The organism is Pseudomonas sp. 8 R 14 (assembly GCF_900005955.1).
GTDB lineage: Bacteria > Pseudomonadota > Gammaproteobacteria > Pseudomonadales > Pseudomonadaceae > Aquipseudomonas > Aquipseudomonas marginalis.
Window position 1 is genome coordinate 1 of sequence record NZ_CVTH01000041.1, and the last position, 96317, is coordinate 96317.

At 61.4% G+C, this 96317-nt stretch carries 96 protein-coding genes and 1 riboswitch; of the genes, 75 read left to right on the forward strand and 21 right to left on the reverse strand.

Features of this window, described 5'->3' with window-relative positions; genetic code table 11:
- Positions 1 to 49 precede the first annotated feature (49 nt).
- A complete protein-coding gene (locus BFQ01_RS08390; RefSeq protein WP_249226998.1) occupies positions 50 to 1174 on the reverse strand; it encodes an integrase core domain-containing protein in 1125 nt (374 codons plus the stop codon).
- Between the two features lie 313 nt (positions 1175 to 1487).
- Here BFQ01_RS08390 and cysM point away from each other — a divergent pair, with 313 nt between their 5' ends.
- The 5 genes from cysM (at position 1488) to BFQ01_RS08415 (ending at position 7580) form a co-directional block, all read left to right on the forward strand.
- On the forward strand, positions 1488 to 2390 hold the full coding sequence (gene cysM / locus BFQ01_RS08395; protein WP_015885254.1) for a cysteine synthase CysM: 903 nt from the start codon (positions 1488 to 1490) through the stop codon (positions 2388 to 2390).
- Positions 2390 to 3742, forward strand: a complete 1353-nt coding sequence (rlmD, locus tag BFQ01_RS08400; protein WP_065924912.1) for a 23S rRNA (uracil(1939)-C(5))-methyltransferase RlmD — start codon at positions 2390 to 2392, stop codon at positions 3740 to 3742. The genes cysM and rlmD overlap by 1 nt, the downstream gene beginning before the upstream one ends.
- 123 nt (positions 3743 to 3865) lie before the next feature.
- Positions 3866 to 6109, forward strand: a complete 2244-nt coding sequence (relA, locus tag BFQ01_RS08405; protein ID WP_027603791.1) for a GTP diphosphokinase — start codon at positions 3866 to 3868, stop codon at positions 6107 to 6109.
- A 66-nt stretch (positions 6110 to 6175) separates the two neighbouring features.
- Positions 6176 to 7009 (forward strand): nucleoside triphosphate pyrophosphohydrolase, encoded by an 834-nt coding sequence (gene mazG, locus BFQ01_RS08410; protein ID WP_065924913.1) that lies wholly within the window; start codon positions 6176 to 6178, stop codon positions 7007 to 7009.
- A 25-nt stretch (positions 7010 to 7034) separates the two neighbouring features.
- Positions 7035 to 7580 (forward strand): DUF2058 domain-containing protein, encoded by a 546-nt coding sequence (locus BFQ01_RS08415; RefSeq protein ID WP_010208656.1) that lies wholly within the window; start codon positions 7035 to 7037, stop codon positions 7578 to 7580.
- Between the two features lie 151 nt (positions 7581 to 7731).
- Here the strand turns inward: BFQ01_RS08415 and BFQ01_RS08420 are convergent, their stop codons facing one another.
- The 4 genes from BFQ01_RS08420 to purM all read right to left on the reverse strand — a co-directional run bounded on the left by BFQ01_RS08420 (position 7732) and on the right by purM (position 10557).
- A complete protein-coding gene (locus tag BFQ01_RS08420) occupies positions 7732 to 7920 on the reverse strand; it encodes a hypothetical protein (protein WP_065924914.1) in 189 nt (62 codons plus the stop codon).
- A gap of 206 nt (positions 7921 to 8126) precedes the next feature.
- On the reverse strand, positions 8127 to 8840 hold the full coding sequence (locus BFQ01_RS08425) for a DUF3108 domain-containing protein (RefSeq protein WP_027603794.1): 714 nt from the start codon (positions 8838 to 8840) through the stop codon (positions 8127 to 8129).
- Positions 8841 to 8848: 8 nt separating this feature from the next.
- Complete coding sequence (purN, locus tag BFQ01_RS08430) at positions 8849 to 9499, reverse strand: phosphoribosylglycinamide formyltransferase (protein ID WP_065924915.1); 651 nt, start codon at positions 9497 to 9499, stop codon at positions 8849 to 8851.
- Positions 9499 to 10557, reverse strand: coding sequence for a phosphoribosylformylglycinamidine cyclo-ligase (purM, locus tag BFQ01_RS08435; RefSeq protein ID WP_014719398.1), 1059 nt, complete (start codon positions 10555 to 10557; stop codon positions 9499 to 9501). Before purM ends, purN begins: the two co-directional genes overlap by 1 nt.
- Before the next feature lie 357 nt (positions 10558 to 10914).
- Here purM and BFQ01_RS08440 point away from each other — a divergent pair, with 357 nt between their 5' ends.
- The 5 genes from BFQ01_RS08440 to BFQ01_RS08460 all read left to right on the forward strand — a co-directional run bounded on the left by BFQ01_RS08440 (position 10915) and on the right by BFQ01_RS08460 (position 15499).
- The gene (locus BFQ01_RS08440) at positions 10915 to 11955 is read left to right on the forward strand and encodes a DUF2066 domain-containing protein (RefSeq protein ID WP_065924916.1); all 1041 of its coding nucleotides are present in this window, start codon (positions 10915 to 10917) and stop codon (positions 11953 to 11955) included.
- A gap of 42 nt (positions 11956 to 11997) precedes the next feature.
- Positions 11998 to 13071, forward strand: a complete 1074-nt coding sequence (locus tag BFQ01_RS08445; protein WP_065924917.1) for an AI-2E family transporter — start codon at positions 11998 to 12000, stop codon at positions 13069 to 13071.
- Positions 13072 to 13274: 203 nt separating this feature from the next.
- Positions 13275 to 13979, forward strand: coding sequence for a DnaA regulatory inactivator Hda (gene hda / locus BFQ01_RS08450; protein ID WP_027603798.1), 705 nt, complete (start codon positions 13275 to 13277; stop codon positions 13977 to 13979).
- 209 nt (positions 13980 to 14188) lie between these two features.
- The gene (locus BFQ01_RS08455) at positions 14189 to 14818 is read left to right on the forward strand and encodes a C40 family peptidase (protein ID WP_027603799.1); all 630 of its coding nucleotides are present in this window, start codon (positions 14189 to 14191) and stop codon (positions 14816 to 14818) included.
- 144 nt (positions 14819 to 14962) lie between these two features.
- Positions 14963 to 15499, forward strand: coding sequence for a C40 family peptidase (locus BFQ01_RS08460; RefSeq protein WP_027603800.1), 537 nt, complete (start codon positions 14963 to 14965; stop codon positions 15497 to 15499).
- Between the two features lie 81 nt (positions 15500 to 15580).
- Here the strand turns inward: BFQ01_RS08460 and BFQ01_RS08465 are convergent, their stop codons facing one another.
- Positions 15581 to 16894, reverse strand: coding sequence for a PQQ-dependent sugar dehydrogenase (locus BFQ01_RS08465; RefSeq protein ID WP_065924918.1), 1314 nt, complete (start codon positions 16892 to 16894; stop codon positions 15581 to 15583).
- Between the two features lie 99 nt (positions 16895 to 16993).
- Positions 16994 to 17251, forward strand: a riboswitch (cobalamin riboswitch).
- 72 nt (positions 17252 to 17323) lie between these two features.
- On the opposite strand from BFQ01_RS08465, the gene cobO reads away from it, so the two are divergent.
- From cobO to BFQ01_RS08530, 14 genes are all read left to right on the forward strand, one after another.
- The gene (cobO, locus tag BFQ01_RS08470; protein WP_065924919.1) at positions 17324 to 17935 is read left to right on the forward strand and encodes a cob(I)yrinic acid a,c-diamide adenosyltransferase; all 612 of its coding nucleotides are present in this window, start codon (positions 17324 to 17326) and stop codon (positions 17933 to 17935) included.
- On the forward strand, positions 17932 to 19281 hold the full coding sequence (locus BFQ01_RS08475) for a cobyrinate a,c-diamide synthase (protein WP_065924920.1): 1350 nt from the start codon (positions 17932 to 17934) through the stop codon (positions 19279 to 19281). Before cobO ends, BFQ01_RS08475 begins: the two co-directional genes overlap by 4 nt.
- A complete protein-coding gene (bluB, locus tag BFQ01_RS08480; RefSeq protein ID WP_065924921.1) occupies positions 19278 to 19928 on the forward strand; it encodes a 5,6-dimethylbenzimidazole synthase in 651 nt (216 codons plus the stop codon). The genes BFQ01_RS08475 and bluB overlap by 4 nt, the downstream gene beginning before the upstream one ends.
- Entirely contained in the window at positions 19925 to 20833 is a 909-nt protein-coding gene (gene cbiB / locus BFQ01_RS08485; RefSeq protein ID WP_065924922.1) for an adenosylcobinamide-phosphate synthase CbiB, read from the forward strand. Before bluB ends, cbiB begins: the two co-directional genes overlap by 4 nt.
- The gene (cobD, locus tag BFQ01_RS08490) at positions 20826 to 21815 is read left to right on the forward strand and encodes a threonine-phosphate decarboxylase CobD (protein WP_065924923.1); all 990 of its coding nucleotides are present in this window, start codon (positions 20826 to 20828) and stop codon (positions 21813 to 21815) included. Before cbiB ends, cobD begins: the two co-directional genes overlap by 8 nt.
- Positions 21812 to 23263, forward strand: a complete 1452-nt coding sequence (locus tag BFQ01_RS08495) for a cobyric acid synthase (protein WP_065924924.1) — start codon at positions 21812 to 21814, stop codon at positions 23261 to 23263. The genes cobD and BFQ01_RS08495 overlap by 4 nt, the downstream gene beginning before the upstream one ends.
- Before the next feature lie 442 nt (positions 23264 to 23705).
- A complete protein-coding gene (cobU, locus tag BFQ01_RS08500) occupies positions 23706 to 24227 on the forward strand; it encodes a bifunctional adenosylcobinamide kinase/adenosylcobinamide-phosphate guanylyltransferase (RefSeq protein ID WP_065924925.1) in 522 nt (173 codons plus the stop codon).
- Positions 24224 to 25279 carry a nicotinate-nucleotide--dimethylbenzimidazole phosphoribosyltransferase gene (cobT, locus tag BFQ01_RS08505; RefSeq protein ID WP_065924926.1) on the forward strand — a complete coding sequence of 352 codons (1056 nt, stop codon included), beginning with the start codon at positions 24224 to 24226 and terminating at the stop codon, positions 25277 to 25279. The genes cobU and cobT overlap by 4 nt, the downstream gene beginning before the upstream one ends.
- Positions 25276 to 25851 carry an alpha-ribazole phosphatase family protein gene (cobC, locus tag BFQ01_RS08510; RefSeq protein ID WP_065924927.1) on the forward strand — a complete coding sequence of 192 codons (576 nt, stop codon included), beginning with the start codon at positions 25276 to 25278 and terminating at the stop codon, positions 25849 to 25851. The genes cobT and cobC overlap by 4 nt, the downstream gene beginning before the upstream one ends.
- 2 nt (positions 25852 to 25853) lie before the next feature.
- Positions 25854 to 26582 carry an adenosylcobinamide-GDP ribazoletransferase gene (locus BFQ01_RS08515; RefSeq protein WP_065924928.1) on the forward strand — a complete coding sequence of 243 codons (729 nt, stop codon included), beginning with the start codon at positions 25854 to 25856 and terminating at the stop codon, positions 26580 to 26582.
- A 42-nt stretch (positions 26583 to 26624) separates the two neighbouring features.
- Positions 26625 to 27029, forward strand: a complete 405-nt coding sequence (locus BFQ01_RS08520; protein ID WP_027603812.1) for a MarR family winged helix-turn-helix transcriptional regulator — start codon at positions 26625 to 26627, stop codon at positions 27027 to 27029.
- Positions 27030 to 27092: 63 nt separating this feature from the next.
- Positions 27093 to 28292, forward strand: a complete 1200-nt coding sequence (locus tag BFQ01_RS08525) for an MFS transporter (protein ID WP_162494272.1) — start codon at positions 27093 to 27095, stop codon at positions 28290 to 28292.
- Positions 28289 to 28411, forward strand: a complete 123-nt coding sequence (locus BFQ01_RS32830) for a hypothetical protein (RefSeq protein ID WP_256097712.1) — start codon at positions 28289 to 28291, stop codon at positions 28409 to 28411. Before BFQ01_RS08525 ends, BFQ01_RS32830 begins: the two co-directional genes overlap by 4 nt.
- A gap of 35 nt (positions 28412 to 28446) precedes the next feature.
- Positions 28447 to 28998 (forward strand): glutathione peroxidase, encoded by a 552-nt coding sequence (locus BFQ01_RS08530; RefSeq protein ID WP_065924930.1) that lies wholly within the window; start codon positions 28447 to 28449, stop codon positions 28996 to 28998.
- Positions 28999 to 29063: 65 nt separating this feature from the next.
- On the opposite strand, the gene BFQ01_RS08535 is transcribed toward BFQ01_RS08530, so the two are convergent.
- From BFQ01_RS08535 to BFQ01_RS08550, 4 genes are all read right to left on the reverse strand, one after another.
- A complete protein-coding gene (locus tag BFQ01_RS08535) occupies positions 29064 to 30347 on the reverse strand; it encodes an OmpP1/FadL family transporter (RefSeq protein WP_065924931.1) in 1284 nt (427 codons plus the stop codon).
- 146 nt (positions 30348 to 30493) lie between these two features.
- Entirely contained in the window at positions 30494 to 30976 is a 483-nt protein-coding gene (locus BFQ01_RS08540) for a hypothetical protein (protein ID WP_065924932.1), read from the reverse strand.
- 279 nt (positions 30977 to 31255) lie between these two features.
- The gene (locus tag BFQ01_RS08545) at positions 31256 to 31477 is read right to left on the reverse strand and encodes a hypothetical protein (RefSeq protein WP_010563939.1); all 222 of its coding nucleotides are present in this window, start codon (positions 31475 to 31477) and stop codon (positions 31256 to 31258) included.
- Positions 31478 to 31921: 444 nt separating this feature from the next.
- On the reverse strand, positions 31922 to 32227 hold the full coding sequence (locus tag BFQ01_RS08550; protein ID WP_065924933.1) for a hypothetical protein: 306 nt from the start codon (positions 32225 to 32227) through the stop codon (positions 31922 to 31924).
- Positions 32228 to 32684: 457 nt separating this feature from the next.
- Between BFQ01_RS08550 and BFQ01_RS08555 the strand changes: the two genes are divergently transcribed.
- Positions 32685 to 33008: a hypothetical protein gene (locus BFQ01_RS08555; protein WP_065924934.1), complete on the forward strand. Its 324-nt coding sequence runs from the start codon at positions 32685 to 32687 to the stop codon at positions 33006 to 33008.
- A gap of 175 nt (positions 33009 to 33183) precedes the next feature.
- Positions 33184 to 34548 (forward strand): DNA recombination protein RmuC, encoded by a 1365-nt coding sequence (gene rmuC / locus BFQ01_RS08560; protein WP_174562748.1) that lies wholly within the window; start codon positions 33184 to 33186, stop codon positions 34546 to 34548.
- A 62-nt stretch (positions 34549 to 34610) separates the two neighbouring features.
- Here rmuC and BFQ01_RS08565 read toward each other — a convergent pair whose 3' ends face one another.
- From BFQ01_RS08565 to BFQ01_RS08575, 3 genes are all read right to left on the reverse strand, one after another.
- Positions 34611 to 38081: a hybrid sensor histidine kinase/response regulator gene (locus tag BFQ01_RS08565; protein ID WP_065924935.1), complete on the reverse strand. Its 3471-nt coding sequence runs from the start codon at positions 38079 to 38081 to the stop codon at positions 34611 to 34613.
- Positions 38082 to 38200: 119 nt separating this feature from the next.
- Positions 38201 to 38584, reverse strand: a complete 384-nt coding sequence (locus tag BFQ01_RS08570) for a YbaN family protein (RefSeq protein ID WP_027603821.1) — start codon at positions 38582 to 38584, stop codon at positions 38201 to 38203.
- Positions 38585 to 38604: 20 nt separating this feature from the next.
- Positions 38605 to 39192: a UPF0149 family protein gene (locus BFQ01_RS08575; protein ID WP_027603822.1), complete on the reverse strand. Its 588-nt coding sequence runs from the start codon at positions 39190 to 39192 to the stop codon at positions 38605 to 38607.
- Between the two features lie 279 nt (positions 39193 to 39471).
- On the opposite strand from BFQ01_RS08575, the gene recQ reads away from it, so the two are divergent.
- Both recQ and BFQ01_RS08585 read left to right on the forward strand, forming a co-directional pair.
- Positions 39472 to 41598 carry a DNA helicase RecQ gene (gene recQ, locus BFQ01_RS08580; protein ID WP_065924936.1) on the forward strand — a complete coding sequence of 709 codons (2127 nt, stop codon included), beginning with the start codon at positions 39472 to 39474 and terminating at the stop codon, positions 41596 to 41598.
- 121 nt (positions 41599 to 41719) lie between these two features.
- A complete protein-coding gene (locus tag BFQ01_RS08585; RefSeq protein ID WP_065924937.1) occupies positions 41720 to 42154 on the forward strand; it encodes a MarR family transcriptional regulator in 435 nt (144 codons plus the stop codon).
- A 207-nt stretch (positions 42155 to 42361) separates the two neighbouring features.
- On the opposite strand, the gene BFQ01_RS08590 is transcribed toward BFQ01_RS08585, so the two are convergent.
- On the reverse strand, positions 42362 to 44551 hold the full coding sequence (locus BFQ01_RS08590) for a patatin-like phospholipase family protein (protein WP_065924938.1): 2190 nt from the start codon (positions 44549 to 44551) through the stop codon (positions 42362 to 42364).
- A gap of 84 nt (positions 44552 to 44635) precedes the next feature.
- Here BFQ01_RS08590 and BFQ01_RS08595 point away from each other — a divergent pair, with 84 nt between their 5' ends.
- Entirely contained in the window at positions 44636 to 44923 is a 288-nt protein-coding gene (locus BFQ01_RS08595; protein ID WP_065924939.1) for a SelT/SelW/SelH family protein, read from the forward strand.
- Positions 44924 to 44964: 41 nt separating this feature from the next.
- Here the strand turns inward: BFQ01_RS08595 and BFQ01_RS08600 are convergent, their stop codons facing one another.
- The 3 genes from BFQ01_RS08600 to BFQ01_RS08610 form a co-directional block, all read right to left on the reverse strand.
- Positions 44965 to 45246 carry a hypothetical protein gene (locus BFQ01_RS08600; protein ID WP_027603827.1) on the reverse strand — a complete coding sequence of 94 codons (282 nt, stop codon included), beginning with the start codon at positions 45244 to 45246 and terminating at the stop codon, positions 44965 to 44967.
- A 131-nt stretch (positions 45247 to 45377) separates the two neighbouring features.
- Entirely contained in the window at positions 45378 to 46262 is an 885-nt protein-coding gene (locus tag BFQ01_RS08605; protein WP_065924940.1) for a DMT family transporter, read from the reverse strand.
- A gap of 99 nt (positions 46263 to 46361) precedes the next feature.
- A complete protein-coding gene (locus BFQ01_RS08610) occupies positions 46362 to 47111 on the reverse strand; it encodes a helix-turn-helix transcriptional regulator (RefSeq protein WP_065924941.1) in 750 nt (249 codons plus the stop codon).
- A 137-nt stretch (positions 47112 to 47248) separates the two neighbouring features.
- Here BFQ01_RS08610 and BFQ01_RS08615 point away from each other — a divergent pair, with 137 nt between their 5' ends.
- Positions 47249 to 48058, forward strand: a complete 810-nt coding sequence (locus BFQ01_RS08615; protein WP_065924942.1) for a UDP-2,3-diacylglucosamine diphosphatase — start codon at positions 47249 to 47251, stop codon at positions 48056 to 48058.
- A gap of 136 nt (positions 48059 to 48194) precedes the next feature.
- Here the strand turns inward: BFQ01_RS08615 and BFQ01_RS08620 are convergent, their stop codons facing one another.
- From BFQ01_RS08620 to phhA, 3 genes are all read right to left on the reverse strand, one after another.
- Entirely contained in the window at positions 48195 to 49388 is a 1194-nt protein-coding gene (locus tag BFQ01_RS08620; protein WP_065924943.1) for an amino acid aminotransferase, read from the reverse strand.
- A complete protein-coding gene (locus BFQ01_RS08625) occupies positions 49388 to 49744 on the reverse strand; it encodes a 4a-hydroxytetrahydrobiopterin dehydratase (RefSeq protein ID WP_010208721.1) in 357 nt (118 codons plus the stop codon). Before BFQ01_RS08625 ends, BFQ01_RS08620 begins: the two co-directional genes overlap by 1 nt.
- A gap of 105 nt (positions 49745 to 49849) precedes the next feature.
- Positions 49850 to 50641, reverse strand: a complete 792-nt coding sequence (phhA, locus tag BFQ01_RS08630) for a phenylalanine 4-monooxygenase (protein WP_065924944.1) — start codon at positions 50639 to 50641, stop codon at positions 49850 to 49852.
- A 257-nt stretch (positions 50642 to 50898) separates the two neighbouring features.
- On the opposite strand from phhA, the gene BFQ01_RS08635 reads away from it, so the two are divergent.
- The 38 genes from BFQ01_RS08635 to BFQ01_RS08820 all read left to right on the forward strand — a co-directional run bounded on the left by BFQ01_RS08635 (position 50899) and on the right by BFQ01_RS08820 (position 88158).
- On the forward strand, positions 50899 to 52461 hold the full coding sequence (locus tag BFQ01_RS08635; protein ID WP_065924945.1) for a sigma-54-dependent transcriptional regulator: 1563 nt from the start codon (positions 50899 to 50901) through the stop codon (positions 52459 to 52461).
- Between the two features lie 291 nt (positions 52462 to 52752).
- Positions 52753 to 53493: a flagellar basal body rod protein FlgF gene (locus BFQ01_RS08640; protein WP_065924946.1), complete on the forward strand. Its 741-nt coding sequence runs from the start codon at positions 52753 to 52755 to the stop codon at positions 53491 to 53493.
- 72 nt (positions 53494 to 53565) lie between these two features.
- Complete coding sequence (flgG, locus tag BFQ01_RS08645) at positions 53566 to 54351, forward strand: flagellar basal-body rod protein FlgG (protein WP_027603835.1); 786 nt, start codon at positions 53566 to 53568, stop codon at positions 54349 to 54351.
- Positions 54352 to 54404: 53 nt separating this feature from the next.
- Entirely contained in the window at positions 54405 to 55100 is a 696-nt protein-coding gene (gene flgH / locus BFQ01_RS08650) for a flagellar basal body L-ring protein FlgH (protein WP_065924947.1), read from the forward strand.
- A 27-nt stretch (positions 55101 to 55127) separates the two neighbouring features.
- The gene (locus tag BFQ01_RS08655; protein WP_033901075.1) at positions 55128 to 56216 is read left to right on the forward strand and encodes a flagellar basal body P-ring protein FlgI; all 1089 of its coding nucleotides are present in this window, start codon (positions 55128 to 55130) and stop codon (positions 56214 to 56216) included.
- Positions 56217 to 56220: 4 nt separating this feature from the next.
- Positions 56221 to 57489 (forward strand): flagellar assembly peptidoglycan hydrolase FlgJ, encoded by a 1269-nt coding sequence (gene flgJ / locus BFQ01_RS08660; protein WP_065924948.1) that lies wholly within the window; start codon positions 56221 to 56223, stop codon positions 57487 to 57489.
- Positions 57490 to 57499: 10 nt separating this feature from the next.
- The gene (flgK, locus tag BFQ01_RS08665; protein WP_065924949.1) at positions 57500 to 59548 is read left to right on the forward strand and encodes a flagellar hook-associated protein FlgK; all 2049 of its coding nucleotides are present in this window, start codon (positions 57500 to 57502) and stop codon (positions 59546 to 59548) included.
- 14 nt (positions 59549 to 59562) lie between these two features.
- Positions 59563 to 61164, forward strand: a complete 1602-nt coding sequence (locus tag BFQ01_RS08670; protein WP_065924950.1) for a flagellar hook-associated protein 3 — start codon at positions 59563 to 59565, stop codon at positions 61162 to 61164.
- A 274-nt stretch (positions 61165 to 61438) separates the two neighbouring features.
- Positions 61439 to 62368, forward strand: coding sequence for a ketoacyl-ACP synthase III (locus BFQ01_RS08675; RefSeq protein WP_065924951.1), 930 nt, complete (start codon positions 61439 to 61441; stop codon positions 62366 to 62368).
- Positions 62369 to 62642: 274 nt separating this feature from the next.
- On the forward strand, positions 62643 to 64067 hold the full coding sequence (locus tag BFQ01_RS08680; protein ID WP_065924974.1) for a flagellin N-terminal helical domain-containing protein: 1425 nt from the start codon (positions 62643 to 62645) through the stop codon (positions 64065 to 64067).
- Between the two features lie 74 nt (positions 64068 to 64141).
- On the forward strand, positions 64142 to 64492 hold the full coding sequence (locus BFQ01_RS08685) for a flagellar protein FlaG (protein ID WP_065924952.1): 351 nt from the start codon (positions 64142 to 64144) through the stop codon (positions 64490 to 64492).
- Between the two features lie 80 nt (positions 64493 to 64572).
- The gene (gene fliD / locus BFQ01_RS08690) at positions 64573 to 65964 is read left to right on the forward strand and encodes a flagellar filament capping protein FliD (RefSeq protein WP_065924953.1); all 1392 of its coding nucleotides are present in this window, start codon (positions 64573 to 64575) and stop codon (positions 65962 to 65964) included.
- A gap of 141 nt (positions 65965 to 66105) precedes the next feature.
- Positions 66106 to 66510 carry a flagellar export chaperone FliS gene (gene fliS / locus BFQ01_RS08695; RefSeq protein ID WP_065924954.1) on the forward strand — a complete coding sequence of 135 codons (405 nt, stop codon included), beginning with the start codon at positions 66106 to 66108 and terminating at the stop codon, positions 66508 to 66510.
- Between the two features lie 41 nt (positions 66511 to 66551).
- Positions 66552 to 66848 carry a flagellar protein FliT gene (gene fliT / locus BFQ01_RS08700; RefSeq protein ID WP_027603846.1) on the forward strand — a complete coding sequence of 99 codons (297 nt, stop codon included), beginning with the start codon at positions 66552 to 66554 and terminating at the stop codon, positions 66846 to 66848.
- Between the two features lie 168 nt (positions 66849 to 67016).
- The gene (locus tag BFQ01_RS08705; protein WP_027603847.1) at positions 67017 to 68492 is read left to right on the forward strand and encodes a sigma-54 dependent transcriptional regulator; all 1476 of its coding nucleotides are present in this window, start codon (positions 67017 to 67019) and stop codon (positions 68490 to 68492) included.
- 110 nt (positions 68493 to 68602) lie between these two features.
- Positions 68603 to 69814, forward strand: coding sequence for a sensor histidine kinase (locus BFQ01_RS08710; RefSeq protein WP_065924955.1), 1212 nt, complete (start codon positions 68603 to 68605; stop codon positions 69812 to 69814).
- A 4-nt stretch (positions 69815 to 69818) separates the two neighbouring features.
- Positions 69819 to 71195: a sigma-54-dependent transcriptional regulator gene (locus tag BFQ01_RS08715; RefSeq protein WP_065924956.1), complete on the forward strand. Its 1377-nt coding sequence runs from the start codon at positions 69819 to 69821 to the stop codon at positions 71193 to 71195.
- A gap of 128 nt (positions 71196 to 71323) precedes the next feature.
- Positions 71324 to 71653 carry a flagellar hook-basal body complex protein FliE gene (gene fliE / locus BFQ01_RS08720; RefSeq protein ID WP_005790083.1) on the forward strand — a complete coding sequence of 110 codons (330 nt, stop codon included), beginning with the start codon at positions 71324 to 71326 and terminating at the stop codon, positions 71651 to 71653.
- Positions 71654 to 71669: 16 nt separating this feature from the next.
- Positions 71670 to 73448, forward strand: coding sequence for a flagellar basal-body MS-ring/collar protein FliF (gene fliF, locus BFQ01_RS08725; protein WP_065924957.1), 1779 nt, complete (start codon positions 71670 to 71672; stop codon positions 73446 to 73448).
- A complete protein-coding gene (gene fliG / locus BFQ01_RS08730) occupies positions 73441 to 74457 on the forward strand; it encodes a flagellar motor switch protein FliG (protein ID WP_017527617.1) in 1017 nt (338 codons plus the stop codon). The genes fliF and fliG overlap by 8 nt, the downstream gene beginning before the upstream one ends.
- Before the next feature lie 10 nt (positions 74458 to 74467).
- Positions 74468 to 75232: a flagellar assembly protein FliH gene (fliH, locus tag BFQ01_RS08735; RefSeq protein WP_065924958.1), complete on the forward strand. Its 765-nt coding sequence runs from the start codon at positions 74468 to 74470 to the stop codon at positions 75230 to 75232.
- A complete protein-coding gene (gene fliI / locus BFQ01_RS08740; RefSeq protein ID WP_027603852.1) occupies positions 75222 to 76580 on the forward strand; it encodes a flagellar protein export ATPase FliI in 1359 nt (452 codons plus the stop codon). Before fliH ends, fliI begins: the two co-directional genes overlap by 11 nt.
- Before the next feature lie 3 nt (positions 76581 to 76583).
- On the forward strand, positions 76584 to 77033 hold the full coding sequence (gene fliJ, locus BFQ01_RS08745) for a flagellar export protein FliJ (RefSeq protein WP_027603853.1): 450 nt from the start codon (positions 76584 to 76586) through the stop codon (positions 77031 to 77033).
- 95 nt (positions 77034 to 77128) lie between these two features.
- Positions 77129 to 77434 (forward strand): STAS domain-containing protein, encoded by a 306-nt coding sequence (locus BFQ01_RS08750; RefSeq protein WP_027603854.1) that lies wholly within the window; start codon positions 77129 to 77131, stop codon positions 77432 to 77434.
- Complete coding sequence (locus BFQ01_RS08755) at positions 77431 to 79149, forward strand: ATP-binding SpoIIE family protein phosphatase (protein WP_065924959.1); 1719 nt, start codon at positions 77431 to 77433, stop codon at positions 79147 to 79149. Before BFQ01_RS08750 ends, BFQ01_RS08755 begins: the two co-directional genes overlap by 4 nt.
- A gap of 30 nt (positions 79150 to 79179) precedes the next feature.
- Positions 79180 to 79524: an Hpt domain-containing protein gene (locus BFQ01_RS08760; protein ID WP_065924960.1), complete on the forward strand. Its 345-nt coding sequence runs from the start codon at positions 79180 to 79182 to the stop codon at positions 79522 to 79524.
- Positions 79525 to 79610: 86 nt separating this feature from the next.
- Positions 79611 to 80951, forward strand: coding sequence for a flagellar hook-length control protein FliK (locus BFQ01_RS08765; RefSeq protein WP_065924961.1), 1341 nt, complete (start codon positions 79611 to 79613; stop codon positions 80949 to 80951).
- Positions 80952 to 81342: 391 nt separating this feature from the next.
- The gene (gene fliL / locus BFQ01_RS08770) at positions 81343 to 81849 is read left to right on the forward strand and encodes a flagellar basal body-associated protein FliL (protein ID WP_065924962.1); all 507 of its coding nucleotides are present in this window, start codon (positions 81343 to 81345) and stop codon (positions 81847 to 81849) included.
- Between the two features lie 9 nt (positions 81850 to 81858).
- The gene (fliM, locus tag BFQ01_RS08775; RefSeq protein WP_065924963.1) at positions 81859 to 82827 is read left to right on the forward strand and encodes a flagellar motor switch protein FliM; all 969 of its coding nucleotides are present in this window, start codon (positions 81859 to 81861) and stop codon (positions 82825 to 82827) included.
- A 38-nt stretch (positions 82828 to 82865) separates the two neighbouring features.
- A complete protein-coding gene (gene fliN, locus BFQ01_RS08780) occupies positions 82866 to 83333 on the forward strand; it encodes a flagellar motor switch protein FliN (protein ID WP_027603860.1) in 468 nt (155 codons plus the stop codon).
- Position 83334: 1 nt separating this feature from the next.
- Entirely contained in the window at positions 83335 to 83769 is a 435-nt protein-coding gene (gene fliO / locus BFQ01_RS08785) for a flagellar biosynthetic protein FliO (RefSeq protein WP_065924964.1), read from the forward strand.
- Complete coding sequence (fliP, locus tag BFQ01_RS08790; RefSeq protein WP_065924965.1) at positions 83769 to 84512, forward strand: flagellar type III secretion system pore protein FliP; 744 nt, start codon at positions 83769 to 83771, stop codon at positions 84510 to 84512. Before fliO ends, fliP begins: the two co-directional genes overlap by 1 nt.
- An 18-nt stretch (positions 84513 to 84530) precedes the next feature.
- A complete protein-coding gene (fliQ, locus tag BFQ01_RS08795) occupies positions 84531 to 84800 on the forward strand; it encodes a flagellar biosynthesis protein FliQ (protein WP_027603863.1) in 270 nt (89 codons plus the stop codon).
- Positions 84801 to 84804: 4 nt separating this feature from the next.
- Positions 84805 to 85590 carry a flagellar biosynthetic protein FliR gene (gene fliR, locus BFQ01_RS08800; protein ID WP_027603864.1) on the forward strand — a complete coding sequence of 262 codons (786 nt, stop codon included), beginning with the start codon at positions 84805 to 84807 and terminating at the stop codon, positions 85588 to 85590.
- Positions 85591 to 85593: 3 nt separating this feature from the next.
- Positions 85594 to 86730, forward strand: coding sequence for a flagellar biosynthesis protein FlhB (gene flhB, locus BFQ01_RS08805; RefSeq protein ID WP_065924966.1), 1137 nt, complete (start codon positions 85594 to 85596; stop codon positions 86728 to 86730).
- Positions 86731 to 86775: 45 nt separating this feature from the next.
- Entirely contained in the window at positions 86776 to 87150 is a 375-nt protein-coding gene (locus BFQ01_RS32835) for a cold shock domain-containing protein (RefSeq protein ID WP_256097714.1), read from the forward strand.
- A gap of 41 nt (positions 87151 to 87191) precedes the next feature.
- Complete coding sequence (locus BFQ01_RS08815) at positions 87192 to 87392, forward strand: cold-shock protein (RefSeq protein WP_065924968.1); 201 nt, start codon at positions 87192 to 87194, stop codon at positions 87390 to 87392.
- A 418-nt stretch (positions 87393 to 87810) separates the two neighbouring features.
- Positions 87811 to 88158, forward strand: a complete 348-nt coding sequence (locus BFQ01_RS08820) for an FKBP-type peptidyl-prolyl cis-trans isomerase (protein WP_065924969.1) — start codon at positions 87811 to 87813, stop codon at positions 88156 to 88158.
- Between the two features lie 196 nt (positions 88159 to 88354).
- Here BFQ01_RS08820 and BFQ01_RS08825 read toward each other — a convergent pair whose 3' ends face one another.
- Positions 88355 to 88612, reverse strand: coding sequence for a DUF6124 family protein (locus tag BFQ01_RS08825; protein WP_065924970.1), 258 nt, complete (start codon positions 88610 to 88612; stop codon positions 88355 to 88357).
- Between the two features lie 579 nt (positions 88613 to 89191).
- Between BFQ01_RS08825 and flhA the strand changes: the two genes are divergently transcribed.
- From flhA to BFQ01_RS08860, 7 genes are all read left to right on the forward strand, one after another.
- Positions 89192 to 91306 (forward strand): flagellar biosynthesis protein FlhA, encoded by a 2115-nt coding sequence (gene flhA, locus BFQ01_RS08830; protein ID WP_370671248.1) that lies wholly within the window; start codon positions 89192 to 89194, stop codon positions 91304 to 91306.
- 12 nt (positions 91307 to 91318) lie between these two features.
- Entirely contained in the window at positions 91319 to 92635 is a 1317-nt protein-coding gene (flhF, locus tag BFQ01_RS08835) for a flagellar biosynthesis protein FlhF (RefSeq protein ID WP_065924971.1), read from the forward strand.
- Positions 92636 to 92740: 105 nt separating this feature from the next.
- On the forward strand, positions 92741 to 93574 hold the full coding sequence (fleN, locus tag BFQ01_RS08840) for a flagellar synthesis regulator FleN (RefSeq protein ID WP_003192912.1): 834 nt from the start codon (positions 92741 to 92743) through the stop codon (positions 93572 to 93574).
- The gene (gene fliA, locus BFQ01_RS08845) at positions 93571 to 94311 is read left to right on the forward strand and encodes an RNA polymerase sigma factor FliA (RefSeq protein WP_065924972.1); all 741 of its coding nucleotides are present in this window, start codon (positions 93571 to 93573) and stop codon (positions 94309 to 94311) included. The genes fleN and fliA overlap by 4 nt, the downstream gene beginning before the upstream one ends.
- A 169-nt stretch (positions 94312 to 94480) precedes the next feature.
- On the forward strand, positions 94481 to 94855 hold the full coding sequence (locus BFQ01_RS08850) for a chemotaxis response regulator CheY (RefSeq protein ID WP_160385018.1): 375 nt from the start codon (positions 94481 to 94483) through the stop codon (positions 94853 to 94855).
- An 18-nt stretch (positions 94856 to 94873) separates the two neighbouring features.
- The gene (locus tag BFQ01_RS08855) at positions 94874 to 95662 is read left to right on the forward strand and encodes a protein phosphatase CheZ (protein WP_065924973.1); all 789 of its coding nucleotides are present in this window, start codon (positions 94874 to 94876) and stop codon (positions 95660 to 95662) included.
- Between the two features lie 11 nt (positions 95663 to 95673).
- Positions 95674 to 96317, forward strand: a 644-nt coding sequence (locus BFQ01_RS08860; RefSeq protein ID WP_176718740.1) for an Hpt domain-containing protein, incomplete at its 3' end; no start/stop codon positions are given.

The window sequence follows — 96317 nt, forward strand, 5'->3', positions numbered from 1 at the left end:
GGGGTGTAGAACCGTAGACATCGTTTACATCTGAAACCGGGGACATCGTTTACACATTTGAGGCCTGGACGCGGGTCATACCTCGTCCAAGCCTCCCCAAGGGATAATCACACAGGTACAAATCCCAAGCTTCATCTTCAGCTTCTTTGAGCCCTATCCTTTCCCCGGACAGCGCCTCGCTGATAAATACCAACTTGCCGTTCCACTTGATCGATCCGTCCTGCCTGACGCTTCGAACTTTCATTTCTGCCGGATATTCCACATCGGGCAAGCATCCTGGATAAATTCGGGTGGACGGCACATACAAGTCTCCCGGACGTTTCATGCCGAGCGCTTCGTGAGGGCGTACGTAATTAAACTCATGCCTGAAATGCTCCAGCAAAAGCTGCTGCTCGACTAAGTTTTTCCCTAAGGGCAACTCAAGTTTCAAGCTACGGTGCATTCGTTCATGGCGACCATTCTGGGCGGGTCTTCCCGGCATGGTTCGCTCGGGATAAATACCCAGCCGAATCCACCAAACTGCCAGTGTGGATATTCTTGCCAGGCCAGGAGAGGCGAACGGTACCCCGTTGTCCGAACGGATAACTTCCGGCATGCCGTACTCCTGAAAAAGCCTCTCAAAGGCCTGTTTTACAGGCTGGGTCATGATCTTGGGATGGGCCCTGCACGCTAAAATCAGCCGCGACGCATGGTCTGTGACGGTCAAAGGGAAGCACATCTGAGCATTAAGCATCTTGAACTGCCCTTTGTAGTCAGCACACCACGTCTTGTTAGGTTCGTCGGCCTTTCGCATTTGTGCGTGGGAAATGCTGTGTCGGCGTTTGAAGCGCCGCTTTTTGACGAGCCCAAGTCGGTCAAGCCATTGACCGGCCGTACTTGGAGAGGGCCAGGTGACGGAGGGATCTTCCAGCCGTAATAGCTCGAGAAGCTTTTTCGGCCCCCATTTATCGTGAGCCTCCTTCATCGCGACTACACGGGCCAAAATCTCGTCGTCGGTTTTATTTGGGCTGTTGTGAGGTCGCCGGGACAGTTCGGATAAAGACCTCAAATCGCCGTCGTGCCGGGCAATCCACTTATCGACGGTAGGTCGGCTAACGTCAAAGCGGCGTGCCAACTGGCTTTTGGTGAAGTTGCCAGAAAGCCAATCAGCTACCAGCTTGATTCTTTGATTCATGGGGGACTCTTGGTTCCAGGGCATGATCAGTTACCTCCTGATCATGCGTATTAGCCTGTAAACCATGTCCCCGGTTAGAAATGTAAACGATGTCCCCGGTTTGTACCGGGGCTTGCCCCCTCCCACATTCGACCGAGTTCCAGCATGAGAATGCGGTCCAGTGTGGGAGGGGGCTTGCTCCCGATGGGGCCCTCAAGCTCACCCTCTTTTCCGCTTATTCCTTTAAGCCATAAGCACCACACTTTGCGTGATATGGCCCGCCGACCTTTCCCGGTATGATGTTCGCCCCCGCAGTCTGGATTGCGAATACGCCATGACCTTGCAGTACCCTACAATCGCCGATTGCGTCGGCAACACGCCCCTGGTCCGCTTGCAACGCATGGCGGGTGAAACCAGCAATACCCTGTTGCTCAAGCTCGAAGGCAACAACCCGGCCGGCTCGGTAAAAGACCGCCCGGCGCTGTCGATGATCACCCGCGCGGAACTGCGCGGGCAGATCAAGCCCGGCGACACCCTGATCGAAGCCACCTCGGGTAATACCGGGATCGCCCTGGCCATGGCCGCCGCGATCAAGGGCTACAAGATGGTGCTGATCATGCCCGACAACGGCAGCGCCGAGCGCAAGGCGGCGATGACCGCCTATGGCGCCGAGTTGGTGCTGGTCACCCAGGAAGAAGGCATGGAAGGCGCCCGCGACCTCGCCGAGCGCATGGCCGCCGAAGGCCGTGGCCAGGTGCTGGACCAGTTCGCCAATGGGGACAACCCCGAAGCGCACTACACCACCACCGGTCCGGAAATCTGGCGCCAGACCCAGGGCACCATCACCCATTTCGTCAGTTCCATGGGCACCACCGGCACCATCATGGGCAACTCGCGCTACCTCAAGGAGCAGAACCCGGCGATCCAGATCGTCGGCCTGCAACCAATGGAAGGTGCGGCGATCCCAGGCATTCGTCGCTGGCCCGAAGAGTATTTGCCGAAGATCTACAACGCGACGCGCGTGGACCGCATCATCGACATGGCCCAGCGTGAAGCCGAAGACACCACCCGCCGCCTGGCGCGTGAAGAAGGCATCTTCTGCGGCGTGTCGTCCGGCGGCGCCGTGGCGGGTATGTTGCGCTTGTCCAAGGAAGTGGAAAACGCGGTGATCGTCGCGATCATCTGTGACCGAGGCGACCGTTACCTGTCGACCGGCATTTTCGACGAACCCAACTGATGGCCAAGCACGAGAGAGGCCTGCGCTTCCAACCGACGGGCGGCAGCCGGGCCCCACAGATTCCCGTGGGCAAGAAGCAACGCCTGACCATCGAGCGCCTGGCCAACGACGGCCGCGGCATCGTGTTCTTTGAAGGCCGCACCTGGTTTGTCAACGGTGCGCTGGCCGGCGAAGAGGTTGAAGCGCGAGTGTTGGGCACCCACGGCAAGGTGGTCGAGGCCCGCACCGAGCGTGTGTTCACGGCCAGTGAACTGCGCCGTCCGGCACCGTGCGCGCACTTCGGTCGCTGTGGCGGTTGCAGCGTGCAGCACTTGCCCCATGCCGAACAACTTGCCCTGAAACAGCGCATGCTCGCCGAGCAACTGTCCCGCGTGGCCGGTGTCGAACCGCAGGAGTGGGCCGCTCCATTGAGTGGGCCGGAATTCGCTTACCGGCGCCGCGCCCGGGTGGCGGTGCGTTGGGATGCCAAGGCGAAGAAGCTCGAGGTGGGTTTCCGCGCCGTGGCCAGCCAGGACATCGTCGCCATCGATGATTGCCCGGTGCTGGTACAGGCCTTGCAACCGATCATGCAGCGCCTGCCGAACATGCTGCGCCGCCTGAGCAAACCTCAGGCCCTGGGGCATGTGGAGTTGTTCAGTGGTTCGTCCGTCGCCGTGTTGCTGCGGCATATGGCGCCGTTGTCGGGGGCGGACCTGCTGATCCTGAAAGAATTCTGCAGCTTCCATGACGCCCAGCTGTGGCTGCATGGTGAAGGTCAGCCGGAACCGATTGAGCCCGATCAGTCACTAGGGTTTCGATTGGACCCATGGGACTTGGAGTTGGCGTACCGACCGGGGGATTTTGTCCAGGTCAACGCCGGGGTCAACGAGGCGATGGTTGCCCAGGCCCTGGACTGGCTGGCGCCGCAACCTGCTGAGCGGGTGCTGGACCTGTTCTGCGGCCTGGGCAACTTTGCCCTGCCGCTGGCGAAACAGGTGTGCGAAGTGGTGGCGGTGGAAGGTGTGCAGACCATGGTGGACCGGGCTGCACGGAACGCCATCAGCAACAATTTGCATAATGCGCAGTTTTTTCAGGCCGATTTGTCCCAGCCTTTGAATGACGTGGAATGGGCCAAACAGGGCTTTTCTGCGGTACTCTTGGACCCACCCCGCGATGGTGCCCTGGAGGTTGTGCGCAAGCTCGCCACCCTGGGGGCCAGGCGCCTGGTGTATGTGTCCTGCAACCCGGCGACGCTGGCGCGGGACACGGTTGAGCTGGTCAAGCAAGGCTACCGGCTAAAACGTGCCGGGATCCTCGACATGTTTCCGCAGACAGCGCATGTCGAGGCCATGGCGTTATTTGAAGCGGGCTAGGATGCCCGTTTAATCCGACTGGCCTGCGTTCTCCAAGGCCTATGATCTGCCGCGGAGCTCGCAGTAAAAAGGTCGGCGATGATTTTGGCGCATCCAAGGTGCGTCATAGGGAAGGTAAGCAAGATGGTACAGGTGAGAGCACACCAGCCGATCAACACCGACGGCAGTATCAATCTCGAGGCATGGCTGGATCATGCCATCAGTGTCGACCCGGCACTGGACCGTGAAGCCTTGAAAGCAGCCTGCGAGTTCGCTCGTGAGTCTGAGCAACAAGACAATGCAGCGAAGAACCTGTGGGCCGAAGGCACTTCCAGCTTTCGCACCGGGTTGGAAATCGCCGAGATCCTTGCCGATCTCAAGCTGGACCAGGACTCGCTGATCGCCGCCGTGCTCTATCGCGGCGTGCGCGAAGGGCACATCCAGTTGCCGACCGTCAGCCAGCGTTTTGGCGCGGTGGTGGCCAAGCTGATCGACGGCGTGCTGCGCATGGCCGCCATCAGCGCCAGCCTCAGCCCGCGCCAGTCCATGGTGCTGGGCACCCAGGGTCAGGTGGAAAACCTGCGCAAGATGCTGGTGGCGATGGTCGACGACGTGCGTGTCGCCCTGATCAAGCTGGCCGAACGCACCTGCGCAATCCGTGCGGTGAAGACCGCGGACGACGAAAAGCGCAACCGCGTTGCCCGCGAAGTCTTCGACATCTACGCGCCCCTGGCCCACCGCCTGGGTATCGGCCATATCAAGTGGGAGCTGGAGGACTTGTCCTTCCGCTACCTCGAACCTGATCAATACAAACAGATCGCCACGCTGCTGCACGAGCGGCGGCTCGACCGTGAGCGCTTTATCAGCGACGTGATGGGCCAGTTGCGCGCCGAGCTGCAGGCCACCGGGGTCGATGCCGACATCAGCGGCCGCGCCAAACACATCTACTCGATCTGGCGCAAAATGCAGCGCAAGGGCCTGGCCTTCAGCCAGATCTACGATGTGCGTGCGGTGCGCGTGCTGGTGCCGGAAATGCGCGACTGCTACACCGCGCTGGGTATCGTCCATACGCTGTGGCGGCACATTCCCAAGGAGTTCGACGACTACATCGCCAACCCCAAGGAAAATGGCTATCGCTCGCTGCATACCGCGGTGATCGGCCCCGAGGGCAAGGTGCTGGAAGTGCAGATCCGCACCCACGCCATGCACGAAGAGGCAGAACTGGGCGTGTGCGCGCACTGGCGCTACAAGGGCACCGACGTCAAGGCCGGGTCCAACCAGTACGAGGAGAAAATCTCCTGGCTGCGCCAAGTGCTGGAATGGCACGAAGAACTCGGCGACATCGGCGGCCTGGCCGAACAGTTGCGCGTGGATATCGAGCCGGACCGGGTCTACATCTTCACCCCCGACGGCCATGCCATCGACTTGCCCAAGGGCGCCACGCCGCTGGACTTCGCCTACCGCGTGCACACCGAGATCGGCCATAACTGCCGAGGTGCCAAGATCAACGGGCGCATCGTACCGCTCAACTACAGCCTGCAAACCGGCGAGCAGGTCGAGATCATCACCAGCAAGCACGGCACGCCGAGCCGCGACTGGCTGAACCCGAACCTGGGCTACATCACCACATCGCGGGCGCGGGCGAAGATCGTCCATTGGTTCAAGCTGCAGGCGCGCGACCAGAACGTCGCCGCCGGCAAGACCCTGCTCGAACGCGAGCTGGGCCGCCTGGGCCTGCCCCAGGTGGACTTCGACAAGCTGGCCGAAAAGGCCAACATGAAGATCGCCGAAGACATGTTCGCCGCCCTCGGTGCCGGCGACCTGCGCCTGGCGCAACTGGTCAACCTGGCCCAGCAACTGGTCGAGCCGGAGCGCGGCAACGAACAACTGGAGCTGATCCCACGCAAGGCCACCGGCTACAAGCCCGGCAAGCGCGGCGATATCCAGATCCAGGGCGTCGGCAACCTGCTGACGCAAATCGCCGGCTGCTGCCAGCCGTTGCCGGGGGATGCCATCGTCGGCTACATCACCCAAGGCCGTGGCGTAAGCATTCACCGCCAGGACTGCGCCTCGGTGCTGCAACTGGGTGGGCGCGAGCCTGAGCGGATTATCCAGGTCAGCTGGGGCCCGGTGCCGGTGCTCACCTATCCGGTGGACATCATCATCCGTGCCTACGACCGTTCCGGCCTGCTGCGTGACGTCTCGCAAGTGCTGCTCAATGAGCGCATCAACGTGCTGGCGGTCAATACCCGCTCGAATAAAGAGGACAACACCGCGCTGATGTCCCTGACCATCGAGATTCCGGGGTTGGACGCTCTGGGGCGGTTGCTGGGACGGATTTCCCAGTTGCCGAACATCATTGAGACGCGGCGCAACCGTACCCCATGATTCGCGGAATGAATGCAGGCTAAATGTGGGAGGGGGCTTGCTCCCACACTGATCGGACACAGAAAGATGTATTCACTTGAAGACCTGCTGCACCTGATGAACCGCCTGCGGGACCCGCAATACGGGTGCCCGTGGGACATCAAGCAAACCTACGCGACCATTGTCCCGCACACCCTGGAAGAGGCCTACGAAGTGGCCGACGCCATCGAACGCGGCGACTTTGATCATCTGCAGGGTGAGTTGGGCGACCTGTTGTTCCAAGTGGTGTATTACAGCCAGCTGGCGCGGGAAGAGGGGCGTTTCGAATTTGCCGGGGTGATCGACAGCATCACCCGCAAACTGATTCGCCGCCATCCCCATGTGTTCCCGACCGGCGATCTGTATGCGCCGCTGGATATTCCTCAACTGAGTGAAGAACAGGTCAAGGAACGTTGGGAGCAGATCAAGGCCGAGGAGCGTGCGGAAAAATCCGACGCGCCGGAGCAGCTGTCCCTGCTGGACGATGTGCCCAGCGCCTTGCCGTCCCTGTCCCGGGCCGCCAAATTGCAGAAGCGCGCCAGCCAGGTCGGCTTCGACTGGCCATCGGCGTTGCCGGTGGTGGATAACGTGCGCGAAGAGCTGGACGAAGTGCTCGAAGCCATGGCCGACAACGACCCGGAGGCCATCGCCGATGAAGTCGGTGACCTGCTGTTCGCGGCGGTCAACCTGGCCCGTCACCTCAAGGTCGACCCGGAAACCGCGCTGCGTGGCGCCAATGCCAAGTTCGAGCGACGCTTCCGATTTATCGAACAGGCATTGCGCGACACCCACCAACCCATAGAAGATTGCACCCTCGAAGAGTTGGACGCCCTGTGGGGCGAAGCCAAACGTCAGGAAAAGAACGTGTCCAGCTGCGGTTGAGCAGTTGCCTAAGTGAGTAAGCACCATGAGCCTTTCCCTTCGCGACCAGTTGCTCAAAGCAGGTCTGGTCAACCAAAAGCAGGCCAAGCAGGTCGGCAAAGAGAAACAGAAGCAGCAGCGCCTGGTCCACAAGGGCCAGATCGAGGCCGATGACACCCAGGCGCGCCTGGCCGCCGAAGCGCAGGCCGAGAAGGTCAAGCGTGACCAGGAGCTGAACCGCCAGCAACAGGAAAAAGCCGAGGCCAAGGCCCGTACGGCCCAGGTCAAGCAACTGATCGAGACCTCGCGCCTGCCTAAGCTCACGACCGAGGACTACTACAACTTCGTGGATGACAAGAAGGTCAAGCGCCTGTCGGTCAACACGTTGATGCGCAACAAGCTGAGCAACGGCTCCCTGGCCATCGTGCATCACGGTGGCGGCTACGAGGTGATCCCCCGTGAAGCCGCGCTGAAGATCCAGGAGCGCGCCCCGGAACGTATCGTGCAGCTCAATATCCTCACCGAAAGCCAGGTGCCGGATGAGGATGATCCGTACGCGGCCTACCAGATCCCGGATGATTTGATGTGGTAAGGCTGTAGCTACGAATTGTGGTGAGCAGGCTTGCCCTGCGTTGGGCTGCGAAGCAGCCCCAGAACACACAAACCCCGCTCAAAAGGCGGGGTTTGTGTTTTATAGGCCCCCCAGCTGCGTGGGGCTGGGGGGCCTACAGGATTTTGAAGTTTCAGGAGCTTTGCGCCTGGCGTTTCATCTCAAGGGCTTCGAGCTCGTTTTTATAATTATGAGCGTCGCTCTCGTTGTGAAACATGCCGACCAGCAGGTCTTGTTGGTGGACATCCCAGATGTGAATCCCATGGCCCAGCGCTTCGTGGGACATATGTTCGTCGTCGCGTTCAGTTACTTTTACAGTCATCTGCTTGCTCCAATTTCTGGTGGGTATGCGGCAAGTCGTCGCAGGTCTTTTTATACGGTTTGTTAGCTTGCTAAGTAAACCGCTTTAGAGGTTTATGACAGAAGTTTCATGTTGGGCTCCCGATGACGGCAGACACTTGAACCCAAAACCCCCAGACGAAAAAAAGCCCCGCATTCAGCGAGGCTCTTCTCAGCTCATCAATCCAATCAGCTGCCCTTGATGGCTTTGCCGTCAACGGTACCGTCTTGCAACATGATGTTGTATTCCTTGCCGTCGGTTTCCACCTGACGCAGGGCTACCAGGATGCCACCCAGGTCCTTGGCGAACCACATCTGGGTGATGCGCTTGCTTTGAGTCGGGTCGCGTACGCGCTCGACCTTGATCGCGTCAATGCTGCCGACCTTGGTCTGGACCTTTTCCGGGCCGATCACACGGAAGTCGTAGGTGTCGACGTCGGTGCCTTCAACCACGTTGTAGCTCATGCTTTTCTTGCCGGCTGCCACGTCGCGCTGCAAGGCCAACTGGTAGGTCGACTTGTCGAGCATGCCGCTTTGCAGGGGCACATTGACCGGGTCTTTGTTTTCAAAACCCGTGACTTTCTTGGTCGACGGGTCGAAGTCCAGGTTGATCTTCTTGGTCTTGCCCAGGCCGCCGCGTTCGAAGGCGTAGCTCTTCGGTTGCAGGGTGTCCTTGTCGAACAGGATCACACTGGTTTCGGTCAGGCTGGCGATCATCATGGAAGCCTTGAAGTTCAAGGTCCAGGTGCCGTCACCGTTCTTGGTCAGGCTGCGTTCTGCCGAACCACTCATGGGCAACTGTTTCCAGTCGGCGGTGTAGCTGGCGGAGAACGGGTGTAGATCTGCCGCTTGCACGGCAGGCAAGGCGAACAGCGCAAAAGCGAAGAGCAAGGCGCGACGCATAAAATCTCCTAGGTTCGAATCAAGTGGCCGCTGGCCGCAAGTAACTGACCGTCCAATAATGCACCCTGGTCACCAAGAATCAACCGCCCCTCGGCAAACCAGCGCACAGCCAGCGGGTAAATCCTGTGTTCCTGGGTATGAACCCGTTGCGCAAGGGTCTGCGCCGAGTCGTCAGACTCTACCGGAACCACTGCCTGTACGACCAGAGGCCCGCCATCGAGTTCCTCGGTGACGAAGTGCACGCTGCAGCCATGCTCGCTGTCACCGGCATCCAGGGCGCGTTGGTGCGTGTGCATGCCTTTGTACTTGGGCAGCAGGGAAGGGTGGATATTCAGCAGGCGCCCTTCGTAGTGCCGCACGAAGCCAGGGCTGAGAATGCGCATGAAACCGGCCAGTACCACGAGTTGGGGGTTGAAGGCGTCGATCAGTTCGACCAAGGCGCTGTCGAAGGCCTCGCGGCCTTCGAAAGCCTTGTGATCCAGCGAGCGGGTTTCAATACCCGCGTCCCTGGCGCGTTGCAGGCCGTAGGCGTCGCTGCGGTTGGAGATCACCGCAGCGATGCGCACCGGGCTGTCGCCGGTGCGCGTGCTGTCGATCAGGGCCTGCAAGTTACTGCCAGTGCCGGAAAGCAGCACCACGACATCACAGGTCCGAGGCATCAGTGAGCCTTGAGGTTCTTCAGTTCAACCTGAGCCGCGCCTTCGGCAGCGGTGGCGATCTGGCCGATGACCCAAGGCTGCTCGCCGGCTTCACGCAATACGTTCAGCGCGGTTTCAACGTGTTCCTGCGCCACGCAGATCACCATGCCCACGCCGCAGTTCAGCACGCGGTGCATTTCGGTTTCATTGACGTTGCCTTTTTCCTGCAGCCAGTCGAATACCGCAGGACGCTGCCAGCTGGCCACGTCGACGATCGCCTGGGCGCCTTTTGGCAGTACGCGCGGGATGTTGTCCAGCAGGCCGCCGCCGGTGATGTGGGCCATGGCCTTGACCGCGCCGGTGTCCTTGATCAGCTTGAGCAGTGGCTTGACGTAGATGCGGGTCGGGGCCATCAGCAGGTCGGTCAGCGGCTTGCCGTCGAGCTGGATGTTCTCGATGTCGGCACCGGACACTTCGATGATCTTGCGGATCAGCGAGTAGCCGTTGGAGTGCGGGCCGGAGGATGGCAGGGCGAGCAGGGCGTCGCCGGCAGCCACTTTGGAGCCGTCGATGATCTCGGCTTTTTCCACCACGCCGACGCAGAAGCCGGCCAGGTCGTAGTCTTCGCCTTCGTACATGCCTGGCATTTCAGCGGTTTCGCCGCCGACCAGGGAGCAACCCGACAGTTCGCAGCCGGCGCCGATGCCGGTCACCACCTGGGTGGCGGTCTCGACGTTCAGCTTGCCGGTGGCATAGTAGTCGAGGAAGAACAACGGCTCGGCACCGCATACCACCAGGTCGTTGACGCACATGGCCACCAGGTCGATGCCGATGCTGTCGTGCTTGTTCAGGTTCAGTGCCAGGCGCAGCTTGGTGCCCACACCGTCGGTACCGGAAACCAATACAGGCTGCTTGTAGCCGGCCGGGATCTCGCAGAGGGCGCCAAAACCGCCCAGGCCGCCCATGACTTCGGGGCGCGCAGTGCGCTTGGCAACGCTCTTGATGCGTTCGACCAATGCTTCACCGGCGTCGATGTCTACACCGGCGTCCTTGTAGCTCAGGGAGGGTTGCTTGCTCATGATCCAGGCCTTTAGGGGGGATTCAGGGGTAACGACCGAGCGGGCGGGCACTTTTGGTAAAAGGCCCAGCCGTTGACGGTCTGCGAAGGCGCGCGATTTTATCAGGCTTGAGGGGCAGCGGCCATCCTCGGGCCGACGGGCAGGGCAGATAGATTTAAAAAAGCAGGTTAAAAAAATGCTGATCGGGTCTGTTCAGGCACGTATTAAGGTATAGCCTTTAAACCGCTGTCGTTAATGACATGGCGAAAACTTACCAGGACCCCGTGAATGTTTTAGTTGTCGCTGTGGTCACAGCCTGGCTATACCGATTTCACGCGGTCTGTTCCAGCCGCTAAATTTGTCGTTCGGGAATCTTCCATGCGTCTGTGTAATGTCTTTTTTGTAGGCTGCTTGTCGTTGATCAGCCTGGCGAGTCATGCCGAAACCCTCAATGGCCTGTACCAGGTACACGAACCCGTCAGCAGCCAATCGCCGCAAGAGCGCGACCAGGCGACCCAGCGCGCGGTGGAGACCCTGGTGATCCGCCTCACCGGCGACGCCAAGGCTGCGCAAGGCCCGGGCCTGGCGGCGATTCGCAAGGATCCGCAGCAAATCATCACTCAATACGGTTACGACGCCGGCCCGCCCGAGAGCCTGCAAGTGGACTTCGACCCGGTCAGCACTGATCGCGCCTTGCGTGACGCCGGCCTGTCGATCTGGGGCAGCAATCGGCCATCAATCCTCGGCTGGTGGCTGAACGACTCCACCGAAGGCAGCAGCCTGGTCGGCGATGGCCAGGCCGCTGCCCAGGCGCTGCGCCGTGCGGCACAGCACCGCGGCTTGCCATTGCGCCTGCCCCTGGGGGACCTGGATGAACAGGTGGTCGCCACCGCGCCGAATCTTGAAAACGCCGATGCCACGCCGTTGCGCGCCGCGTCCGAGCGCTACGGTGCCGACGCCTTGCTGGCCGTGCATGCACGCCAGGAAGGCAATCAATGGCAGGCCAAATGGCGCCTGTGGCTGGGTGACAAGAGCGAGCAGGGCGCCGCGCAAGGCGCCGACACGGGCGCGCTGGCCGATGCAGTCATGCTGGCGGTCAGCCAAAAACTGGCGCCGCGCTTTGCGGTCAAGCCCGGTGTGAGTACCGAGCAACTGCTGGAAGTGCAGGGCATGAACCTGGAGCGGTACGCGGCCCTGGGGCATCTGCTTGAGCCGTTTGGCGGTCAGCCGCAATGGGTGGATGGCAATCGTATTGTGTATCGGGTCAACGGCAGCGCCGATCAGTTGCGTACCCAGTTGAGCCTGGCCAAGTTGCAGGAAGTGCCTGCCGGTGAGGCCCCGGCGCAGCAGCCTGCGGTCGATGGCACACAACCGGCAGCGGCACCTGCGCCCCAGGCGCAACTGCATTTTCGTTGGTAAAAGTTCTTCCTATATAGATAGAAGCAAATAATGGAGTGGTTTATGGCGGATACGCGTCGTTGGGTGTGGCTTGGCGGGATCGTCCTGCTGTGCGTTTTTGTGTTCCTGCTGCATTCGATCCTGACGCCGTTCCTGGTTGCGTTGCTGCTCGCCTATCTGTTCGATCCTGTGGTGGATCGCCTGGAAAAAGCCGGTCTGTCGCGGACCTTGGGCGTGGTTGCGGTGTTTGCGTTGTTCACATTGATCATCACCGCGCTGGTGCTGGTGCTGGTGCCGATGCTGGCCAAGCAACTGTTTCGTCTCTATGAGCTGGCGCCGCAGATGCTCGACTGGCTGCAGCACACGGCGATGCCGTGGGCCCAGGCCAAGTTGGGCCTGTCGGATGGCTTCTGGAAGTTCGACAAGGTCAAGGCGGCGATCAGCGAGCACATGGGCCAGACCACCGATATTGTGGGGGTGATCCTCAGTCAGGCGACCGCCTCCAGCCTGGCGCTGATCGGCTGGTTGACCAATCTGGTGCTGATCCCGGTGGTGGCGTTCTACCTGCTGCGCGATTGGGACATCATGATGGCCAAGATCCGCAGCCTGCTGCCCCGCAACCGTGAAGAGCGCATCGTGGCCCTGGCCGGCGAGTGCCATGAGGTGCTTGGCGCCTTTGTGCGTGGGCAGTTGCTGGTGATGCTGGCACTGGGGATCATCTACGCGGCGGGCTTGATGGCCATCGGCCTGGAGCTGGGCCTGTTGATCGGCCTGATCGCCGGCCTCGCCGCTATCGTGCCGTATATGGGCTTTGTGATCGGTATCGGTGCGGCGTTGGTGGCTGGCCTGTTCCAGTTTGGCGGCGACCTGTACCCGATGTTGGGGATTGTCGCGGTGTTCATGGTCGGCCAGGCCTTGGAAGGCATGGTGCTCACGCCGTTGCTGGTGGGGGACCGGATTGGCCTGCACCCGGTGGCAGTGATCTTTGCGATCCTGGCGGGCGGCGAACTGTTTGGTTTTACCGGCATTCTGCTGGCACTGCCGGTGGCGGCGGTGATCATGGTGCTGGTGCGTCATGTGCACGATCTGTACAAGGATTCCGACGCCTATTCGGGGGTCGAAGACCCCGACCTGTAACCGCTGCGTCATAAACCCGGCTTCGGCCGGGTTTGTTGTTTATGGGGCTATGGCGTCAAACAATCCGCTTAAAACCGGCAAGTTAACGCAAACCTTTGATTTTGCTTGTGGTCTGCTGCATTGTGCGCCCGGCGTCACGGGTATAAACTTTGCAAACTTTACACAGAGGCCACTAACGGTTCGATGGGAGCCGTTCAGTCAGCATGAAACCGATTCAGCTGCCCTTAGGTGTGCGTCTGCGTGATGACGCTACCTTTATCAATTACTACCCAGGCGCCAATGCCGCTGCACTCGGCTATGTCGAGCGGCTCTGCGAAGCCGACGCCGGGTGGACCGAAAGCCTGATCTATCTGTGGGGTAAACACGGCGTAGGGCGTACCCACCTGTTGCAGGCCGCTTGCCTGCGTTTCGAGCAGATGGGCGAGCCGGCGGTTTACCTGCCGCTGGCCGAGTTGATGGATCGCGGCATCGGGATCTTCGACAACCTTGAGCAATACGAACTGGTGTGCCTGGACGATCTGCAGGCAGTGGCCGGCAAGGCGGATTGGGAAGAGGCGCTGTTCCATCTGTTCAACCGCCTGCGTGACAGCGGCCGGCGCTTGTTGATTGCGGCCTCCACCTCGCCACGGGAGTTGCCGGTGAAGCTGGCCGACCTCAAGTCGCGCCTGACCCTGGCGCTGATCTTCCAGATGCGCCCACTCTCCGACGAAGACAAACTGCGTGCCCTGCAATTGCGTGCATCCCGTCGCGGCCTGCACCTCACCGATGAAGTCGGGCACTTTATCCTCACCCGTGGCACCCGCAGCATGAGCGCGTTGTTCGATTTGCTCGAGCAGCTCGATCAGGCCTCCTTGCAGGCTCAACGAAAATTGACGATCCCTTTTCTCAAGGAAACGTTGGGCTGGTAACTGGTTGAATCTACGGGGTTCGGCAATTTCCAGGCGCCAGAAATCCTGCGTTTAAGCCACGTTGGCTACGCATGTGAACCGATAAATGGAATTACGGCTTAGATGTCATAGTCCAATCGCGAAGTCACATAGATCACGATTGAATTTGCAAATCGATGTGATAGAAGGCATAGTCTCGACTTCTTTACATACCAGCCACGGTCGTGCCCATGCTAAATCGCTTCGCACCCCTCGTGCCCCTCGCACTCGTTACCCTGTTGTTTGGTTGCGCCTCCCACCCTCAACAGGTGGTTGAGCAGCAAAAACCTCAACAACAGTCCCAGGCAAAATTCGTTGCTGCACAGTCTGCTTCTGTCTATGAAGAAGAGGTGGCAACCGAAAAGGAACTGGCCGATTTTTCCGGCAACAAGCCTTACCAGCTTCCAGTCCTGGCCGACAGCATCCTCGAACGCGGCATGTCCCTGATCGGTACCCGTTACCGTTTCGGCGGTACTTCTGAAGCCGGTTTCGACTGCAGCGGTTTCATCGGCTACCTGTTTCGTGAAGAAGCTGGCATGAACCTGCCACGCTCCACTCGCGAAATGATCAACGTGAAAGCACCGTTGGTCGCGCGCAACAACCTCAAGCCCGGTGATCTGCTTTTCTTCAGTACTGCAGGTCGTGGTCGCGTCAGCCATGCCGGTATCTACCTGGGCGATAACCAGTTTATCCACTCCAGCAGCCGTCGCAGTGGCGGTGTTCGAGTCGACAGCCTGGGTGACAGCTACTGGAGCAAAACCTTCATCGAAGCCAAGCGCGCACTCGCCATGGCCCCGACTACGGTTACCGCCAGTAAGTAAACTTAAAGTGATACTTGAAGTTTGACGTGTAAGCGCTAGAATCCCTGGACATTGTTGTAATCCGTTCGCGCGAGCTTTGCTTGCGCGTTCTGGTTTTCAGCGTTCGGCAGCGATAGCCGCATCCAGACCAGGATTGTTCTGCACATGTCGACCTCAGCCCGCCTGCTCCTTATTCTCTGCGCCGCGCTTATCAGCGCCTGCGCCAGCCGGCCGCCACCCGCTCCCGTTGCGGTCAAGCCCAAGCCGGTATTCAACTATTCCACCCAGAATTTCTCGCCTGCGGCCGAAGACGTGCTCTTTCGTGCACTGGGCCTGGTCGGCACGCCTTACCGTTGGGGCGGCAACACGCCGGACTCGGGTTTCGATTGCAGTGGCCTGATCGGCTTCGTCTTCCGCGACGCCGCCGGCATCTCCCTGCCGCGCACCACTCGCGAACTGATCGTGATGCGCGCCCAGGATGTCAGCGAGCAGAACCTGCAGACCGGCGACCTGCTGTTCTTCGCCACCGGTGGCGGCTCCCAGGTCAGCCACGCCGGGATTTACGTGGGCGAAGGTCGCTTTGTGCATGCGCCGCAGACCGGTGGTACGGTCAAGCTGGACACCTTGTCCAAGGCGTATTGGCAGAATGCCTATCTGAGCGCCAAGCGTGTGTTGCCAGCAAACCTGGCACGTAATCCCTGAAATCAGCGATAAGCTTCAAGTCGTAAGCTGCAAGAGGGTGCAATGCCACCTTGCAGCTCCACGCTGAAGCTTGCGGCTTCGCTACCTAGTGGCCGACACCCGCCACACCTTATTCCCCACATCATCCGCCACCAGCAAATCCCCTTGCTGATCGATCACCACGCCCACCGGCCGGCCCATGGCGTTCTCATCTTTATCGAGAAACCCGGTCAGCACGTCCACTGGCTGCCCTTTAGGCTGGCCTGCCTCGAACGGCACGAAGATCACCTTGTAGCCACTGTGGGGCTTGCGGTTCCATGAGCCATGCTGGCCGATGAACGCGCCGTTGCTGAACGGCGCCGGGAGTTTGCTGCCCTCGGCGAACGTCAGTCCCAAAGACGCGGTGTGCGGCCCTACCGCATAGTCCGGCACGATTGCCTTGGCCACCAGGTCCAGGTTCTGCGGCGTGACGCGTACATCCACATGCTGGCCGTAATAGCTGAAGGGCCAGCCATAGAACCCGCCATCCTTGACCGAGGTGATGTAGTCGGGCACCAGGTCGCTGCCGATCTCGTCGCGCTCGTTTACCGCTGTCCATAGCTTGCCGCTCTGGGGTTCCCAGGCCATGCCGTTAGGGTTACGCAGGCCGGAAGCGAAGATGCGCTGCTGGCCGCTGGCGCGATCCACTTCCCAGATAGCCGCCCGGCCCTGTTCCGCCTCAAGACCGTTCTCACCGACGTTGCTGTTGGAGCCGACGCTCACGTACAGCTTGCTGCCGTCCTTGCTGGCGATCACGTTCTTGGTCCAGTGGTGATTCAGGGGCCCGCCCGGCAGGTCGACCACCTTGGTGCCAGGTGCCTTGATCGCGGTTTCGCCCGCTTGATAGGGAAAACGCAGCAGCTTGTCCGAATCGGCGACGTACAGGTCATTGCCGACCAGTGTCATACCGAAGGGCGAGTTGAGGTTTTCCAGGAACACCGTACGGGTCTCGGCAACCCCATCGTGATCGGCGTCGCGCAGCAGGGTAATGCGATTGGGGCTCGGCACCCCGGCACCGGCGCGGCCCATGACCTTCTCCATGACCCAGCCGCGAATGCCCTTGGAATCATCCGGTTTGGGCGGCGCATTGGTTTCTGCCACCAGCACATCGCCGTTGGGCAATACATACAGCCAGCGCGGGTGGTCCAGGCCTTCGGCGAACGCCGCCACTTGGGTGCCGGCCGCCGCCGTTGGCTTCACGCCCTCCGGCCAGCCGATAGCCGGGGCAATGTTCACCGTGGGAATCAGGGTTTTGTTCGGCTCGGGTAGCTGCGGCGACGGCCCGGTGCCGTCGGACACCTGCAGGGTGGAGCTTTCACCGCAGGCGGCGAGGGTGCCGGCGAGCATGATGAGTAGGGCGAGTCTGGTTTTATGCATGGTGTTCTCCTTGATACCTGTAAGGGTAGAGGAGGGCGCTGGTGCGATGGTTCAAGTGCAAGGCCAGCTTTAATTGACGCTCCACCCCCAACCCACTAACCTTCGCGGCTTGTTCCAGGTGCTCTGTGACCCATGGGTCGACCGAGTGAAACAGGGAAGCCGGTGAGCGAGCGCACTTGTACACAGTGCTGCCGCGATTCCGGCGCTGCCCCCGCAACGGTAAATGAGTCAAGACGGTGCCTTTTGCCACTGTATCGCCCGCGATATGGGAAGGCGCGCCGTCGGCGTGTTCGCTCTGTCGATGAGCCAGCGCACCACTCATGAGCCCGGAGACCGGCCTGGATCATCCAACAGCATCACGGTGGGCGATGCTTGGCTGTCTGTTTTTTCCTGCCTGCCGTTTTTGTCCAGCCCCAATGGAGAGCTGCCATGACCGATACCCCCGACCGCGACGAACGCCACCTGGCGCGCATGCTGCGCAAAAAAGCCGTGATCGACGAGCGCATCGCCAATTCCCCCAATGAGTGCGGCTTGCTGCTGGTGCTGACCGGCAACGGCAAAGGCAAGAGCAGCTCGGCATTCGGCATGCTCGCGCGCGCCATGGGCCACGGCATGCAGTGCGGTGTGGTGCAGTTCATCAAGGGGCGCAACAGCACCGGTGAGGAGTTGTTCTTCCGTCGCTTCCCCGAGCAAGTGCGTTTCCACGTGATGGGCGAAGGCTTCACCTGGGAGACCCAGGACCGCCAGCGCGATATCGCTGCCGCCGAAGCCGCCTGGGCCGTGTCTCGCGAACTGCTGCAAGACCCGCGCATCGGCCTGGTGGTGCTGGATGAGCTGAACATCGCCCTCAAGCATGGTTACCTCGACTTGGACCAGGTCCTCAGCGACCTGCAAGCGCGTCCGCCGATGCAGCACGTGGTCGTCACCGGCCGTGGCGCCAAGCCTGAATTGATCGAAATGGGCGATACCGTCACCGAAATGGGCATGCTCAAGCACGCGTTCCAGGCCGGGATCAAGGCACAGAAGGGCGTCGAACTTTGAATCAGCCCCGTCACTGCCCGGCCGTCCTGATCGCTGCACCGGCGTCCGGCCAGGGCAAAACCACCGTCACCGCCGCGCTGGCCCGTTTGCACCGCAACCTGGGGCGCAGGGTACGCGTGTTCAAATGCGGCCCGGATTTCCTGGACCCGATGATCCACGAACGCGCCAGCGGTGCGCCGGTGTATCAATTGGACATGTGGATGGTGGGCGAGCAGGAAAGTCGCCGCCTGCTGTGGGAAGCGGCGGGTGAGGCCGACCTGATCCTGATCGAAGGCGTGATGGGCCTGTTCGATGGCACACCGTCCAGCGCCGACCTGGCGCGGCATTTCGGCGTGCCGGTGCTCGGTGTGATCGACGGCACCGCCATGGCCCAGACGTTTGGCGCCCTGGCCCTGGGCCTGGCGCGCTATCAGCCGGACCTGCCGTTTGCCGGGGTGCTGGCCAACCGCGTCGGCACCCTGCGCCATGCGCAGTTGCTGGAAGGCAGCCTCACCGAAGGCTTGCGCTGGTATGGCGCCCTGTCCCGCGAAACCGGGATCGAACTGCCCAGCCGCCATTTGGGCCTGGTGCAGGCCAGCGAGCTGAATGACCTCGACGTGCGCCTGGACGCCGCCGCCCAGGCCCTGGGCAGCAGCTGCGAAGTCGCATTGCCGCCACCGGTGACCTTCGCCGCGCCGGAAGTGATCATGGCCGAACCATTGCTGGCCGGTGTGCGCATTGCGGTGGCCCGTGACGAAGCCTTCGCCTTCACCTATGGCGCCAGCCTCGACCTGCTGCGGGCGATGGGGGCCGAGTTGCACTTCTTCTCGCCGATCCATGATCGCCAGCTGCCCGAGGCTGACAGCCTGTATTTGCCCGGCGGTTACCCGGAATTGCACCACCAGGCGCTGTCGCAAAACACGCCGATGCTTGACGCCATTCGTAACCATCATGCCGCCGGCAAACCCTTGCTCGCCGAGTGTGGCGGCATGCTCTACCTGCTGGACTCGCTCACCGATGTCGACGGCACCCGCGCCGAACTGGTCGGCCTGCTGCAAGGCGATGCGGTGATGCAAAAGAAACTCGCGGCCCTGGCCCTGCAAAGTGTCGAACTGCCGGAAGGCGTGCTGCGCGGGCACACGTACCACCATTCCCTGACCAGCACCGAGTGCCAGCCGATTGCCCGTGGCCTGAGCCCGAACGGTGGGCGCGGTGCCGAAGCGGTGTTCCGGCAGGGGCGGATGACGGCCTCTTACGTGCACTTCTATTTCCCGTCGAATCCGACGGCGGTAGCCGCGTTGTTTGTCCCGGACCGAGCTGAAACCCCATCCACTGTGGGAGGGGGCTTGCCCCCGATAGGGCCATGACCGACAACGCTTTCCCCCAGGCCGACCGCGACGCCGTCTACCGCGCCATCGCCGAACGCCGCGACATGCGCCACTTCAGCGGCGGCAGTGTCGCGCCCGAATTGCTGCATCGCCTGCTCCAGGCCGCGCACCAGGCGCCCAGTGTCGGCCTGATGCAGCCCTGGCGGTTTATCCGCATCAGCGACCGCGCGTTGCGCAGCCGGATTCAACAGGTGGTGGAAGAAGAACGCGTGCGCACCGCCGAGGCGTTGGGCGAGCGCTCCGATGCGTTCATGAAGCTCAAGGTCGAAGGCATTCACGACTGCGCCGAAGTGCTGGTGGCGGCGTTGATGGATGATCGCGAGCGCCACATCTTCGGGCGGCGCACCTTGCCGGAGATGGACCTGGCGTCGCTGTCCTGTGCGATCCAGAACCTGTGGCTGGCCGCGCGGGTCGAGGGGTTGGGCATGGGCTGGGTCTCGCTGTTCGAACCCCAGGCCCTGGCCGACCTGCTGCGCCTGCCGCCCGGTGCGAAACCCCTGGCGGTCTTGTGCCTGGGGCCGGTGACGGAGTTTTACCCGGCACCGATGTTGCAGCTCGAAGGCTGGACCGAGCCTCGGCCGTTGAGTGACATGGTGTATGAAAATGCGTGGGGAGTGAGTCAATGAGTGTGGCCTTGCTGTGTGTCGCAGCAGTGGCGCTGGATGCGCTGCTGGGCGAGCCCAGGCGCTGGCATCCGCTGGTGGCGTTCGGCAATTTTGCCGGGCGCATCGAGCAGCGTTTCAACAGCGGTGGCCGGGGCTGGCGCAGCCATGGCGTGACCGCGTGGGTTATCGCCGTGGTGCCATTGACCCTGCTGGCCACCGCGTTGTCGTGGGCGCCGTATATCGGCTGGGTCCTGGAGATCCTCGCGTTGTACTGCGCCCTCGGCATGCGCAGCCTCGGCGAGCATGTGATCCCGGTGGCCCAGGCCCTGCGCAGCGATGACCTCGACGCGGCCCGCACACGGGTGAGCTACCTGGTCAGCCGCCAGACCAGTGAACTGGATCGCACCGAAGTCGCCCGTGCCGCCACCGAATCGGTGCTGGAAAACGGCAGCGATGCGGTGTTTGCCGCGTTGTTCTGGTTTGTCGTCGCCGGCGTACCGGGCGTGGTGCTCTACCGCCTGAGCAATACGCTCGACGCGATGTGGGGCTATCGCAACGAACGCTTCGAGCGTTTCGGTTGGGCCGCGGCCAAGATCGACGATGTACTCAACTATGTGCCTGCACGCCTGGTGGCCTTGACCTACGCCGTGCTGGGCAAAACCCGCCTGGCCCTCAAATGCTGGCGCACCCAGGGGCCGACCTGGGACAGCCCCAATGCCGGGCCGGTGATGGCATCCGGCGCTGGCGCGTTGGGCGTTGAGCTGGGTGGCGCCGCGATTTACCACGGCGAGGTGCACCAGCGTCCGCCACTGGGCGAAGGCCCGGCGGCGGATGCCGACTCTATCGACCGCGGCTGGCAACTGGTGCAGCGCGGCGTATGGTTGTGGTTGCTGATTCTCTGCGTGGGGGGGCAATTTTATGCTTGAGCACGGTGGCCGGCTGCGCAAGGCAGCGATTCAGTACGGGATTGCCGAGGCCGATTGGCTGGACCTGTCTAGCGGCCTCGCACCCTGGCCATGGCCGATCCCGGAGATTCCGCTGCGGGCCTGGGCGCGCTTGCCGGAGTCCGACGACGGCCTGGAACAGGCGGCCAGCGAGTATTACGGCGCCGCGCATCTGCTGCCGGTGCCCGGCTCCCAGGCGGCGATTCAGTTGCTGCCGCGCCTGCGCCGTGCCGGCAAGGTCGGCGTGCTGTCGCCGTGCTACGCCGAACATGCCGAGGCCTGGCGGCGTGCCGGCTACGTGGTGCGTGAAGTGCAGGAGCAGGAAGTCGACTTCTTCCTCGACGTCCTCGACGTGCTGGTGGTGGTCAATCCCAATAACCCCACCGGACTGAGCCTGGCCCCGCAACGCCTGCTGGACTGGCACACAAGGCTGGCCCAGCGCGGCGGCTGGCTGGTGGTGGACGAAGCGTTCATGGATGTCACCCCGCAGTTGAGCCTGGCGAGCCAGGCCCATCAGGTCGGCCTGATTGTGCTGCGTTCGTTCGGCAAGTTTTTCGGCCTGGCCGGGGTGCGCCTGGGCTTTGTGCTGGCCGAGCGCAGGCTGCTCAAGTTGCTGGCCGAACAGGTTGGGCCCTGGGCTGTCAGCGGGCCGACGCGGGTACTGGGCCAAGTGTGCCTGCGCGATACTGCCGGTCATGCACGGCAGCGGGCACGCTGCATCGAGGCCGGCCAGCGTTTGTTTGAACTGCTCGAGCGTCGTGGCTTTCAACCCCAGGGCGGCTGCGCGTTGTTCCAATGGTTGATCACCCCGCACGCCGAGCGCATGCACGAATTCATGGCCCAGCGCGGCATCTTGCTGCGCCTGTTTGTGCACAACAGCAGCGTGCGGTTTGGCCTGCCCGACACCGAGGCCGATTGGTCGCGTCTCGACGAAGCGCTGGCTGCCTACAAGGACGCCTCATGAGTACGCTGATGGTGCAAGGCACCACCTCCGATGCCGGCAAAAGTACCCTGGTGACCGCGTTGTGCCGTTGGCTGGTACGCCAGGGCATTGCCGTGGTGCCGTTCAAACCGCAGAACATGGCGCTCAACAGTGCGGTGACGGCCGAGGGCGGCGAGATCGGTCGTGCCCAGGCGGTGCAGGCCCAGGCGGCCAACCTGGCGCCCCATACCGACATGAACCCGGTGCTGCTCAAGCCCAACAGCGACACCGGCTCCCAGGTGATCATCCATGGCCGCGCCGTGACCAGCATGAACGCGGTGGCCTATCACGACTACAAAGCCATCGCGATGCAGGCGGTGCTGGCTTCCCACGCGCGGTTGAGCGAAGCCTACCCGGTGGTGATGGTGGAAGGCGCAGGCTCCCCGGCGGAGATCAACCTGCGCGCCAACGACATTGCCAATATGGGCTTCGCCGAGGCCGTCGACTGCCCGGTGCTGCTGATTGCCGACATCAATCGCGGCGGGGTGTTCGCCCATCTGGTCGGCACCCTGGAATTGCTCTCTCCCAGCGAACAGGCGCGGGTCAAGGGCTTCATCATCAACCGCTTTCGCGGCGACATCGCACTGCTGCAACCCGGCCTGGATTGGTTGCAGGCACGCACCGGCAAACCGGTGGTGGGCGTATTGCCCTACGTGATGGACCTGCACCTGGAAGCCGAGGACGGTATCGACCAACGCCAGATCGACAAGGCGGCGCAGGTGCTCAAGGTGGTGGTGCCGGTGTTGCCGCGCATCAGCAACCATACGGATTTCGATCCGCTGCGCCTGCATCCCCAGGTGGACTTGCAGTTCATCGGGCCGGGCCAGCCGATTCCGGCCGCCGACCTGGTCATCCTGCCGGGCTCGAAAAGCGTGCGCAGCGACCTCGCGTACCTGCGTGCCCATGGCTGGGACACCGCCGTGGCGCGGCACTTGCGCTACGGCGGCAAGGTGCTGGGGATTTGCGGCGGCTTGCAGATGCTCGGTGAGCAGGTGCACGACCCGTTGGGCCTGGAAGGGCCGGCCGGCTCCAGCGACGGCCTGGGGCTGCTGGCGTTCAGCACCACCCTGGAAGAAGAGAAGCAACTGCGTAATGTTCGCGGGCGTTTGTTGCTGGAGGACGCCGAGGTCAGTGGCTATGAGATCCATGCCGGCGTGACGTGCGGCGCGGCCCTGGCGAACGCCGCCGTGCTGTTGGAGGACGGTCGCCGTGATGGCGCGCAAAGTGCTGACGGGCAGATTCTCGGCACGTATCTGCACGGCTTGTTCGAGACCCCGGCGGCTTGCAGTGCGTTGCTGCGTTGGGCTGGGTTGCAGGATGTGCAGGAGGTGGATTATCACGCCCTTCGCGAGCGTGATATCGAACGGTTGGCGGATCTGGTGGAGAACCATCTGGACACCGATTTATTGCGCAAGCTGTGTGGGGTTTAAGGGTGTACACACGGTTCAAATGTGGGAGGGGCGGTGCGACAATTCGACTTGCCCCCGATAGCGGTGTATCAGGTGCTGAATTGTTCAGGTATACCGAGTACATATCCATTCCTGCGGTAACGGCCACTTATGGTTCCGCTCTTACAGCGGCTCACTTTTGGAAAGGCCGGAAGCCGGCCCAGCCAAAAGTAAGCAAAAGGCCTTCGCCCCACCACTCGGCACCTCGCTTGGGCTCGGTGTGCCCGAACGCAGGCTTGAATCCGTGGGCCGCCGCAATGGGCCATCCCTGGCCCAGTGCGGCTAACCCGGCGTCCTGCCGGGTTACCCACGGATTCAAACCTGCGTTCGGCCAGCGTGGTTTACGGGGCGACTTCAGATCAAAAGCAGGATCAAAAACGACTCGCTTCGCATCGTGGAGTGGTGGGTGGGGAGGGGGGGGCTCATGCTTCAACTGATTTTAGGCGGCGCCCGCTCCGGCAAAAGCCGCCTTGCTGAAAAGCTTGCTGCAGAGTGTGGTTTTTCCGTCATTTATATCGCCACCAGCCAGCCGCTTGACGGCGAGATGAATGCCCGCGTTGCCTTGCATCGCGAGCGTCGCCCTGATCACTGGGGTTTGATCGAAGAACCTGTCGAGCTGGCGCGTGTGCTACGCGAAAACGCTGCGCCCGGTCGTTGCCTGTTGGTGGATTGCCTGACCCTGTGGCTGACCAATCTGCTGATGCTCGAAGACGCGCAGCGCCTGGCGTTCGAGCGCGATCAATTGCTGGAAAGCCTGGCCGTGCTGCCGGGTGAAATTATTTTTGTCAGCAACGAGACCGGTCTGGGTGTCGTGCCGCTGGGCGAATTGACTCGCCGCTATGTGGATGAAGCCGGTTGGCTGCATCAAGCCTTGGCCGAGCGCTGTCAGCGTGTTGTCCTGACGGTTGCCGGCCTGCCCCTGACGTTGAAAGGTACTGCGTTATGACTGACACCTGGTGGCTCAACCCTTGTAAGGCCATTGACGCCTCGGCGTACGAACAAGCCCTGGCGCGCCAGCAGCAATTGACCAAGCCGGCCGGTTCCCTGGGCCAGCTGGAAGCGCTGGCGGTGCAATTGGCCGGCTTGCAGGGCCAGGTTAAACCGTCGGTGGACCGGCTGTGGATTGCCATCTTTGCCGGTGACCATGGTGTGGTTGCCGAGGGTGTATCGGCATTTCCCCAGGAAGTGACCGGGCAGATGCTGCATAACTTTGTCACCGGTGGCGCGGCCATCAGTGTATTGGCGCGGCAACTGGATGCGCAGTTGGAAGTGGTCGACCTCGGTACGGTGACCCCTTCGCTGAGCCTGCATGGCGTGCGTCACCTGAATATCGGTGCGGGCACCGCCAATTTCGTCAAGGGCCCGGCAATGACCGGTGCCCAGGGCCGATTGGCATTGCAGGCGGGTCGCGACAGTGTGCTGCGCGCCCGTGAAAGCGGTGCGCAGTTGTTTATCGGCGGCGAGATGGGCATTGGCAACACCACCGCCGCCAGTGCGCTGGCCTGCGCCTTGCTCGATTGCCAGGTGACCGAGCTGACAGGCCCGGGCACCGGGTTGAATGCCCAAGGCGTCAGTCACAAGGTGGCGGTGATCGAACGCGCGCTGGCCGTGCATGCGGCGCAGCGTGGGGATGCGCTGCACACCCTGTGCAATCTCGGTGGCTTTGAAATCGCTGCCCTGGTGGGCGCTTATCTGGCCTGCGCCCAGGAAGGCATCGTGGTGCTGGTGGATGGGTTTATCTGCACCGTCGCGGCACTGGTCGCCACGCGCTTGAACCCGGCGTGCCGCGAATGGCTGCTGTTCGGCCACCGCGGCGCCGAGCCTGGCCATCGCCATGTCTTGCAGAGCCTCGATGCACAACCGTTGCTGGAACTCGGCCTGCGCCTGGGCGAGGGCAGTGGCGCGGCGTTGGCGGTGCCATTGCTGCGCCTGGCCTGTGCGCTGCACGGGCAGATGGCGACGTTTGCCGAAGCGGCCGTGGCAGACCGTCCGGCATGACTTTGCACCTGGACCTGTTGCGCCATGGCGAAACCGAACTGGGGGGTGGCCTGCGCGGCAGCCTGGACGATGCATTGACCGCCAAGGGCTGGGAACAGATGCGCGCCGCTGTGGTGGCACAGGGGCCCTGGGATCGGCTGATCAGCTCGCCGCTGCAACGCTGCGCGCGGTTCGCGGATGAACTGGGCGCGCGGCTGAATGTGCCGGTGAGTCTGGAAAAGGACCTGCAGGAACTGCACTTCGGTGCCTGGGAAGGGCAAAGTGCGGCAGCGCTGATGGAGACCGACGCCGAAGGCCTGGGCCGGTTCTGGGCCGATCCCTATAGCTTCACGCCGCCCCAGGGCGAACCGGTCAGCGCGTTTTCCCTGCGGGTTTTGGGCGCCGTCCTGCGCCTGCATAAGGCGTATGCCGGTGAGCGTGTGCTGTTGATCAGCCACGGCGGGGTGATGCGTTTGCTGTTGGCCCACGCTCGGGGGCTGCCCCGTGAGCAGTTGCTGAATGTCGAAGTCGCTCATGGTGGGTTGTTCAACCTGCAGGTCGGCGCCGATGGCGTGTTGAAGGAAGGAATCTGAGCATGCTGCCGTTCTGGATCGCCGTGCAGTTCCTGAGCAGTTTGCCGATTCGCCTGCCGGGTATGCCGCAACCGCAGGAACTGGGGCGCTCGTTGCTGTTTTATCCTGTGGTCGGGTTGCTGTTCGGCGTGCTGCTGTGGGGGCTCAATACGCTGTTGATCGGATCACCGCTGTTGTTGCACGCCGCGCTGCTGCTGACGGCCTGGGTGTTGCTCAGTGGCGGCTTGCACCTCGACGGCCTGGCGGACAGCGCCGATGCCTGGCTGGGTGGCTTCGGCGACCGCGAGCGCACCCTCAGCATCATGAAAGACCCGCGCAGCGGGCCGATTGCGGTGGTCACCCTGGGCCTGGTGTTGCTGCTCAAGTTCACCGCGCTGGTGGCTTTGATCGAACAGCGCAACGGTGTGGCGTTGATTCTCGCGCCGTTGATCGGCCGCGCGTCGATGCTGGGGTTGTTTCTCACCACGCGCTATGTGCGAGCGGGTGGGTTGGGCCAGGCGTTGTCGGATCATCTACCGCGCGTCGTCGGGCAACAGGTGCTGATCCTCAGTGGCCTGGCCTGCATCCTGATCGGTGGTTTCAGCGGTGGGGTTGCCGTGCTGCTCGCGGCCGTGTGTTTTATCGGCCTGCGCCAACTGATGGTCAATCGCCTCGGCGGCACCACCGGCGATACCGCTGGCGCGCTGCTGGAGCTGCTGGAAGTGGCTGTTCTGGTCGGTTTGGCGTTGTAACACTTTCTTGCATTTCCTTAATCGCGGGTATATACACGTTCCATGCTTGCCTCCCAATGTTTATGCACCAACCTGCGACGTGCCGCCCGTGGCGTCAGCAGGCACTACGACGGCGCCCTCGACGGCTTCGGGATCAACGTCGCCCAGTATTCCTTGCTGTGCAACCTGCAGCGCCTCGATCAACCGAGCATTTCCAGCCTGGCCGACGCCATGGGCCTGGATCGCAGCACCTTGGGGCGCAACCTGCGGGTGTTGGAAGGTGAGGGCCTGGTGCGGATGGTGGAGGGCGATGACCTGCGCAACCGCCTGGTGCTGTTGACCGCCGCCGGTGAAGAGCGCCTGGCGGCAGCGTTACCCGCCTGGGAGGCAGCGCAACAGAAATTGATCGATCAACTCGGCGCGGAAAAACGCGAAACCCTGTTGGCCTTGCTGGATGAACTCGCCTGAACGCGGGTTTGTTCGAATACAAGCGGGTATATACCCGCGAACGGAGAATAAGAAATGACGTCGATGTGGCGCACCAGTGGTTGGATCCTTGTAGGGAGTGCGCTGATCCTGGCGTTGTCCTTGGGCGTGCGGCACGGGTTCGGCCTGTTCCTGGCGCCGATGAGCAGCGAATTCGGCTGGGGCCGTGAGACCTTTGCCTTTGCCATCGCCTTGCAGAACCTGATCTGGGGCCTGGCGCAGCCCTTTACCGGTGCCCTGGCCGACCGGTTCGGCGCCACCAGGGCGGTGTTTGTCGGCGGGGTGTTGTACGCCGCAGGCCTGGTGTTGATGGGCCTGTCGGATTCGGCGTGGTCATTGTCCTTGAGTGCCGGCCTGCTGATCGGGATTGGCCTGTCGGGTACATCGTTTTCGGTGATTCTGGGCGTGGTCGGCCGCGCCGTGGCGCCGGAAAAGCGCAGCATGGCCATGGGCATTGCCAGTGCCGCCGGTTCGTTTGGCCAGTTCGCCATGGTGCCGGGCACCTTGGGCTTGATCAGTTGGCTGGGCTGGTCGGCCGCGTTGCTGGCGCTGGGCCTGATGGTGGCGCTGATCCTGCCGCTGGTGAGCATGCTCAAGGATCGCCCGCTGCCGGTCATGGCCGGCCAGCAGACCCTGGGTGAAGCCTTGAAGGAAGCCTGCTCCCACTCCGGGTTCTGGCTGCTGGCCTTCGGCTTTTTCGTCTGCGGTTTCCAGGTGGTGTTTATTGGTGTGCACCTGCCGGCCTACCTGGTGGACCAGCACTTGCCGGCCACGGTCGGCACCACGGTGTTGGCGTTGATTGGGTTGTTCAATATCTTCGGCACCTATACCGCCGGCTGGCTTGGCGGGCGCATGTCCAAGCCGCGCCTGTTGACCGGGTTGTACCTGCTGCGCGCGGTGGTGATCATCCTGTTCCTGTGGGCACCGGTGACCGAAGTCACGGCCTACCTGTTCGGCATGGCCATGGGCTTTTTGTGGCTGTCCACGGTACCGCTGACCAACGGCACGGTCGCCACATTGTTCGGGGTGCGAAACCTGTCCATGCTCGGTGGGATCGTGTTCCTTTTCCACCAGCTCGGCTCGTTCCTTGGCGGTTGGTTGGGCGGGGTGGTCTATGATCGAACCGGTAACTACGATTTGATCTGGCAAGTGGCAATCCTGTTGAGCGTGCTCGCCGCAGCCCTTAACTGGCCGGTGCGTGAGCGGCCGGTGGCGCGATTGCAGGCGCAGATGGAGACGGCATGAGTTCGACCTGGTATTGGTTTGGCGGGGCAATCGCGGCCGCACTGTTGCTGGCCCTGGCCTGGTGGGGCTGGCAGCGCGGTGGCCTGGCGTTGATGCAACTGGGTATGTCGATCTGTTAAGTTCGGTGCCTGAACTCTTTAAAGGACGTTTCGACATGCAGATGCGCTGGCTGGCTGTACCCGTGCTGATGGCTGCTTTTGGCGGCGTGGCGTTGGCTGCCGATTGCCCGCCGTTGCTGGAGGGTCAATTGCCCAAGTTGCGCGCCAAGGAATCCATCGACCTGTGCCAACGTTTTGCCGGCAAGCCCCTGGTGATCGTCAACACGGCGAGCTTTTGCGGGTTCGCGCCGCAATTCAAAGGCCTCGAAGCGCTGTATCAGCGCTACAAGGATGAAGGGTTGGAGGTGATCGGCGTGCCATCCGATGACTTCAAGCAGGAAGCCAAGACCGGCGAAGAAACCGCCAAGGTCTGCTACGTGAACTACGGCGTGACCTTCACCATGACCGAGCCGCAGAAGGTCAAGGGGCCGGACGCGGTGCACCTGTTCAAGGTATTGGCGCAGCAGAGCAATGCGCCGAAGTGGAACTTCTACAAGTACGTGGTGGACCGCCAGGGCAAGGTGATTGCCGATTTCTCCAGCCTGACCAAGCCGGACAGCCCCGACCTGATCAAGACGGTGGAGCAGGCGATAGCGTCCAAACCCTGATTATCGGGCACTAAAAAGCCCCGCCTCCCTTGCAGGAGAGCGGGGCTTTTTTACACCCGTGCGGATCAGAAGGTGTAGGTCATGCCCAGGCCGAAACCGTTGGCACTGTTTTCGTACTTGGCGCGGTAACTGGCTGTCGACGGGGCGTTAGCCGTCTGGTTGATCTTGACGTCTTCTTCTTTCAGGTACGAATACGCCAGGTCGACGGTCATGTTATCCATGACTTTGTAGCCCAGGCCCACGCTGAAGATCGTACGGTCGCCCGTCGGGATGCGCGGCGAACGATCGGTGTTGTTGGCCGGGGATTGGTCGAAGGTCAGGCCGGTACGCAGCACGACTTGCTTGGTCAACTGATACGAGGTACCCACGGCGTAGGCCCAGGTGTCGTGCCAATTTTGTTCTTCAGTGATAGAGCCCAGTTGGCTTGGCGCCAGTAAGCCGCCTGCAGCTGTTACGCCTTCGTTGTTGACGGTGATCTCTTTCAGGCGACTCCAACGCGTCCAGGTTGCACCGCCGTAGAGTTTCCAGGCGTCGGTCAGGTCTTGGGTGACCGACAGGTCGTAGGACTCTGGGGTGTCGATTTTCAACGAAGCGTCGTAACGGTTGTTACGCAGGAACGGTTGAGTGGCCGCTGGGCCGCTGACCGTGGTGTGGCCTTCCAGCTTGTACTTGACCTTCGAGTGGTAGGTCAGGCCCACGCGAGTGGTGTCGGTGGCCTGGACCAATACGCCGACGTTGAAACCCAGGGCGGTATCGTCACCCTTGATTTTGACGTTGGTGTCGGAGGCAAGCGGGCTGAGGGTCTTGTCCGACTCAAGCACACCGGAAATCCGGTTGATGGTCGGGCCAAAGCCGATGGATACACGATCATTGAACGCATAGCTGACAGTTGGCTGGAAGGTCATGACCTTCACTTCGCTCTTGCTGCCGAAGCCGCGACCCTGGAAGCCGTTTTCATAGTCGGTCACCAGGCCGAACGGTGCGTATACACCGAAGCCGATAGCCCACTGATCGTTGAGTTTGTTGGTGTAGAAACCGAATGGCACCGCGGTGAACGGAACCATGTCGCCTTTGTTGGAACCGCGAGAGTTGCCACCGGTATTGCTGATATCGGTCGACGCATCAATGGCAGCGACACCACCGGTGATTTGTTGGCCATTCAGACGGGACATACCGGCCGGGTTACCGTAGACAGTGCTTGCATCATCGGCAGAAGAAGAGCGACCTGCGAAACCCGTACCCATCCCGCTGACGCTCTGTTCGTTCAGTGCGAAACCGCTTGCGAACAGTTGGGAGGATGCCATGGCAACGGCGAGGCTAAGTGTGGTCTTGAGCATTACTTTTTTCATTATTAGAACTCCGTGGTGATCACCGCAGCGGAAAGTATCAATAAAATTAACATCGCGCTATAGGCTGTAATGCAGGAGATAGAGCGGTTTTGTAGGACAATCCGACCAAAATTCGGCTTTTTTGCCGAATCTTGCAAATTGCCCGGTCAGCAGGCCACGTGATTCAAGGGCGAAACAAAGGTTTGCCAGGCCTGGGTGAAATCCCGCAGCCTTCCTTGAGGATGAAATATTTCTTTCCAGATACGCGCCATGGCTAAAACATCACCGGGTGGTGGCAGGGCGGGGCTGTGTTGTTCGACCAGGAGCCAGGCGATGGCCGTGGCATAACGCAGGTTTACGGTGAGTTCCAGTTGGGGCGCACTGAGAAAGGCGTGTTGGCTGGCGAGCCCGCGTACCAGGCTGGCACGCTCGGGATCGAGCGCCAGGTAGTTATCCCACAAGGCGCGATGGCGAGGTTCGGTGATGCTGTACAGGCCGTGGCCGCGTCGATCATGCAGGGCAGAACCCAATTCCGACTGGCTGGCGGCGATACCCAGCAGCAGTGACTCAGCCGTTGGGCTCTGCTGGCCGAGGTACGTCAAGGTCGGCCGGATCACATAGCGACACAATTCACTGGCTGCGATACCCATACATGCCTCAATCCGTGAAAAGGGTCGACGAGCCCTGAGAAAGGGGGCTTGGCAGCAGTGGATCGGCTCTCAGGCTCGTCGGAAGCGGATCATGCCGCTTGAGTTGAAGTGTAGTGTCATATTCATGAGGTAAAGGACTGTTTTTAAAACATCTTCTTCAACCAGTTATAACGTTTATATCGATTTGAACTTAGTGCAAATACTCCAGGCAAGAATGACGGGCAATAAAAAACCCTGTGTTTTAAACAGGGTTTTTTGTGTTTCAGCGACTCGGGTCGATCAGGCAACCAGTGCCTGACGGGTACGCTCGATCACGGCCTGCAGCGGTTCAGCGCTGGAGTATTGATCGGGGTACAGGCGTTCGCTGTGACGGGCGATGCCGTGTTCGTTGACCAGGGTGAAGCTGAAGCAGCCTTTGCGAGCGGCCATGATCAGGCAGTTCATTGGGGCAAAAGCGTTGGTGAGGGTGCGAATGGCATCCTGAGTGTGGATAGCGGACATATTATTGGTGTTCCTACAAATGACACGGATAAGAACCGTGCAACGTTAAAACGTTCCAGTAACGTTGATCACCATTGATCAAACGAAGAACCCGACTGGAACAAAGCAGCCAGTTTGAAGCGCTGATTAAGTTAGGCGCGCTTGGGCTGGCAGGTAGGTACTTAGGAGGGCAGGCAACACAACAAGGGCAAAGGTTCTGGGCCCGGGGTGAAGATCCTGATCAATTTGCAGGTTGGTTCGGTCAGAGTATTAAAACTTCGCGGCACCCTTTGCTTGTTCAAAGGCAGTGTCGTCGCAAGTGATACCTGGAAACCATCGAGGTGGTCGATCCCGTGTTGTTCAGGGGAGTTGTTCGACCAGAATTGACTTTCAGCTTGGTACTAACGCTGCGGATAGTAACGGATTGAAACAGGCAATGGAAGCGTGCTAGTCAAAAAACTTCAATCAGCCGCCCAGCAGGCCGCGATACACCAGCACCGTGACGGCGGCGGCCAGGGAACAACCCAACCCATAAGCGGCCAGGGTCAGGCGCAAGGATTGGCCGGTCTCGACCATCTTCATCACATCGCCCATGTCATCGATACGCCCTTCACCCAGCTCGATGCACAGGCTCACGGCGGTGAACGCGGCCGATAGCAGGATGGCGATGGCAAACAACGCCCCATCCGGGGATGGCAGTACGACATTTATCCCTAATGAAATGGCACAGATGGCCAGTAACAACACGGCGAATAACAGCATTCCTTTCATCGGCCCACTCAGCGTTGTGTTGTCCGTCGGGCAGTGTGGCGAGCTGGCAAAGATTTGAAAAGTCCCTGTTTTGCCTCGGCGGTAACATTTTTGAAGGCTATCGCTTCAAAAAAAGCCGGGGATATAACCATCGGATCGGTACTTGTGCACATTAGTTGCGGCGTGTGTAACCTGGCTGTCAATCGCTGGACAGGGCCGCCATTTGCCTGCAATGGAAATTTAAGTCAATGAAAAATCTGGCTTTTTTTTATTGGTGAAAAAATCGTCAGTTTGACTGTGGGCCCCGTTCCATGGGCCTTTGCGCGAGTTAAAGGCTGGTTGTCCACTGAGTTATCCACAGCTTCTGTGGATTGTCCCAAGCGCTTGCTCTAGAACGGGCGTGCCGGGTTTTTTCAGCTTTACCTGTGCGAAAAAAAGAGTAGAGTGGCGCGCCTTCCGTTCTGTCCCACAGTGCTTTATGAAGTTTCGCTTAGTATCACCTTCTGTTACCGATACCTCCCAGACTGTTACCGCACCCAAGCGTTTTTCCTTGAAAGTCGCCCTGTGGTTGCTCGACAGCCCACGCCTGGGCCATAGCACCAACATCAAACACTTCGCCGGGCGCTTGCTCAAGCAGCCGGCCCGTGAGGGCGTAGTGGCTGCGCAAAGCCGTCTGGGCCAATTGATGTGCCGCGAGTGCGGCAACGCCCGCGACCGCCGCATCGGCCACGATCTGCTGCGCCTGGCCGCCCGTGCCGGTGACCGCCGTGCCCAACGGGAACTGGGTCAGGTCGAAGACTGAGCTGTCCTCACGCTCTACGCTTGGTTAACCTTGCTCCTTTTCGGTGATGGCAGAAATGGCTATGGTTTTTGACTGGACCAGTGTTGCCCTGGGCCTGGCTGGCGCCGCAGTGCCTTTATTGGCGGTGTGCTGGCAGATTCAGCGGCGGTTGACCGCGCGGACCACTGGCTGGGAACTGCTCGAAGAGCGCCTGGCCACTGCGCAACTGGCCCAGGAGGGCCTCGCCGCTCAACTGGATGCCAGTCGCGATGAAATCAGCGATCTGAGCCAGGCCAACGCCGCCAAGCAAGCTGACCTGGCTGCAGTGCGCCGCGAGGTCGAGCTGTTGCAGATCGATCGCGACAACGCCCGCGACGCCGCCCACGCCTGGAACCTTGACCGCAGCGCCAAGGAAACCGAATTACGCCGCCTCGACGCACTGTCGGCCGCCTTGCGCGCCGAACTGCGCGAGCAGCAGGAAAGCCATCAGCAGCGCCTCGCCGACCTGCAAGGCTCGCGGGACGAGTTGCGTGCGCAGTTCGCTGAGCTGGCCGGCAAGATCTTCGATGAGCGCGAGCAGCGCTTTGCCGAGACCAGCCAGGAGCGCCTGGGCCAGTTGCTCGACCCCTTGAAGGAACGCATCCAGTCCTTCGAAAAACGCGTGGAAGAGAGCTATCAGAACGAGGCTCGCGAGCGCTTTTCCCTGGCCAAGGAGCTTGAACGCCTGCAGCAGCTGAACCTGCGTCTGTCAGACGAAGCCACCAACCTGACCCGCGCCCTCAAGGGCCAGAAAACCCAGGGCAATTGGGGTGAGTTGATCCTCGAGCGCGTGCTGGAACACGCCGGCCTGGAGAAGGGCCGCGAGTACCAGACCCAGGTCAGCTTAAAGGGCCCGGACGGTGAGCGCTTCCAACCGGATGTGCTGATCATGCTGCCCGGTGACAAGCAGGTGGTGGTGGACTCCAAGGTCAGCCTGACCGCGTACCAGCAGTATGTCGCAGCGGATGATGAGGTGATCGGCCAGGCAGCCTTGAAGCAGCACGTACTGTCGCTGCGCAATCACGTCAAAGGCTTGGCCGGTAAGGATTACAAACGCCTGGAAGGCCTGCACAGCCTGGATTTCGTGTTGTTGTTCGTGCCGATCGAAGCCGCTTTTTCCGCGGCCTTGCAGGCCGAACCGAATCTGTTCCAAGAAGCTTTCGACCGGCATATCGTGATCGTCAGCCCAACGACGCTGCTCGCCACCCTGCGGGTGATCGACAGTCTCTGGAAGCAAGAGCGTCAAAGCCAGAACGCCCGCGAAATCGCCGAACGCGCCGGGTGGCTGTACGACAAGTTCGTGCTGTTTATCCAGGATCTGGATGAGGTGGGCAATCGTCTGCAGCAGTTGGATAAGGCTTACAGCGCGGCGCGGAACAAGCTGACAGATGGGCGCGGAAACCTGGTCAGTCGCACCGAGCAATTAAGGTTGCTCGGTGCGCGTGCCAGCAAAAGCCTGCCGGCGGATTTGCTGGAGCGGGCGATGACCGACGCCGACGGCGTCGCGCACCTTCCCGAATAAACACAATCCGAAAGGTGGAAGCGGGCAAGCCCCCTCCCACATATTGACTGAGTACATCCGGTTTATAGCGGTAAGTGTCGACTCAGCAACGCCCGCAGCGCGGCCGGCTTCACCGGTTTGGCGAGGTAATCCAACCCTGCCGCATGCACCTCTGCCACCATCTCCGGGCGGCCGTCGGCACTGATGACCACGCCGGGAATCGGCTCCGCCATTTGCGCCCGCAGCCAGCCCATGAGCTCGGTGCCAGTCTCACCGTGGTCGAGGTGGTAATCCACCAGTGCCAGTTGCGGGCGTACGCCTTGCTCCAGCAGCGCCGCACATTGGGCCTGGTCGGTGGCGGTCCACACTTCACAGCCCCAGCGTGTCAGCAGGCTGCGCATACCGATCAGGATGCTCTCTTCGTTGTCCACGCAGAGTACTTGCGCGCCGCTTAACGGCAGGCCGTTCTCCTGGGTAGGCTTGACCTGCGGACTGGCCTGGTTGCGTGCCAGCGGCACACGCACGCTGAACACGCTGCCCTTGCCGGGCCATGAGCGCACGCTCAGGCGATGGCCCAGCACCCGGCACAGGCCGTCGGCAATCGCCAGACCCAGGCCCAGGCCTTTCTCGGCGCGGGTCTGGTGGCTGTCCAGGCGTTTGAACTCTTCGAAGATCACCTTCTGTTTATCCAACGGGATGCCAGGGCCTCGGTCCCAGACTTCCAGGCACAGCTCGCCCTTGCGCCGACGTACGCCCAGCAGCACCGGGCCGTCGGCATACCGGAAAGCGTTAGTCAGAAAATTCTGCAAGATCCGTCGCAGCAACTTGATGTCACTGTCGACGCGCAAGCGGCTGCCGCGCAGGCGAAAACGCAGGCCTTGTTCCTGGGCCAGGGCCTTGAATTCCGCGCCGAGGGTGTCGAACAGTTCGTTGAGCACAAAGGGCTGGCGCTGCGGGTTGATCTTGCCGTTTTCCAGGCGCGAGATATCCAGCAGGTCGCTGATCAGGTCTTCGGCCGAACGCAGCGAGCTGTCCAGGTGCTGTACCAGTTGCCGGGCTTCGCTGGACAGGCCGTCGTTCTGGTGGGAAAGGGCAGCGGAGAACAGGCGGGCGGCGTTCAGCGGTTGCATCAGGTCATGGCTGACGGCCGCGAGGAAGCGCGTCTTTGACTGGCTGGCGGACTCGGCAACGCCCTTGGCATCGGTGAGCGCCACATTGAGCTGCGACAGTTCGTGGGTGCGCTCGGTCACCCGTTGCTCGAGGCCTTCGTTGGCCTCGGTGAGTGCCTGCTCGGCCTCGCGGAACGCGGTAATGTCGGTGAAGCTCATGACGAAGCCGCCGCCGGGCATCGGGTTGCCGATCAGCTCGATCACCCGCCCATTCGGGAACAGCCGCTCTGAGGTATGCGCGCGGCCCTGGCGCATCCAATGCAGGCGGCGCGCCACGTGGACCTCGGCTTCCCCCGGCCCGCACAGGCCGCGCTCGGCGTTATAGCGGATGATGTCGGCAATCGGTCGGCCTACGCTGATCAGCCCGTCCGGGTAATTGAACAACTCCAGGTAACGCCGGTTCCAGGCCACCAGCTTGAGGGACTGGTCCACCACACTGATGCCCTGGGTGATGTTCTCGATAGCGCCCTGCAGCAATGCGCGATTGAATTGCAGCACTTCCGAGGCTTCGTCGGCGATACGTACGACGTCCTCGAGCTGCATTTCCCGCCCCTCGATCGCCGCTTTCACCACGGCCCGAGTCGAGGATGCGCCGAGCACACCGGCCAGCAATCGCTCGGTGTGGGCGATCCAGTCGTTGTCGGCATTCTGGTTGGGGTTAAAGCCTTTGCCCTGGCGATAGGCGAAGCGGATAAAACTCTGCTGGGCCCGTTCTTCGCCGACAAACCGCGCGGCCAGGCTGAGCAGGTCGCTGATCTGTACCGACAGCATCGAGCGGGCATTGGCGCGCTGGCTGATTTCCTGGCCGATAAAGCGCCCGGCTTGCCAGTGTTCCGAGACACGTGTGCGCGACAGCATCGACACCCACACGAACAGCGTGAAGTTACCTGCCAGGGAGAACACGGTGCCCAGGGTCAGTGAGGTGACGGACAAACCGAGCGGGTGCGAATGCATCCACGTCAGCCCCGGGAAAATGGCGAGGGACCAACCCAGGCTTTTCGCGGTAACCGGCAGGACCAAGGTGTAGAACCACAGGAACGTACCCGCCGCCAGCCCCGCAAATACACCGCGTCGGTTGGCTTGCTTCCAATACAGTGCGCCAAGCATGGCCGGGGCCAGTTGAGTCACCGCGGCAAACGCGATCTGGCCGATGGTCGCCAGGCTCGCGGTGGAGCCCAGCAGGCGGTAGCTGACATACGCCAGCAGCAGGATGATCACGATGCTGACCCGGCGCACCGACAGCATCCAGTGGCGGAACACTTCGAACGGCCGCTCGGCGCTGGAACGGCGCAGCAGCCAGGGCAGCAGCATGTCGTTGGAGACCATGGTCGACAAGGCGATGCTCGCCACGATCACCATGCCGGTGGCCGCCGACGCACCGCCGATAAACGCCAGCACGGCGAGGGCCGGGTGGGCTTCGGCCATGGGCAGGCTGATCACGTAGGAGTCCGGCAGCACCGAGCCGGGCAGCATCATCTTGCCGCCCAAGGCGATCGGCACGACAAACAGCGCGGCGAGGATCAGGTAGGCCGGGAACACCCACTTGGCCAGGCGCAGATCCTGGGGGTCGATGTTCTCCACGACCGTCACATGGAACTGCCGGGGCAAGCAGATGATCGCCATCATGGCGACGCCGGTCTGAACCACCATCGACGGCCAGTTGATGGTTTCCTTCCAGTATTCCTCCAGGCGTGGCGCGAGCATCGCCTGGCTGAACAGGTCGCCGAAACCGTCGTACAGGCCGTAGGTCACAAACGCCCCGACCGCGAGAAAGGCGAACAGCTTCACCAACGATTCAAACGCAATCGCCAGCACCATGCCGCGGTGGTGTTCGGTGGCGTCGAGGTTGCGGGTACCGAACACAATGGTGAACAGCGCCAGCACCAGGGACACGATCAGCGCCGTGTCCTGGGCTCGGGTGCCGGTGGTATCGGCACCTGCGCCAATCAGCAGGTTGACCCCCAGCACAATGCCTTTGAGTTGCAGGGCGATATAAGGCAGCACGCCCACCAGGCAGATCAGCGCGACCACCACCGCCAGGGACTGGGATTTGCCGTAGCGTGCGGCGATGAAGTCGGCGATGGAGGTGATGTTTTCCTGCTTGCTGATCAGGATCATCTTCTGCAGGACCCAGGGTGCCAACACCAGCAACAGCACCGGTCCCAGGTAGATCGGTAAGAACGCCCACAGCTGTTCGGCGGCCTGGCCTACGGCGCCGAAGAAGGTCCAGCTGGTGCAGTAGACGGCCAGCGACAGGCTATAGACCCAGGCACGCATGCGCGGCGGCAGCGGCGCACGGCGGCGGTCACCGTAGAAGGCGATGGCAAACATAATGGCCATATAGGCCAGGGCAACGGCGGCGATCAGCCCGCTGGACAGCGTCATGGTAACTCCGAGCATGAGAACACCCAGGCATTTCAGGCCCGGTTGGACAGTCTCGCATGATGCCTGGGGTTAGTCAGTGTCGACCAAGGTCGTGTGGGATCTAATGTCGCAGGGGGCGCTCAGCGCGGTGGCAAGGTTTTCTGGCGCAGGATGTAGATTGTCACCAGCACCGCGCTGGTCAACATGAAGCCACGTGCCCATGGCAACGGCACCAGGTAGCAGGAAAAACCGATACTCAGCCACATCAGGCCGATGGCGTAGACCTTGCCCTTGAGCGGGATGCCGTTGCCGTCCAGGTAGTCACGAATCCAGGGGCCCAGGCGCGGGTGTTCCACCAGCCACTGGTAGAAACGTGGGGAGCTTCGAGCGAAGCAGGCGGCGGCGAGCAGGAGGAAGGGGGTGGTCGGCAATACCGGCAGGAAAATACCGATCACTCCCAACGCTACGCTCAGCCAGCCGATGGCCAGCAGCACGTAGCGCAGGAGCAGCGAGCGATTGCCCATGGGTGTCACGGGCAAGCGACTCAGTGGTGGCGTGGCTTGAGGATCGCCGGTTTTTCGTCAGGGGCGTTGCACAGCAGGTACAGGGCGGTCAGCGCTTCGGGGATCTGTACGATCATGTCGTCCATCAGGTTGGCGTCGGCGGCGATGTCGGAAAATTCAGCTTCTTCCTCAAACAGCCCCGAGCCGACCATGATCGGCAAAAGCATTTCGCTGACTTCTTCCTCGGCGGTTTCGAACCAGGCGGCTTCACGCAGGAACACACCTTCCATGAAGCCGATGCACCAGCCGCGCAGGTCGGAGTCGTCCGGCTCCTCGCCCAGGTCCAGCTCGCACGGCAACTCGAACTCTTCATCGGAGGCCAGTTGGCGAGAGATGTGGGCCTTGAGGGCCAGCAGGGTGGATTCGATTTCTTCGCGCTGGGCGGCGTCGGCGTAGTGCGGCTCTTCGGCGAACAGTGCGTCGATCCATTCACGGTCGGGAACGACCTCGGAGCAGATCGACAGGGCGGTCAGGTAGCCGTGGGCGGCCACGTAGTCCAGCGCCTCGTCATGCAGCTCATCGGCGTCGAGGAAGGCTTGCAGGCGGGTTAGTTGCTCAGCGAAGGACATTGAAGGACTACCTTGGGAATAAACGATGCTGAATTCTAGGCTTTCTTGCGCGCCCAAGCCAGTCGGCGTGCATATTTGCCAGGTTTTAGAGACGGGCTGCAATTCGTCAGCGGCGCCCTTTGCCGGATGACGCTCGGGTATACTGCCGCGTTTTGTGATGCCCCTGCAGGCCAAGCGCCAGGTCGAGAAAACTTCGCTTACGGATTATTTTCCGTGAGCCCGTATTTTTTCGACCAGCCTGTACAGAGGGATTTCGGCACTATTTTGTTGGAGTTATACATGCTCGATCAGGCTCAACGCGTCCTCAAGGACATCTTCGGCTACGACAGCTTTCGTGGTCGCCAGGGTGCGATCATTGAGCGCGTGGCCAAGGGCGGTGATGCCCTGGTCCTGATGCCTACCGGTGGTGGCAAGTCGTTGTGCTTCCAGGTGCCGGCGTTGTTGCGCAACGGGCTGGCAGTGGTGGTGTCCCCCCTGATCGCGTTGATGGACGACCAGGTTGCGACCCTGGAAGAACTTGGCGTCGCTGCCGCCGCCTTGAACTCCACCCTCAGTGCCGAGCAGCAACGCGACCTGGCCGCGCGGATCAAGCGCGGTGAAGTGAAGATGCTTTATCTGGCACCTGAGCGCCTGGTGCAGCCGCGCATGCTGGCGTTTTTGCAGAGCCTGGAAATTGCCCTGTTCGCCATCGACGAAGCCCACTGCGTATCGCAATGGGGGCATGATTTCCGCCGCGAATATTTGCAGCTCGGTCAACTGGCGGAGCTGTTCCCGGACGTCCCGCGCATCGCCCTGACCGCCACGGCCGACAAGCGCACCCGTGAAGAAATCGTCGAGCGCCTGCACCTGCAGAACGCCGAGCGGTTCCTGTCGAGTTTCGACCGGCCAAATATTTTCTACCGCATCGTACCCAAGGAGCAGCCGCGCAAGCAGTTGCTGGCATTCCTTTCCGAGCGACGCAGCGATGCGGGCATTGTCTATTGCCTGTCGCGCAAGAAGGTCGATGAAGTGGCCGCGTTCCTCTGCGAGCAGGGCTACCCGGCGCTGCCGTACCACGCCGGACTGCCCAACGAAACGCGCGCTGCCCACCAGAAGCGTTTTCTCAACGAGGAAGGCCTGATCATGGTGGCCACCATCGCGTTCGGCATGGGCATCGACAAATCCAACGTGCGCTTCGTGGCCCATATGGACCTGCCCAAGTCCCTCGAGGCCTATTACCAGGAGACCGGTCGTGCCGGCCGTGATGGCCTGCCGGCGGATGCCTGGATGGTCTACGGCCTGCAGGACGTGGTGATGCTCAAGCAGATGCTGCAGAACTCCGAAGGCGATGAGCGCCACAAGCGCCTGGAGCAGCACAAGCTCGACGCGATGCTCTCGTTGTGTGAAGAGACCCGCTGCCGCCGCCAGACCTTGCTGGCCTACTTCGACGAGGACATGCCGCAACCGTGCGGCCACTGCGATAACTGCATCGATGGGGTGCAGACCTGGGACGCCACCGAGCCCGCCCGCCAGGCGTTGTCGGCGATCTATCGCACCGGCCAGCGTTATGGCGTCGGTCATCTGGTGGATGTATTGCTGGGCAAGGACAACGAAAAAGTACGCAGCTTCGGCCACGAGAAACTCTCGGTCTACGGCGTCGGCAAGGCCCGTGCCGAGGGCGAATGGCGTTCGTTGTTCCGACAGATGGTCGCGCGCGGTCTGGTGGACATCGATATCGAAGGGTATGGCGGCCTGCGCCTGAACGACAGCTGCCGGCCGTTGCTCAAGGGCGAGGTGAGCCTGGAGCTGCGCCGCGACCTCAAGCCGCAAACCACCGCCAAGACCAGCACCAGCCAGGCCAGCCAGCTTGTACGGGGCGAGGAGCGCGAACAGTGGGAAGCCCTGCGTACCCTGCGACGCAAACTGGCCCAGGAACACAGCGTGCCGCCGTACGTTATTTTTCCCGACTCCACGTTGCTGGAGATGCTGCGCGAGCAGCCCACCACCATGGCCGAAATGGCACGGGTCAGCGGCGTCGGTGCGCGTAAGCTGGAGCGCTACGGCCAGGCATTCCTCGAAGTGCTTGGTGGCCAGGCCGAAGCGCCGAAGGAAATCGCCGATATTCGCCATGAACTGATCAGCCTGGCCCGCGCCGGCATGACCCCGATCCAGATCGCCGGCCAGCTGCAATGCTCGGAGAAAAACGTCTACACCTTGCTGGCCGAATCCATCGGCAAGCAGCAGTTGTCCCTGGAGCAGGCCCTTGATTTGCCGGAGGATTTGCTCGGCGAGATCCAGGACGCATTCCTTGACGGAGAAGGCGAATTGCCACCGGTTGCGGAGATAGCACCGCTGTTTGTCGGGCGTGTGCCTGAAGGGGTTTTGTACTGCGTACGGGCCGCTTTGCAGTCTGAATTCGAAATTTAGTGTGCCAATTACGACAATGTAACGAATCAGTACATAGCAACTCTTGCCTAGTGACATGGCTCATGCTTAGCTGACTAATAATTAGCCATACTTTATTTTCAGTCTAAACCATGAGTTTTTTATGCCGTTAACCGATCAACACCGTTTTGGCATGCAACTGGCGCAAATGTCCCGAGGTTGGCGCGCCGAGCTCGACCGCCGTTTGGCCGGGCTGGGCCTGTCCCAGGCGCGCTGGCTGGTGCTGCTGCACCTGGCCCGTTTTGAAGAAGCGCCCACCCAGCGTGAGTTGGCGCAAAGCGTCGGTGTAGAAGGGCCGACCCTGGCCCGGTTGCTCGACAGCCTCGAAGGCCAGGGCCTGGTGCAACGCCAGGCCGTGGTGGAAGACCGTCGCGCCAAGCGCATCTTGCTATGTGACACCGCCAAGCCGTTGATCGAGCAGATCGAGACTATTGCCACGGCTTTGCGCCAGGAACTGTTTATGGGCGTTGACGAAGAAGATATGCGTGTCTGCATGCGGGTGCATGGGCACATTCTGGCGAACCTGGAAAAGTCCTGATCCCAGGTGAAGTGACGATCAAAATGTGGGGGACTTGCTGTGGTGAGCGGGCTTGCCCCGCGCTGGGCTGCGAAGCGGCCCCAATGAGCCCGCCGCGATTCTTCAGAAAAACCGCAGGGCCTGGTTTCAGGGCCGCTCCGCAGCCCAGCGCGGGGCAAGCCCGCTCACCACAATTAATAGCCGCTCCAACACGGGTGCAGCGTTGTATCAGAACGTCTGCCCCAGGTTCAGGTACACCGCCTTCTGATTATCATCGTTGAAGCCATAGCTGAAATTCAGCGGCCCCAGCGGTGTATCAAACCCGAGGAAAATACTCGCGGCGTTGATATAGCCGCTGTCGAATTCATTGTCGTTGTTCCATGCCCGGCCGCGTTCCAGGGACGCGCCCAGGTACAGCGGGAAATCCAGCGGCAGGTAGGAGCGCGGTGTCAGCCGGCGGTAGTACACCGCGCGCATCAAGCTGATGTTCTGCCCGGATATCGCATCCTGGCGGAAGCCCGACAACTGCCGCGCCCCCCCCAGCAGGAAGCTGGAAATCACCACGTCCGAATCATCCAGGGTACGCCCGTAGCGCCCGCCCAGTACCAGGGTGTCCGGACCATGGCTCATGGCCTTGTCCAGCTTGAACTCCCATTGTCGATAGCGCTGGTCCGAGCCCAACCCCGGTTCGAATTCGCGAAACGCCAAGCCAATGTCCTCGCCGCTGTGGGGGAAGTACACGTTATCCAGGGAGTCGAATGAATACTTCAGTTCATAGAAGCCTTCGCTGAAGCTCACACTTGGCAGGTCGCGGTCGCCGATGCGCACATCCGCCTTGCCCCAGGCCTCGCCGACGCCGAAGCGGATCTCACCGCTGTTGCCGATCTGCCGCCCCACGTTGAGGCCGAAGCCGTAGCGTTCCAGGCGGTATTCGGAGATGGGGTCGTTGTCCAGGATCAGCTCGACGTTCTGTGCCTGGGCGCTGATATACGGCGCGACAAAATAGCGCGAACCGGTATCCATCGGCTGGTAGAACTCGCTGTAAAGCTCCTGCCGATCACCGATCTGTACCCGCGTCAGCCACTCGGCGCCCAGGCGATTGATGCCGTTCATGCGGTAGCTGGCGCCGAGGTTGAAGGCGCTGTCGCCGCGCATGTCGTCCGACAGGTTCAGGCCCAGGCGCAGGTAGTCGGTGCCGCTGCGTTTGCCGCGCGCGCTGATCACCAGGGTGTTGTCCTGGCCCTTTTTCACCACGCGGTATTGCACCTGCTCGAAGTAATCCAGGCCATACAGGGTGCCCATGTCGGTCTGCAGGCGGCCAAGTTCCAGCGGTTGGCCCAACGGTTGGCGGATGTAGTAGCGGATCACGTCGTCGCTGACCTTCGAGTCGTTCTCCACCTTGATCGCGGTTATCACCGGGGTGCGTTCGCCCGGGGTACGCGCGGCTACCAGTTGCGGGTCGATCGGCTCGGCGGGGCGCAAATGGGCCAGGCGAACGTCAAGGGCGCGGGTGGCGCGGTAGCCGGCATCGATCATGTCCTTGGCGCGGCCGAAATCCGTCACGCCATAGGCGGCCAGCGGCGGCTGGATCAGTACGTCCTTGGGATGCAGGGCCTTGAGTTGTTCTTCGGAGTTGCGCCGGGTCATCAGGGTGATGGACTGGTTGAGCACGTCCACCACCGTTGCCAGTTGCTTGCGTGAACGCAACGGGGTGCCGATGTCGACCACGATGGCGATGTCCACGCCCATCTCACGCGCCACATCCAGTGGGATGTTATCGGTCATGCCGCCATCCACCAGCAGGCGACCATCCAGCTCCACCGGCGCGAACACGGCCGGGATCGACATGCTGGCGCGGATCACCTGGGGCAGGTGGCCCTTGCTGAATACCACTTTCTCGCCGGTGGTGATGTCGGTGGCCACGGCGCGAAAGGGGATCGGCAGCTTGTCGAAATTACGCGTGTTGCTGGTGTGGGCGAACATGCTTTCCAGCAGCAGCGCCAGGTTCTGGCCCTGGATCACTCCAAGGGGCAGGCCGAGGCTGCCGTCATCGCGGAAGCTGAGCTTCTGCTTGACCAGGAAATCCCGGTCATCCTGCTTGCGTCGAAACGGCACGTCTTCCCGTGGCGGTGCGTCGGACAGCGCCTGTTGCCAGTCGATGCCCAGGGCCAGTTTTTCCAGCTCATCGATCTTGTAGCCCGACGCATACAGCCCGCCAATCACCGCGCCCATGCTGGTGCCGGCAATCGCGTCGATATGAATACCCTGTTCCTCCAGGGCCTTGAGCACGCCGATATGGGCCAGGCCTCGGGCGGCACCGCCGGACAACACCAGGCCGATTTTGGGGCGGGGCGTCTCAACGGCGTCGGCAAGAAGCGGGAGCAGGCACAGGAACAGGCAGGACAACAGGCGGCGCATCATGAATCTCGAGGCTGGGCGATAAAGGCCGGTATTATAGCCATCCGATCCGCCGAGCCCGTCACACCAGGAGCCTCTCAAATTATGTCGCTGAGCAAACCCGAGATTGTCATCACCTATTGCACCCAGTGCCAGTGGCTGCTGCGCGCCGCGTGGCTGGCGCAGGAGTTGTTGAGTACGTTTGCCGATGACCTCGGCCGGGTGGCGCTGGAACCGGCCACCGGCGGGGCGTTTCGGATCACCTGCGATGGCGTGCAGATCTGGGAGCGCAAGGCGGATGGTGGCTTCCCTGAAGCCAAGGTGCTCAAGCAACGGGTGCGCGACCAGATCGATCCACAGCGCGACCTGGGCCACAACGACCGTACGCCATGAAGGTCACCGCCACATCAGGGCGGTGACCCCTCAGTGCGCCGCTATTTGGCGGCCATCTTGCTTTTGATGAAGCCCACGACCCAGGTCAGCACCAGGCCGCCCACGCCGCCGCCGACGATATTGCTGCCGACTGCCGCCACATCCAGCGCCTCGCCGCCCGATGTGCCGGTCAGCGCGGCCACGACCTGGCCCAGCACGAGCCCGCCGACACCCCCCAGCATGGTATTGAGCCCGGTGCCCAGGCTTTGTTTGGTCATGCCGGCCAAATTGCCACCGACGGCACCGCTGATGATCTGAACCAACAAGCTGATGAACATTTCCATGATGAAACCCCTGCATCGCGTTGATGGAGTGACCACTCGCGTGCAGCAACTGCAGAAAACACCATGGCTGTCGTCGAGGAGTCTTTATCCGTTGAACGACGGCTGACTGTTGCGGATGTTTAAAGTATAGATCAGGCCGTTGCAGCGGGCTGTCTGGCCTGGCTGGCGCTGCCCATCAGCCCGGAAAGCACGATGGCGACGATGATCAACGCGCCGCCCAGCAACATGCGCAGGGTCGGGGTTTCGGCAAACAGCAGCCAGGCCACGGTGATGCCGTAGACCGGCTCCATGGCGAACACCACCGAGGCGGTGCGCGCCTTGATCACCGCGAGGCTGGCAACAAACAGGCTGTGGGCCAGGCCGGTGCAGAACACCCCAAGCAGGCCGATCCACAACCAGTCCAGCGCGCGCACGTCCGCCAGCCCCGGCGCGGCCACGGGCAGCAGGCACACCGCGACCACCACGTTCTGGCACAGCGCTGCCTGCACGGCGGGAATCCGTCCGGAGCTGGCGCGGTTGTTCAGCGACAACAATGAGAACAGCAAACCCGAGACAATCCCCCAAAGCAGGCCGCCCGTGGCTTCGCTGGCGAGATTGAAGTCCGGCGTCACCAGCACCAGGCCAACGGTGACCAAGGCCACCAGCACGATTTCATTGGCGCGGATATGCTCGCGGAAGATCAGCCCTTCGAGGATCACGGTAAACGCCGGGAATGCGGTGAACCCCAGCGTGGCGACGGCTACGCCGGCGACCTTGACGGCAATGAAGAACGTCACCCAATGCGCCGCCAGCAACACGCCGCTGACCAGCAGGCGGCGCCAGTCCTGCAGCGCCAGGGTTTTCCAGGGGGCGTTGCTGGCGAAGCGTGCAAACACTGCCAGGGCAATCACGGCAAACGCGGCGCGCCCGAAGACGATGATGGCCGGGGAGGCGGCCGCCAGCTTGCCGAATACGCCGGTGAGGCCAAACATCAGTGCGCCGATATGCAGGGCGCCGAGGGCTGAGCGGGGAGTCATTGCGATCCTTGAACCAACGGGAGTGACAGGTTCGCAGTCTAGAGGGTGCCGGTGTGTGCGTCTGTCGTGGGACTCGCGATTTTTAGCGCAAGGCTCGCCCTATGTGGCGCGCCGCAACGCGCCGGGAGAGGCGCCGAATTCGCGCAGCATAGCGGCGGCAAAGGCGCTTTGTGAGGTGTAGCCAACCCGCACGGCGATTTCACCGACGGGCAGCGGCGTCTCGCGCAGCAGGTTCAGGGCCAGTTGCAGGCGCCGGCTGCGGATGTAATCCATGGGCGTCTGCCCGCATTCGGCGATAAAGCGCGCATGCAGGCGCGCCACCGACAGGCCGGCGATGCGCGCCAGGTCGGCGACCTGCAACGGATGGGCAACGTGTCGCTCGATATGCGCATTGAATGCCCCATACGGCAGGCGACGGCCCGGCACCTGCGGGGCCTGCGGATGATTGAGGCTGGCCAGCAACAGCACCGCACCGTGTTGGGCGATCAATGGATCATCCACGGGGCTGTGCGCCAGCCATTGCACCAGTTGGTGCTGCCGGGAATCCAGGGCCAGGCGTGCCGGTTGATCGAGCAGGCGGCGGCTGGCGTCGGCGTGTTCGCCCAGGGATTGCAGGAGCCAATGCTCCGTGGGCACATCCAGCACCAGGCAACGGCTGCCATCGCGACTGCCACAGGCGTGGTGGGCGGAGAAGGGCAGCACCATCACGCTGCTTTCGCGCACCTGGCTGCCACGGCCGTCGACTTCCAGGTCCAGGTGGCCGGACAGGCCGAACACCAACTGCGCATGGTCATGGCTGTGGGCGATGGGCGCTTCGAGGTAGTGGCGTAACGTGAGCGACGGTCTCATCGCGGTCTCCTGGGCGGCAGGGCGCCAGTCTACAACGCTTCGCGGCCGGCGGGCGCTGTCATCGGACTGACGCACGACTGTCATGGGCTATTAATCGCCAGGGCGCAAGCTCGCGAAAACAGCGTCGAGGGATGCCCATGACCAGTGCCGAGTTCACCAAGCCCAGCCGCAAGCAGCGGGTTCGTACCCTGTGGATTTCCGACGTGCACCTGGGCACCCGGGATTGCCAGGCCGAACACCTATCGCAGTTCCTCAAGGGCTACCACGCCGATAAGGTCTACCTGGTGGGCGATATCATCGACGGCTGGAAAATGCGCGGCGGCATGTATTGGCCCCAGGCCCATACCAACGTGATCCGTCGCCTGCTGACCATGGCCAAGCGCGGTACCGAGGTGATCTACGTCACCGGCAACCACGACGAGTTCCTGCGCCGCTACTCCAAGCTGATCCTGGGCAATATCCAGTTGGTGGATGAGGCGGTGCACGTGACGGCCGACGGTCGCCATCTGCTGGTGATCCACGGCGACCAGTTCGATGTGATCACCCGCTATCACCGTTGGCTGGCGTTCCTGGGCGACTCGGCCTACGAGTTCACACTCACCTTGAACCGCTGGTTGAACCACTGGCGCGCCCGCTACGGCTATGGCTACTGGTCTTTGTCGGCGTACCTGAAACACAAGGTCAAAACCGCCGTGAGCTTTATCAGCGATTTTGAAGAGGCCATCGCCCACGAAGTGACCCGGCGCGAGTTGCATGGCGTGGTGTGCGGGCATATCCACCATGCGGAGATTCGCAAGGTGGGCGAGGTGGATTACCTCAACTGCGGGGATTGGGTGGAGTCGTGCACGGCGTTGATCGAGCACTGGGACGGGAGCATCGAGTTGTATCGGTTGGCGGATGCCCAGGCGAAAGAAGCGCAGTTGAAAGCTGAGATGATCACAAACTGAAGGCCAACCACAGTCCAACTGTAGGAGCGAGCTTGCTCGCGAAAAACGTCAACGATAACGCGTGCAGCCTGAATAGGCGCGGTGCTTATGAGTTCTTCGCGAGCAAGCTCGCTCCTACGATTGGTTTTGTGTTTCTTCAGTTGGAGACGTCGGCGATGGCTTCGGCCAGAAGTGTCAGGCGTGTCGCATCAATACCCGCCACGTTGGCCCGCCCCGAACTGACCATATACACGCTGTGCTTCTCGCGCAGTTGCTTGACCTGCTCGGCACTCAAGCCGGTGTAGGAAAACATCCCGCGTTGCGCCCCAATGTGCGCAAACCGTTCCGATAGGCCATGGGGCGCCAACGCCTCCACCAGTCCGGAACGCAACTGCGCGATTCGCGCACGCATGGCTTCGACTTCCTCGCTCCACTGCTTTTTCAGCTCGGCATCCCCCAGGATGGTCGCGACCACCGCCGCACCATGGTCCGGCGGCGTCGACCACAGGTTGCGCGCGGTATTCGCCAGTTGGCTGCGTACATCCTTCAGCTTCTCGGCATCCGCCGCGCACACGATCAACGCGCCGACACGGTCGCGGTACAGGCCGAAGTTCTTCGAGCACGAACTGGTGATCAATACTTCCGGCAGTTCAGCCGCAAACAAGCGCACCGCCCAGGCGTCCTGCTCCAGGCCGTCGCCAAAGCCCTGGTAGGCGAAGTCGATCAGTGGCAGCAACTGGCGCTCACGCACGATGTGCAGTACCTGGCGCCAGTCATCCTGGGACAGGTCGAAGCCGGTCGGGTTATGGCAGCAGGCGTGCAGCAAGACCACGTCGCCCTTGGGCACGGTGGAGAGGGTTGCCAGCATCGCCGCCACATCCAGGCGGTTATCCGCGCCCACGTAGGGGTAATGGCTGACCCTGAGCCCGGCCTTGGCAAAGATGGTTTCGTGGATCGGCCAGGTCGGGTCGCTCAACCACACGCCACGGCCGGGCAGGTTGTGGGCGATAAAGTCGGCGCTCAGGCGCAGGGCGCCGGTGCCGCCTGGGGTCTGGGTCGCGCCGGCACGGTGTTCGCGCAGTAGGGCGGAGTCGGCGCCCAGCACCAGTTCGCTGATCAGTGTGCCGAAGGCTGCATCACCGTGGCCGCCGATATAGGTCTTGGTGGCCTGGGTGTCGACCAGGCGCTGTTCGGCGCGCTTCACCGAAGCGGGAATCGGCGTCAGGCCCTGGTCGTCCTTATAAACGCCCACGCCGAGGTCGAACTTGTGCGGGTTGGCGTCCTGGGCATACAGGTCCATCAAGCCGAGGATCGGGTCGCCGGGCACGCGGCCTATGGCATCGAAATGCATTACTTGCGGCCCTCGGCGTCCTTGGCCACTTCGTCGGTGCGCGCGGCCATGATGAAGTCGTTGCGGTGCAGGCCCTTGATGGAGTGGCTCCACCAGGTCACGGTGACCTTGCCCCACTCGGTGAGCAGGCCTGGGTGATGGCCTTCGGCTTCGGAGATTTCACCCATGGCGTTGGTAAAGGCCAGGGCGAACTTGAAGTTCTTGAACAGGAAAACCTTTTCCAGCTGCATCACGCCGTCGCGCACTTCGATGTTCCAGTCGGGGATCTGCTTGAGCAGCACCGGCAGTTCTTCATCGCTGACTTGCGGGGCATCGGCGCGGCAGGCTTCGCAGTGGGCTTGGTTCAAGGTGGTCATGTGGTGGTGTCCTGAATTCGAGTGTTTAAAAACGGTCGTCAGTGGCGTCACCCTAAAGCAACGCGGGGCCAGGGAACAGACTCACCTGGCCTTAAAAGCTGAGGCTCACGCGGCTTTGGGCTTGGGTGGGAACTTCGGCGCGTGCAAGCCCAACTGCATACCGTGCTCGACCATGCCCATGATGTCTTCCTGCGCCACTTCGAACAGGCGCTTGAGGTTGGGCAATACGAAATACAGCGGTTGCAGGATGTCGATGCGATACGGGGTGCGCATCGCTTCCAGCGGGTCGAAGGCTTGATGTTCAGGCTGGTCGGACAGGCAGTACACGCTTTCCTTGGGCGACGACAAAATCCCGCCACCGTAGATACGCCGGCCGTCGGGGGTATCCACCAGGCCGAACTCGATGGTCATCCAGTACAGGCGCGCCAGGTATACCCGTTGCTCCTTGCTGGCCGCCAGGCCGAGCTTGCCGTAGGTGTGGGTGAACTCGGCAAACCACGGGTTGGTCAGCAGCGGGCAGTGGCCAAAGATCTCGTGGAAAATATCCGGCTCTTGCAGGTAATCCAGTTCTTCGCGGGTACGAATAAAGGTCGCCACCGGAAACTGCTTGTTGGCGAGTAATTCGAAGAAGGTCTGGAAGGGGATCAGCGCCGGCACGCGAGCGACTTGCCAGCCGGTGGTCGCGGCCAGCACCTGGTTGATTTCACCCAGTTGCGGGATGCGATCCAAGGGCAGGCCGAGCTTGTCGATGCCGTCCAGGTACTCTTGGCACGCGCGGCCCTCGATCACTTTCAACTGGCGGGTGATCAGGGTGTTCCACACCGCGTGTTCTTCCGGCGGGTAGTGGATAAAACCTTGCGCATCGGGCTCGCGGGCCACGTAGTGCGTCTGCTTCATACGGCTCTCCTGCTAGGCATTCGTTCTTGTTATGTCCTGGGATGAGCCTATTGATACGCCGTGCGGGGCAAGATTCCATCGGCTTCAGCATCGGCCGTGTAGGAAAAATTACTGGTTTTCGTAAAGTATTCGTTACGATTGCTTGGCTCAATACGGTATTGGGCTGGGAAAAGCCCCCAAGCTGTCACATAATCTTGACGACTATCTGCGCCCAGCGACAAAAAGACGCGGCGCCTACCCACTTTTCGAGCCTTTTCATGCGTATCAAAGTGCACTGCCAGAACCGCATCGGCATCCTGCGGGACATCCTCAACCTGTTGGTGGAGTACGGCGTCAACGTCGCCAAGGGTGAGGTGGGTGGCGAGCATGGCAACGCCATTTACCTGTTCTGCCCAAACCTGGTGAACATGCAATTCCAGGCGCTGCGCCCGCAGTTCGAGGCGATTGCCGGGGTGTTTGGCGTTAAACGGGTAGGGCTGATGCCCAGTGAGCGTCGACATATGGAGCTCAATGCGCTGCTCGGTGCGCTTGAGTTTCCGGTGCTGTCCATCGACATGGGCGGCTCCATCGTCGCCGCCAACCGCGCGGCCGCGCAGTTGCTCGGGGTACGGGTGGACGAGGTGCCGGGCATTCCGTTGTCGCGCTACGCCGAGGATTTCGACTTGCCGGAACTGGTGCGCGCGAGTAAATCGCGGATCAATGGCCTGCGGGTCAAGGTCAAGGGTGACGTGTTCCTGGCGGATATCGCACCGCTGCAGTCCTCCGAACATGACGACAGCGAAGCCATGGCCGGTGCCGTGTTGACCCTGCACCGTGCCGACCGCGTGGGCGAGCGTATCTACAATGTGCGCAAACAGGAGCTGCGCGGTTTCGACAGTATCTTCCAAAGCTCCAAGGTCATGGCCGCCGTGGTGCGTGAAGCCCGGCGCATGGCGCCGTTGGATGCGCCTCTATTAATAGAAGGCGAAACCGGCACCGGCAAAGAGTTGTTGGCACGCGCTTGCCACCTGGCCAGCCCGCGCGGGCAATCGCCGTTGATGGCGCTGAACTGCGCTGGGCTGCCCGAGTCGATGGCCGAGACCGAATTGTTCGGCTACGGCCCCGGCGCTTTTGAAGGCGCGCGGGCCGAAGGCAAGCTCGGGCTGCTGGAGCTGACGTCAGGCGGTACGTTGTTTCTCGATGGTGTCGGGGAAATGAGCGCGCGCTTGCAGGTGAAATTGCTGCGCTTCCTGCAGGACGGCTGCTTTCGGCGCGTGGGCAGTGACGAAGAGGTGTACCTGGATGTGCGGGTGATCTGCGCCACCCAGGTGGACCTGTCCGAACTCTGCGCCCGTGGCGAATTCCGCCAGGACCTCTATCACCGCCTCAACGTGCTGTCCTTGCATATCCCGCCCCTGCGCGAATGCCTCGACGGCCTTGCTCCCCTGGTCGAGCACTTTCTCGACCAGGCCAGCCGGCAGATTGGCTGCCCGCTGCCCAGGCTGGCGCCTGCCGCCATGGACAAGCTCAGCCACTACCACTGGCCGGGGAATGTGCGGCAGCTGGAAAACGTGCTGTTCCAGGCGGTATCGCTGTGTGACGGCGGGACGGTCAAGGTCGAACACATCCGCCTGCCGGACTACGGCGTGCGCCAACCCCTTGGCGACTTTTCCCTGGAGGGCGGTTTGGAGGCGATCGTCGGACGCTTCGAGAAGGCGGTGCTGGAGAGCCTGTATGCCGAGCATCCCAGCAGCCGGCAGTTGGGGAAACGCCTGGGGGTGTCACACACCACCATCGCCAATAAGTTGCGTGATTACGAAATCCTCAAGTCCGACAAATAACCCAATGTGGGAGGGGGCTTGCCCCCGATAGCGGTGTGTCAGCTAAGAGTAATCTGGCTGACAGACTGCCATCGGGGGCAAGCCCCCTCCCACATTGATCTGCGCCGTTGCCGTAAGCGGCAGTAGTCCGCCGTTTTTTCGACTATCCCTCCATCCATATTTTTCAATACCTTCGCGCAAACCCCCGTCGTTGCTGGGCTTCGTCCTCTTTTAAAAAGTTGGTTCGCAAATTGCTTAAGCCTCATCAGTACAGCGGTGGGCGGCAAGCCTGCGTCAGAAAGAGGAAAGAGCGTGGACAAGTACCTTTATGTGGCAATGACCGGCGCCAGCCAGAATGCACTGGCGCAGAAGGCCCATGCCAACAACTTGGCGAACATTTCCACCAACGGTTTTCAACGTGACCTGGAACAGGCGCGTTCGATGCCGGTGTTCGGTGACAGCTTTCCGGCGCGTGCGTTTGCCATGACCGAACGTCCCGCTACCGACTTCAGCCCTGGCGCCATGATCGAGACCGGTCGCGACCTGGATGTGGCGGTGAACGGCAATGGCTGGATGGCGGTGCAAACCCCCGATGGCGGTGAAGCCTACGTGCGCAGTGCCAGCATGAACGTCGATGCGCTGGGTGTGCTGCGCGCCGGCAACGGCATGCCGATCATGGGCAACGGTGGCCCGATCGCCGTACCGCCGCAGCAGAAAGTCGAAGTGGGCGCCGACGGCACCATCAGCATCCGCGCCATGGGCGAAGGCCCGCGGGTGATGGCTGAAGTGGACCGCATCAAGCTGGTCCAGCCCGACCTCAAGAATATGAATAAAGGCCTGGATGGCACCATCCATACCAAGGATGGCCAGCCGGCCGTCGCCGATGCGAACGTCACGCTGACCTCGGGTTTCCTGCAGGCGAGCAACGTCAACGCGGTTGAAGAAATGACCGCGGTCCTGGCGCTTTCCAAGCAGTTCGAGTTGCACATCAAGATGATGAACAGCGCCAAGGAAGACGACCAGGCCATGACCCGCGTAATGGCGATGAGCTGATAGCCGCGTTATTGACCGACTACTAATTTTTGCAGCGCAGCGCCAACAAACAGGCGCACGAAGGAGAACAGCATGCTTCCGGCTCTATGGGTTGCCAAAACAGGTCTGTCCGCCCAGGACACCAACCTGACCACCATTTCCAACAACTTGGCCAACGTGTCGACCACGGGTTTCAAACGTGACCGCGCCGAGTTCCAGGACTTGCTCTACCAGATCAAACGCCAGCCAGGCGCCCAGTCGACCCAGGACAGCGAATTGCCGTCGGGCCTGCAACTGGGTACCGGTGTGAAGATCGTCGGCACCCAGAAGAACTTCAACGCCGGTAACCTGCAGCAGACCGGGCAGCCGCTGGACATGGCCATCAACGGTAAAGGGTTCTTCCAGATCCTGCAGCCGGATGGGACCACTTCCTACACCCGTGACGGTACCTTCCACCTGGACTCCAATGGCCAGATCGTGACGGCCAACGGTTTCGCCCTGGAACCGGCTATCGTCGTGCCGAACAACGCCCAGACCTTCACCGTCGGCAACGACGGCACCGTGTCGATCACCGTGGCCGGTAACCCGGCGTCGCAAGTGATCGGCAACCTGCAAACCGCCGACTTCATCAACCCGGCCGGCCTGCAGGCGATGGGTAACAACCTGTTCCTGGAAACCGCTTCCAGCGGCGCGCCGCAAATCGGCACCCCTGGCCTGAACGGTTTCGGCACCACGCTGCAAAGCACCCTGGAAACCTCCAACGTCAGCACCGTTGAAGAGATGGTCAACATGATCACCACTCAACGCGCCTACGAGATGAACTCCAAGGTGATCTCCACCGCCGACCAGATGCTTTCGTTCGTAACGCAGAATCTGTAATCAAGTCTATGGGGCGCTCCTGAGAGCACCTGCAACACCGTGAGGTAAGGGTCATGAATCGCTATGTTTCCGTTCTGGCATTGAGTGGGATTGCCGTGCTCGCGGGCTGTGTCGCCCCGACGCCAAAACCCAATGACCCGTACTACGCGCCGGTGTTGCCGCGCACCCCACTGCCGGCGGCGGCCAACAACGGTTCGATCTACCAAGCCGGTTTCGAACAGAACCTGTACAGCGACCGCAAGGCGTTCCGGGTCGGTGACATCATCACCATCACCCTGAACGAACGCACCCAGGCCAGCAAGAATGCCAACTCCCAGGTGGGCAAGAACAGCACCGCCAGCCTTGGTTTGAGTTCTCTGTTTGGCGCCGTGCCCAACGTCAATAACCCGTTGAGCGACGGTGACCTGACCTTGAACGCCGGCTACAGCGGCAGCCGCGCTACCGACGGCAAGAGTGCGGCGGGGCAGGGCAACAGCCTGACCGGCTCGATCACCGTGACGGTCGCTGACGTATTGCCCAACGGCATCATTGCCGTGCGCGGCGAGAAGTGGATGACCCTCAACACTGGTGACGAATTGGTGCGCATAGCCGGTATGGTCCGCGCCGATGATATTTCCACGGACAACACCGTGCCTTCCACGCGGATTGCCGATGCACGCATTACCTATTCCGGTACCGGTGCTTTTGCTGATGCGAGTCAGCCCGGTTGGCTCGACCGTTTCTTCCTCAGCCCGCTGTTCCCTTTCTAGGTGACTACTTTGAAATTCAAACAGCTGATGGCGGCCGCACTGTTGCTGAGCCTGAGCGCAGTCGCCCAGGCCGAACGCCTGAAAGACATCGCCAGCATCTCCGGCGTGCGTTCCAACCAGTTGATCGGCTACGGCCTGGTGGTGGGGCTCAACGGAACGGGTGACCAGACCACCCAGACCCCGTTCACCCTGCAAACCTTCAACAACATGCTCTCGCAGTTCGGCATCAAGGTGCCGGCGGGTTCGGGCAACGTGCAGTTGAAGAACGTCGCGGCGGTGTCGATCAGTGCCGACTTGCCGGCGTTTTCCAAGCCGGGCCAGGTGGTCGACATCACTGTGTCGTCCATCGGTAACTCCAAAAGCCTGCGTGGCGGCACCCTGCTGATGACGCCGCTGAAAGGTATCGACGGCAACGTCTACGCCATCGCCCAGGGCAACCTGGTGGTGGGCGGGTTTGACGCTGAAGGTCGCGACGGTTCGAAGATCACTGTCAACGTGCCGTCGGCCGGGCGTATCCCGGGTGGCGCCACGGTTGAACGCACCGTGCCGAGCGGTTTCAACCAGGGCAACAGCCTGACCTTGAACCTCAACCGTTCGGACTTCACCACCGCCAAGCGTGTAGTCGACAAGATCAACGACATGCTCGGCCCTGGCGTGGCCCAGGCCATCGACGGCGGCTCGATCCGCGTCACCGCGCCGCTGGACCCCAGCCAGCGTGTGGACTACCTGTCGATCCTGGAAAACCTCGAAGTCGATCCGGGCCAGGCGGTGGCCAAGGTCATCATCAATTCGCGCACCGGTACCATCGTGATCGGCCAGAACGTCAAGGTCTCGCCGGCGGCGGTGACCCACGGCAGCCTGACCGTGACCATCACCGAAGACCCGATCGTCAGCCAGCCTGGGCCGTTGTCCAATGGCCAGACGGCGGTGGTGCCACGCTCGCGAGTGAATGCCCAGCAAGAAGCCAAGCCGATGTTCAAGTTCGGCCCCGGCACGACGCTGGATGAGATTGTGCGTGCGGTGAACCAGGTGGGCGCAGCGCCAGGCGACTTGATGGCGATCCTCGAAGCGTTGAAGCAGGCCGGCGCGTTGCAAGCCGACCTGATCGTGATTTAAGGCCATGGCCATGGACATGCGTAACAGCGGCCTGACCAGCACGGCGGATTCGGGTTCGTATTCCGACTTGAATCGCCTGAACCAACTGAAGGTCGGCGACAAGAACAGCGAAGGCAACATGCGCAAGGTGGCGCAGGAGTTCGAGTCGCTGTTCTTGAGCGAGATGCTCAAGTCCATGCGCTCGGCCACCGAGGCCCTGGGCAAGGACAACCCGATGAACACCCCGGCCGCCAAGCAGTACCAGGAAATGTACGACCAGCAACTGGCGGTGTCGATGTCCCGCGAAGGCGGCGGTATCGGCCTGGCCGATGTGCTGATGCGCCAGATGCAGAAGAACAAGCCGGTGGACGCCCAGGCGGCCACCTTGCAGGGCCCGGCGGCGGCCGAGGCGGTCAAGAAAGTCGATGTGCCGACGCAAATTGCCGCCGGTACCCAGGCCGAGGGCCCGCTGGGGCGTTCCAATGGCCAGCGTCCACTGTGGGCCTATCGCGTGGCGGAGCCCCAGGCGGGCGCTGCAGCGGCCCATAGCAATGACATCGCACTGATGAACCAGCGCCGTATCGCCTTGCCGAGCAAGCTCACCGATCGCCTGCTCGCCGGTATCGTGCCGAGCACCGACACCACCACCGTTGCCCAGGCGGCGCCGTTGCGTAACAGCGCGGCCGCCGACAATGTGGTCAACAGCACGGCGCGCACGTTTGCCGTGCCGAGCGGGCGCATGCAGGTCTACGGCCGCGCCGTGGCCCAGCCGCCATTGGCACCGGTGAAGAAGGCGTTCAGCTCCCAGGATGAGTTTGTCGCGACCATGTTGCCGATGGCCAAGGCGGCGGCCGCGCGTATCGGTGTCGATCCGAAGTACCTGGTGGCCCAGGCCGCCCTGGAAACCGGTTGGGGCAAGTCGGTGATGCGCGCCGAGGATGGCAGCAGCAGCCACAACCTGTTCGGCATCAAGGCCGGCCAGAGCTGGCAGGGCGGCCAGGCCCGTGCAATCACCAGCGAGTTTCGTGATGGGGCGATGGTCAAGGAAACGGCGCAGTTCCGGTCCTACGATTCTTACCAGGACAGCTTCCATGACCTCGTGACATTGCTGCAAAGCAATGATCGCTATAAAGATGTTGTGAAATCGGCCGACAACCCGGAACAGTTTGTACGCGAGTTGCAAAAAGCCGGGTACGCCACGGACCCGGCCTACGCCAGCAAGATTTCGCAGATCGCAAAAACCATGAACAGTTACCAGAATTACGCTGCCGCGGGCGCGACCACTCATTTATAAGGTCTGAACCATGAGTTTGCTCAATATCGGGATGTCAGGGCTTAACGCCGCTCAAGGATCGTTGTCGGTCTTGAGTAACAACATCGCCAACGCCAATACCGCGGGTTATTCGCGTCAGCAGACCACCCAGAGCGCAAATGCGTCGAACCAGTATGGCGGCGTGTTCATCGGCAGCGGCACCACCCTGGCCGACGTGCGCCGGGTGTACAACGAATACCTGGACACCGCCTACCAGAACAGCACCTCGCTCAACAGCGATGCCAAGGCTTATCTTGATCAGGTCAGTGCCGTCGACAAGACTCTGTCGGACAAGACCACCGGTATGTCCGCCGTACTCAGTTCATTCTTCGCTGCTGTGCAGACCGCCTCGGCGAACCCCAACGATACCTCGGCCCGCCAGATCCTGCTCACGAACGCCCAGACGCTGAGCAACCGGTTCAACTCCATTTCCAGCCAGTTGAGCCAGCAGAAAGAGACCATTAACAGCCAGTTGTCCTCGATGAGCGATCAGGTCAACCAACTGACTTCGTCGATTGCCTCTCTCAACAAGCAGATCGCCCAGGTGCAGGGTTCGTCGAACACCACCCCGGCCAACCTGCTGGACTCGCGCGCCGAAGCCGTGCGTTCGCTCAATGAGCTGATCGGTGTGACCGCCACTGAGAAGAACGGCGTGTTCAGTGTCAGCACCGGTAGCGGCCAGTCCCTGGTGCTGGGTGATAAGTCCAACACCATTTCCGCCGTACCGAGCAAGAGCGACACCAGCCAGTACACGATCCAGCTCAATGCGGCCGGCGGTACGACGATGGACCTGGGCAACGTGATCAGCGGCGGTAGCATCGGCGGCCTGTTGCGCTATCGCAGCGACGCGTTGATTCCTGCGATCAATGATCTGGGGCGCATCGCGATTGCCACCGCCGATACGGTCAACAGCCAGTTGGGCCAGGGCCTGGACCTCAATGGCGAGTTCGGCGCCTCGATGTTCACCGACATCAACAACGCAGCCTCGGTTGCCCTGCGTAGCCTGGCTGCCCAAGGCAACCTGGGCGACGGTGCCCTGGGCGTGACGATCAAGGACAGCACTCAGCTGACCAACTTCGATTACAAGGTCAGCTTCAACGACGGCACCGACCTCAACAAGGTCACGGTACTGCGTTCCGACGGCAAGGCCATGGGCACCTATGACCTCAGTGCCACGCCGCCTCCGGTCATCGATGGCTTCACCCTGGCGGTCAAGAGCGGTACGGTGCAGGCCGGTGACAGCTTCAAGGTCAGCCCCACCGCCAACGGCGCCAAGGAAATCGGCACGGTCCTCAGCGACCCCAGCAAGATTGCCTTTGCCGCGCCGTTGCAGGGCGAGGCCAGCAAGACCAACCAGGGCACCGGCACCTTCACGCCGCCGACGCTCACCGTGCCCCTGGACATACAGGGTGGTGCCGATACGGCACAACTGCGTACCGGCATCGAATACTCGATGCCGGTGAAGATGGTTTTCGGTAAACCGGCGGCCGATGGCACCCAGCCTTATACGCTGAGTAACGCCCAGGGTGATCCCATCGGTTCCGGCACCATCATTCCGGGACAGGCCAATAAGATCAGCATCAGCGTGCCGATGCGTGATGCCAGCGGTGCCTTGGTGTCGCCAGCCAAGAACTTCAGTTTCGACACCACGGTGGGCGGTTCGCCGGCCAACGGCGACGGCACCTCGTTCTCGTTCAATGCCACCGGCAAGTCCGACAATCGCAACGCCCAGGCACTGCTCGACCTGCAGACCAAGGCAACCGTGGGCCTGGCGGCCGATGGCAGTGGCGGTACCAGCCTGGTGGGCGCCAACAGCAAGCTGGTCTCCACCGTGGGCGCCAAGGCCGCTTCGGCCGGCACTGACAACACCGCTACCGGTGCGCTGCTGGCCGCCAACAAGAACGCGCGCAACTCCGTATCCCAGGTGAACCTGGATGAAGAGGCGGGCGACATGATCAAGTTCCAGCAGTACTACACGGCGTCGTCGCAGATCATCAAGGCTGCGCAAGAAACCTTCAGCACGCTGATCAATAGTCTTTAAGGGAGTCTGGGACGATGCGCATTTCTACACAGCAGTATTACGACACCAGTGCCGTCAAGTATCAGAACAACTATTCCAGCGTTGTGAAGGCCCAGGAACAGGCGAGCTCCGGCGTGCGTGTACAGACCGCTTCGGATGATCCGGTTGCCGCCCAGCGCTTGCTGATGCTGCAACAGCAAAAAGACATGCTGGCCCAGTACAGCGGCAACATCACCAGCATTCAAAATACGCTGACGAACGAAGAAAGCGTGCTGGAGGCGATCAATACCACGATCCAGGCCGGCAGCCAGTTGGCGCTGCGTGCGGGTGGCGTGACCAGCGATGCTGACCGCAAGTCCATTGCGGTCGAGGTGGGCGCGCTTGAAAATCAGCTGTTGGGTTTGCTTAACAGCAAGGATGCGGCGGGCAACTATCTGTTCTCCGGTTCCAAGACCGACACGCCACCGTATTCGCGCAACAATGATGGTACTTATAGCTATCAAGGCGACGAAAACGAGCTGAGCCTGCAGGTTTCCGAGACGCTGAAGGTGCGCACCAGCGATACGGGCAAGACCATCCTGGAAGGCGCGGTCAACACCAGCCGCACCCAAGCCACCTACACGACGCCTGCAACGGTGGATGACCACAAGGTCGCGATCTCGGCAGGCCTGGTAACGTCGGGTATCGATTACACCAAGCAGTTTGCCGACGGCCAGCCCTATAAGGTGACCTTTACCAGTAGCACGCAGTACGTTGTGACCGACAAGGACAACAACGACATTACTTCGCAGCTTCCAGGTAATGGTACGTTCGACTCCACCAAGGAAGGCAGCGCCAGTATCAATGTACGCGGGGTCAAATTCGATATCACCGCAGACCTCACCGGCGTGGCCACCGGGCCGGATGCCGATGCGTTGGTTGCAGGGCGTGAGTTCACCCTGGCCGCCAAGCCGGACGCGTTCAATGTCTCTCGCACCGCAAGCAACACTTCGGCGGCGCAACTGACCAATGCCCGCGTCAGCAGTGCAGCCGACTACTCCAGTACGTTTCCCAACAGCGGCGTACTGATCAAGTTCGACGATGTCGACCCGACTGCTTATAAGGTGTATGCCCAGCCGTATACCCCCGACAGCAAGCCGATTGTCGATAATGGCGTGATCGTCAGCGGTACGCCGCCAGCCAAGGACACGATCACCGCCGCGGGTGTCACCTTCGAGTTGAGCGGTACGCCGAACACCGGCGATCAGTTTTCGGTCGGCAACACCACCCAGAAAACCCAGAATGCCCTCGACACCCTGAGCGAGCTGCGCCAGGCCCTGGAACAGCCGGCGGATGGTATTCCCGGTGCGCGGGTCAAGCTTCAGGACGCCCTGAACGCCGCGGTCAGTAACCTGACCAACTCGGCCGACCAGGTGGACAACGTGCGTGGCTCCATCGGTGCGCGACAGAATGCACTCACGGTGCAGTCCAGTGAAAACACCAGTGTCGGCCTGGCCAACAAGACCACGATGAGTGACCTGGCCAACATTGACATGGGCGAGGCAGCGATCAACCTGACCCTGCAGCAAACCATGCTGGAGGCCTCGCAGCTGGCTTTCGTGAAAGTCTCGCAGTTGAGCTTGTTCAACAAGATGTAAGTGGCGTCAAGTCAAGCGGCCCGCTCTGGAAACAGGGCGGGCCGTTGCCGTTTCTGGGACTTAATTGTTTGAAGGTTTTGCACAAAGCACACACAATTGAGTGACCTGTGAGTCATAAAGCGCATCTTCACTGTATCGTGTGAAAAGGATAAGTCGTCACAGGGTCCTTGCGGGGCGGCTTTCAGCGAGATTTTTATGGGGTTATCCCCTTTATTGTCAGCACTCCAGGCCACGTCTGGGGTGTTCTCCAGCTATTTAGTATTGGGAAGCCACAATGATTGGCATAAAAAGCATCGCCAGTTACGTGCCGGCAGACGGGATCGATAACTACGCCCAGGGTGCCAAGTTCGCCAAGGATGAAGAATTCATCATCGGCAAGATCGGTTCGGCGTTCCTGCCGCGCAAGGAAGCCGCGCAGGAAACCTCCGATCTGTGTGTCGAGGCGGTCAACGCTTTGTTTGCCAACAATCCGGATTTGAAGCGCGAGTCCATCGATGCGCTGATCGTCGTCACCCAGAACGGCGATGAAGAGGGTTTGCCCCATACGGCCGCGATCGTCCAGGACAAACTCGGCCTGCCCACCCACGTGGCGGCGTTTGATATTTCCCTGGGCTGCTCCGGCTACGTCTACGGCATCTACGCGATGAAGGGCTTCATGGAAGCCACCGGCCTGAAAAACGGCCTGTTGGTCACCGCCGACCCGTATTCGAAGATCGTCGACCCGGAAGACCGCAACACCACCATGCTGTTCGGCGATGCCGCCACCGCCACCTGGATGGGCGAAGACGCGCCGTGGTTGCTGGGCAAGTCCAAGTTCGGCACGGACGGTTCCGGCGCACCGCATCTCAAGGTCAGCGATGGCGTGTTCTTCATGAACGGTCGCCAGGTGTTCAACTTCGCCTTGCTCAAGGTGCCCGCGCATTTGCACGAGCTGCTCGACGAGTCGGACCTTGCGGCCGATGACATCGATGCGTTCTGCATTCATCAGGGCAGTGCGGCGATTGTCGACGCCGTGGCCCGGCGTTTCGAAGACGCGCCGGTGGAGAAGTTCATCAAGGACATGGTCGAGACCGGCAACACCGTGTCGTCGAGCATTCCGTTGCTGCTGGAAAAGCATGTGATGGACGCCACCTGGAAGCGCGTGGCAATCAGCGGTTTTGGCGTGGGCCTGTCGTGGGGATCGGCGATTCTCTATCGTCCGTGACGCTTCGATAGACTGCTTTCTGCGTAAAAGCAAACGCCGATGCTCGAAAGAGCATCGGCGTTTTTTATTTGGCGCCAGAAAACCCAATGAAATATGGGTTTTTAGCCGGCGTAAGCCCTTGAATTACAAGGGGTGGCACGGCGCCATTAAAAAAATCAAAAAAAATCCTCAAGCAACCGGCTACCACGACGATAACTATTACGTAGGTTCTCAGGCCACACCCGGCGGTTGCCAGGGCCGGAAGCCGCAGTATCCATCCAACGAGGATTTCGTCATGGCTTTAACAGTAAACACCAACATTGCTTCGATCACTACTCAGGGCAACCTGAACAAAGCCGGCGGCGCCCTGGCCACCTCCATGCAGCGCCTGTCTTCCGGCCTGCGTATCAACAGCGCTAAAGACGACGCAGCCGGCCTGCAGATCGCTAACCGCCTGACCAGCCAAATCAACGGCCTGGGCCAAGCTGTAAAAAACGTGAACGACGGTATCTCCATCGCTCAGACCGCTGAAGGCGCGATGCAGGCTTCGACCGACATCCTGCAAAAAATGCGTACCCTGGCTCTGTCTTCCGCGACTGGTTCCCTCAGCCCTGACGACCGTAAGTCGAACAACGACGAATACCAGGCTCTGACTTCGGAACTGACCCGTATCTCCAACACCACCACTTTCGGTGGCCAGAAGCTGCTGGACGGTTCGTACGGTACCAAGGCCATTCAGGTTGGCGCCAACGCTAACGAAACCATCAACCTGAGCCTGGAAAACGTTGCAGCCAACAACATTGGTTCGCAGCAGATCAAAACCAAGGCCATCGTGCCTAGCGCAACTGGCCTGGCTGGCGGCAGCATCACAGTAACCGGCAACGGCCAAAGCAAAGCCGTTACTTATGCAGCAGGCGCGTCGGCTAAAGACATTGCTTCCGGCCTGAACGGTTCGATCGGTGGCCTGACCGCTACCGCCAGCACCGAAGTCAAGCTGGAAGTGGGTGCCGCAACCCCGTCGAACTTCACTCTGGCTGTTGGTAACAGCGGCGCTGTGAGCTTCGTAGGCGTTACCGATCTGGCTGGCCTGGCTGACCAACTGAAGTCCAACGCTGCCAAGCTGGGTATCAGTGTCAACTACGACGAAGTTAACAAGAGCCTGTCGGTTAAGTCGGATTCCGGTGAAAACCTGTCGTTCGCTGGCGCTGATGCCAACGCTCAGACGAACATCCTGGTTGGCGCGAAAGATGGCGCTGGCGCATTCGCTACCCCGGCTGCTCTGGGTGCTGCTGCAATCGTTGTTACCGGTCAAGTCTCCCTCGACTCGGCTAAAGGCTACTCCTTGAGCGACGCCGGTACCGGTGTTTCGGACTTGTTCTCGGCTGCTACCGTTTCGTCGACCAAAACCTCCATCGCCCAAACCGACGTGACCGACGCTACCAACGCTCAAAACGCCCTGGCTGTTATCGACAAGGCCATCGGCACCATCGACGGCGTTCGTTCGGGCCTGGGTGCTACCCAGAACCGTCTGACTACCACTGCAGACAACCTGCAGAACATTCAGAAGAACTCCACCGCTGCACGTTCCACCGTTCAGGACGTCGACTTCGCTTCCGAAACCGCCGAACTGACCAAGCAACAAACCCTGCAGTCGGCTTCTACCGCGATCCTGTCGCAGGCTAACCAGCTGCCATCCGCTGTACTGAAGCTGCTTCAGTAATCCCAGCGCTTGGTAACTAACGGAAGGGCGCGTCTACGTGCCCTTCCGTTTTTTCGGTTTAGAGGAGATTGGACATGGACATGAGTGTAAAGCTGAACCAGTCTTATCCGCCGGTTGCACCTCAAAGCGCACCTGCCAAGGTAGTGACTGACAACGGTGTCAAGAATGTCCAGGCAACGCCCGCGACCAGCCAAGAGCCCGCACGCGCCGACCTGGAAAAAGCAGTAACCGATATTCGTGATTTCGTTCAGGCTACCCAGCGTAGCCTGGACTTTTCCATTGATGACTCCACCCACCGCGTGGTGGTCAAGGTCATCAATACCGACAATGGTGAAGTGATTCGCCAGATTCCGTCGGAAACAGCCTTGAAGCTGGCACAGAACCTCAGCAGCGCAAGCAACTTGTTGTTTGACGACAAGGCCTGAGCTGGCATGAAACTTGTTGCTGTCTGGTCTTGAGGCGTAATAAGTCAAGATAACGGCAGCCACCGAACAGGAGATAGATGATGGCGGGTTCAACGGTAAGTGGTATCGGTTCGAACATCGATACGCAAGCGATCGTGACATCCTTGGTCAACGCCGAAAAGGTGCCCAAGCAAACGCAGATCAATACCGCGTCTGCGAAGGCGACCACCACGCTGTCTTCGATCGGCAAGGTTCAGGCCGCGCTGGATGCGTTTCGCAGTGCCTTGGACACCATGGCCAAGGACAGCAGTTTCACCGGCTTGACCGGTTCGTCCTCGGATGAAAAGACCGCGACCATGACGGCCAGCAACACGGCCTCGAACGGCAGCTTCCGGCTGGTCGTCGATCAGTTGGCCCAAGCGTCCAAGCTGTCGAGCAAGAACTTCAGCGGTGGCACCTCGACGGTAGTCAACGCGACGGACAAGCCGACGACGCTGACCATCAGTCAATCGGGCAAGTCATACGACCTCAATGTTCCCGCGGGTGCGACCCTGCAGCAGGTGCGTGACTCGATCAATACCCAGTTTGGTACTTCGGGGCTGAGCGCCAACATTCAAACCGACTCCAACGGTTCGCGATTGATCCTGACCTCTACCACCATGGGGACCGGCTCGGACCTTACACTCTCTGGCACTTCGGGCCTCGATGTGGGTGCCACGGTCGTCGATCCGCCCAAGGATGCGCTCTACAGCATCGATGGGGTTGCGTCTGTGTCCAAGTCCAACACCATCACAGGCGCTCTTAGCGGGGTGGATATCAAGCTGGTAGCTGCGTCGACTTACAAGACCAATTCCACCGTCGATAAAAACGTAACGCTCATCACCGTCAGCACCAACAACACCGCACTCAAGTCCGGGGTCAAGGGTTTCATTGATACCTACAACGCCCTGATCACTGCCATGAACGCCGAAACCAAGGTCACCACGAACCTGGACGGCAGCACTACAGCGGCAGCGTTGACCGGCGACTCGACCATGCGTTCGTTGCAGAGCGCTATCCGCAATGAGTTCAACGCGCTGTCGGGCACCGGTGCGTTCAAGTCCCTGGCGCAGTTCGGCGTGACCACCAGTTCGAGCACGGGTCTGCTGGCGATCGATGACAAGAAGTGGGACGCGGCGGTTAAAACCAACGGCGCCGACATCAACAGCATGTTCAGCGGTAAGGACGGCATGCTGGCACGGATGAAAAGCGCCACGGATGACTTTGCCAAATCCACTACCGGCATTCTGGCGACCCGCTCGACGTCCTTGTCCGACACGCTCAAGGACCTGACCAAGCAGCAGTCGACGCTGGACGAGCGCATGACCCTGCTCACCAGCAGCCTGTCGGCCAAGTACAACGCCATGGACACCCTGGTCGCCCAGTTGCGCCAGCAAAGCACCAGCGTGATGACCACGCTCAATGCCTTGAACAATCCAAAGACCAATACTTGATCCCCTGCCGAACAAAAAAAGGCCAGGCAATCTGCCTGGCCTTTTTTATCGCGGGACGACGGGGGCTAAAGCTTTTTGCAAACCCGTCGACATATTGGTTACTAGAATCCTTTTCGCTGTCGCCTGTCACGAGGTAGAAACATGAATCCCATGAGAGCCCTTCGCCAATACCAGAAGGTCAATTCCCATGCCCAGATCTCTGAAGCCAGCCCGCATCGCCTGGTGCAGATGCTGATGGAGGGCGGCCTGGACCGCATGGCTCAGGCCAAGGGTGCGCTGGCTCGTGGCGACATCGCCCAGAAGGGCCTGATGCTGGGCAAGGCCATCGATATCGTGATCGGCCTGCGCGACGGCCTGAATGCTGAAAAGAGTGACAACCCGGCTTACGTCCAGCAGTTGGAAAGTCTGTATGCGTACATGACTAACCGCCTGATGGAAGCGAACCTGCATAACGATGCCGACATGATCGACGAAGTCGCCCGTTTGCTGATTACCGTGAAAGAAGGCTGGGATGCCATCGCCGCGCCACAGGCTGCAACCGAGTAAGGCGCAGCAAAGAAGGGCCTGAGGGCCTTGAGGAATACGTCATGAGCCAAGCACTGCAACGCATTGATGAAACCCGTGAAGCGCTGATCGGCGCGCTGGCAGACCGTAACTGGGACGCCATTGGCGAGCTGGACATGGGCTGTCGCAACGTGATCGACGAGGTGCTCAGCGAAGCGCCGGTGGATGAGGATGCGTTGCGTGAAAAGCTTGAGAGCCTGTTGGCGGTATACCAGCAGTTGCTTGAGGTGACGACGGGCGAGCGCCAGGCGATTTTTGAAGAGATGTCGCAGATCAACCAAGCGAAGAACGCGTCAAAGGTTTACCATTTGTTCGGCTGAACAGACGCAGTTAATCCGAACGGCGCGTCATAAATTTGACCGTGCCAGCTTTTTTGACTTAACTAGTGCTGTTTTCAGATTTCAGACGTCTATAAAGTAAGAAGTCTTACGGCCGTCTCGATTGCCCTTACACTGGGCAGAGCGTTTTACTAGGGAAGTTGCTATTGCATGTGGCGTGAAACCAAAATTCTGCTGATCGATGACGATAGCGTCCGCCGCCGCGATTTAGCGGTGATTTTGAATTTTCTTGGCGAAGAAAATCTGCCCTGCGGCAGCCATGACTGGCAGCAGGTAGTCAGCTCATTGTCATCGAGCCGTGAAGTCATTTGTGTGCTGATCGGGACGGTAAACGCTCCTGGCGCTGTTTTGGGCTTGTTAAAGACACTGTCAACCTGGGATGAGTTCCTTCCGGTGTTGCTAATAGGCGATATTTCTTCTGTCGACCTGCCCGAAGACCAGCGCCGTCGTGTGCTTTCCACCCTGGAAATGCCGCCCAGCTACAGCAAATTGCTCGATTCCCTGCACCGTGCCCAGGTCTATCGCGAGATGTACGACCAGGCCCGCGAGCGCGGTCGCCACCGCGAGCCCAACCTGTTCCGCAGCCTCGTCGGCACCAGCCGCGCCATCCAGCACGTGCGCCAGATGATGCAGCAGGTGGCCGATACCGACGCCAGCGTGCTGATCCTCGGCGAGTCGGGCACCGGCAAGGAAGTGGTCGCGCGCAACCTGCACTATCACTCCAAGCGCCGCGACGGGCCTTTTGTGCCGGTCAACTGCGGAGCGATCCCGGCAGAGCTGCTTGAAAGCGAACTATTCGGTCACGAGAAGGGCGCCTTTACCGGGGCGATCACCAGCCGTGCCGGGCGTTTCGAGCTGGCCAACGGCGGCACCCTGTTCCTCGACGAAATCGGCGACATGCCGCTGCCGATGCAGGTCAAGCTGCTGCGCGTCTTGCAGGAGCGCACCTTCGAGCGCGTGGGCAGCAACAAGACCCAGAGCGTCGACGTGCGCATCATCGCCGCGACCCACAAGAACCTCGAAAGCATGATCGAGGTCGGCAGTTTCCGCGAAGACCTGTACTACCGCCTCAACGTATTCCCGATCGAGATGGCCCCGCTGCGTGAGCGCGTGGAGGACATCCCGTTGCTGATGAACGAACTGATCTCGCGCATGGAGCACGAAAAGCGCGGTTCGATCCGCTTCAACTCGGCCGCGATCATGTCCCTGTGCCGCCACGGCTGGCCGGGCAACGTCCGTGAACTGGCCAACCTGGTGGAGCGCATGGCGATCATGCATCCCTACGGTGTGATCGGCGTGGTCGAGTTGCCGAAGAAGTTCCGCTATGTCGACGACGAAGACGAGCAACTGGTCGACAGCCTGCGCAGCGACATGGAAGAACGGGTTGCCATCAACGGCCACACCCCGGACTTCGGCTCCACCGCCATGCTGCCGCCCGAAGGGCTGGACTTGAAAGACTACCTCGGTAACCTCGAGCAGGGGCTGATCCAGCAGGCCCTGGACGACGCCAACGGCATCGTCGCCCGTGCCGCCGAGCGCCTGCGCATCCGTCGAACCACCCTGGTGGAGAAGATGCGCAAGTACGGAATGAGCCGCAAAGAAGGTGATGAACAGGCAGATGATTGACGCCTGTTTTCCAATCCGCTGATATTTCAGCGGTTTTTTTTCGGCACAACTATTGCTACAGCCCTCGCAACGTTCCGTTTAACTGACGGTCAGCCAAGCGAGAGAGCATCATGCCCCACGCCGCCCAACTATCTTCGGCCCCTGCCATCCAGGGGCTGGTTCCGCCTGTCGAGCCGCCGACCCGCCAGGGTCTTGAGCAGGCGTTCTCGCAGTTCAGCCAGATGTCGAGCCAGCTGACCGACTCCTACAGCCTGCTGGAAGCCCGGGTCTCCGAGCTGAAAGGCGAACTGGCGGTAGTCAGCGCCCAGCGCATGGAAGAGTTGGCCGAAAAAGAGCGCCTGGCCAACCGTTTGCAAAACCTGTTGTCGCTGTTGCCCGGTGGCGTGATCGTCATCGATGAAGAAGGCCGCGTGCGTGAAGCCAACCCGGCGGCCTGCGACATGCTCGGCCTGCCGCTGGAAGGCGAGCTGTGGCGCCATGTCATCACCCGCTGCTTTGCGCCGCGTGAGGACGATGGCCACGAAATCTCCCTGAAGGACGGGCGCCGCCTGTCCATCGCCACCCGTTCCCTGGATGCGGAGCCGGGCCAGTTGGTGCTGCTTAACGACCTGACTGAAACCCGTCATCTGCAAGACCAGTTGGCGCGCCATGAGCGTTTGTCCTCGTTGGGGCGGATGGTCGCTTCGTTGGCGCATCAGATCCGTACGCCGTTGTCGGCCGCGTTGATCTACGCCAGTCATTTGACTGATGAGCAATTGCCCGCCGCCACGCACCAGCGCTTTGCCGGGCGCCTGAAGGAGCGTCTGCATGAGTTGGAGCACCAGGTCCGCGACATGCTGGTGTTTGCCCGCGGCGAATTGCCGCTGACCGACCGCGTGACGCCGGCCCAGCTGATGCAGGCCCTGCAAGCGGCGGCCGCTGCCCATATCCAGGACGTGCACGTGCGTTGGCAGTGCGACAGTCACCTCGGCGAGCTGCTCTGCAACCGCGACACCTTGGTGGGCTCGCTGCTCAACCTGATCGAAAACGCCACCCAGGCCAGCGGCCCCGGCGCGCGGCTCAAGGTGCACCTGTACAACCGCGAGCAAACCCTGCGCCTGTGCATCAGCGACAGCGGCAGCGGTATCGACCCGGTGGTGCTCAAGCGCCTGGGTGAACCCTTTTTCACCACCAAGACCAACGGTACCGGCCTGGGCCTGACCGTGGTCAAGGCGGTGGCGCGTGCCCATCAGGGAGAATTGCAGCTGCATTCCCGCGTTGGGCGTGGCACCTGTGCATTGATGACCTTGCCGCTGTTTTCATGCGCGGCAAGCGCGGAGTAAGGATATGGCTATCAAGGTTTTGTTGGTGGAAGACGATCGCGCCCTGCGTGAAGCATTGGCTGACACGCTGTTGTTGGCGGGCCATGACTATCGGGCGGTCGGTTCTGCCGAGGACGCCTTGGACGCGGTGGAGCAGGAAGCCTTCAGCCTGGTGGTCAGCGACGTGAACATGCCCGGCATGGACGGCCATCAGTTGCTCGGTCTCTTGCGTGCGCGTCAGCCGCAACTGCCGGTGCTGCTGATGACCGCCCATGGTGCGGTGGAGCGTGCCGTGGACGCGATGCGCCAGGGCGCTGCGGATTACCTGGTCAAGCCCTTCGAGCCTAAAGCCCTGATCGAACTGGTGGCGCGCCACGCCCTGGGGGTGATCCCGGCCAACGAAGGCGAGGGCCCGATCGCCTTCGAACCGGCCAGTGCACAATTGCTTGAGTTGGCGGCCCGCGTGGCGCGCAGTGATTCTACCGTGCTGATCTCCGGCGAGTCCGGCACCGGTAAAGAGGTGCTGGCGCGTTATATCCACCAGCAGTCGACCCGCGCCCAGCAACCGTTTATCGCCATCAACTGCGCGGCGATCCCCGACAACATGCTTGAGGCCACCCTGTTCGGTCATGAGAAAGGTTCGTTCACCGGTGCCATCGCGGCCCAGGCGGGCAAGTTCGAACAGGCCGATGGCGGCACCATTTTGCTGGATGAAATCTCGGAAATGCCCCTGGGCCTGCAAGCCAAGTTGCTGCGGGTGCTGCAAGAGCGGGAAGTGGAGCGGGTTGGCGCGCGCAAGCCGATCCAGTTGGACATCCGTGTGGTCGCCACCACCAACCGGGACCTCGCCGGCGAAGTGGCGGCGGGGCGCTTCCGGGAAGACCTGTTCTATCGGCTTTCGGTGTTCCCCCTGGCCTGGCGCCCGCTGCGTGAACGCCCGGCAGATATCATTCCGCTGGCCGAGCGCCTGCTGAACAACCACGTCAAAAAAATGAAGCACGCCCAGGCGCGGCTGTCGGCGCAAGCCCAGGCCTGCCTGGTGAGTTATCCATGGCCCGGCAACGTGCGGGAATTAGATAACGCCATCCAGCGCGCCCTGATCCTGCAGCAAGGCGGCTTGATCCAGCCCCAGGATTTCTGCCTGGCCATGGGCAGTGGTGCGGCGCCATTGCCCTCGTTGGCGCCTGCGCCGGTGGTTGCAGAGGCTGAGTCTGCCGGTGCCCTGGGCGACGACCTGCGTCGCCGCGAATTCCAGATGATCATCGACACCCTGCGCGCCGAGCGCGGCCGACGCAAAGAGGCCGCGGAGCGCCTGGGCATCAGCCCGCGCACCCTGCGCTACAAGCTGGCGCAGATGCGTGACGCCGGAATGGATGTGGAAGCGTATCTATTCGCCACGTAACCGGTAAGAAGGTCGACAAGGTTTGTCGCCTTTTCTTACGAGTTGATGCGGATCTGGCACCCTTGTTGCTACCTCCCCTAGTAATCGCTGCGTAGTGTCAAAAAATTGCAGGTTGGAGAGAGAAGGTCATGAGCCAGGGTATTGAGTTCAATCGGTTGATGTTGGACATGCGCGCCATGCAGATGGATGCCATGGCTCAACCGAAATCCGTCGCGCCAGCGCCGGAATTGGGCCAAAGCAGCTTCGCCGACATGCTCGGCCAGGCCATCAACAAAGTCAGTGACACCCAGCAAGCTTCCAGCCAGTTGGCCACTGCGTTCGAAATCGGCAAAAGCGGCGTGGACCTCACCGATGTGATGGTCGCCTCGCAAAAGGCCAGCGTCTCCTTCCAGGCCCTGACCCAAGTGCGTAACAAGCTGGTTCAGGCCTATCAAGACATCATGCAGATGCCGGTTTAAGGGCGAGATTTAAGTCATGGCAGAAGCAGTCTCCGACAACGTACCCGCCAAGACAGACGGCAAGCCGCCGCTGTTTGGCCTGTCGTTCCTGGAAAACCTCTCGGAAATGACCATGCTGCGTCAGGTGGGCCTGATGGTCGGCCTGGCTGCCAGCGTGGCGATTGGTTTTGCCGTAGTGCTGTGGTCGCAGCAACCCGATTACCGGCCGTTGTACGGCAGCCTGGCGGGCATGGATTCCAAGCAGATCATGGAAACCCTCGCCGCCGCCGACATCGCCTACACCGTGGAGCCCAACTCCGGCGCCTTGTTGGTCAAGGCCGACGATGTGGCCCGTGCGCGCATGAAGCTGGCCGCCGCCGGCGTGACCCCGTCCGACAGCAATATCGGTTTCGAGATCCTCGACAAGGACCAGGGCCTGGGGACCAGCCAGTTCATGGAAGCCACCCGCTACCGTCGTGGCCTTGAAGGCGAGCTGGCGCGCACCATTTCCAGCCTCAACAACGTCAAGGGTGCCCGCGTGCACCTGGCGATCCCGAAAAGCTCGGTGTTTGTGCGCGACGAGCGCAAGCCAAGTGCTTCGGTCCTGGTCGAACTGTTTTCCGGCCGCTCCCTGGAGCCTGGCCAGGTCCTGGCGATCATCAACCTGGTGGCCACTAGCGTTCCCGAACTGAGCAAGTCGCAGATCACCGTGGTCGACCAGAAGGGCAACCTGCTGTCCGACATGGCCGAAAACTCCGCGCTGACCCAGGCCGGCAAGCAGTTCGACTACAGCCGCCGCATGGAAAGCATGCTCACCCAGCGTGTGCACAACATCCTGCAACCGGTGCTCGGCAATGACCGCTACAAGGCGGAAGTGTCTGCCGACGTGGACTTCAGCGCCGTCGAGTCGACCTCCGAGCAGTTCAACCCGGACCAGCCGGCCCTGCGCAGTGAGCAATCGACCAGCGAACAACGTACCGCCAGCAATGGCCCGCAAGGTGTGCCGGGTGCCCTGAGCAACCAGCCGCCGGCCCCGGCCTCGGCGCCGCAAACCACCGGTGGCGCCGCAGCCACCGCTGGCGCGATCCAGCCTGGCCAGCCACTGTTGGATGCCAACGGCCAGCAGATCATGGACCCGGCCACCGGCCAGCCGATGCTCGCGCCGTACCCGGCGGACAAGCGTAACCAGTCCACCAAGAACTTCGAACTCGACCGTTCCATCAGCCACACCAAGCAGCAGCAGGGTCGCGTCAATCGCCTGTCGGTGTCGGTGGTGGTGGATGACCAGGTCAAGGTCAACGCCGCTGACGGTGCCGTAACACGTGCACCGTGGAGCGCCGACGAATTGGCGCGCTTCACACGCCTGGTGCAGGACGCCGTTGGTTTTGACGCCAGTCGGGGTGACAGCGTCAGCGTAATCAACATGCCGTTCTCCGCCGAGCGTGGCGAAGTGATCGCCGAAGCGGCGTTCTACACCCAGCCGTGGTTCTGGGACATCGTCAAGCAAGTGCTGGGTGTGTTGTTCATCCTGGTGCTGGTGTTCGGTGTGCTGCGCCCGGTGCTCAACAACATCACCGGCAACGGCAAGAAACAACTGGCGGCCTTCGGTGGCAGCGATGTCGAATTGGGTGGCATGGGCGGCCTGGACGGCGAACTGGCCAACGACCGCGTCAGCCTCGGCGGCCCGCAAAGCATTCTGTTGCCGAGCCCGAGCGAAGGCTATGACGCTCAGTTGAACGCAATCAAAAGTCTGGTAGCAGAAGACCCGGGCCGTGTGGCCCAGGTCGTGAAAGAGTGGATTAACGCAGATGAGTGATCGAGCCGCTGTTGCCAAGCTCTCCCGGGTCGACAAAGCCGCAGTCCTGCTGCTGTCCCTGGGGGAAACCGACGCCGCCCAAGTGCTGCGCCACATGGGCCCCAAAGAGGTCCAGCGGGTGGGCGTGGCCATGGCGCAAATGCGCAATGTGCACCGCGAGCAAGTCGAGCAGGTGATGAGCGAGTTCGTCGAGATCGTCGGCGACCAGACCAGCCTGGGCGTCGGCTCCGACAGCTACATCCGCAAGATGCTCACCTCGGCCCTGGGCGAAGACAAGGCCAACGGCCTGATCGACCGCATCCTGCTGGGCGGCAACACCAGTGGCCTGGACAGCCTCAAGTGGATGGAGCCGCGCGCGGTCGCCGACGTGATTCGCTACGAGCACCCGCAGATCCAGGCAATCGTGGTGGCCTACCTCGACCCGGACCAGGCCGGTGAAGTGCTTGGCCATTTCGACCATAAGGTGCGCCTGGACATCATCCTGCGCGTGTCGTCGCTGAACACCGTGCAGCCGGCGGCCCTGAAGGAACTCAACACGATTCTCGAGAAACAGTTCTCGGGCAACTCGAACGCCTCGCGCACTACCCTGGGTGGTATCAAGCGCGCGGCCGACATCATGAACTTCCTCGACAGCTCGGTCGAAGGCCAGTTGATGGACTCGATCCGCGAGATCGACGACACCCTGTCCGGCCAGATCGAAGACCTCATGTTCGTATTCAACAACCTCTCCGATGTCGACGACCGTGGCATCCAGGCGTTGCTGCGCGAAGTGTCCTCCGACGTGCTGGTACTGGCCCTCAAGGGCTCGGACGAAGGCGTCAAGGAGAAGATCTTCAAGAACATGTCCAAGCGTGCCTCCGAGCTGTTGCGCGACGACCTGGAAGCCAAGGGGCCAGTGCGCGTCAGCGACGTGGAAACCGCCCAGAAAGAAATCCTCACCATTGCCCGCCGTATGGCCGAAGCCGGAGAAATCGTTCTCGGTGGGAAGGGCGGCGAAGAAATGATCTAAGGCGCTCTCCATGTCGAACAAAGATGAGGCGCCCAGCGATCTGATTCGCGCACGGGACGTCGGTGGGTTCGACATCTGGTCGTTGCCCAGCTTCGATCCGCATGTGCCCGAGCCCGAGCCGGAACCGGTTGAAGAGCCGCCGGTGGAAATGGAAGAAGTGCCGCTGGAGGAAGTCCAGCCACTGACCCTGGAAGAGTTGGAAAGCATCCGTCAGGAGGCCTACAACGAAGGCTTTGCCGCTGGCGAGAAAGACGGTTTTCGCAGCACCACCCTCAAGGTGCGCCAGGAAGCCGAGGCGGCGCTGAGCGTCAAGCTGGCCAGCCTGGAGCGCCTGATGGGCAACCTGTTCGCGCCCATCGCCGAGCAGGATTCGCAAATCGAAAAAGCCATGGTCGGCCTGGTACAGCACATCGCCCGCCAGGTGATTCAGCGCGAACTGGTGCTGGATTCCAGCCAGATCGAAAGCGTGATGCGCGAAGCCCTCAAGTTGCTGCCCCTGGGCGTCGGCAATGTGCGGCTGTACATCAACCCGCAGGACTTCGAACAGGTCAAAGCGATGCGCGAGCGCCATGAAGAAACCTGGCGCATCGTCGAAGATGCGGCGCTGCAGCCCGGCGGTTGCCGGGTCGAGACCGAGCACAGCCGCATCGATGCCACGGTGGAAACCCGCATCAGCCAGATCATGGCCAAGCTGCTTGATCAACAACACGAGCAGGCGCTGAACCCGGCCGAGCCGGACCTGAACGTGGACCTGGACGCCCCCGATGCGCCTTGATCGCACCAGCTTCGCCAAGCGCCTGGGCGGCTATGCCGAGGCCACCGAATTGCCCGGCCAGCCAATCCTCGAAGGGCGTCTGTTGCGCATGGTCGGCCTGACCCTCGAAGCCGAGGGCCTGCGCGCCGCCATGGGCAGCCGTTGCATGGTGATCAACGACGACAGCTACCATCCGGTGCAGGTCGAAGCCGAAGTGATGGGTTTTTCCGGCAACAAGATTTTCCTCATGCCCGTCGGCAGCCTGGCCGGCATCGCCCCCGGCGCCCGCGTGGTGCCCCTGGCCGACACCGGCCGCCTGCCCATGGGCATGAGCATGCTCGGCCGGGTGCTGGACGGCGCCGGTCGCGCACTGGACGGCAAGGGCGGCATGAAAGCCGAAGACTGGGTGCCGATGGACGGCCCCACCATCAACCCGCTCAACCGCAACCCCATCAGCGTGCCGCTGGACGTGGGGATTCGCAGCATCAACGGTTTATTGACGGTCGGCCGTGGCCAGCGTCTGGGCCTGTTCGCGGGTACGGGTGTGGGTAAGTCGGTGTTGCTCGGCATGATGACGCGCTTTACCGAGGCCGACATCATCGTGGTGGGCCTGATCGGCGAGCGGGGCCGCGAGGTGAAGGAGTTCATCGAACACAGCCTCGGCGAAGAAGGCCTCAAGCGTTCGGTGGTGGTCGCATCCCCAGCGGACGATGCACCGTTGATGCGTCTGCGCGCGGCCATGTACTGCACGCGCATTGCCGAATATTTTCGCGACAAGGGCAAGAACGTCCTGTTGCTGATGGACTCGCTCACCCGTTTCGCCCAAGCCCAGCGGGAAATCGCCCTGGCCATCGGCGAGCCCCCGGCCACCAAGGGCTACCCGCCGTCGGTGTTCGCCAAGCTGCCCAAGCTGGTGGAGCGCGCCGGTAATGCCGAGGCCGGTGGCGGCTCGATCACCGCGTTCTACACCGTATTGTCCGAAGGCGATGACCAGCAGGATCCCATCGCCGACTCGGCGCGGGGCGTGCTCGACGGCCACATCGTGCTGTCGCGGCGTCTGGCCGAGGAGGGGCACTACCCGGCCATCGACATCGAAGCGTCCATCAGCCGGGTCATGCCGGCAGTGGTCACGCCGGAGCATATGGCCCGCGCGCAGCAGTTCAAGCAGCTGTGGTCGCGTTATCAACAGAGCCGCGACTTGATCAGCGTCGGCGCCTATGTGGCCGGCGGCGACCGCGACACCGACCTGGCGATCGCCCTGCAACCGCAGTTGGTGACTTACTTGCGCCAGGGCCTCAACGACAAGATCAGCATGGGTGAAAGCGAAGCGCACCTGGGTTCGATCTTCGCCCCTGCGCCGGGCGGCTAAGCCATGGCCAACAGCCGCGCTGCGCGCCTGGCCCCGGTGGTCGACATGGCCGAAAAAGCCGAGAAAACCGCGGTCCAGCGCCTGGGGTATTTCCAGGGCCAGGTGCGTTTGGCGGAAAGCAAGCTGGGCGACCTGGAGCGCTTTCGTGGCGAGTACCAGCAGCAATGGATCGAACGCGGCACGCAAGGTGTGTCGGGGCAATGGCTGATGGGTTACCAGGGCTTTCTCAATCAGCTCGAGACGGCCGTCGGCCAGCAGCGCCAAAGCCTGGCCTGGCACCAGAACAACCTCGACAAGGCCCGCGAGAGCTGGCAGCAAGCCTTCGCCCGCGTCGAGGGCCTGCGCAAACTGGTGCAGCGCTACATCGACGAAGCGCGGGCATTGGAAGACAAGCGCGAGCAGAAATTGCTCGACGAATTGTCCCAGCGCCTGCCGCGCCAATCACAATACTGACGGTTGCCCGCCTGCCACATTTGGTCTGTCGTGTTGCTGGTATCCCATTCGCCTGCTACACCTTGTGTCTATGCCTATGACAAGGAAGCAGTCGCATGTCAATCGAGTCAGAAGTATCCCTGGACGGGAAGAAGTTGACGATCGCAATCAAGGGTCGGTTCGATTTCAGCAGCCACCAGGCGTTTCGTGAGGCTTACGAGCGTTTCTACAAGGTGCCTGAGTCGTATGTGGTCGATCTGAAGGAAACCACTTATATGGACAGTTCGGCCCTGGGCATGCTCCTGCTGTTGAGGGACCATGCCGGCGGCGAGGAGTCGGAGGTCCAGGTGATCAACACCAACTCCGATGTGCGCAAGATCCTCGCCATCTCCAACTTCGACAAATTGTTCGACATCAATTGAGCGCCCTGGCCCCCGCGGTTGAGCCGCTGACGATCCTGATCGCCGAAGACAGTGCCGCCGACCTGCTGTTGCTGTCGACCATTGTGCGACGCCAGGGGCACCAGGTGCTCACTGCAACCAATGGCGAGGAGGCCGTTGAACTGTTCGCGCGCGAGCGTCCGCAACTGGTGTTGATGGACGCGATCATGCCCGTGATGGATGGCCTGGCCGCCGCGCGGTGGATCAAGCAGTTGGCGGGGGAGGAGCTGGTGCCGATCATCTTCCTCACGTCCCTGCGCGAAAGTGCCGCCCTGGCCGAGTGCCTGGATGCCGGCGGCGATGATTTCCTGCCCAAGCCCTACAACCAGCTGATCCTGGCGGCCAAGATCAACGCCATGGACCGCCTGCGCCGGCTGCAGGCGACGATGCTGCAGCAGCGTGACCAGATCGCCAGGCACCATGAGTACCTGTTGCGTGAGCAGCGGGTGGCCAAGGCGGTGTTCGATAAAGTCGCCCATTCCGGCTGCATCAACGCGGCGCCGAATATCCGCTACCTGCAATCGCCTTATGCGCTGTTCAACGGCGACCTGCTGCTGGCGGCATATACGCCGTCGGGCGACATGCACGTGCTGCTCGGCGATTTCACCGGCCATGGCCTGCCGGCGGCGGTGGGCGCCATGCCCCTGGCGGAGGTGTTCTACGGCATGACTGCCAAGGGCTACGGCCTGGCGCAGATCCTGCGGGAGATGAATGCCAAGCTCAAGCGCATCCTGCCGGTGGATATGTTCTGCTGCGCCACCCTGCTGTGCCTGAGCACGCAGCGACGGGTGGTGGAGGTGTGGAACGGCGGCATGCCCGAAGGCTATGTGCATGAAGTCGCCAGCGGCAAGCGCGTGCCGCTGCAGTCGCGGCATTTGCCGTTGGGGGTGCTGTCGGCTGAGGCGTTTGATGATCGCACCGAGGTCTGGCCCATGGCGCTGGGTGACCGCGTGTTCCTGCTCTCCGATGGTGTGCTGGACACCGCCGACGCCAACGACCAGCTGTTTGGCGTCGAGCGCTTGCAGCAGGTCTTTGCCGCCAACCGTGAGCCCGACCGGCTCTTCGACGACATCGAGCAGGCCCTGGCGGCCTTTCGCGGTGTGACGCGGGATGATGTGAGCATGGTGGAAATCACACTGCGCCCCGGGCAGCCGCTGCGGGCCACCGGGCCGTTGTATGCTGACAGCGGCCAGTCGTGCCCGCTGGATTGGTCGGTGAGTTTCGAATTTCGTGCCGAAACCCTCAAGCGTTACAACCCCTTGCCCTACCTGCTGCAACTGCTGCTGGAGATCCAGGGGCTGCGCGAGCAGAGCGGGGCGCTCTACAGCGTCATGGCCGAGTTGTATTCCAATGCGCTGGAACATGGTGTGCTGGGCCTGGACTCGCGGCTCAAGCGCGATGCCCGGGGCTTTGCCGAGTATTATCGCCAGCGCAATGACCGCCTGGCGCAGCTGAACAGTGGTTATGTGCGCGTGCATGTGCAGGTGGTGCCCACCGAGGCGGGCGGCAAGATGACCCTGCGCGTTGAAGACAGTGGGCCAGGGTTCGACGTGGAGCAGGTGCTGGCCCGGCCGCTGGACATTGATTGCCTGTCCGGTCGGGGCCTGAGCCTGGTGCGTCAACTCAGCAGCGAGGTGCGCTGGTCCGACGGCGGGCGCAGTGTCTGCGTAGAGTTTTGCTGGGGGGCTCTGGCATAATCCGCCGATTCTTGATCAAGGAGCGAGCAAGTGGCTGAGATTCATATGGACCCGGACGTGTTGTCGGGTTTGCAGGAGGTCATGGAAGGCGAGTACCCCAAGCTGCTCGATACCTTCCTCGATGATTCCCAAAAACGCGTCGAAGCGTTGCGCAAGGCACGGGACGACGCCAAGGCACTGGGGCGTATCGCCCATAGCTTCAAGGGCAGCAGTGGCAACCTCGGCGCAGTGCGGTTGGCGTACCTGTGCCAGCGCTTGGAGGCGGAGTCGGTCGAGGCCGCGGCGGACCTGGGGGCGCTGGTGGATCAGATCGATCATGAGTTTGCCTTGGTGAAGCCGATGTATGAGTCGGAGCGGCAGCGGTTCCAGATTTGATTCCATCAGTTTGAAAACCTGGCCCGACTCTTGCTCTACCTCCTGATACTGCATCCCCGATCCCCATGCAGTGGAGACCTTTACCTATGCCAGTCGCCCCGAATTCGCTTCTCCAGGCTGCCCCTGCGGCCAAGCCTCAAGCGCCTGCCGTCAATCCACCGGCAGTGGCTGCGGACCCACGGGACAAGGGCCCTGGCTTCGCTCAGGTGTTCGCCAGCCAGGGTTCCAAACCCACGGTCAAGGCTGATGACAACTCGGCCAAGCCCACGCGGGACAAGCCTGCCGATGCCAGCGCCAAGCCTGCGGCGGGCAACGACAAACCTGCCGCCGCCACGCCAGCGGTTGCCGATAGCGGCAATACCTTGCCTGCCAAGCCTGCGGCATCGTCCGACGACACTGCCAGCAAGGATGACGCTGCACCTGTGGATCCGGCCCTGGCGCAGCAGCCTGCGGTGGACCCGGTGGTCGACCCGGCATTGATTGCCACGGTCACCCCGGTGGTGGTGGTGCCAGTACCGGTGGAAACCCCGGCACCCGTTGCCGCTGCCAAGGATGATAAGGCCGCACCCGTGGTTGCGGCGCCAATCGCAGCGACCGAGGACGCCACGCCGGCCTTCGACCCTGAGGCCGATCCCCTGGACGCCATGCCGGCCGTACGCCTGGCAATGGAGCAGGGCGGGCATGTGTCGGCCAGCAGCCAGGCACCGGCCAAAACCGCACCGACGACCACCCAGGACCAGCCAACCGCCGCCCAGAACTTTGCCGCTGGCCTGGCCACCATGGTCGACCAGCAAGCCACCAAGGACAGTACGGACCAGGGTGGCGACAAGGCCTTCAGCGGCTTGATCGAAGGCGGCCTCAAGGACTTGAAGGAGGCCAGCAGCGACACCCGCGTCGATGACTTCGCCAACCGCCTGGCCGCATTGACCCAGGCGGCCACGCCGAAAACCGCGAATGCCTTGCCGCCGGTGACGAATGCGCCGCTGGCCATGCATCAGAGCGGCTGGACCGACGAGATCGTCAACCGTGTGATGTACCTCTCCAGCGCCAACCTCAAGTCGGCGGAGATCCAGTTGCAGCCGGCTGAGCTCGGGCGCCTGGACATCAAGGTCAACATGACCGCCGACCAGCAGGCCCAGGTCAACTTCATGAGCGCCCACCCGGTGGTGCGTGAAGCCCTGGAAAGCCAGTCCGGTCGCTTGCGCGAGATGTTCGCCCAGCAGGGCATGGGGCAGGTGGATGTGAACGTGTCCGACCAGTCCCGTGGCCAGGAGCAGCAGCGGCAGCAGGCGCAGACGGGGGGCGTTAGTCGCAGCGGGCGGGGTGGCGACAGCGGCGACAGCGGCAGCCACATTGAAGTGGCCGAAGCCGTGGCGCCCGTGACTTCGACGGTGATCGGCTCCAGCGCCGTCGATTACTACGCCTGATGTAAGTCTGGCATAGGACAAAATGTGGGAGGGGGGCTTGCCCCCGATGAGCATAAGTATCTACACATCTTGAGCCGAGTCCCCTGCGTAGCAGCTGTCGAGCCTTGGCGAGGCTGCGTTTGCGGCGCGTCTGACACACCGCCGACGCAGCCTCGCCAAGGCTCGACAGCTGCTACGCGTTATCCTACTGAAGTTGTGTAGATACTTATGCCCCGATGAGGGTGTGTCAGTTCATGCATCAGTTGACTGATACACCCTCATCGGGCAAGCCCCCTCCCACACTTGATTTGTGGTGTTCCCTCGTCTGCGTTCAGCCAACCAACTCTGGCATAACACTTGCTCTTGCCTTTCCGTAGATCTATGAATCCCCGAATAGTGACGGATTATTGGCATGGCGAAGAGCGACGACGCAGCAAAAGCACCCGCACCCGCAGGCAAAGGCAAGCTCAAGCTTATCCTGATGATTGTCGTGGGCCTGCTCCTGGCCATCGGCGCCTCGGTGGGCGGCACCTGGTACATCATGCACAGCAGTGCCAGCAAGCCGGCACCTGCCGCCGAAACCGCCACTAACGCCAAGCAACCGGCAATCTTCGAGCCGATGCTTCCGGCCTTTGTCGCCAACTTCAACCAGAACGGTCGTCAACGCTACCTGCAGGTGAGCATCACTTTGCTGGCGCGTAACCAGTCGGACCTGGATGCCCTCAAGGTGCATATGCCCGTGATCCGCAACAACCTGGTGATGCTGTTTTCCGGGCAGAGTTTCGACACCCTGGCCACCCCGGTGGGCCAGGAAATGCTGCGCCAGAAGGTCACTGCCAGCGTGCAGGAAGTGGCCCAGAAGGAGCTCGGCAAAGTCGTGATCGAGCAGGCGCTCTTCACTAATTTCGTATTGCAGTAGGATCACCCCATGGCCGTGCAGGACCTGCTGTCCCAGGATGAAATCGACGCGCTGTTGCATGGCGTCGACGACGGTCTGGTACAGACTGAAATGGCTGCCGAGCCCGGCAGCGTCAAAAGTTATGACCTGACCAGCCAGGATCGCATCGTCCGTGGACGCATGCCGACCCTTGAGATGATCAACGAACGTTTCGCCCGTTACACCCGGATCAGCATGTTCAACATGCTGCGCCGCTCGGCGGACGTGGCGGTGGGCGGCGTGCAGGTGATGAAGTTCGGCGAGTACGTGCACTCGCTGTACGTGCCCACCAGCCTCAACCTGGTCAAGATCAAGCCATTGCGCGGTACCGCGCTGTTCATCCTCGACGCCAAGCTGGTGTTCAAGCTGGTGGACAACTTCTTCGGCGGTGACGGCCGTCACGCCAAGATCGAGGGCCGTGAATTCACCCCTACCGAATTGCGCGTGGTGCGCATGGTGCTGGAACAGGCCTTCATTGACTTGAAGGAAGCCTGGCAGGCGATCATGGAAGTCAATTTCGAGTACATCAACTCGGAAGTGAACCCGGCCATGGCCAACATCGTCGGGCCGAGCGAGGCCATTGTGGTGTCCACGTTCCACATCGAGCTCGATGGCGGTGGCGGCGACCTGCACGTGACCATGCCGTACTCGATGATCGAGCCGGTGCGCGAAATGCTCGACGCCGGCTTCCAGTCCGACCTGGACGACCAGGACGAACGCTGGGTCAAGGCCCTGCGCGAAGACCTGCTGGATGTCGACGTGCCGCTGAGCGCCACCGTGGCCCGGCGCCAGTTGCGCCTGCGGGATATTTTGCACATGCAGCCGGGGGACATTATCCCGGTCGAATTGCCGAACGAAATGATCATGCGCGCCAACGGCGTGCCGTCGTTCAAGGTCAAGCTGGGGTCCCACAAGGGCAACCTCGCTTTGCAAGTGGTTGAGCCGATCAACCGTCGCTGATCCCTATTTATGAATGTTTGCTCCGCCGAGGACATGTAATGGCTACCGAACACGAAAACACTTCCGCCGAAGACCAGGCCCTGGCTGACGAGTGGGCTGCGGCCCTGGAAGAGACCGGCGATGTTGGCCAGGATGATATCGACGCACTGCTGGCCGCTGATGCCGCCACAGCACCAGCGGGTAATCGCCTGCCCATGGAAGAATTCGGCAGCGTGCCGAAGAACAACGACCCGGTGACCCTCGATGGGCCGAACCTGGACGTGATCCTCGACATCCCGGTGTCGATCTCCATGGAAGTGGGCAGTACCGACATCAACATCCGCAACCTGCTGCAACTCAACCAGGGCTCGGTGATCGAGCTGGATCGCCTGGCCGGTGAGCCGCTGGACGTGCTGGTCAACGGCACCCTGATCGCCCACGGCGAAGTGGTGGTGGTCAACGAAAAGTTCGGCATCCGCCTGACCGACGTGATCAGCCCAAGCGAACGCATCAAGAAGTTGCGCTGATATGAAACGGCTGATGGTGGGACTGTTCGCCGCGCTGCCATTGGTGGCGTGGGCGGCGGAGCCGGCGGCCCAAGTTGCCGCTGCGCCCGTCGGCGGCAGCGTTGGCGGGCAACTGACGCAGCTGGTGCTGGGCCTGTTGCTGGTGGTCGGCTTGATCTTCGTGTTGGCCTGGCTGATGCGTCGTGTGCAGAGCATCGGCCCGGGCAATGCCCAGGTCATCGAAATGATCGGCTCGCGCGCCCTCGGCCCGCGTGACCGGCTGGTGCTGGTGCAAGTGGGCGAGGAACAGATCCTGCTGGGCATTACCCCCGGCCGAATCACGCCGCTGCATGTGCTCAAGACCCCGGTGCCCACCACCCAATCCCAGCCCGCCACGCCAGAATTCGCCCAGCGCCTGATGGAATTGCTGGGCAAGGATCAGAAGGATAAGAAGTAATGCGCGTTTTATTGACGCTCATGCTGTTGCTGGCCGCGCCATTGGCGCTGGCCGCCGACCCGTTGTCGATCCCGGCGATTACGCTGGGTACCAACGCCGCGGGGGCCCAGGAGTATTCGGTCAGCCTGCAGATCCTGCTGATCATGACTGCGCTGAGCTTTATCCCGGCGTTTGTCATGCTGATGACCAGCTTCACGCGGATCATCATCGTGTTCTCGATCCTGCGTCAGGCCCTGGGCCTGCAGCAGACGCCGTCGAACCAGATCCTCACCGGCATGGCATTGTTCTTGACGCTGTTCATCATGGCGCCGGTGTTCGACAAGGTGAACCAGCAAGCCCTGCAGCCGTACCTGGCCGAGACCATCACGGCCCAGGTTGCGATTGACCGGGCGCAAGGGCCGATCAAGGATTTCATGCTGTCGCAGACCCGCTCCAGCGACCTTGAGCTGTTCATGCGCCTGTCCAAGCGTACCGACATCGCGACCCCGGACCAGGCGCCGCTGACCATCCTGGTGCCGGCGTTCGTCACCTCGGAACTGAAGACCGCATTCCAGATCGGCTTCATGATCTTTATCCCGTTCCTGATCATCGACCTGGTGGTGGCGAGCGTGCTGATGGCCATGGGGATGATGATGCTGTCGCCGCTGATTATTTCATTGCCGTTCAAGATCATGCTGTTTGTGCTGGTGGACGGCTGGGCGCTGATTATCGGCACGTTGGCCGGCAGTTTCGGAGGGGTGTGATGTGTTAGGTGAAGCAGCATGACCCCAGAAGTCGCCGTCGACCTGTTCCGTGAAGCACTGTGGCTGACCACCGTGATGGTTGCCGTGCTGGTGGTGCCGAGCCTGTTGGTGGGCCTGCTGGTGGCGATGTTCCAGGCCGCGACCCAGATCAACGAACAGACCTTGAGTTTCCTGCCGCGCCTGCTGGTGATGCTGATCACCCTGATTGTCGCCGGCCCGTGGCTGGTGCAAACCTTCATGGAATACATCCTGCAGCTGTACGGCAGTATTCCGCAGTTGATCGGCTGACCCGATGCAGTCCTTGCTGGCATTGACCGACACCCAGATCAGCACGTGGGTGGCCTCGTTCATCCTGCCGTTGTTCCGGGTGACGGCGGTGCTGATGAGCATGCCGGTGTTCGGTACTACCCTGGTGCCGCGCCGCATCCGCCTGTATTTCGCCGTGGCGATCACCGTGGTGCTCGTGCCTGGCCTGCCGCCGATGCCCCCGGTCAACGCACTCGACCTCAGTGCCTTGATGCTGATTGCCGAGCAGATCCTGATCGGCTCGCTGCTGGGCTTTTCGCTGCAACTGTTCTTCCAGGCGTTCGTGATCGCCGGGCAGATCATCTCGATCCAGATGGGCATGGGCTTCGCGTCCATGGTCGACCCCACCAACGGCGTATCGGCGGCGGTGATCGGGCAGTTCCTGACCATGCTGGTGACCTTGTTGTTCCTGGCCATGAACGGCCACCTGGTGGTGTTCGAGGTGTTGACCGAAAGCTTCACCACCTTGCCGGTAGGCTCCGGGCTGGTGGTCAATCACTTCTGGGAGCTGGTGGGGCGTCTCAGTTGGGTGCTCGGTGCCTCGCTGTTGCTGGTACTGCCGGCGATCACGGCCTTGCTGGTGGTCAACATCGCGTTTGGCGTCATGACCCGCGCGGCGCCACAGCTGAACATTTTCTCCATTGGTTTCCCCTTGACCCTGGTGCTGGGCATGGGGATTTTCTGGGTCGGCCTGGCCGACATTCTCAATCAGTATCAACCGCTGGCGACCGACGCCTTGCAGTTCCTACGTGATCTGGCACGGGCGCGCTGAGCCATGGCCGAGAGCGAGAGTGGTCAGGACAAGACAGAAGACCCCACGGAGAAGCGTAAAAAGGACTCCAGGGAAAAGGGCGAGATTGCCCGTTCCAAGGAGCTCAACACCGTTGCGACCATGATGGCCGGATCCGGTGCCTTGCTGATCTATGGTGGCGGCCTGGCGCTGGACTTGATGGAGCTGATGAAGCACAACTTCACCTTGCCCCGCGATGTGCTGCTCAACCCCGGCTCCATGGGCCAATACCTGCTGCACTCGGGCAAGATCGCGATATTGGCGGTGCAGCCGATCCTGATCACCCTGCTGCTGGCCGCACTGATCGGCCCGGTCGCCCTCGGCGGCTGGCTGTTCGCCGCCGGCAGCATGGCACCCAAGTTCAGCCGCATGAACCCTGCGGCCGGTCTCAAGCGCATGTTCTCCGCCAAGGCCCTGGTGGAGCTGCTCAAGGCCCTGGCCAAGTTCATCCTGATTCTGTTCGTGGCACTGATGGTGTTGTCGTCCGACATCGACGACCTGCTGCGCATCGCCCATGAACCCCTGGAGTCGGCGATCATCCACAGCGTGCAGGTGGTGGGCTGGAGTGCGCTGTGGATGGCCGCCGGGCTGATCATCATCGCGGCGGTGGATGCGCCGATCCAGTTGTGGGAAAGCCACAAGAAACTGCTGATGACCAAGCAGGAAGTGCGCGACGAGCACAAGGATCAGGAAGGCCGCCCCGAGGTCAAGCAACGCATCCGCCAGCTGCAGCGGGAAATGTCCCAGCGCAAGATGATGGCCTCGGTGCCCGACGCCGACGTGGTCATCACCAACCCGACCCACTACGCCGTGGCCCTCAAGTACGACCCGGAGAAGGGCGGCGCGCCGATGCTGCTGGCCAAGGGCAGCGACTTTACCGCCTTGAAAATCCGCGAAATCGCGGTGGCCAACGACATCCTGCTGCTCGAATCCCCGGAACTGGCGCGGTCGATCTTCTACTCCACCGACCTCGACCAGGAAATCCCGGCAGGTTTGTACCTGGCCGTGGCCCAGGTGCTGGCGTATGTCTATCAGATTCGCCAATACCGCGCGGGCAAGGGCAAGCGCCCGGATCCGCTCAAAGACCTGCCGATTCCGCCAGAGTTGCGCCGCGACTCTTGACCTTCCCCCCGTGGTGCTGGACGAGCTTCTTTGTGGTGAGCGGGCTTGCCCCGCGCCTGCCTGCGCGGCAGCCCCTTGACCGTCGCCAGCCTCTACCACTCGTCGTTAAGCCCCGTCTACCTGTCAACTTTGACAGTAGTCGCCGTCTCCTTATCGCGGTTTTATAGCTCCGGGAATTCCACGCACTTTGCGGTGCGTGAGGTAGAGGGTATTGCGATGGAGGTGATGAAAGGCACGGTCGAGACATACGACCACAAAACAGGCGTGGGCGTGATTGCAATGGATCGCGACGACGAACGTGTGCGGGTGGACCTCACGAGTTCTACTGGGATTTGGCTCAAGCAAGGTCAGAGAGTGCAGTTTTCGAGAATCCACCGCCCTGAGGGCGTATTCGCGTCAAACATCAAGATTATCCAGTGAGTCTCGCCTGGTTTTCTGGGCGGGGTGTCAGGAGAGCGGCAATGTCGACAGGCACGGTGAAATGGTTTAACGGCGAAAAAGGATACGGCTTTATCAGTCAGGATGGGGGTGGAGATGTCTTCGTCCACTATTCGGCGATCAAGGGCGACGGCTACAAGACGCTCGAAGAGGGGCAAAAAGTAGAGTTCGAGGTTGCCCAGGGGCCCAAAGGTGCTCAGGCTGAAGACGTCCACGTCCTTTGATCGTTGTGATCGTTCTCGCAGGGCGATGCTTGATCAACCGGGCCGCGACGCCAGACCGCTGCGTGTGAAGCGGTGTACGGAGACTGGAAATCGAGTTTCCTGTGGGCAGCCCAGAATCACGGTCGAAAATTTCCTCAGTAACGGCTGATGTCCACCGACCCAAATGTGGGAGGGGGCCCCCGATAGCGGTGTATCAGTGACCTGCCCTTGGCCTGACACACTGCTATCGGGGAGAAGCCCCCTCCAACATTTGGCCCCGATTTCACCTCGACAAGCTCAGTTGGCCGTTGGGCCTTTGCTAGTGAGTTGTACTTGCTACCTGTCAACTTTAACAGTAGCCGCCGCCACGGTATCGCGGTCTGATGGGGCGGAACGCGCACGTTGTGCGTAAATCTTGTTGAGGAAGGAGGGGGTTCTGATGATCACTACCGACAGCGGTCTTCAGTATGGGGACACGACAGAGGGTGAAGGTGTTGAAGCCAAGGCTGGCCAGCGTGTCAGCGTTCATTACACGGGTTGGCTTTGGGAAAATGGCGTACAAGGGGCCAAGTTTGACTCGAGCCGTGATCGCAACGATCCATTCGTGTTTGCATTGGGTGCGGGTCAAGTTATTCGTGGGTGGGATGAGGGTGTGCAAGGAATGAAGGTCGGCGGGCAGCGAAGGTTGATCATCCCTCCTCAGCTTGGGTATGGGGCAAGGGGCGCTGGGGGGGTAATCCCACCAAATGCAACACTCTGCTTTGATGTGGAATTGCTCGGTGTTTGATTGTTCTCTCACTGCCAGAGGAACATGACATCTCGCAAGGTCACAAAGACCCGCAGGCCGGGAATATGCGACCTCTTTAAAAGCTTACCCCGTTCGAAAGTGTGGAAAGGGATTGCCCCTGATTGCAGTGTGTCAGACCCTGAGTAGGTGAATGATACCGCCATCGGGGCAAGCCCCCTCCCACCTAGGGTCCGTATTATCCGTTGCTTGCTGCGGTCGTTATTGCGGCGCCAGCGTGCACACGATCCGCCAGTAACTGCGCCAGTTCGATCAACTGCGTCACTCCCAGCAATTGCTCTCGTTTCGAGCCTTCCAGGTCAAAGGCCAAGTTACAGCTCAGCGCGTTGGCCGAGGCGAGGGTTTCGCTGAGGTTGACCAGGAGGTCTTCGGTGCTGATGCCGTCGATGACGGTGAAGAGTACTGTGGTCGGGGGATTTGGGGTGGGTTTGATCATTGTGAAGTTCCTCGGTAAAGGTGAAGCTGCCACAGATCGCCGCGACGCGATGGAAGGTGGCAGCTGTGCACAGGTTCGCGGACCGGTTACCAAGGAACCCGGCATACCCGAAGGTATCCCGCGCACAGCCGCCATAACGCCGCACAGTAGACGATAAAAAACCGCTTACTGAAAGGGAGATGGTGCTTTTGTTCCGTAGTAAACCGGGCCGCGACGCCCGTCCGCTGCTTTTGCAGTGGTGTTCGGAGACTAGAGAGCGCAGCTCCTAGGGGCAACCCCAAATCCTTGTCAGAAATTTCCTCGATAGCCCCGGCTGTGCACAGCTCAAAATGTGGGAGGGGGCTTGCCCCCGATAGTGGTGGATCAGTCAAAGCATCAGTGCCTGACACTCAGCAATCGGGAGCAAGCCCCCTCCCACAGTCCAATCGATTTATACCCGCTGGATTGTGTCCTTTATGAGGAGGTCCGAAACTAAAAGCAAAGTTGGAAGGCTTCTTGCAATACCGCCTCCAGGACGCCTCCCGGCGTCAAAAGTTTGCTTCAAGGAAACGAGGAATACCGGTGGTGGATCGCTCTCAAATGTTCAGCACGGCCCGTGGCACCCTGACTGACCTCTCGCGGGGCAATCTGGGTGTGCCGTTGTTGTTGCTGGTCATGCTGGCAATGATGATGTTGCCGATGCCGCCGTTCCTGCTGGACGTGTTCTTCACCTTCAACATCGCCCTGTCCGTCGTCGTGCTGCTGGTGTGCGTCTACGCCTTGCGGCCGCTGGATTTCGCGGTGTTCCCGACGATCCTGCTGGTGGCAACCCTGTTGCGCCTGGCGCTGAACGTGGCGTCCACCCGTGTGGTCATGCTCCACGGCCAGGATGGCCACGCCGCTGCCGGTAAGGTGATCCAGGCCTTCGGTGAGGTGGTGATCGGCGGTAACTACGTGGTCGGTATCGTGGTGTTCGCGATCCTCATGATCATCAACTTCGTGGTGGTGACCAAGGGTGCCGGGCGGATTTCCGAGGTGAGCGCACGCTTTACCCTCGACGCCATGCCCGGCAAGCAGATGGCTATCGACGCCGACCTCAACGCCGGCCTGATCGACCAGAACCAGGCCAAGACCCGCCGCTTGGAAGTCGCCCAGGAAGCCGAGTTCTACGGTTCCATGGACGGTGCCAGTAAATTCGTGCGCGGTGACGCCATCGCCGGCCTGCTGATCCTGTTCATCAACCTGATCGGCGGCATGGCGGTCGGGATCTTCCAGCACGGCATGACCTTCGGCGATGCGGGCAAGGTGTACGCCCTGCTGACCATCGGTGACGGTTTAGTGGCGCAATTGCCATCACTGTTGTTATCTACAGCTGCGGCCATCATGGTGACCCGTGCCTCGGGCTCCGAAGACATGGGCAAGCAGATCAGCCGCCAGATGTTTGCCTCGCCCAAGGCCTTGGCAGTGGCGGCGGGCATCATGGCGATCATGGGTATCGTGCCGGGCATGCCCCACGTCTCGTTCCTGAGCATGGCGGCCCTGGCCGGCGGTGCTGCGTACCTGTTCTGGAAGAAGCAGAACCAGGTCAAAGTCATCGCCCAACAAGAAATTGCCCGCCAGCAAGAACTGCTGCCATCCCCGGCCCGCGCCCAGGAAACCAAGGAGTTGGGCTGGGACGACGTGACCCCGATCGACATGATTGGCCTGGAAGTGGGCTACCGCCTGATCCCCTTGGTGGACCGCAACCAGGGCGGCCAATTGCTTGCGCGGATCAAGGGCGTGCGCAAGAAGCTGTCCCAGGACCTGGGCTTCCTGATGCCCACCGTGCATATCCGCGACAACCTCGACCTGGCCCCCAGTGCCTACCGCCTTACCCTGATGGGCGTGATCCTGGCCGAAGCCGAGATCTACCCGGACCGCGAGCTGGCAATCAACCCCGGCCAGGTATTCGGCAGCCTCAACGGCATTACCGCCAAAGATCCGGCTTTTGGCCTGGAGGCGGTGTGGATCGAAATCAGCCAGCGCAGCCAGGCGCAGTCCCTGGGCTACACCGTGGTGGACGCCAGCACCGTGGTCGCAACCCACCTCAACCAGATCCTGTACAAGCACTCCCACGAGCTGATCGGCCACGAAGAAGTCCAGCAATTGATGGGCTTGCTGGGCAAGGCCTCGCCAAAACTGGCAGAAGAGCTGGTGCCGGGCGTGCTGTCGTTGTCGCAACTGCTCAAGGTGCTGCAGGCGCTGTTGGCCGAACAGGTGCCGGTACGCGACATTCGCAGCATTGCCGAGGCTATCGCCAACAATGCCGCCAAGAGTCAAGATACCGCCGCGCTGGTGGCGGCGGTGCGTGTCGGATTGTCCCGCGCAATCGTGCAAAGCATTGTAGGGCTTGACTCCGAGCTGCCTGTGATCACCTTGGAACCAAGGTTGGAACAGATATTGCTCAATAGTATTCAGAAGGCAGGACAAGGCCAGGAAGAGGGCGTTCTGCTGGAGCCAAGCATGGCTGAGAAACTGCAGCGTTCGTTGATCGACGCCGCACAGCGCCAGGAAATGCAGGGCCAACCGGTGATTCTGCTGGTGGCGGGTCCGGTCCGGGCGATGCTGTCGCGGTTTGGACGTCTGGCAGTACCGAATTTGCACGTTTTGGCTTATCAGGAAATTCCTGACAACAAGCAAGTGACTATCGTTGCGACAGTAGGGCCCAACGGCTGAGGGTAGTGGGTTATGCAAGTTAAGCGTTTTTTCGCCGCCGATATGCGTCAGGCCATGAAACTGGTCCGCGATGAGCTGGGCGCCGATGCCGCGATTATCGGTAATCGTCGTATTGCCGGCGGTGTCGAGCTGACGGCTGCCCTGGACTACACCCCCTCGGCATTGGCGCCGCGTGTGCCGAACATGGAACTCGAAGACGAGCTGCGCAAGACTGCTTCGCGCATCGTCTCGGCCCAGGCTGAGCTGAGCATGCGTGGCGACAGCGATGCCACCACCAATCGCCAGTTGTTCGCCGGCCTGCCGCTGACCGCCGCCGAGCCGCTGGTTGAGCCAACGTTCATCGAACCGCCACGTCCTGCCGCGCCAGCCCCGGCCGCCGCAGTCGACCAGCGCGTCTTCGACTCAATGCGTTTTGAACTCAACGGCCTGCGCGAATTGCTGGAAGTGCAACTGGGTTCACTGGCCTGGACCCAACTGCAAGGCAGCAAACCGCACCAGGCCAACCTGTGGCGCCGCCTGCAACGCATCGGCCTGTCCGGCCCGTTGTCCCGCGACCTGTTGGCCCTGACCACCGAAATCGAAGAGCCTCGCCAGGCCTGGCGCATGTTGCTGGCCCACCTGGCGCGGATGATCGCCACCCCGGAAATCGAACCCCTGGAAGAGGGCGGTGTGATCGCCATGGTCGGCCCTGCCGGCATGGGCAAGACCACCACCCTGGCCAAGCTGGCGGCGCGCTATGTGCTCAAGTACGGCGCGAACAGCATCGCGCTGGTGAGCATGGACAGCTACCGCATCGGCGCCCAGGAACAGCTCAAGACCCTGGGCCGTATCCTCAATGTGCCGGTCACCCACGTCGACCCGGGCCAATCCCTGGCCAACGCGCTCGATCCGTTGCTGCGCAAGCGCGTGGTGCTGATCGACACCGCCGGCCTGCAGGCCAGCGATCCGGCGTTGCGCCTGCAACTGGAAAGCCTGGCCGGGCGTGGTATCAAGTCGAAAAATTACCTGGTGCTTGCAACCACCAGCCAGAAACAGGTTCTTACCGCTGCGTACCATAGCTACAAGCGTTGCGGTCTGGCCGGCTGCATCCTGACTAAACTGGATGAAACCGCCAGCCTGGGCGAAGTGTTGAGCCTGGCTATCAGCCATGAACTACCGGTTGCCTACCTGACCGACGGCCCGCGGATCCCGGATGATTTGCATCTGCCGCGCCGTCATCAACTGGTCAGCCGCGCTGTCAGCGTGCAAATGCAAGAAGAGCCTAGCGAGGAAGCGATGGCCGATATGTTCGCCGACCTTTACCACAACCCGGCAAAGCGGGTGGGTTGAGGCGCGATGAACACCGTGAAATGTACCTACATCGATGGTCTGCAAGCGATTCACGCGGCCAAGCCATGTAGCCTGCGTCTAAGCAAGACAAGGTAAAGAAATAAAATGGGCAGCATGCATCCCGTACAGGTGATCGCGGTGACCGGCGGCAAAGGTGGCGTCGGAAAAACTAACGTGTCAGTGAATTTGTCCCTGGCCCTGGCAGAGCTTGGCCGTCGCGTCATGCTGCTGGATGCTGACCTGGGGCTGGCGAACGTCGACGTTCTGCTGGGACTGACGCCCAAACACACCCTGGCCGATGTGATCGAGGGGCGCTGTGAGCTGCGCGACGTGCTGCTCCAGGGCCCAGGCGGGATCCGCATCGTGCCGGCCGCCTCCGGTACCCAGAGCATGGTGCACCTGAGCCCGGCGCAGCATGCCGGCCTGATCCAGGCATTCAGTGACATCGGCGACAACCTTGACGTGCTGGTGATCGACACCGCCGCCGGGATCGGCGAGTCCGTGGTCAGCTTCGTGCGCGCGGCGCAGGAAGTCTTGCTGGTGGTCTGCGATGAACCCACCTCGATCACCGACGCCTACGCCCTGATCAAACTGCTTAACCGTGACTACGGCATGAACCGCTTCCGCGTCCTGGCCAACATGGCCCAGAGCCCGCAGGAAGGTCGCAACCTGTTCGCCAAGTTGACCAAGGTCACGGATCGCTTTCTCGATGTCGCCTTACAATACGTCGGTGCAGTTCCCTACGACGAGTGTGTGCGCAAGGCTGTGCAAAAGCAGCGTGCAGTCTACGAAGCGTTCCCTCGTTCCAAGTGCGCATTGGCGTTCAAGGCTATTGCCCAGAAGGTCGATACCTGGCCGTTGCCTGCCAACCCTCGGGGGCATCTGGAGTTTTTCGTCGAGCGATTGGTGCATCAGACGAGTGCAGGACCGGTGCTATGACAGCGAACGGCTATAACGCTTACAAGAAGTCTGCCCGTGACAGCCAGGGCGAGTTGATCGAGCGCTATGCGCCACTGGTCAAGCGCATCGCCTATCACCTGCTGGCACGCCTGCCCGCCAGCGTCCAGGTCGAAGACCTGATCCAGGCGGGCATGATCGGCCTGCTCGAAGTGTCGACCAAGTACGACGCGAGCAAGGGCGCGAGCTTCGAGACGTATGCGGGCATCCGCATCCGGGGCGCGATGCTCGACGAAGTGCGCAAAGGCGATTGGGCGCCGCGTTCGGTGCACCGCAATACACGCATGGTCAGTGACGCAATTCGTGCAATTGAAGCAAAAACCGGTCGCGACGCTAAAGATCACGAAGTTGCGGCCGAACTCCAATTGAGTCTCGACGATTATTACGGGATTTTGAACGATACCTTGGGCAGCCGCCTGTTCAGTTTCGACGACCTGTTACAGGACGGCGAACACGAAGGGCTGCATGAGGACGGCGCGAGCACGCATATGGAGCCGTCGCGTGACCTGGAAGATGAGCGTTTCCAGGGAGCGTTGGCGGACGCCATTGCCAACTTGCCGGAGCGTGAGCGGTTGGTGTTGGCGTTGTACTACGACGAAGAGCTGAACCTCAAGGAAATCGGTGAGGTCCTGGGGGTCAGCGAATCCCGTGTCAGCCAGTTGCACAGCCAGTGCGCGGCCCGCTTGCGGGGGCGTCTGGGAGAGTGGCGAGCGCGCTGACAGGCAGTGTGGGGAGCATTGCAAAGCGATACCGCGAAGGTGATAGCCTTCGCGGGCTCGGGCCGTGGTGCCCTCGGCAGTCCTTTTTGTGTAATGCCTGTTGATTGAAATGGCGCGTCCAGGTGCTGGGCGCGTTTAAGACTGCTTGGAGGTCGAATTGGACAAGAACATGAAAATCCTCATCGTTGATGACTTCTCAACGATGCGGCGGATCATAAAAAACCTGTTGCGTGACCTTGGGTTCACAAACACGGTCGAGGCGGATGACGGCCTTACGGCGATTCCGATCCTCAACAGCGGGAGCATCGACTTTCTGGTAACGGACTGGAACATGCCGGGGATGACCGGTATCGACTTGTTGCGCCACGTGCGTGCCGACGAAAAATTGCGCAGCCTTCCCGTGTTGATGGTGACCGCCGAAGCCAAGCGTGAACAGATCATCGAAGCCGCCCAGGCCGGGGTCAACGGTTACGTGGTCAAACCATTCACTGCACAGGCCTTGAAAGAGAAGATCGAAAAGATCTTCGAACGCATCCACGGCTGATGCCATCGCGGGGGAGCTATGGAGCATAAAGAAACGTCACAGGGAGACTTTGAGTCGACCCTGAAAAAGCATGCTCACCAGTTGGTTGACAGCCTTGAAAAAGGCCAGTTCGGCGACGCGGTGCAGTTGATCCATGAGCTCAACCAGACCCGTGACCGAGGCCTGTACCAGGAAGTGGGCAAGCTCACACGCGAGCTGCACAGCGCGATCGTCAATTTCCAGATTGACCCGCACATGCCCCAGGCCGAAGAGATTTCGCAGATCACCGACGCCACCGAACGCCTGTCCTATGTGGTCAGGCTGACCGAGGCGGCGGCCAACCGCACCATGGACCTGGTGGAAAACGCCACGCCCCTGGTCAACGGCATGGCCACGGAAGCCCACGCCCTGAGCGTTGACTGGGGCCGCTTCATGCGCCGTGAAGTCGGTGCGGAAGAGTTTCGTGAGCTGGCACGTCGGGTCGAAGGGTTTTTGTCGCGCAGCGAGCAGGAAAACCGCACGGTTTCCAGCAACCTCAATGACATTCTGCTCGCCCAGGATTACCAGGACCTGACCGGTCAGGTGATCAAGCGTGTGACCCAGTTGGTCACCGAAGTGGAAAGCAACCTGCTCAAATTGGTACTCATGGCCGGCCAGGTCGACCGTTTTGCCGGCATCGAACATGACCGCGAAGCGATCCTCTCTGAAAAAGATCCACAAAAACATCTCGCCAAGGGTGAAGGTCCGCAGATTCATGCCGATAAACGTGAAGACGTTGTGTCAGGTCAGGATGACGTAGATGACCTGTTATCCAGTTTAGGCTTCTAAGGAGCACCCACATGAGCTTCGGCGCCGATGAAGAGATCCTTCAGGATTTCCTTGTAGAGGCCGGCGAAATTTTAGAGCAACTGTCCGAACAACTGGTCGAGCTGGAAAGCCGCCCGGATGATGCGAACCTGCTCAATGCAATTTTTCGCGGTTTTCATACTGTAAAAGGGGGCGCCGGCTTCCTCCAGCTCCATGAGCTGGTGGAGTGCTGCCACATCGCCGAGAACGTGTTCGACATCCTGCGCAAGGGTGAGCGTCACGTTGATTCGGAGTTGATGGACGTGATTCTCGAAGCACTGGATGCGGTCAACGGCATGTTCAGCGAAGTGCGCGAGCGTGCCCCGATCACCGCAGCCACTCCGGAACTGCTGGCCGCCCTGGCGCGCTATGCAGAGCCGGCCGACACCTCGGCAGCGCCGGTGGTCGAAGCCGTACCGGAACCGGTGGCGGAGCCTGAAGCGGATGTGACGGACAGCGAGTTCGAGCAACTGCTCAGCTCCCTCAGTGCCGTCAAGGCCGAAGCCGAAGCGCCGGCTGCGGTTGCCCCGGTTGCCCCGGCTGCCGCGCCGACCAGCGAGGACATTACCGACGCTGAGTTCGAGTCCCTGCTCGATCAATTGCACGGCAAGGGCCAGTTCGCCGCCGACGCCGTGGC

Bases quoted from the DNA above. Each gene is read 5' to 3' on its own strand.
- BFQ01_RS08390 (WP_249226998.1), bottom strand. From the start codon at position 1,174: ATGAATCAAAGAATCAAGCTGGTAGCTGATTGGCTTTCTGGCAACTTC.
- cysM (WP_015885254.1), top strand. From the start codon at position 1,488: ATGACCTTGCAGTACCCTACAATCGCCGATTGCGTCGGCAACACGCCC.
- rlmD (WP_065924912.1), top strand. From the start codon at position 2,390: ATGGCCAAGCACGAGAGAGGCCTGCGCTTCCAACCGACGGGCGGCAGC.
- relA (WP_027603791.1), top strand. From the start codon at position 3,866: ATGGTACAGGTGAGAGCACACCAGCCGATCAACACCGACGGCAGTATC.
- mazG (WP_065924913.1), top strand. From the start codon at position 6,176: ATGTATTCACTTGAAGACCTGCTGCACCTGATGAACCGCCTGCGGGAC.
- BFQ01_RS08415 (WP_010208656.1), top strand. From the start codon at position 7,035: ATGAGCCTTTCCCTTCGCGACCAGTTGCTCAAAGCAGGTCTGGTCAAC.
- BFQ01_RS08420 (WP_065924914.1), bottom strand. From the start codon at position 7,920: ATGACTGTAAAAGTAACTGAACGCGACGACGAACATATGTCCCACGAA.
- BFQ01_RS08425 (WP_027603794.1), bottom strand. From the start codon at position 8,840: ATGCGTCGCGCCTTGCTCTTCGCTTTTGCGCTGTTCGCCTTGCCTGCC.
- purN (WP_065924915.1), bottom strand. From the start codon at position 9,499: ATGCCTCGGACCTGTGATGTCGTGGTGCTGCTTTCCGGCACTGGCAGT.
- purM (WP_014719398.1), bottom strand. From the start codon at position 10,557: ATGAGCAAGCAACCCTCCCTGAGCTACAAGGACGCCGGTGTAGACATC.
- BFQ01_RS08440 (WP_065924916.1), top strand. From the start codon at position 10,915: ATGCGTCTGTGTAATGTCTTTTTTGTAGGCTGCTTGTCGTTGATCAGC.
- BFQ01_RS08445 (WP_065924917.1), top strand. From the start codon at position 11,998: ATGGCGGATACGCGTCGTTGGGTGTGGCTTGGCGGGATCGTCCTGCTG.
- hda (WP_027603798.1), top strand. From the start codon at position 13,275: ATGAAACCGATTCAGCTGCCCTTAGGTGTGCGTCTGCGTGATGACGCT.
- BFQ01_RS08455 (WP_027603799.1), top strand. From the start codon at position 14,189: ATGCTAAATCGCTTCGCACCCCTCGTGCCCCTCGCACTCGTTACCCTG.
- BFQ01_RS08460 (WP_027603800.1), top strand. From the start codon at position 14,963: ATGTCGACCTCAGCCCGCCTGCTCCTTATTCTCTGCGCCGCGCTTATC.
- BFQ01_RS08465 (WP_065924918.1), bottom strand. From the start codon at position 16,894: ATGCATAAAACCAGACTCGCCCTACTCATCATGCTCGCCGGCACCCTC.
- cobO (WP_065924919.1), top strand. From the start codon at position 17,324: ATGACCGATACCCCCGACCGCGACGAACGCCACCTGGCGCGCATGCTG.
- bluB (WP_065924921.1), top strand. From the start codon at position 19,278: ATGACCGACAACGCTTTCCCCCAGGCCGACCGCGACGCCGTCTACCGC.
- cbiB (WP_065924922.1), top strand. From the start codon at position 19,925: ATGAGTGTGGCCTTGCTGTGTGTCGCAGCAGTGGCGCTGGATGCGCTG.
- cobD (WP_065924923.1), top strand. From the start codon at position 20,826: ATGCTTGAGCACGGTGGCCGGCTGCGCAAGGCAGCGATTCAGTACGGG.
- BFQ01_RS08495 (WP_065924924.1), top strand. From the start codon at position 21,812: ATGAGTACGCTGATGGTGCAAGGCACCACCTCCGATGCCGGCAAAAGT.
- cobU (WP_065924925.1), top strand. From the start codon at position 23,706: ATGCTTCAACTGATTTTAGGCGGCGCCCGCTCCGGCAAAAGCCGCCTT.
- cobT (WP_065924926.1), top strand. From the start codon at position 24,224: ATGACTGACACCTGGTGGCTCAACCCTTGTAAGGCCATTGACGCCTCG.
- cobC (WP_065924927.1), top strand. From the start codon at position 25,276: ATGACTTTGCACCTGGACCTGTTGCGCCATGGCGAAACCGAACTGGGG.
- BFQ01_RS08515 (WP_065924928.1), top strand. From the start codon at position 25,854: ATGCTGCCGTTCTGGATCGCCGTGCAGTTCCTGAGCAGTTTGCCGATT.
- BFQ01_RS08520 (WP_027603812.1), top strand. From the start codon at position 26,625: ATGCTTGCCTCCCAATGTTTATGCACCAACCTGCGACGTGCCGCCCGT.
- BFQ01_RS08525 (WP_162494272.1), top strand. From the start codon at position 27,093: ATGTGGCGCACCAGTGGTTGGATCCTTGTAGGGAGTGCGCTGATCCTG.
- BFQ01_RS32830 (WP_256097712.1), top strand. From the start codon at position 28,289: ATGAGTTCGACCTGGTATTGGTTTGGCGGGGCAATCGCGGCCGCACTG.
- BFQ01_RS08530 (WP_065924930.1), top strand. From the start codon at position 28,447: ATGCAGATGCGCTGGCTGGCTGTACCCGTGCTGATGGCTGCTTTTGGC.
- BFQ01_RS08535 (WP_065924931.1), bottom strand. From the start codon at position 30,347: ATGAAAAAAGTAATGCTCAAGACCACACTTAGCCTCGCCGTTGCCATG.
- BFQ01_RS08540 (WP_065924932.1), bottom strand. From the start codon at position 30,976: ATGGGTATCGCAGCCAGTGAATTGTGTCGCTATGTGATCCGGCCGACC.
- BFQ01_RS08545 (WP_010563939.1), bottom strand. From the start codon at position 31,477: ATGTCCGCTATCCACACTCAGGATGCCATTCGCACCCTCACCAACGCT.
- BFQ01_RS08550 (WP_065924933.1), bottom strand. From the start codon at position 32,227: ATGAAAGGAATGCTGTTATTCGCCGTGTTGTTACTGGCCATCTGTGCC.
- BFQ01_RS08555 (WP_065924934.1), top strand. From the start codon at position 32,685: ATGAAGTTTCGCTTAGTATCACCTTCTGTTACCGATACCTCCCAGACT.
- BFQ01_RS08565 (WP_065924935.1), bottom strand. From the start codon at position 38,081: ATGACGCTGTCCAGCGGGCTGATCGCCGCCGTTGCCCTGGCCTATATG.
- BFQ01_RS08570 (WP_027603821.1), bottom strand. From the start codon at position 38,584: ATGGGCAATCGCTCGCTGCTCCTGCGCTACGTGCTGCTGGCCATCGGC.
- BFQ01_RS08575 (WP_027603822.1), bottom strand. From the start codon at position 39,192: ATGTCCTTCGCTGAGCAACTAACCCGCCTGCAAGCCTTCCTCGACGCC.
- recQ (WP_065924936.1), top strand. From the start codon at position 39,472: ATGCTCGATCAGGCTCAACGCGTCCTCAAGGACATCTTCGGCTACGAC.
- BFQ01_RS08585 (WP_065924937.1), top strand. From the start codon at position 41,720: ATGCCGTTAACCGATCAACACCGTTTTGGCATGCAACTGGCGCAAATG.
- BFQ01_RS08590 (WP_065924938.1), bottom strand. From the start codon at position 44,551: ATGCGCCGCCTGTTGTCCTGCCTGTTCCTGTGCCTGCTCCCGCTTCTT.
- BFQ01_RS08595 (WP_065924939.1), top strand. From the start codon at position 44,636: ATGTCGCTGAGCAAACCCGAGATTGTCATCACCTATTGCACCCAGTGC.
- BFQ01_RS08600 (WP_027603827.1), bottom strand. From the start codon at position 45,246: ATGGAAATGTTCATCAGCTTGTTGGTTCAGATCATCAGCGGTGCCGTC.
- BFQ01_RS08605 (WP_065924940.1), bottom strand. From the start codon at position 46,262: ATGACTCCCCGCTCAGCCCTCGGCGCCCTGCATATCGGCGCACTGATG.
- BFQ01_RS08610 (WP_065924941.1), bottom strand. From the start codon at position 47,111: ATGAGACCGTCGCTCACGTTACGCCACTACCTCGAAGCGCCCATCGCC.
- BFQ01_RS08615 (WP_065924942.1), top strand. From the start codon at position 47,249: ATGACCAGTGCCGAGTTCACCAAGCCCAGCCGCAAGCAGCGGGTTCGT.
- BFQ01_RS08620 (WP_065924943.1), bottom strand. From the start codon at position 49,388: ATGCATTTCGATGCCATAGGCCGCGTGCCCGGCGACCCGATCCTCGGC.
- BFQ01_RS08625 (WP_010208721.1), bottom strand. From the start codon at position 49,744: ATGACCACCTTGAACCAAGCCCACTGCGAAGCCTGCCGCGCCGATGCC.
- phhA (WP_065924944.1), bottom strand. From the start codon at position 50,641: ATGAAGCAGACGCACTACGTGGCCCGCGAGCCCGATGCGCAAGGTTTT.
- BFQ01_RS08635 (WP_065924945.1), top strand. From the start codon at position 50,899: ATGCGTATCAAAGTGCACTGCCAGAACCGCATCGGCATCCTGCGGGAC.
- flgG (WP_027603835.1), top strand. From the start codon at position 53,566: ATGCTTCCGGCTCTATGGGTTGCCAAAACAGGTCTGTCCGCCCAGGAC.
- flgH (WP_065924947.1), top strand. From the start codon at position 54,405: ATGAATCGCTATGTTTCCGTTCTGGCATTGAGTGGGATTGCCGTGCTC.
- BFQ01_RS08655 (WP_033901075.1), top strand. From the start codon at position 55,128: ATGGCGGCCGCACTGTTGCTGAGCCTGAGCGCAGTCGCCCAGGCCGAA.
- flgJ (WP_065924948.1), top strand. From the start codon at position 56,221: ATGGCCATGGACATGCGTAACAGCGGCCTGACCAGCACGGCGGATTCG.
- flgK (WP_065924949.1), top strand. From the start codon at position 57,500: ATGAGTTTGCTCAATATCGGGATGTCAGGGCTTAACGCCGCTCAAGGA.
- BFQ01_RS08670 (WP_065924950.1), top strand. From the start codon at position 59,563: ATGCGCATTTCTACACAGCAGTATTACGACACCAGTGCCGTCAAGTAT.
- BFQ01_RS08675 (WP_065924951.1), top strand. From the start codon at position 61,439: ATGATTGGCATAAAAAGCATCGCCAGTTACGTGCCGGCAGACGGGATC.
- BFQ01_RS08680 (WP_065924974.1), top strand. From the start codon at position 62,643: ATGGCTTTAACAGTAAACACCAACATTGCTTCGATCACTACTCAGGGC.
- BFQ01_RS08685 (WP_065924952.1), top strand. From the start codon at position 64,142: ATGGACATGAGTGTAAAGCTGAACCAGTCTTATCCGCCGGTTGCACCT.
- fliD (WP_065924953.1), top strand. From the start codon at position 64,573: ATGGCGGGTTCAACGGTAAGTGGTATCGGTTCGAACATCGATACGCAA.
- fliS (WP_065924954.1), top strand. From the start codon at position 66,106: ATGAATCCCATGAGAGCCCTTCGCCAATACCAGAAGGTCAATTCCCAT.
- fliT (WP_027603846.1), top strand. From the start codon at position 66,552: ATGAGCCAAGCACTGCAACGCATTGATGAAACCCGTGAAGCGCTGATC.
- BFQ01_RS08705 (WP_027603847.1), top strand. From the start codon at position 67,017: ATGTGGCGTGAAACCAAAATTCTGCTGATCGATGACGATAGCGTCCGC.
- BFQ01_RS08710 (WP_065924955.1), top strand. From the start codon at position 68,603: ATGCCCCACGCCGCCCAACTATCTTCGGCCCCTGCCATCCAGGGGCTG.
- BFQ01_RS08715 (WP_065924956.1), top strand. From the start codon at position 69,819: ATGGCTATCAAGGTTTTGTTGGTGGAAGACGATCGCGCCCTGCGTGAA.
- fliE (WP_005790083.1), top strand. From the start codon at position 71,324: ATGAGCCAGGGTATTGAGTTCAATCGGTTGATGTTGGACATGCGCGCC.
- fliF (WP_065924957.1), top strand. From the start codon at position 71,670: ATGGCAGAAGCAGTCTCCGACAACGTACCCGCCAAGACAGACGGCAAG.
- fliG (WP_017527617.1), top strand. From the start codon at position 73,441: ATGAGTGATCGAGCCGCTGTTGCCAAGCTCTCCCGGGTCGACAAAGCC.
- fliH (WP_065924958.1), top strand. From the start codon at position 74,468: ATGTCGAACAAAGATGAGGCGCCCAGCGATCTGATTCGCGCACGGGAC.
- fliI (WP_027603852.1), top strand. From the start codon at position 75,222: ATGCGCCTTGATCGCACCAGCTTCGCCAAGCGCCTGGGCGGCTATGCC.
- fliJ (WP_027603853.1), top strand. From the start codon at position 76,584: ATGGCCAACAGCCGCGCTGCGCGCCTGGCCCCGGTGGTCGACATGGCC.
- BFQ01_RS08750 (WP_027603854.1), top strand. From the start codon at position 77,129: ATGTCAATCGAGTCAGAAGTATCCCTGGACGGGAAGAAGTTGACGATC.
- BFQ01_RS08765 (WP_065924961.1), top strand. From the start codon at position 79,611: ATGCCAGTCGCCCCGAATTCGCTTCTCCAGGCTGCCCCTGCGGCCAAG.
- fliL (WP_065924962.1), top strand. From the start codon at position 81,343: ATGGCGAAGAGCGACGACGCAGCAAAAGCACCCGCACCCGCAGGCAAA.
- fliM (WP_065924963.1), top strand. From the start codon at position 81,859: ATGGCCGTGCAGGACCTGCTGTCCCAGGATGAAATCGACGCGCTGTTG.
- fliN (WP_027603860.1), top strand. From the start codon at position 82,866: ATGGCTACCGAACACGAAAACACTTCCGCCGAAGACCAGGCCCTGGCT.
- fliO (WP_065924964.1), top strand. From the start codon at position 83,335: ATGAAACGGCTGATGGTGGGACTGTTCGCCGCGCTGCCATTGGTGGCG.
- fliP (WP_065924965.1), top strand. From the start codon at position 83,769: ATGCGCGTTTTATTGACGCTCATGCTGTTGCTGGCCGCGCCATTGGCG.
- fliQ (WP_027603863.1), top strand. From the start codon at position 84,531: ATGACCCCAGAAGTCGCCGTCGACCTGTTCCGTGAAGCACTGTGGCTG.
- fliR (WP_027603864.1), top strand. From the start codon at position 84,805: ATGCAGTCCTTGCTGGCATTGACCGACACCCAGATCAGCACGTGGGTG.
- flhB (WP_065924966.1), top strand. From the start codon at position 85,594: ATGGCCGAGAGCGAGAGTGGTCAGGACAAGACAGAAGACCCCACGGAG.
- BFQ01_RS08815 (WP_065924968.1), top strand. From the start codon at position 87,192: ATGTCGACAGGCACGGTGAAATGGTTTAACGGCGAAAAAGGATACGGC.
- BFQ01_RS08820 (WP_065924969.1), top strand. From the start codon at position 87,811: ATGATCACTACCGACAGCGGTCTTCAGTATGGGGACACGACAGAGGGT.
- BFQ01_RS08825 (WP_065924970.1), bottom strand. From the start codon at position 88,612: ATGATCAAACCCACCCCAAATCCCCCGACCACAGTACTCTTCACCGTC.
- flhA (WP_370671248.1), top strand. From the start codon at position 89,192: ATGTTCAGCACGGCCCGTGGCACCCTGACTGACCTCTCGCGGGGCAAT.
- flhF (WP_065924971.1), top strand. From the start codon at position 91,319: ATGCAAGTTAAGCGTTTTTTCGCCGCCGATATGCGTCAGGCCATGAAA.
- fleN (WP_003192912.1), top strand. From the start codon at position 92,741: ATGGGCAGCATGCATCCCGTACAGGTGATCGCGGTGACCGGCGGCAAA.
- fliA (WP_065924972.1), top strand. From the start codon at position 93,571: ATGACAGCGAACGGCTATAACGCTTACAAGAAGTCTGCCCGTGACAGC.
- BFQ01_RS08850 (WP_160385018.1), top strand. From the start codon at position 94,481: ATGAAAATCCTCATCGTTGATGACTTCTCAACGATGCGGCGGATCATA.
- BFQ01_RS08855 (WP_065924973.1), top strand. From the start codon at position 94,874: ATGGAGCATAAAGAAACGTCACAGGGAGACTTTGAGTCGACCCTGAAA.